The sequence below is a fragment of the Oceanihabitans sp. 2_MG-2023 genome, assembly GCF_030547245.1.
In the GTDB taxonomy this organism is placed as follows: Bacteria; Bacteroidota; Bacteroidia; order Flavobacteriales; family Flavobacteriaceae; genus Oceanihabitans.
Genome location: NZ_JAUOQT010000004.1, coordinates 5,001 through 120,343, shown reverse-complemented (window position 1 = coordinate 120,343; position 115,343 = coordinate 5,001). Strand labels below are relative to the sequence as shown.

The following is a 115,343-nucleotide window of genomic DNA, read 5'->3' as shown; positions in this document are numbered from 1 at the left end:
ATAGGTATTGTTTGAGAATACCTCTTCGATATTTAATTCTACTAAATTATTCGCCATGGTAATAGTTTAAAGATTTAAATAACTCTTTTAATTTTTCGGTTTTTGAAGACCTTATGGCATTTAAACTTTCTAAATACATTTGGTAAACTTCCTTTGGTTGTGTTGCTTCTCTAATAACAGAAAACATACTGCTCCATTCTCTAGCATGGTTATCTACAGAAGCCAGTTGCACTGCCTGCGAATCTAAGCGCAATCTATATGCCCAAATAAACAGTTTGGTAATTACTCTGTCTAGATCTTGATTCCCAAATTTATCGGTATAATAAAGTAGTGCACAATCAAAAAGGGTTCTTACATATTGATCTCCAGATCTATTACGTCCTTCATACGTAGCTAAGGTTTTAAAAACTTTAAAAGAAATACTGGTTTTAGAACTAATAGAAAGAAATTGAAGCTTACCAAGAAAAAAATCTTCATCATACACCCATTTTTTCTCTTCTTTATTAAAGTATTTTGCACTATGCGTTCCTTTAATTTGTTTTATTTTTTCTTGATAAAAATTAATCATTTCAAAAAAACGTTGTCCATTAAGAACTACTTGGTCTATTTGAAAAGGATAAAGTTTTGTGTTATTATCTATCTTTCTATGGAGATGTTGATTAAACTCATCTGTAAAAACATTATTAATCTTTAGAGGATAGATGTATGGAAAATCTTGTGTTTTATCTAAAGTAACCCCTTTAAAGGTATTAGCATTGGTTTTGTTTAAATAGCGTCCATTTTTACGTTTAGACCATCTACGAATCCTAAATAAATATTGTGAAAAAACTTCGTGCAGTTCATCGTCATTTTTACTTTCCCATTCTTCGATACATTGCTGTCTTTCTTTTTCTGAAAAACTAGACATTTCACGTAAGTGAAAAGCTTTTAATAAATCGTGAGGATCTAAATCTTTTCCTCTTGCATTTTGAGAATCGAAAAACTGAAAGGCTTCAGAAATACTAGACAAGGTTATGCATACCAATTCACATTTTGTAAAAAAGAAACGAACTTCATCTTCCGTAAAACTTTTTATCTCTCTTTCAATTTCTTTATAGTTAATAATAACATTTGCTTTTGATATATCATTATCCATAGATTCTGAAAGTAGCTTGAGCTTACTATCTCCTCCATATTTTTCAGCAAAATATTTTGTTGAATCATTATGAAGCAGAGCATGTGCAATTAGAGTAAGAGTAACTATACGTTGTTGTCCATCTACAATATTTAATTCCTTCTTGTCTTTATGCATAACAGCTGTACCAATTCTGTAAGCTGATTTTTTTTGATGTAAAACAATATCTTCTAATAATTGTTTTACATTTTTTGGTTGCCATTTATAAGGTCTTTGATATTCTGGTATTTTTAAATCTTGATTATATAAAATTTCTTTTACAGTCTTGACTTTAGGTTTTAATGTATGTTTTAAAACCTCAATTTGTTCTATATTTTCAATTATAGCCTCTGCCATTAAATAATTTTAAATTGTTTATTATTAAGCGTACAAATACTCGTTTAACTCCTTAATAATTTCTGCAGTTTCATTTTTAAATACTTTATCTAAACGCTTTAAACCTCCATCTACGCTAAATGGTGGTTTGTTTAAATCTTCTAAAGTAATAATAGATTCTTTTTGCAATTGTGCTTCTATTTTATCCAGCCATTTTAGTTGAATTTGATTCCAGCTGTGACTTGATTTTAATTTAGAAACTGCATTTGCAATACGCTCATGGTGACTTACTAATTCTTCTCCTAAAGCAGAGGTGCGTATATGAGCAATAATATCTGCAACAATTTCTGTATTAGTTACTTCTTTATATGCTGTATTCAGGTTGTTTTTATTAAAACCTTGGGTATCTAGAATTAACCTTAATTCTTTAAGATCATGACGTGATAATGTACTTGGTTTAGTACACACAATGTTTAATGCAGCAATTTGGTTGCGGTTGTTATTGATATACTCCGTAAATGACTCTAAATAATCTTTAGGTTTAAGGTTTTTCTCGTAAGCACGAGACACCTCTTCCACCCTATCTTCATGGTCACTATATAAAGTACCATAATTTAAGGCTTTACCTTTTTCTCTATCTAAAAACTCCCATAAATGTCCATAATCTTCAAGAGATTGGTTTACATTTTCTATATCAATAGCTTTTAGTTTTTTAGCAAAATCTCTAACGGTTGGTTCACCAGAAAGGGTTTGAAATTGTTGTTTTTGTTTTTCACTAAAACCAGACACCTTACGCTGTATTTTAGCTATAACTCGATCTAGCTTAGCCTCTTTAGAATACGTGTCTTCAATTATAGAAAGTTCTTCAACCAAATTTGCAAAAGACTTGGTAACTAAAGGCGCAACAGGTTTCATCACCTGTTCTTTAGCCATAATTTCAGTAACACCAACACAATCGTAAATTTTAAAAACTTCTTTACCAATAACATCACAACGTCTTGTGGCACGACCAACCATTTGATCGTATAATATACGAGAGTTAACACGACGTAGAAACACCAAATTAGAAATACTTGGCACATCTATTCCTGTGGTTAATAAATCTACAGTAACTACAATACTTGGATATTGATCGTTTTTAAATTTTCGTAATAAATCTTCACGATTATAAACTTCACCTGTAATTTTAACAATAGCATCTTGATCTGCCTCTTCTCCTAATTCTGCTAATTCTTCATATATCAATCTTACAATGGTATCTGCATGTGCATTTGTTGCTGCAAAAATCAAAGTTTTATCTTTGTTTTCTGGTAGTATACCATAAGTAGAAATTAGCTCGTTTAACACGACACGGTTAAAATTTTCGGTAATGACTTTGCGATTAAAACCTGTTATTTCAACTTTAATTTCATCTTCAGTAATTCCCAAATCTTTAATCTGGTTTTCTTCTGGATCGTATATTTTAACTTCATCCCCTTTCTCCCATTTAATACCATCTTTAGACAATGTAGTTTGAAATACATAAGGCGGCTCAAAATCAATTAGATACCCTTCTATAACAGCTTGGCGATACGAATACATATAAACAGGATCTCCAAAAATTTCTTTTGTATGAATAGCAGGTGTTGCTGTTAAACCAATGCGATACGCATCAAAATAATCTAAGACCATTCTGTATTTACTCTGAAAGTCAAGCTGGTCTCGAAGGATAAATTCTTCTTCATCCATTTCTTTATCTAAAGTATACCCTCTGTGCGCTTCATCCACCACAATACAATCGTAATCTCCAACGCTTGGCGATTCATCAGAATACGCAATACGTTGTACCATACCTTGAACCGTTGCAAAGTGTATTTTTGTATCTAACTCTGAAGCTTTGTCTTCTAAATCTTGAAGGTCATAAATTTGTGCAAAGGTTTGCAATCCCTCTATATGTACTTCTTTAAACGCATCTGAAGCTTGTTTACCTAACATGCGTCTATCTACTAAAAAAAGAATACGTCTAAATCTTCCTGACTTTATTAAACGATAACACATACCAATCATAGTACGTGTTTTACCAGTTCCTGTTGCCATAGCTAACAAAGCGCGTCTATCTTCTATATTGTTAAGAATTTTTTGCTCAACAGCCTTAATAGCTTCAATTTGATATTCTCTTAAACTTAATCCGCTTGGGTCAGATAATAAATCATAATCTGTTTTTTCTAGTTTTTCGACACCTTCATTTTCGTCATAATTTAATTTTTCTACCAAATCTCGTGGTGAAAACCAATTTGGTAAAGGTCTAGCTAAATTTTTCTGATCTCTACCATCCCAAAACCAAATACCAGAAGCTGTTTTAAACTGCTCTAAATAAGGTCTTCCATTTGTGGAAAACATAAATGGTACTTTATAAGCTGTATTATTGGTATGATCAGGAAACGTAATATTGTGGTCATTAGTTACCAATTCACTATAGGTTTTGGCTTGCCCTAAATCGCTCATTACATTTTTAATGTGTTTTTTAGCTTCGACAATTCCAATTAATTCTATACCATTAAACAAGGCATAATCTGCCCATTTTGTTCCGCACTTCCATTCGGCAATTGCCATTTGCTTTCCCTTTTGTGGAAGTGTTTGTTTAGATTTATAATTTAGAGTCTGTGTGTCACATTCCCAACCTGCATCACGTAATTGTTTATCAATACGATCTCTAGTTTCCGCTTCAGTTTCCTCTGTTTTTTTAGCTTTAGCAAAAGCACGTATTTTACGCTCTTGTTTTGCTTCTTCAGTAATTTGAGTTTGCTCTTTTATTTTCTGCTTATAGTCACCAACTTCTTTCTTAAGTAGCTCTAGTTCTTTTTCCAGTTTCTGAGCTCTTGAATCGTTTACGAACCAAGATTCTTTAGGCATTTCATAATCCTGAAAAACGTCTTGATTCTCGTAAACCTCTACAAACCATTTAGTTAAATAAAAGGCTTGCCTCAGCATATATCTAGCTTCTGCTTGGGTACCTTCTCCTGTATGTGAAGCCTTATTTCCTGATTTTCTAATCGTATGCAAAATAGAAATTATCTCAGAAGGTGTATCTGAGTTATTTGCTAAAACAGTTAACCTGCTTATTTGTTTTTTATCGTAAGGCTCTTCTAATTGTTCATAATCAATTAAAATACTTGTTAACTTTTCTGTTAGTATCCTAAGTTTTGATAAAGTAGTACTAGGATCTACATAAGAATTACGTTCAGCTAATAAAGCCAATTGAAACAATTCGACATAACTATCTGTTAAAAAACTAAAGTTTGTTTTTATATTCATTCGAGGCAATTTATAAAGAAATTAAAGCTAATTCTATCACCAATATCAACATGCTTTTTTCTTCTATTACATTTATTCTTAAACTTAATCAGCTATTTTAATTCAAAAGGGAGAATCTAAATATATAAACTTTTTAAAAAAGGAAGCTGTATATCCTCGAAAAATAATTTGGTTAACCAACACAAATATTAATAATAATTGACTGTCAATTACTTAACCACTTATCTTTATGAAAAAAAGTAAACCAAACTGCTTGCTTTTTTCATCTTAGTACATAATCATTTTACAAAGCTAAAAACAGTTATATTTTTTCTAAGCTAGATGCTTTTTTAAAGCATTCCTTACGGAAAACCGTAAGCCACGTTTTTTTTCACTATAATTTTTTTTATTGCCAATTGTATTTCTATTTTTCCTGTAAGGTTTTTAATAAAAATACGTCAAAAAATGTATCTTTAAAAGCATATTAATAATCTAACAAAGAAAGGAACTACATTATGCTTACTTGGAAACATGTAATTAATTATACCGTAAACGGAAACCCTACTCCAGACCAACGCGTAGAAAAAACCGAAAACGAATGGAAGACGCTACTTACGCCAGAACAATTTAAAATTACCAGACTAAAAGGAACGGAAGCGCCGCATAGTGGTGCACTTTGTAGTATTTATGACGAAGGACAATACAATTGCATTTGTTGCAACACGCCTTTATTCGACTCTACAATTAAGTTTACCTCTGGAACTGGCTGGCCTAGTTTTACACAGCCCATACAAGAAAATGCCATTAAATACGAAAAAGATACTGCTTTTGGTATGGTTCGCGTAGAGGTACTATGCAATACATGCGATGCGCATTTAGGGCATATTTTTCCCGATGGACCAGCACCTAGCGGTTTGCGCTATTGTATTAACTCGGCATCTATGCAATTAGAGAAAGGAATTACTAATGAAAGCTAAAAATCTACAATTAGCCACTGTTGGTGGTGGTTGTTTTTGGTGTACCGAAGCGGTATTTCAAGAAGTAAAAGGTATCGAAAAAGTAATCTCTGGATATGCTGGTGGAACGGTTCCTGGACACCCAACGTATCGCGAAATATGCTCCGGACTTACAGGTCATGCCGAAGTAATACAAATTACTTTTGATGCGCATGTGATTTCTTACGAAGAGATTTTGGTTATTTTTATGACCACTCACGATCCTACAACTTTAAACCAACAAGGTGCCGATCGTGGTACGCAATACCGATCGGTTATTTTTTATCACAACGAAGTACAAGCAGCTATTGCACATGAGGTTACTAAAGCTATTGCTAGGTATTACGAAAACCCTATTGTAACCGAAATAAGCCCTGCTCCTACTTTTTATGCTGCCGACAAAGAACATCAGGATTATTACAAAAATAATAAAGAACAAGGGTATTGCAGTTTTGTTATTGCTCCAAAATTAGCAAAACTAAGAAGGCTCTATTCCGATAAATTAAAATAGGAACCCCATTAAGTAGCACGTAAAATAATGAACCTAAAAATAAAAGATACATTTACTAGCCAATTGCCAGCAGATGCGATACTGGAAAACACAAGAAGACAGGTGGAAAAGGCTTGCTTTTCTTACGTAACACCAAAGCAAACTGCAAATCCAGAAATGCTTCATGTTTCTCCCGAAATGCTTAAAGCTTTAGGGCTAACAGCAGCAGATGCTAAAAGCGAAGCTTTTTTAAATGTATTTACTGGTAATAGTGTTTTACCAAACACAAAACCCTTTGCGATGTGTTATGGCGGACATCAATTTGGGCATTGGGCAGGACAATTAGGCGATGGTCGTGCTATTAATTTAACTGAAATAGAACACAATAATAAACATTGGGCACTGCAACTTAAAGGCGCAGGAGAAACACCATATTCCCGTACAGCAGATGGTTTGGCGGTTTTGCGTTCTTCGGTTCGTGAGTATTTATGTAGCGAAGCCATGTTTCATTTAGGCGTGCCAACCACCAGAGCTTTATCGTTAGCAGTATCTGGAGATGCCGTTTTAAGAGATATGCTGTATGATGGTAATGCTGCCTACGAAAAAGGTGCTATTGTTTGTCGTGTTGCGCCTAGTTTTTTACGTTTTGGGAATTTTCAAATACTAGCCGCTAGACAAGATAAAGAGACCTTAAAAACCTTAGTAGATTATACCATAAAAAATCATTTTTCGCATTTAAGCGCACCTAGTAAGGAAACCTATTTGCAATTTTTTGAAAGCGTGTTTAATAATACTCTTGAAATGCTAATACATTGGCAACGTGTTGGTTTTGTGCATGGTGTAATGAATACCGATAATATGTCTATTCTTGGACTTACCATAGATTATGGTCCGTATGGTTGGCTAGAAGGTTATGATGCCCATTGGACACCAAACACCACCGACAATCAACATAAAAGGTATCGTTTTGGTGCACAGTTAGAGATTGGTTTGTGGAATTTGTTTCAGCTTGCAAATGCCTTATATCCGTTGCTTGAAGAAGCGGAAGGACTAGAAAACATTTTAAATACCTATAATCAAAAGGCTGCAGACCAATACATAGCTATGATGCGTAGTAAATTAGGTTTGTTTTTAGAAGAAGATACAGACGTAGAATTAATTTTTACTTTAGAAGAAATATTACAGCTTACCGAAACAGATATGACTATCTTTTTTAGAAATTTAAGTGATTTTTCGGCAAAGAAACCTTCGGAAGGATTGCAAATTATACAGGATGCTTTTTATGTACCCAACGAAGTTTCCGATAGCATTCGACAAAAATGGAATCTTTGGTTTACCGACTATGCGAAACGCCTTGAAAAAGAACGCATTTCTTCAGAAGAAAGAAAACAAAAAATGCATCAGGTGAATCCTAAATATGTGCTTCGTAATTACATGGCACAATTAGCAATTGACGCTGCAAACAAAGGAGATTACCAATTAATAGACGATTTATTTCAGCTACTAAAAAAACCTTATGACGCACAACCAGAAAACGAAAAATGGTTTGCAAAACGTCCCGATTGGGCAAGGCATAAAGTTGGCTGTTCGATGTTATCTTGTAGTTCGTAATACATTTAACATACAAAACATACAAATTGCCAGTGGGTTGCACCGAAGGCATGATAACCATAAAAACAAATACAATGTTAGGACTTGGTACAGCTGCATTAGGAAGACCGCAATATATTAATATACGAAAGGATAAAAACTTAAATCCAAGTTTAGAATCCTTTAGACAAGACAGCTTTAATACACTTGAAAAAGCATACCAATTAGGTATTCGCTATTTTGATACTGCTCCGGGATACGGCTTAGCGGAAGATGTATTATTGGAATGGTTACAAACCAAAGAAGACGAAACCATTACTGTAGCTACCAAATGGGGCTATACATACGTTGCCAATTTTGATGCAAATGCAAAAGTTCATGAGGTAAAAGAACATAGCCTAGAAAAGTTAAATGCGCAATGGCAAGTTTCTAATGCATTTCTTCCGCATCTAAAACTGTATCAAATCCATTCGGCTACTTTAGAAACTGGAGTCTTAAATAATGCTGCCGTTTTAAACCGATTGGCAGTTTTAAAAAAGGAACATCCAATAGAGATTGGGATTACAACCACTGGAAGCAACCAGTTAGAAGTATTACAAAAAGCAATGGACGTTACTATAAAAGGCACACCATTGTTTGATGCGTTTCAGGTTACTTATAATGTTTTAGATCAAAGTTTAGAAACCATGTGTAATACGTTAGCAAAACAAGGCAAAAAAATAATTATAAAAGAAGCCTTAGCGAATGGTAGGGTTTTTAAAAACAGCAATTATAAGCACTACTCTAAACTATACAATACTTTAGAAAAATTAGCAATAAAATACCATGTTGGTATAGATGCAATAGCTTTAAAATTTTGCCAACAAAATATTAAGAAAAGTATTGTTTTAAGTGGCGCATCGAATACAGAACAGTTAATTTCTAACCTTCAAGCAAATAAAATCACCTTATTGGAAGAAGAATTAAATAGCTTAAAAAAATTAAAAATAACCCCTGTTGCTTATTGGCAAGAAAGAAAACAACTGCCTTGGAATTAAATAATTAGTATGTGGATTAAAAAATAAAATTCGAAAAAAGAAGTTAAGGTATAAGCTTCGGCATAATTAATGTTACAAACTTGTATATTTGAAAAATTTTTAGAATTTATGAAAAAAATAATCACGCTCCTTTTGCTAACCTTAAGCGCAACTACATTTGCACAAAACAATGCATTTCAAGCTGGCGAAAAACTTAGTTTTACAGCTGCTTATAATATGTCTGGTTTACTAACAGACCTTGCCGAAGTTCGTATGGAAACTAGCGAAGTAAAGACTTCGAAAGCCACATTATTACGTCTAAAATGTACAGCAACTACGTATAGCAAATGGGATAATTTTTTTAAAATTAGAGACATCTACGAAAGTTATGTTAACCCTAAAACCTTAACCCCTTATTTATACCAAAGAGATATTGATGAAGGTGGTCATTATAAATTTGTGAAGTATACTTTTAACCATAAAACAAATACAGTAAAAAGCCTAAGAAGACAAAAAAGCAAGAACTTTGCATCTGGTTTTTGGGACAGAAATGAGGAAGTGAAAATTAATTCGGGAACCAAAGATTTAGTAACCACTATTTACCATATTAGAAATTTAGATATCCATAAAGCTCCAATTGGAGCAACAGATTCTTTTACTGTATTATTTGATAATGAGGAAACAAAAATATCGTTTACGCTTTTAGGAAAAGAAACCATTAGTACCAACATTGGAAATAAAGAATGCTACAAATTAGCAATTCGCATTCATGGTAGCGACGTTTTAAAAGGAAATAATGCGAATCTACTTTGGCTAACTGCAGACGAAAATAAAATACCAGTTTACGCAAAATTTAGAGTAGCAGTTGGTAGTGGAGAATTAAAAATAAAATCTGCAACAGGTTTAAAAAACTAAAAACTATGAGAAAGTTATTTATCATTCTAGGGTTAATTGCAGCCATAATTGCAGTGGTTTTATCTGCTTTACCATTATTCAACATTGCGTTTATTCCTGCAATAGCCGCTTTATTGTTTGGCTTGATCGCCTTTTACTTATCTAAAAAGGAAAACGAATCTAAAAAAACAGTACAATTAATATTTTTACTAACCATAATCTCTTTATGTTTAAGCACTTACAAATCTGTTTTTAGCGAAGCTGAAATTGGAAATACAGAAGCACTAGAAGTACGCGAACAAGAAGCAGAAGATAATGCCATTGAAGCATTAGAAGGTATCGATTTATCGGAATAAATCATTATCAAATTTTGTATATATTTGAGGCTCAAAAAAATGGATGTTTATGAAGATGTACTTTTTACTATCTGCTTTTATTTTAGTTGGTTCTTGTGCTGAAACTAAATATGCTACAAAAATTGAAAACCTAAAAGGAAATATAACTATTGTTGATAGTACTTTAGTGAAAAAATATGCAGCAACCATTACTGCTGCAGCGTTAAAAGAAAATTTATACCAATTTGCATCTACCAATTTTGAAGGTCGTGCAACAGGAGAAGAAGGACAGAAAAAAGCCGCTAATTTTTTAGTCGATTTTTATAAATCGCACAACATAGCATCTCCTATTGCAGATTCTACCTACTTTCAACACATACCTAAATCCTTTTTACCAGAAGGAATACATGCTTCGGAAAACGTATTAGCTTATATTAAAGGAAGTGAAAAGCCTGATGAAGTTCTTATTATTTCTGGGCATTTTGACCATTTAGGTATAGAAAATGAAGAAATACATTTTGGTGCAGACGATAATGGTTCTGGATCTACCGCAATACTAGAAATAGCACAAGCCTTTAAAATAGCAGAACAAGACGGATTTAAACCTAAAAGAAGTATTCTTTTTTTACACCTTACTGCCGAAGAAATTGGACTACAAGGCTCTCTATACTATACCAAAAACCCAATATTTAAACTAGAGAATACCATTGCGAACTTAAATATTGATATGATTGGAAGAGTAGATAGAACTCATAAGGAAAATCCAAACTATATTTATATTATTGGTGCAGATAGGCTTAGTAAAGAATTACATTATATTAATGAATCTGTAAATACTATCACCACCAATTTAAATTTAGAGTATAAGTATAACGAAGAAACCGACAGTAACAGATACTATTACCGAAGCGATCATTATAACTTTGCGAAACATAATATTCCTGTAATTTTTTATTTTAATGGCGAACATGAAGACTACCATAAGCCTACAGATACTGCAGATAAAATAAACTATCCCCTACTAGAAAAAAGAGCACAGCTTATTTTTGCTACCGCATGGCAACTAGCCAATCAAGAAAACAAGCTATTAATGAATACCGATTTTTAATACTCCCTGTTAAAATTTATATAAAGCGTATATTTACTTAATCTATTATTTTACTTTTTCGTAATATAGTAGATTAGATTTTTTTACTAACCAACAAACGAACACCTTCATTAAAAATACAATCTTATGAAAAAATTGTTTTTCCTTTTTGGTATTTCTACTATTTTCTTTTCTTGTGGAACTTCGCAAAACAAAACAGCTACAACAAGCACAAAAACGGTAGATGTTACTACCTATGCAAACAGCATAACTTCGGCAGAACTAAAAGAGGCACTTTACACCTATGCTTCTGATGACTTTGAAGGTAGAAATACTGGAGACCCAGGACAAAAGAAAGCCGTAGAATATTTAAAAAACCACTATATAAACATAGGAGTTCCTTCGGCTTTACCAGATAACGACTACTTTCAAGAAGTACCATTACAAACATTAAAAACTCCTAAGATTGATTTATTAGTAAACGGAAAATCATTCACAAATATTGATGACTATGTATCTGTTCTCTCTAGCCCAGATGGTACATTAGATGCAAAAGAAATAATCTATGTTGGCTATGGTATTGATGATGAAAAATTTTCCAGTTATACAGATCTAGATGTGCAAAACAAAGTCGTTCTTTTTAAAGCAGGAGAACCAAAAAACACAGATGGAACCTATACTATTTCTGGAACTAGTGAAACTTCAAAATGGTCTAATCTTAGACAAGAGTTTGTTGCAAAACGAGAAGCTGCAGAGAAAAAAGGAGCAAAAGCAGTAATATTTTATAATGCAAATGCTTACGATTTTGTTGCGAGAAGATTTGGAGGAAGTCATGGAAGAATGTCTCTACAAGAAGCACCAAACAATCTATATTACTTTGTTATAAATACCAATTTAGCAAAAACGATACATAGTACAATTGATACTTCAGATAAAACAGAAACACTAAACAGCGCAATAGAATTTACGTATAAAAATGATTCCAATGGTTTCGAATCGGAAAACGTAGTCGCAATAATTAAAGGAAGTGAAAAGCCAGAAGAATACATTGTAGTTTCAGCACATTTAGACCATGAAGGAATAAAAGATGGTGAGATTTATAATGGTGCAGACGACGATGGCTCTGGTACCGTAGCCATGTTAGAAATTGCAGAAGCATTTCAAAACGCAGTAAAAAACGGTCAAGGACCAAAACGTTCTATCGTATTTTTACATGTAACTGGAGAAGAAAAAGGCCTACTAGGATCTAAATATTACACAGACGTAGACCCAATTTTCCCTTTAGCAAATACGGTTGCCGATTTAAATATAGACATGATTGGTCGTACAGATCCGAAACGCGAAAAAACCAACAGAAACTATCTTTACCTTATTGGTAGCGATAAATTAAGTACCGAATTACACAACATTTCAGAAGAAATGAATACCAAATATTGCAACATCGATTTAGACTACACCTTTAATGATGACAACGATCCAAACCGTTTTTATTACAGAAGTGACCACTATAACTTTGCAAAAAACAACATTCCAGTAATCTTTTATTTTAATGGCACGCACGACGATTATCACAAACCAAGCGATACCCCAGACAAAATTGAGTACGACTTATTAGAAAACAGAACACGACTAATATTTTACACCGCTTGGGAGTTAGCAAATCGTGAAAATAGAATAACTGTAGATAAGGCAAATTAAAAGTTGGGCGTTACCCAAAGGGTCGCGCTATCCGCTTAAATCTTTTTGTACCAAAAAGGATAACGCTACTATCGCTAACGCAAAAAAAGGAGCTATAAAATGTATTTTATAGCTCCTTTTTTAATTTCTCTTTCTATTTTTTTATTTCTCCAAAAAACTAAAACTGCATTGCCAATCCAATTCCAGTAGTATTTGCTATAATTTTATATTCCGGTTTAAACCTATTTAAAGAAGTAGTCTTTAGACTTTCATTATATAATGTAACTGCTTTTTTTGCATCTTTATTAGCACTAGCCCCAATAGGAATAGCTACAATAGCCAATCCTGCTCCAATACCAGCAAGCACCCAATTAGGATCCCCGCCACTAATTGCTTCACCAATAGGCCAACCAATTAAAGCACCTCCAGAAAAACTAATAACCGATGCAAAAACACTTTTAGATTTTGCATTCTTCATTAAGTGTAATACTTCTGCATTAGATGCTATTTTATCTACTAATTCATTAAGCCCTAACTTATTACCATCTTCATAAAACACATAGCCCACAAAGGAATGTTTTTTAAAAGAGATTTCTTGTGCATTACAATAGGAGATTGAAATGAAAGCAAGTAGTAAGATTATAGTTATTTTCTTCATCGTATTAAAATAAGGATTCTTTTTTATCAAAACTATGCAATTATTACAAACAAAAAAAGCTCCTCTTGTAAAAGAGAAGCTTTTGCTTTTGGGTGAAAGACGGGATTCGAACCCGCGACCCTCGGTACCACAAACCGATGCTCTAACCAGCTGAGCTACAATCACCATGTTTTTTATTTTAAAACTTTAAAAAAGTTTCTCAAAAGGTGTGCTCTAACCAACTAAGACTACAACAACCTGTTTTATTTTAAAACTTTATAAAAGTTTCTCAAAAGGAATGCTCTAACCAACTAAGACTATAACAACCTGTTTTATTTTAAAACTTTAAAAAAGTTTCTCAAAAGGAATACTCTAACCAACTAAGACTACAACAACCTGTTTTATTTTAAAACTTTATAAAAGTTTCTAAAAAGGAATGCTCTAACCAACTAAGACTATAACAACCTGTTTTATTTTAAAACTTTATAAAAGTTTCTAAAAAGGAATGCTCTAACCAACTAAGACTACAACAACCTGTTTTATTTTAAAACTTTATAAAAGTTTCTAAAAAAGAAGTGCCTAACCTAACGAAAAGACCCACCTTATAACATTCTTTAAGAATGCGAGTGCAAATGTAAATTATTTAGTAATTACTGCAAAGATTTTTTTAAAAAATTATTACTTTAAATCAAATAAACTTTCCACAGCAGCATAACGCTCTGTGGTAAAGCCTTCTGCATGCCCTACCCCTATTAATCTTCCTAAGTCTCTTGCTCTATAATCTACACTATCGGTAAAATTTCTACTAGAAATGGGGGTTTCTGGCTCTTTACTATTGGCGTCAAAAAACTGAGTACGATATGCTAAAACAGATGCCATTTTAGTATCTATAAAACCAGAAATATCAACAACAAAGTCTGGCTCTATATTCTTCCATTGTATATAGTGGTATACTTGCTTTGGTCTCCATTGTTTTTGTTTGCTTCCGTCTACTTCGGTTTCAATCTTTATTAGTCCACTTAAAAAGCAAGCATCACTAACCAGCTGGCTTCCTTTGCCATGATCTATATGTCTATCATCTATGGCATTAGAAAGAATAATGTCTGGCTGATATTTACGTATCATTTTAATAATCTCCAGCTGATGTTGCCTGTTATTTATAAAAAAACCATCTGCAAAACCAAGATTTTCACGCACGGTTACCCCTAAAATTTTTGCTGCATTTGTTGCTTCTTGCTTTCTAGTTGCTGCGGTACCTCGAGTACCTAATTCTCCACGAGTTAAATCTATAATCCCAACGGTTTTTCCGTTTTTTATTTCTTTTGCTATTGTGCCTCCACAACCTAATTCTACATCATCTGGATGTGCACCAAAAGCTAATATATCTAGTTTCATATGTGTTTTTAGTTTTCTAAACATCAAAAATATTAAAAAGAAGACAGATAATCGCTTTCTTTTTAACTAGCAATCATTATTCCTTGAAATAAATTAAAGAATTCTTAATAAAGAGCAGTCAAAATTGTAAAACTGGTAATACTTCGAAGTATGATAATAATCATAAATATTATCTTCTAATGGCTATACCTTTAATCCACAACTTAATACAATGAACTTTTAGTAATTATGACATTAATGATTATAATTCTTATTATCACCATCGCCTTATTTATTTGGGGCAAATTTACACCAGATATTATCGCATTATTATCTATGTTAAGTTTATTTCTTTTTGGTATTTTAAATTTAACAGAAACACTAAGCGGATTTAGTAATCCAACTGTTATTATGATTGCCGCTCTATTTATTATTGGAGAAGGATTATCGCAAACGGGATGGACAGCATTGGCTGGTGAAAAGTTTATAAAAATGGCTGGTAAAAGCAAAACGAAACTTTTACTAATAACCACATTAGGTTCTGGGCTACTTTCTGGAGTCGTAAGTAATACAGGAACAGTAGCAACACTAATGCCAGTAACTATTTCTTCTGCTTGGAGCATTGGCACATTGCCCTCTAAATTATTAATGCCTGTTGCCTTTGGTTCTAATACCGGAGGCTTATTAACACTAACTGGTACACCTCCTAATATTATAGTAAATAATGCAATGATGGAAAGCGGACTTGAAGGTTTTTCTTTCTTTGAATTTAGTTTAATAGGTATCCCCTTGTTACTAATAACTCTTCTGTACTTTAAATTTATAGGACATAAACTCTTACCAGATAACAAAACAAATAACAAACCTGTAGATATAAGCAATACACTTTATAAATGGATTGAAGCTTATAAAGTAGATGGTGAATATTACCGGTTAAGAGTAAGATCTGTATCGCCATTATTAAATACAAAATTAGGCGATTGGGATTTTGAAAATAAATACGGGGTATCTATACTTCGTATTAAGAGAAGACATCCTAACCGTCTTAAAGGAAATGACCCTTTTATTGAACTTCCAACGGAGAATACAGAATTTCTGTATCATGATATTATAACAGTAAAGGGAGAAACGCAAGCGATAAATGCTTTAATGATTAGTTTAAGACTAGGGCTACTACCTTTAAAATCCATTACTAATGAACTAAGAACCAATTTAATTAACAGAGAAGTTGGCATGACGGAAATATTGGTAACGCCGCAATCTTCTTTAGTTGGAAAGCAAATTAAATCTATTCGCTTTTTTGATAGATACAATGTACAATTAATGGCTGCTTCTCGTCACTCAACACCACTAACAGAGCCAGAAATTACGGTAAGATCGGGAGATTCCTTTTTAATTAGAGGAGAATGGAGTGCTATTGACGATTTAAAAAAACATCATGAACATATAGTAATTTGTGGGAGCCCAGAAGGCATGATTAAAACCGTAACTAATATCACCCTTAAATCGTATATCGCACTATTCGCACTCCTGTTAATGATTGTTTTATTAGTATTTAAACTTGTACCTGGTTCCATTGCTGCATTAATTTCTGCGGGGATTGTATTAATCACTGGCTGTGTTCCAATGGCAAAAGCATATAAAGGTATTAGTTGGGTGAGTGTTATTATGATTGCTGCGATGATACCTATGGGAGTTGCTTTACAAAAAACAGGAACAGCAGAACTAATAGCCAATGGACTTGTTAACACTTTAGGAGCTTTACATCCAATTGTATTGCTAGGAGGTATTTTTTTATTAACCACCTCCTTTAGTCAGGTTATTAATAATTCAGCGACAGCAGTACTAATGGCGCCTATTGCAATTCTTACCGCAAATTCTTTAAACCTTTCTGCTGCTCCATTTATGATTATAGTTGCAATTAGTGCATCCACCGCATTTTTAACACCAGTTGGCACAACTACGAATGCTATGGTAATGACGGCTGGCGGATATAAATTTATGGATTACTTAAAAGTAGGAGTTCCATTGCTACTACTCTTTCTAATAACATCATTAATACTAGTGCCATTATTTTGGCCTTTTTAATATTTAACATCTTGAACAACACATTAAAACAACAGATTATGAAAACAAGAGACCTAACAAAGTACGGAATAAAAGACACCAATGCACATTGGAATCTTTCCCCTGAAAAACTACAAGCCATTACTATTGAAAAAGGAATGGGTAAAGAAACCGCTAATGGAACATTAGCTATTAATACAGGAAAATATACTGGACGTTCTCCTCAAGATCGTTTTATTGTAAAGGATGATTATACCAAAGATCGTGTTTGGTGGGGAAAAACAAACAAACCAATCTCTCCTGAAAATTTCGAATATTTACAATCGGAAATCACAAAATACCTCAGCGGTAAAGAAATCTATGTAAGAGATGCATATGTATGTGCAGCCCCAGAATATAAAACAAATGTGAGAACTGTTACCGAATATCCTTGGTCTAACATGTTCACCTACAATATGTTTTTACGTTCTGATGCATCAGAATTAGAAAATTTCAAAGAAGACTGGTTGGTACTTTGCGCTCCTGGATACGAAGCAAAAGACCCTAAATCAATTGGATTGCGTCAAGGGAATTTTTCCATACTTAATTTTTCAAAAAAAATAGCTTTAATTGGAGGATCTGGATATACTGGAGAAATAAAGAAAGGTATTTTCTCTTCTTTAAACTTTATTCTGCCTGTTGAAAAGAACGTTTTACCTATGCACTGTTCTGCTAATGTTGGTGAAGCTGGCGATACGGCTATTTTCTTTGGATTATCTGGCACAGGAAAAACAACATTATCTGCTGACCCTAACCGTAAACTAATTGGTGATGATGAACATGGTTGGACAGCCGATAATAACATCTTTAATTTTGAAGGCGGATGTTATGCTAAAGTTATTGATCTTTCTGAAGAAAAAGAACCAGATATATTTAGAGCAATTAAACCTGGAGCAATTCTTGAAAATGTAGTTTTTAAAGACGATGGTACTATAGATTATATGGATAGTAGTATCACACAAAATACACGTGTAAGCTACCCTATTTATCATATTGACAATATTCAAAAACCATCTTATGCTAAGAATCCTACAAATATATTTTTCTTAACTGCAGATGCTTTTGGTGTATTACCACCAGTATCTAAATTAACTCCAGGTCAAGCAGCATATCACTTTATTTCAGGATATACTGCTAAAGTTGCAGGAACAGAAGCTGGTATCACAGAACCAGTACCTTCTTTCTCTGCTTGTTTTGGCGAACCATTTATGCCTTTACACCCAACCGTATATGCTGAAATGCTAAGCAAAAAAATGCAAGATGCTGGTGTTAACGTTTGGCTAATAAATACAGGCTGGAGTGGAGGTCCTTATGGCGTTGGTTCTCGAATTAAATTAAAATACACTAGAGCTATGATTACAGCTATCTTAAACGGCGATTTAGATACTGTAGATTATTCGCAACATCCCATATTTGGTTTATTCATGCCAAAAACGTGTCCGAATGTACCTGTAGCATTATTAGACCCAATGAATACTTGGACTGACAAGGGAGCTTACATTAGTAAATCGATTCAATTAGCACATTCCTTCCATTTAAATTTTGAAAAATTCGCAAGTGAAGCTTCCCAACAAATACTAGAAGGAGGCCCATTAATTGATGAGCACCATCACTTAAATGAACATATTTAATATTATCCTAATTAAAAAGAGCCCAATTCTGGGCTCTTTTATTTTTCTATGATTGTAAAAGCCAGCCAAATCGCACTACTTATTGTACTATGCATCCCAGCACAATTGTTTGCTCAAAAAACTTCTGATGACTATTTAGGTTCTTGGTACACGCTAGGTATTAACCATAGATTTACAGAAAAATTTAGTGTAAACACCTATGGGGAACTACGTTTTTATGAACCAATTTCTAATTATAATTTAACCTTTTCCAGTTTCTCTGGAAATTATCACATAAAAAAGAAACAAACTCTTAGTGTTGCTTATGCGTATTTAGATATCGATAGTGTTTTTGATGAAGACAATCGCAACAACACGAAGGAAAACAGAATCTATGAACAATACAATTACAAGCATAAGCTTGGTATTTTTAATGTACAGCATCGTTTTAGGTTAGAGCAACGTTTTTTGCAATTAGCAGCTAAAAATGAAATGCAAAATAGATTTCGTTATCGATTTAGTTTAAAATACAACATCAATAAAACGTTATTCCTTGGTATAAAAGAAGAACCTTTTGTTAATTTTCAGGATCAAGCTTTTCATGAAAATCGTTTTTTTATTGGAGCAGGTTTCCATCTATTTAAAAACATGCAACTACAAATGGATTATTTAAAACATCATATTAGAAAAAAGAATTTTAATCGTATTCAAATAGGAATTAGTATCCTAACCGATTACAGAAAATCTAAATCTGCTGTAAAATTGTAATTAACTTATCCCTCCCCTATTATAATAACCAATCTTTTTTATCTTCTTCGGTTAAAAAAGTCCAAGCCACTACTCGACTTATCTTATTACCAAGTTGCATATTAATTATCTTTATTTCTGTAGCTCCCAATTTTTTAAGTGATTTCTGCATCGATTTCACCAAGTCTTTATTAGAAACTAAACTTGTAAACCAAAAACAATTGTTTTTATGCAAAGCACTTTGATATAAATAGGTATGCAAAAAGGCTTTTTCTCCTCCTGCAAACCAAAGTTCACTTGCTGTTCCGCTAAAATTTCGCTGCCCTTGTTTGTCTGTATTACCAAGACCTTTTAGTTTACGTTGTGTCGCTTCGTATGCCTCTTTTTCATCTTTATAAAAAGGAGGATTACACATACTAACCATAAAAGTGTCATCCGGCTTTAAAATTCCGTTTAAAATTTGTGCCTTGTCCTTTTGGAAACGTAAAGTAATACTATCCCTTAACATATTCTCATCTATAATTCTTTGTGCATTTTTCAAGGAAGTGTTTTCAACATCTGTCCCTACAAAACGCCAATTATATGCAGCAAAACCGAGCAAAGGATAAATACAAGTTGCTCCTGTTCCAATATCTAAAACTTGAATTTTCTTTTTAAAAGTATAGGTTTTTAATAGATTAGCTAAATGGTGTATATAATCTACACGACCAGGAATTGGTGGGCATAAATGAGTATCATCAAACTCCCAATAATTAATAGAATAATAGGTTTTTAATAATGCTTTATTTAGATTTTTTACAGCTTCCGGATTAGCAAAATCTATGGTTAGTGTACCATACTTATTTGTAAAAACAAAAGGTTCTAGTTTAGGAAACCCCTTCAATAAAGCTTCAAAATCATACCCCTTAATATGCTTGTTATTTTTATGCAAAATACTTTAATTAGGAATTACTTATAGCTTGTTCAATATCATACATCAAATCCTTCTTAGATTCTATTCCGACAGAGAAACGAATTAAACCATCTTTTATACCTTGTTCTTTTCTAGCTTCGGCAGTTAATAAAGAATGAGATGTTTTAGAAGGTAATAACATGGTACTTTCTATTCCTGCTAAACTCATAGATGGTTTTATAAGTTGTAATGCCTTTAAAAATGCTTCTGCATCTATATTTTCTTTTAATTCAAAAGAGAGCATCGCACCATAACCTTTCATTTGCTTTTTAGCTATTTGATGATTTTCATGGTTTTTTAATCCAGGATAATATACTTTTTCTACTGCAGGATGTGCATCTAAAAATTTCGCTAATTTTCTAGCGTTTCGTTGTTGTGCTTTTACACGAATCGCTAAGGTTTTCATGCTACGTTCTAGCATCCAAACGGTATAATCACTTAAACTACCTCCAAGCGCAATTCCGGTTTGCCAAATGGTATCTATGTAAGCTTGCGAAGTAGCAACAGCTCCTGCGCAAATATCACTATGTCCGCCAAAATACTTGGTTGCACTGTGCACAACGATATCGATACCAAAGTCTATTGGGTTTTGAATAATTGGACTAGCAAAAGTATTATCGATTACTGATAAAATATTTTTCGATTTTGCTAAATCTGCGACTGCTTCCATATCAACTAATTTTAAAAGCGGATTAGAAGGTGTTTCAATATAAATGAGTTTCGTATTTGTTTGAATGCAATCCTTAAACGAGGTAATCTTTAAATCTTTAGTAAACGTGAATGCAATATTATAGTCTTCAAAGTGCTTTTCAATAAGATTTCTTGTTCCTCCATAAATATCATTTTGAACAACTACATGATCTCCTGATTTTAAAAACGCTAACAAAACAGTACTAATAGCAGCCATTCCAGATCCAAAAATCATTGCTGCTTCTGTATGTTCTAAGGCCGCAATTTTTTTAGACAAATATTCTTGATTTGGCGTGTTATAGTATCTTGGGTATCGCTTTACGTCTATATCCATAAACGCATAAGAAGACGATAAATACATTGGTGAAACTGCTCCTTTAAACTGTTCATCTGGTGTCTCACCAACATGTGTACAAATCGTATTTATTCCTAATTTATTGTCTTTCATTGTTATCCTATTTTAGTTACAAAATATAAGAGATTAAGCTTGCCCTTTAGATCGCTTTACAATTTCTTTTAAGCGTTCTTTTCGCAGTTCTTTTTCTTTTTTTTGTTTATTCACTTTTCTAGCGATTAACTTAGAATGTTTCGCTTTATTCTTTGTGTTTTTTTGTCCTTTAGGTTTTGGCATAAGCAAATGTAAATAATTTTTTATGGAAACATTTTAAATAAAGTAAGTACATTGCTATTAATAAAAGAATATTGCTTTGCAAGTACAAGAAAACCATCAACATTTTATATTACACAAGCCTTATGGCTATTTAAGCCAATTAATAAACAACCAAAACAAACGGAAAAACAAACGTTTATTAGGAGAACTATTCGATTTTCCGGAAAGAACTATGGCAATTGGCAGATTAGACGAAAACTCGGAAGGTCTACTACTTTTAACCACTAACGGTAAAGTAAGTGAAGAAATAAGAAGTGCAAAATTTGAAAAAGAATATTATGCTCAAGTAGATGGTCTAATTACTACCCAAGCCTTAAAACAATTACAAGAAGGTGTAGAAATTGGAATACATGGCACAAAATATAAAACGAAACCATGCATCGTAAAAAATATTTCTAATGTTTCTGACTTTCCTTTTGCCAATAGAAAAGTGAGAGATGCACGTCATGGACCAATGTCTTGGGTGTCTATTACATTAACAGAAGGTAAATTTAGACAAGTACGTAAAATGACTGCTGCAGTTGGTTTTCCAACATTACGCTTGGTTAGAGTTCGAATTGGTAGTATACTTCTAAAAATAGAATCTGGTAAAGTAGAAGAAGTAGCAGATTTTAATAATTAAACTTATTTAGGTTTTATAAATTTAAATATTTTCTAATTTGCATATGCTATAAGTTCTATTAGCACACAATAAACTATTAATCAGAATCTTATAAATAAAACGCCTTGACACTTATTTTTTTTGGCGCTTTTTTAACGCAATTCGCAAATTCGCAATAATTTTAAACAACTGTATACCAGATAATTACGTATTGTTGATTATTTTTTGTAACTTGCAAGTTATGACAACAGCAGACAAAGAAGTAAATTTAGAATTTTTAAAAGAAAGTATTTTATACCTAGAAAACAAAGGCTTTGATAATATTCAAGCAGATGTTGAAGGTTATGAATCTCCAAAATCTTACACTAAAAAGAGTAAAGGTGTTGATTCTTCAATAACTCCGGATATTGTAGCAGAAAAAGCAGGAAGAAAACACTATTTTGAAATTGGCTTAAAAAGTGAAGAACCGACTTTATTAAAGTCGAAATGGCGTTTTTTAGATGTTTTATCTAGAATGAAAGACGATCGATTTAAAGTAATTACACGTCGTGGTCATTATAAGTTCACACAAGACATGCTTGATGACCTTAACCTTGACAAAGAGCCAATTAAATTACCTTAATTTTTAGTAGCTTTTAATAATTTATTTTGTTCCTCCATTAAAACGGTGAGCTTTGCTAAAAGCTCAATATCTTTGGGAGTAGCCACTGTTGTGTCTTTTTCGTTGTGTGCCTTTGTACGTAAACGATTCATTGCTTTAACTACTAGAAATACGGTTAAACCAACAATTAAAAAATCTAACGAAACTTCAAAAAAGGTTCCATACTCTATTACGACTTCATTTGTAGTAGTTACACCTTCACTGTTAACAACAGCATCTCGAAGCACATATTTTTTATCTTGAAAATTTAAACCATCTGTCATTAAAGATAAAGGTGGCATAAATACTTTCTTCACTAATACATCTATTACCTTATTAAAAGATGCACCAATGATGATACCAATAGCCATATCCATCATATTGCCTTTAACAGCAAACTCTTTAAACTCTTTTAAAAATTTCATCTGGAATATTTATTGTTTATTTTTTATAAAACTTCGCATACTTTCTATATGCAAAGAAACCTAGTATCGTTACTATTGCACAAGAAATCCCTATAATTTGCACACTCATTACTTGATCTCCACTAGCATAAGAGTGTAGTCCTGCTAGGTAAAAATTTACTCCAAAATAGGTCATCATTATACTTGCAAAAGCAATAATAGACATCAAGTTAAAACCAAATCTGCCACGTAATCCAGGCACCAAACGCATGTGAATTACAAATGCATATACCATAATACTAATTAAAGCCCAAGTTTCTTTAGGATCCCATCCCCAATATCTTCCCCAACTTTCATTAGCCCACATACCACCAAGAAAGTTCCCAATAGTAAGCATAACCAAACCAACTGTTAAAGCCATTTCGTTAATAATAGTAAGCTCTTTAATATTTAATAGCATTTTCTCTTTATTGTTTGCATTAGTTGCAATCATTAAAACAAGAGAGACTATACCTAGAATCATACCTAAAACAAATGGACCATAACTAGCCACAATAATAGATACATGTATCATTAACCAATAACTATTTAAAACAGGTTGCAAGTTTGCAATTGCAGGATCTAGCCAGTTTTGGTGTGCAAAAAATAAAATAATAGATGCCACAAATGCCGTAGAAGCAATGGTTAAATCACTTTTTCTTCCAAAAAACAACCCAAATAACATTGCAGACCACGCGACATATAACATTGTTTCATAGGTATCACTCCAAGGAGCGTGACCAGAAATATACCAACGTACAATTAAGCCAATAGTATGCACAATAAATAAAGCTATGATTAACCATTTACTAATATTTACAGCTAGGTTAATGCCTTTTCTATTTTTGCTTAAAATTTGTGTAATTAAGAAAACAAACATTAAAAAACCTGCTAATAAATAATATCTATAAAGTTTTTTAAATACATTGTATTTATTGTAATTAATCTCTGCACTAATCTTATTCTCACTAAGCATAATATCGCTACCATATTTATGCTGCGTTTTATTAAAAGATTCTAAAAGCTTTTCAGCTTCAGTAAAATCTCCTTTTTGCTTTGCTTTATCTAAAGTAAATAAATATGCCGAAAAACCAGAATTTACAAAATTTCCGTAAAGGGAATCTGTAATTTTTTCTTTATAACCTTCTTTTCTGTATTCTAAAGGAGATATCCATTTGTTATTATCGTCTTCTGGGATTGGGAAAATTTTTAAGGTCAATCCTTCAATCGCATTCGATAAAATAGTAGCACGTTGGTCTGCTAACTTTAATTCTTTTTGGTATCCATTAGGCGTTTTTGTTTTGTATGCATCTTCTAAATACGGATTTAATTTATAGCTTAAATTTTCGTCAAAGAAATCTACTATAGTTGCATATTTTTTTTCCTTCGGAATACCAAGAATCGTTTTTAACGAATCGGTTTTCATTGGTGTTAGATAAATAATTGGCACATTATACCAAAGCAATGGACTTTCACTTATAGAAAGCAAAATTTGATTAGGAGACAAACCTGCATACGTTTCTTTATGATGAATTTTTCTAACTAATTCGGATGCATATGTATTCATTGGCATCATTCGTCCGCTTAAATCTTGAATCACCAATCTACCAAATTTGTCAGCATGTTCTTTTGGTGTTGCATTAGCAATTAAAATAGAGTCAATTTGCGCAGGAGTTGGAGCTTGATGTTGCTCTTCTTGGGCAAAAGTTTGTAGTGCAAAACAGAAAAAGAATACAGTAAGTAACTTTTCCTTTTTATCCTTAATCTTATTTAAGTGTCTTTTTAAATCGGAAAACCTTGTTCCTTTTGCTAACATGATAGCAATCATACCGAAGAAAAGCATAAAGTAACCAAAATAAGTTATCCATGTACCCCAAAAGTCATGATTTACAGAAAGAATAGTTCCTTTTTCATCTGGATCGAAATTAGATTGAAAAAACTTATAACCACCATGATTTAATATATTATTCATATAAATTCGGTAATCGAAATCGCCTTCCTTATTATCTAAAACAGTTACTTCACTTGCGTAGGAAGAATAGCTTCTTTCGGTACCAGGATAACGTTCTGCAATAAAATCGTTCAACTTAATTTGAAATGGTAGCTCTAAAACTTTAGAACCATAACGGAAAGCAAAATCTAAGCCTCCTATTTTAATTTGCTTAAACGCATTGTTTTTATATGGTCCTCCTAGTAACCCTACGCTTTTAGTTTCTCCATTAGCGGTAACCTTTAAAACAACGCCATCCTCGTCTCCTTTAAGAAATTGTGCTTTTTTTACAATCCCGAAATCTCCTTTCACTACAGGTTTAGGAAAAACCATTTGCATATTTCCAATTATATATCGGGAACGCAAAATTAATGGTTGTAAACTATCCTTCACAAGCTTGCCAGTGGCCATAGTAGCCATTGTTAAATACTCTCCTTCAAAAGGCGAATGAATATTTAATCCGTTCGCATCTTGTGTAATATTTATTGCTCCTTTTGTTGGCTTATCTAATGCAATTAATACATTATGAATACTTTGTACTTCACCAGATTTTAAAAAGTGATTGTGAGGTCCTTCCCCTCCTGCTTCAACTATTTTAAGGTATTCTTCACCAGTTTCATTTGGCAAAATATCTTCTTCTGCTCCTCCAATAAATTCCTCTAAAGAAATGCGAACTGGTTGCTTATTATAGTTGGTATTTACTTCAAAATTATTCTCTAAACGTGGCGAAAAATCTACTTCTCTTTCTACTGGTAATCGTTGTGGAACACCATCAATTTCATAATCTCCATCAATATACGTTGTTATATATGTTTTTTGTGACAAAAACTTACTTTCGGTAGCACCTTCTCGAATTGGCATCATACCTTCATAACTTGCATAGCGTGTAATAAACGCTCCAATAAGTATAAACAAAAAAGCGACATGCAAGATTAAAGTTGCCCATTTTTCTTTTTTATACAATCGGAATCTAAAAATATTTCCTGCAAAATTAATTACAAAAAATAGCATGATTCCTTCAAACCACCATGTGTTATAGATTAAATTCCTACTATATGGCGTTGGAGATGTGTCCATTCCTGCATCCATAAAAGTACCAACAGCCATTGCTGTTGCAAATAAAACAAAAAGTAATGCGGTTAGTCTGGTTGAAAACAGAATATCGGAGAGTTTCTTTAGCATAATAACAAGCTTATTTTTAGCTCGTGCAAATTTACGGATTTTAGTTTATTTAAGTATCGAATCGAAACAAATATTGTGTTAAAATATACGTGATTTACATTTCATCTTTTTTACGTGCAGCAAAAAGATTCATATACATAAAAGTCCCCATTTTTCTTGCTCTTCGTTTTGCATTCTCTGTGATGTCTCCTTCAAATAATTCATCTAAAGTTTGATACCATAAATTTAACCATAATCCAAAATGTAAATTATCGATGGTATGATTAAACTGTTTATCTACTTTAACATGTGCTTCTAGAGGGTTTCCTTGGTATTTATTTTCTAATTTTCGGGTCATAAAAAGACTTGTTTCCCAAAACGTAGTTAAGTGTTCTAGATGAGCACTCCAATCTTTAATGGTTTCATTAAAAAAAGGTCCAAGCGTTAGATCTGCTCTAACTTTATCATAAAAAGTAGAAACAAGTAAAAAAATATCTTCTCTAGTATTTATATCGGATTTATTCATGAATTCGAAATTAAGTTTTTATTTTGAATAAAGGAATTAAATAATATTAATTAGTAATTGATTATTCTTATTATTTTAGCAGAATGATTGACGTAGTATTACTTGGTGCAGGAAATGTAGCAACCCACTTATATAAAGCATTTACAAATGCAGAAGAAGTAACTGTAAAACAATGGTATAACAGGAGTTTAAAAACCATTGAAAAGTATAAAAATAAAGTTGCCATTACCGATAATTTAGAAGATTTGGTAGAAGCAGATATATATATTCTTGCAGTTAGTGATGATGTAGTTGCAGAATTATCTTCTAAACTTCCGTTTGAAAACAGATTGGTTGTTCATACTTCTGGTAGTGTTAGTTTATATGCCGTTGATAAAAAACATAAACGCGGTGTATTCTATCCGCTACAAACGTTTAGTAAAAATGCGAGTGTAGATTTTTCGGATGTTCCATTATGCTTAGAAGCGCTAAAAAACAAAGAAGATCTCCCTATTTTAAAAAAACTGGCAATAGCTATTGGCAGCCAACCACATAAAGTAAATAGTGACCAACGCGCTGCTTTGCATTTGGCAGCTGTTTTTGTAAATAATTTTACCAATCAGATTTACAGAATTGCACACGAAATAACAGAATCTCAAAGTGCCGAATTTGAAATACTAAAACCTTTAATTAAAGAAACGGCTAGAAAACTGGATGATATTTCTCCTTATCTAGCACAAACTGGTCCTGCCAAGCGCAACGACAAAAAAACAATAAAAAAACACTTAAAAGCATTAACAGATAAACACCATAAAGAAGTTTACGAATTGCTAACCAAATCGATACAAAAAACACATGGAAGATAAAAGCTACAAAGAATACCTAAATAATATTACAACACTAATCTTTGATGTAGATGGTGTTTTAACAGATGGAACAGTAACCGTTACTACTTCGGGAGAAATGTTACGAACCATGAACATTAAAGATGGTTATGCTTTAAAAACTGCAGTAGACAAAGGATATCCTATTTGTATTATTTCTGGCGGAAGTAACGAAGGTGTTAGAAAACGTTTAGAAAATCTAGGTCTTACAGATGTATATCTTGGTTCGCATAATAAAATAGAACAACTTCATGCGTATTTAAAAAAACACCATTTAAAGCTAGAAAATGCTTTATACATGGGAGATGACATTCCAGACATTCCTGTTATGAAACTAGTAGGATTACCATGTAGTCCTCAAGATGCAGTACCAGAAGTGAAAGCGGTTTCTAAATACATATCACATAAAAATGGAGGAAAAGGTGCTGTTCGCGATGTTATTGAGCAAGTACTAAAAGTACAAGGCAAATGGGATGGTAATTTTGATGCTAAATATGATTAGTTCGTTGTTAAGTAAAAGCATTAACAAACAGATTAAAACACTTTAATTATTTCATATTAATTATTCTTTAAAATAATGCAAAGCATATTAAACCTAATTCGCTGGAAAAACCTCTTATTAATTGTATTGGTGCAATTACTCATAAAATATGCGCTTTTGGAACCTTTTGGCGTTACTATTACTTTAAATGGCATGGGTTTATTTATTTTAATTTTAGCGACACTTTGTTTGGCTGCAGCAGGAAATATAATTAATGACATCTATGACATAGAAACCGATTTAATTAATAAACCAAATCGGGTAACTGTAGGTAAATCTATTTCCGAAAAAACAGCATACAACCTATTTTTTGCTTTTAATTTTATAGGTGTTGCTCTTGGTTTTTATTTATCGCATGTGGTTGGGAAAAGTCCTTTTTTTACTTTATTTGTTATTATTTCTGCGCTACTTTATATGTATGCTTCCTATTTAAAACAAATTCCTTTGATAGGAAATGTCGTCATCTCTATTTTAGTAGCTTTAAGTTTAATTATTGTTGGCATCTTCGATTTACTACCTGCAATAACCGCTGCAAACAAAGAAGCACAAATTACTTTCTTCAAGATTATTCTAGATTATGCGTTTTTTGCATTTATAATTAATCTAATTCGAGAAATGGTAAAAGACATCGAAGATATCGATGGAGATTATAAAGCAGGTAGAAACACGTTACCAATTGCCATTGGAAGAGATCGTGCTAATAAAGTTATTTTCGTTTTTTCTTTAATACCAATAGTTGGCGTTGTATTTTACATCACTACTTTTTTATACAAACAAGAAATTGCTGTAGCTTACTTTTTACTATTCATAGTAGCGCCACTTATTTACATTAGCATAAAACTGTTTTCAGCAAAAACAAAAAAAGAATATGCACATATTAGTATTATATTGAAACTGGTCATGCTTTTTGGCATGTTATCGATGCTACTTTACCCTTTAATTTTAAAATAATGTTGAAAGAAAAACTAAAAAACCACAATCTAATTCTTGCATCTGCTTCACCTAGACGACAAAAGTTTTTCTCGGATTTAGATCTGGATTTTAAAATTCAATTAAAACCGGTTGTTGAAGAATATCCTGATAGGCTCCGTCATTTTGAAATAACAGATTATTTAGCGCAATTAAAATCGCTTCCGTTTAAAACAGAATTACAAGAAAAAGACATTCTAGTTACTAGTGACACCATTGTATGGCATAACGAAAAAGCCTTAGGGAAACCGAGAGATAAAGACGATGCTTTTCAAATATTAAAATCGTTAAGTAATGCTACCCACGAAGTAATTACTTCGGTTTGTTTTACAACAAAAACTTCAGAAAAAACAGTAAGTGCTGTAACAAAAGTTACTTTTAAAGCACTTTCTGATATAGAAATAAATTACTACTTAGACAACTATAAACCATACGACAAAGCTGGTGCTTATGGTATTCAAGATTGGATTGGCTATATCGCTATTACAAAAATTGAAGGGTCTCATTATAATGTAATGGGTTTACCGCTTCATTTAGTGTATCAAGCTTTGTTAGAAATTACAAACTAACTTCTACTTTTTGTTTTTAAGAACTAATTCTAATTTATCTTTGCATTTTATTTTAAATTATGAAAGATATTTTTAGCTCACTTAGTGACCAATTTATAAACGCCTTAATTGTATTAGGCATCTTTTTTATTATTTGGACCATACAAAAATTTTCTATTCGAAAAATTGGAAGAAAATCTGGAATTAATGATGCAAGAATTCACTTAATAATTAGATATTCATCTGTAACACTCTTCTTAATTCTAACACTCATTTTAGCTTTTATTTTTGGTGCAGAATTTAAAAATCTTGCGTTAGTTTTTTCTTCTGTTTTTGCAGTTATTGGAGTTGCACTATTTGCTGTTTGGTCTATATTAAGCAACATCACTTCTGGTGTCATTATGTTTTTCTCGTTTCCATATAAAGTTGGAGATAAAATTCAAATACACGACAAAGACTTTCCCATAGAGGCTATTATTGAAGACATTAGAGCGTTTCAACTACACTTAAGACAAGATAATGGTGATTTAGTTACTTACCCTAATAATCTTATTCTACAAAAGGCAGTTACCCTTATAGAAAAAGATGCTATCGAAGATTTTGAACATGGTTCCGATCTTATTTAAATATAAAGTTAAATAAAGATTAAAAGCATTCTACTCGGTAGTAACTTTTTTATATTTGGTTAATAAACGAACCAAAATGATGCGAAAGCTACTACTCTATTTATTTATTTCTTTTTTTACAATAACAAGCACACAAGCACAACAACCTAAAAAACCTAATGCTTCAGAGATTTTCGAATCTTTAAAAAAGCTTAATTTTTTAGGTTCTGTATTATATGTTGCAGCCCATCCCGATGACGAAAATACGCGATTAATCTCTTATATGGCAAACCATGTAAAAGCTCGCACTGCTTACCTTTCCCTAACTCGTGGTGATGGAGGGCAAAACTTAATTGGTCCAGAAATTAGAGAACTTCTTGGAGTAATAAGAACTCAAGAATTACTTGCAGCTAGAAGAACAGATGGAGGAGAACAACGCTTTACCAGAGCGAACGATTTTGGCTATTCTAAACATCCAGACGAAACATTGGCTATTTGGAACAAAGAAGAAGTTTTAAGTGATGTAGTTTTAGCTATTAGACAATTTAAACCAGATATTATTATTAATCGTTTTGACCACAGAAGTCCAGGAACCACTCATGGGCATCATACAAGTTCTGCTATGTTAAGTGTAGAAGCTTTTGATTTAGCGAACAATCCTTCTATTTATCCTGAGCAGGTAAAAAAACATGGAACTTGGCAACCAAACCGTGAGTTTTTTAATACTTCTTGGTGGTTTTATGGCAGCCAAGAAAAATTTGACAAGGCCGACAAGAGCAAACTTTTAAACTTTGATATTGGTACTTATTATGCTTCCAATGGTTTAAGTAACACCGAAATTGCATCACTTAGTAGAAGTCAGCATAAATCGCAAGGCTTCGGTAATACAGGAACACGTGGAAGTCAACAAGAGTATATCGAATTAATTAAAGGAGAAATACCTAAGGATAAAAACAATATTTTTGAAGGAATAGATACTACATGGAACCGTGTTTCTGGAGGTAATGCAATAGGAAATATTTTATATCAAGTAGAAAAAGATTTCGACTTCACAAATCCTTCCGCTTCTATTCCAGAACTATTGAAAGCTTACCAGCGCATTGAAAAATTAGAAGACAATCATTGGAAGCAAATCAAATCCGAAGAAATTAAAAACCTTATATATAATTGTGCTGGTTTATATTTAGAAGCTGCAGCCGAAAACAATCATGCTACAGCAAATGAAACTGTTCATTTAAACATTGAACTTATTAACAGGGCTTCTGAAAATGTACAATTAAAAACCTTACAAATTAATAATGAAACTCCTCTTTTAGAAGAAAAAACATTAGTCAAAAACGAAAAAATAGGGCTTAAAAAATCTTTTTCTGTAAAGAAAGACCAAGAACCAACAACACCATATTGGCTAACAAAAAAAGGAACGCTTGGCATGTACCAAGTAAACGATAAAAGTTGGATAGGCAAGCCAGAAACACCTCGATATTTTAATGTAACTTTTGGCTTAAACATACAAGGTATCGCAATTTCGTACACAAAACCAATTATCTATAAAACCAATGATCCTGTAAAAGGAGAAGTATACAAACCTTTTGAAATTATCACAGAAGCTTCGGCCAAAATAGCAGAAAAAGTAATAATTTTTGAGAACGATAAGCCAAAAGAAATCCCTGTACTTGTAAAAGCTGGAAGAGATAATCTTGAAGGTTTTGTAGAAATTGCATATCCTAATGGATGGAGTGTTTTTCCCGAAAAGCAAAAATTTGCCATCGCTAATAAAGGACAAGAACAAACCCTAATATTTACTATTATTCCTCCTAAAAATCAAAGTGAAGGACTAATAACCCCAATGGTTCATGTTGCAGATAAAACCTACACTAAGGAACTTATTGAAATGGAATACGATCACATTCCGTTTCAAACGGTTTTATTGCCTAGTGAAAGTAAAATTGTTCGATTAGATATTCAAAAAAAAGGAGAAAACATCGCGTATATTGAAGGCGCTGGAGATGTGATCCCTGAGAGTTTACAACAAATTGGTTACAACGTAGTAACTATAAAACCAGAAGATATTAATACCGAAACCTTAAGCAAATTTGATGCTGTTGTAGTTGGTATTCGTGCATACAACACCGTTGAAGCTTTAAAATTTAAACAACAAATATTATTCGATTTTGTCGCTAATGGTGGAAACATGATTGTGCAATATAATACTAACCGAAGATTAAAAACAGAGCAACTTGCTCCTTATTCTTTAACCCTTTCTAGAGATCGTGTTACCGACGAAAACGCAAAAGTTACCTTATTAAAACCAGAACATGAGCTATTAAATTTTCCAAATAAAATAACTGAAAAAGATTTTGAAGGCTGGACACAAGAACGTGGTTTGTATTTTCCGGATAAATGGTCTAAAGAGTTTACTCCTATTTTATCAATGCATGACAAAGGAGAATCTGCTAAAAAAGGAAGTTTACTGGTTGCAAAACATGGCAAAGGTTATTATATATATACCGGATTAAGTTTCTTTAGAGAGTTTCCTGCTGGAGTTTCTGGCGCTTACCGATTATTTGCAAATATGTTAAGTATAGGAAAAGAGAATATACATGCAGTAAACACAATAAAAAATTAAAAATAACCGCAATGAACCAACCAAAATATAAATGGAATAACATGTATACTTTAATACTTGTTGCAAACGCAGTCTATATTATTGCATTTTACTTTATAACCAAAGCCTTATAAACTATGCAAACATTAGATTGGATCGTACTTATAAGTACCTTATTACTTATTGTTGGTTATGGAACTTGGCAAACTCGAGGCAGTAAAAATGTACAAGATTATTTAAGAGGTGGAAATTCTTCCAAATGGTGGACTATTGGTTTGTCTGTAATGGCAACACAAGCGAGTGCCATCACCTTTCTTTCTACTCCAGGACAAGCATTTAATGACGGCATGGGGTTTGTGCAATTCTATTTTGGCTTACCAATAGCAATGGTAGTGATTTGCATGGTATTTATTCCATTATATCATAAACTGAAAGTATATACCGCTTATGAGTTTTTAGAAACCAGATTCGACCTTAAAACCAGAACACTAACTGCTATTCTATTTTTAATTCAACGTGGCTTAGCTGCAGGAATTACTATTTTTGCTCCTGCAATTATATTATCGGCAGTTCTTGGATGGAATTTATTATTACTAAACATCATCATTGGGGTTCTTGTAATTATTTATACCGTTTCTGGTGGTACACGTGCTGTAAACGTCACACAAAAACACCAGATGGTGGTTATTTTCACAGGAATGGTAATTGCTTTTATTCTTATTATCAGCAAACTTCCTGCAGATATAACTTTTTCGAAAGCATTAAATATTGCAGGAGCTAGCGGAAAAATGGAAGTTTTAGACTTCTCTTTCAACTTAAACAATCGATATACATTTTGGTCTGGAATTATTGGTGGTACTTTTTTAATGCTTTCCTATTTTGGTACCGACCAAAGTCAGGTACAACGATATTTATCTGGTAAATCATTAAAAGAAATGCAATTAGGTTTAGTCTTTAACGGCTTATTAAAAGTACCTATGCAATTCTTTATTTTACTAGTTGGAGTTATGGTTTTTGTTTTTTATCAATTTAATCCTGCTCCTGTAAATTTCAATCCTACAGCTACTGAATTGGTTTTAAATTCGGAGTATGCGGAACAATATAAAAATCTTCAACTAGAACAAGAAAAGATTTTTAAAGACAAACAAATTCTAATTGATAAGTACACTACTTCGGAAACAGAACAGCTAAAAAACTACATTCATATAGCCAATCAAGCCAATGATGATATTAGAAACGAAGCCAAAATTTTAATAGAAAAAGCTGGTAAAGCGCAGCAAGTAAAAGTAGAAAGCAACGATAAAGATTATGTGTTTATTCATTTTATATTAAACAACTTACCAAGAGGTTTAATTGGCTTACTTCTAGCTGTAATATTAAGTGCTGCAATGTCTAGTACTTCTAGTGAACTTAATGCATTAGCAAGTACAACTACTATAGATTTATACAAACGTAACACTAGCGAAAAGACTGAGAAAGAAATGGTTAAAACGTCTAGATTGTTTACTCTTGCTTGGGGAATTATTGCTATTGGTGTTGCTTGCGTAGCCAATCTTGCCGAAAATTTAATTCAACTAGTAAATATAATAGGCTCTATTTTTTATGGTAATGTTTTGGGTATTTTTCTTCTTGCCTTTTTCTTTAAAACAGTAAAAGCAAATGCGGTATTTGTAGCAGCATTAATAACGCAAGTGGTTGTTATTAGTTTGTTTCTTTTAAATCAATACGAAATAATAAACCTTCCTTTTTTATGGTTAAATTTTGTTGGATGTATGATAGTAATGGCAATTTCGTTGCTTATTTCTTTTAAAGACTTAAAAAATAATAGTAAATTTACTCTACTATCCATTATCCTTATTTTGGGTTATTTTGGATATCTAATCAATTAATAAATCTATACGAAATGTTCGTTATCGATACTTATTTGCAAGACTATTGTTACAAAAATTAACTTATGAGAAACATCCTACTTATTTTTATTGCTTTAGCTACAAATCTTTCCTTTTCTCAAAGCAATAGTAATAAAGACCCTATTGATGCAATATTAAATAATGGATATTTCAACAATTATAGTTTAGAAAATTTTTATTTACACACCAATAAAAGCGTTTACTTCACACAAGAAGAAATATTTTTTAAAGCCTATGTGGTACATGAAGAGAATAACAAACCTTTTCTTGAAACGACCAACCTTCATATAAACATATACGACTCTGAAAATAAACTGGTAATAAGCGAATTGTTTTATGTAGATAAAGGAATCACTTATGGCACTATTGCTATTCCTGAAGATATAAAAACAGGAAATTATACGATACAATTAAATACTCAATGGAATAGAAATTTTAAGGAAGGCTCCTTATTTCCTATTCAAATTTATAATATAAAGGATACTACTACTTCTATTACTAAACCTCAAAAAAGAATATTAAATCAGGAGGATAGAACTGCTTTCATTAATGTAAAGAAAACTGGATATATACTCGAAGAAAACAAATTAGACAAAAAAGATATTGTTTCCTTTCGACTAAACACAGATAACAACACAGTATTAGCTGAAAAAGACAAATTTATTTATGCAGTATTACATAAAAAAGGAGTAGCTAAATCTGTTGCTCCAATAAAACTTATTAAAGGAATAAATACTTACAAATTAAACTTTTATAAAAACTCACTATACGAAGGCACAAATACCATATCGGTTTTTAATAAACAGAACGAAATTCTTGCGCAAATAAACTACTATAAGTACCCAGAAAAAAAAGTAGACATTATTACTAATGTTTTAAAAGAAACGAAAGACTCTGTAAGTTTAAATATTAAACTGTTAAACAGTTTAAAAGATACCAATATAAGTGTTGCTGTTTTACACCAACAAACGAAAGCCATAGATAGCAATGCTACAATAACGAAAACACTACTAGGAATAGATACTAAAAATGCATTTCCATATAAAGACAAAACAAATACAAAACCTCTATTTACCAGAGAAAATGGTTTAAAAATTATTGGAACAGTTAATAGTAGCATAGAGAATACAAAAAATCACAAAGTAATGCTAACCTCACATGTTAACAACATACTTTTAACTAGCCCGATTACTTCTGATAAAAAGTTTGAATTTAAAAATTTACTATTAAAACATCCTTCCGATTATAAACTTGCTTTGGTAAATAAAAAAGGAGAAATTATAAAAGGTGAATTTTATGTTTATAAAGATTTTGTTACCTACAAAGCAGATAATATTCTAAACAATTATACGGTTATAGACCCTATTATTTCAGAAACCTTAGATGCTGAAAAGGAAATAAATTTGGACAGTACTGTTATAAATTCGAATACAAATGAAATAGTTAATTACTTCCCGCTTAACAATGAAATCGAAGAATTAGAAGAAGTGTTTTTAAAAGACATTCAAAACAAAAAACAACAAAGAGTTAAAGAATTAAAAAAAGAAAATAAATTTTTAGGAATAGGCGCAGGATTTTCAAAAGATTATATTATTGATACTGAAAAAGACTCTCATTTAACCCTCAAAGATTATTTAATAAATATTCCTGGCTTACGCGTTACGGATCAATTTGGTGTTATAAAAGTATACACAAGAAGAATGTCTAATTTACAGAAAAGTGCTGGTGCTTCATTGATGAATATCATTTTAGATGGTATGCCATTTAGCCAAGAAGATGGTTTAGATATTGCATATCTTAATGTTACCGATTTTGAATTAATTAGTGTAAATATATCTGGAGCTGGCTATGGAATTAATGGCTCAAATGGTGTAATAAATTTAATTACTAGAAACGATTTTAGTTATAAAAACAAAGGCAATTCTTTTACTAAAGAATACCAAACAGTAAAAGGATTTAACTTAAACCAAGCACAATTAGAAGACAGTAAACTTACTTTTCCAAGTCTACAGTCACAGTATTATTATAAAACTATAGATTGGATTCCGAACTACAATATAAAAGCAAATAGCTCAAATATTTTAAAAATTAAAAAACCAAAGCATGAAAAGGTTAAGCTGATTATTAATGGTTTTAATGAAAATGGAAATTTAATTAGTAAAATAATAGAACTATAGCCATATAGTATTCGTGATTAATAAATACTTTCACTTACCCTATTCTTTATAGTATTTTAAATTATTATCTTTAAAAAATTCATACAAAAATTATGCAAAGATTCATTGTTATATTAATCACTATATTCAGTTTTCATACTAGTACATATGCACAAAAGGAAGAACAAAATATAACACAATCTTTTGTTTCAAAAAACAACTTTTTGCATCATGAATATTTAGAGAAATTTGCTGTTCACACGAATAAAACAACCTATTTTTCGGGAGAACATATTTGGTTTAAAGCTTATGTGGCTTACGATATCACTGAAACACCAAACTACAAAACCACAAACTTACATCTAAACCTTTACGATACTGAAAAGAAACTAATAGCAAAGCAATTAGCTTATGTTTCTAATGGAAAAGTAGAAGGCAAAATAAAAATACCGGATACTATAAAAACAAATACATATTACTTGCAATTAGACACCAATTGGAATACTAATTTTAATAATACTTACATTAAACCCATTAAAATTAATAATTTAGAAGACGGTTTTATTTCTTCACAAGAAAACACAGAATCTTTAAATACAGATACTACCTTTCAATTCTACCCAGAAAGTAACGTTATTTTAAAAAACACGGAGAATACAATATATTTTTCAAGTACAAAAAACAACGAACCAATAAAGGTTCATGGGAATGTAATAGATAAAAATGGAGAGGTAATCACCGAATTTTATAGTGATAAAAATGGAATTGGAAACTTTCAACTAACTCCTTATGAACAAGATGCATATTCTATAAAGATTAATAATTCTAAGTATAAAATACCGCAAACTCAAGAAACTGGATTTATTATTCACAAAAAAGAAAAACAGGAAAATAAGGATGCAATTAGCTTAAAAATAACAACTAACAAAAGTACCATTCAGCAAGAAAAAGGGAACACTATTTTTGCTGTAATACATAGAAAAGGACATGTTTTATCTGTAATCCCCATTACTATAAGTCAAGAATACTATAGCTATAACCTAAAGCTACTTAAAAATGATCTTTTTAATGGTATTAATACCATAACGCTGTTTAATAATAAAAATCAACCCATTGCAGAACGTAATATTTTTAATACTAATAAAAATCAAATAGAAATAGAAGTAACTAAAATTTCCAATTCAAAAGATTCTACAACCTTAAAAATAAACCTCCAAAATATTTACACTAAAACGAATGCTAGCATTTCGGTTTTACCTGAAAAATCGTTGATGTATCAAAACCAAAATAATATTCTTTCCGACTTTTTAGTGACTCCTTATTTAAACGATAAAACAGGAAACGCAGCTAAATACTTTTTAAATAAATCGACATTAAAAAACCTAGATACATACATACAAACCCAAAACAAAAATCATTTTTCAGTAATTACAAAAAACAAAAAATCCACAAAAAAACCAGAAATTGGAACAAGAATTAGTGGTTCTATATTACTAAACAAAGCGAATAGTGAAAATTCTAGAATAATGCTTACTTCACAAGAAAATAATATTGTTTTAGTATCTAGATTAAAACCAAACAACACCTTTGTTTTTGATAGTCTTTTACTAAAGCAAAACTCTAATTACAAACTTTCTTTAATCGATAATAAAGGGAGACTTTTAAAAGCTATTATTAAGGTAAATGAAGATTTTATAGACTACAAGCCAGAGATTGTTTCTAATAAAAACTTAAAAGAGTTGTACGCAAAGAACTATACCTATGCCAAAATTGAGGACCAAGATTCTAAACAAATAAAAACACAAGAAATTCTAGACGAAGTGGTTATTCAATCGAAAACAAAAAAAACAGTTCTCCCAGATGATTATCCAGACCCTAAAGTTCGTGCAAGTAGCTTTACAAAAACGTATCAAATAAAAGAAAACAGATACTCACCTAACGAAACAGTAATGGATGTTATTAAAGATTTACCAGGAATTGAAGTAGATGTTTTCTCAACAAAAATAAGATCTACTAGAGGAGCAAAATCTATTATCCCAGGCAGTAGAAATGATGAAGTCGCTGTAATTTTAAATGGTGTTAGAGTACCAGATTTCGATTTACTAAGATCTATTAATGCTACAGAAATCGTAGAAGCTAAAGTAAATGCTTCAGGAGCTGGTTATGGATTAGATGGGTTTGCGGGAGTTGTAATACTAAAAACGAAAGGAGAAACAAATACGATTAAAAATTCAGACAATACACTATCTACATTAAAAATTGGGAATGTAGATTTTGGTTTTTCAATTTCAACAGAAAATTATTATAATGAAGATATACAATTTCCAACAAAAAATTCTAAAATATATTATAGCACTCTAGATTGGATACCAAATATAGAATTAAAGCCAAACACAGATAATTTTATAACAGTTTACAACGATAATTTAGAACACATAAAACTAATTATTAATGGCCAAAGCGATAAAGGGGATTTGCTATTTAAAATTACAACTATTAATACAAAAACAAATAGCAATTAGATATAATCCTCTAATTTAATGTCATTAACACCTCCATGAGACGCATGAGTAATAAGGGTTCCATTTTTAATAACTAATAACTGTGGTGACTCATGCATAACCATAAACTTAACGCCAACCGCATCAGAAACAGCTCTATAATTTAGCAAATCTAAATAGTACAAATCCAAATCTTTTTCGGTTAAACCATACATTGCAATAAATTGATTCATAACCATTCTACTAATACCACATCGTGTAGAATGCTTAAATATCACTTGTGTTTTTGTTTTCGATTTTTCCTCAATAAACGTTAGTTGTTGCAAATCATTTAAAGGTATCCAAGGCAAAACCTTTACTTCTTTTGGCTCTTTAGAACCGAATATTTTTTTAAACATACACTCTATTCTTTATTTGCTAGAAAGCAAAATTAATTTTTAAATGAAACAATCTAATACCCTTTTAATGATATTAATCATTCTTTTTGTCGAAACATTATTGTAAACTTACTATTAGTTTACCCAACCAGAGAAACAGACAAAAAGTCATTTCACTACTCAGTAAATCAGACATTTTGTCTCACCTGTTTAACTGGTAAGATTGTTGACTAATACTTATCAGAATAAAGAAAAATAAAACAACATGAACTTTAACAATTATACAATAAAATCGCAAGAAGCCATACAGCAAGCGCAACAAATTGCACAAAGTTATGGTCATCAACAAATTGAAAACGAACATCTCTTTAAAGCTATTTTTGAAGTAGATGAAAATGTACTACCATTCTTATTAAAAAAATTGAATGTTAATATCACCATACTACAACAAATTTTAGACAAAGAATTAGAAAGCTTTCCTAAAGTTTCTGGTGGAGATATAATATTATCTCGAGAAACAGGAAAAACACTAAATGAAGCATCCATTGTTGCAAAAAAAATGAACGATGATTATGTTTCTGTCGAACATTTAATTTTAGCTATTTTTAAATCAAAAAGTAAAATTGCACAGGTTTTAAAAGACCAAAGTATTACCGAAAAAGGCTTACAAGCTGCTATTGAAGAGTTACGTAAAGGAGATAGAGTTACATCGCAAAGCCAAGAAGAAACATACAACTCCTTAAACAAATACGCTAAAAACCTCAACCAATTAGCTAAAGATGGGAAACTAGACCCTGTAATAGGTAGAGATGAAGAAATTAGAAGAATACTTCAAATTTTATCGCGTAGAACCAAGAACAATCCTATTTTAGTTGGTGAGCCTGGAACTGGTAAAACTGCTATTGCAGAAGGTTTAGCACACAGGATAGTAGATGGAGATATTCCTGAAAACTTGATAGACAAGCAAATTTTTGCATTAGACATGGGAGCACTAATAGCTGGCGCAAAGTTTAAAGGGGAATTTGAAGAACGACTAAAAGCAGTTATTAAAGAGGTTACCGAAAGCGATGGGGACATTGTTCTTTTTATAGATGAAATCCATACATTAGTTGGAGCTGGAGGAGGTCAAGGCGCAATGGATGCTGCAAATATTTTAAAACCAGCATTAGCACGTGGAGAACTTCGTGCTATTGGAGCAACCACCTTAGATGAATACCAGAAATATTTTGAAAAAGACAAAGCTTTAGAACGTCGTTTTCAAAAAGTAATGGTGAATGAGCCAGATACCGAAAGTGCTATTTCTATTTTAAGAGGAATTAAAGAAAAGTACGAGACACACCATAAAGTACGTATTAAAGATGAAGCTATTATTGGAGCTGTAGAGCTTTCACAAAGGTATATAACCAATCGTTTTTTACCAGATAAAGCTATTGATTTAATGGATGAAGCTGCTTCCAAACTTCGCATGGAAATAAACTCTAAACCTGAAGAATTAGATGTTTTAGATCGTAAAATTATGCAATTAGAAATTGAAATTGAAGCGATCAAACGTGAAAAGGACGAAACAAAATTAAAATCGCTTCGTGCAGATTTAGCTAATTTAAAAGAAGAACGCAACGAAATATTTGCAAAATGGAAAAGCGAAAAAGATGTTGTAGACAACATACAAACAGCAAAATCCAACATTGAAGAGTTTAAGCTAGAAGCAGAACGCGCAGAAAGAGATGGAGATTATGGAAAAGTTGCCGAAATTCGCTATGGAAAAATTAAAGAAGCACAGGAACAGTTAGAAAAACTACAAAAAGAATTGCAAGAAAATCAAAGTGAAAGCTCTTTAATTAAAGAAGAAGTTACTTACGAAGATATTGCAGATGTTGTTGCCAAATGGACAGGGATTCCTGTTTCCAAAATGCTACAAAGCGACAGAGAAAAACTTTTAAAACTAGAAGATGAGCTACACAAACGTGTTGTTGGTCAAGAAGAAGCTATTGTTGCTGTTAGTGATGCTGTACGTCGTAGTAGAGCTGGCTTACAAAACCCTGAAAAACCAATAGGCACATTCCTTTTCTTAGGTACAACTGGCGTTGGTAAAACAGAGCTAGCTAAAGCTTTAGCAGAATATCTTTTTGATGATGAGAATGCTATGACTAGAATAGATATGAGCGAATACCAAGAACGTCATGCGGTAAGCAGATTAGTTGGTGCTCCTCCTGGATATGTTGGCTATGATGAAGGAGGACAACTTACAGAAGCGGTTCGAAGAAAACCATACTCTGTGGTCCTATTAGATGAAATTGAAAAAGCACATCCAGATACTTTTAATATTTTATTACAAGTATTAGATGAAGGTAGATTAACCGACAACAAAGGTCGTGTTGCCGATTTTAAAAATGCAATAATTATCATGACTTCTAACATGGGAAGTGATATTATACAACAACGTTTTGAAGCAACAAAAGATATAGACTCTGCTATAGAAGCAGCAAAAGTAGATGTTTTAGCAATACTAAAACAAAGCGTAAGACCAGAGTTTTTAAATCGAATAGACGACACCATTATGTTTACTCCTTTAAGTAAAGACAATATTGTTGACATAGTTGGTTTACAATTAAAATCGGTTACCAAAATGGTAGCACAACAAGGTATTACTTTTGATGCTACACAAGAAGCTGTAGAATATCTAGCAAACAAAGGGTATAATCCAGAATATGGAGCAAGACCTGTAAAACGAGTAATTCAAAAAGAAGTTTTAAATGCTTTAAGTAAAGAAATACTTGCAGGAACTGTAACTACAGATAGTATTATTTTACTAGATGCTTTTGATGGAGAATTAGTTTTTAGAAATCAAAATAGCTTGGTTACAGAAAAAGTATAAAACCCTATTATTCTTAAAGAAAACCAAAAGAATAAATGAAATATATTAAAGTATTGTTAACGTAAAATAACTTAAAAGTTTATACGTTTTCATAGTAAGTTGGTTAGTTAGTTGAAAAACAGCGTAAGTCTTAAATTAAGATGCACGCTGTTTTTTTTTATCTACTTTAAAATTCTACTTCATTCTTAATCTACAACTAATCGTTTGGTATCTATTTTTTCACCATCAACATAAAGCGTGTAAAAATAAACTGAAGATTGCAAATTGTTTTTAGTTAAAGTAACCGAACCATCACCAAATTTTGTAACAGGAATATCATAAACCACTTGACCTAAAGAAGATACTACTTGAATGTTAGCAGTATTATATTTATTTGGTATAAAATAGTTTATCGTTGTAGTAGATTGAAAAGGGTTTGGAATATTTTGATTTAATCTAATATTTGCATTATCATTTAAATCATCAGAAATATCTGCAATACCTAAAGTTCCACCACAAGCACAAGCTTCAACAGCATCCATTCTAGCCATTAGTGCATCAATTTGCGCTTGTTGTGCTATATTTTCATTTTCTAAATCGGTAATTGCTGTCTGTAAAGGTGTTAAAATTGGTGCTAAATCTACATTTACTGATGATCCGCCTTCAATAGCAATAGTTAAAGTAGTATCTACTATAGAAGCAGAAGTTAAATTTTGGTTATCACTAGAAGGGTCTACCCAAGCAGTTCCATCAAAATAATAGGTTTTATTTTCATCGGTATCATACACTAACATACCTGCAACTGCAGCTGTTGTTAAAGCAGTTCTACTTGCAGTAGTTAACCTATTTAATAATAATGCTTTATCTGTTGCAGCAAGATCTAAAGACGCATTAGCATCTGGAGTATTTGTTGCAATTCCGGCTTGACCGGTAATATAGGTATTACCTATAATTGCAGCATTACCATTTACCTCTAATTTCTCTGAAGCAGAGTCGTCTCCCAAACTAACATTACCAGTAGAAGCAACAAATAAAGAGTTTGTTGCAGCTCCTGGTTGCATTCTAAAAGGCAACAAAGTCCCATTAGTTATATCTCTTATAAAAAAGTTAGCTTCATTACCTCCAACATCCCAAGTTTGCGCCGGCCAACCATTAGCCTCATTTTGCTCTAAACGTAATGTTGGTGTATCTCCATCTGTAACGTGTAACTCTACAAGTGGTGCAGCATTACCAAATCCAACATTACCAGAAGCATTAATATATAAGGCATTGTTTCCTGCACCTGCCATTATTCTAAATGGATTGGCTCCTGAACTAGCATCATCAATAGCAAAATAGTTTAAACCGCCATCACTGCTATCATTAATAGTAATCCTCCAGTCATTAGAAGGAAAACTACCACTTTCAGAGGTGTCTTCAAAATGAATTCTTAGATTATTTTCTTTAAGCCTAAAAGTATCAAAGCCAAAAGATTCACCATCTATAGCATCGAAACCGACAACTGCACTACCTTGCACTACTAAATCATCGGCAAAAACTTGATCTTCCGGTACCGGAATATCTTGATCTTGTTGCGCGAAAAGTGTTGGGCTAAGTATAAGACATAGCAACATAAAAAAAAAGTTTTGTTTTTTCATAATATATATTAAGTTGATTATTAGCCTTCGAAAGGTAAATAAATTTAATACATCAGCAAAAAAAAACCCTTTTAATACTTAAAAATCAGGGGTTTATACTTGGTTTAAAAAAATGCAAACAAAATATTTTTCGACATCAAAACCATAGGAAGAGTTGGCATATTTACACTATAATTTTAATGCTTTTTTAGATTTTTCTAGCTGCTGCTGAAAAGTTTCAGCATCCAAATCTTTTTTCCAAGTGGGAACTAATTGGTTTAATATTTCTTTTCCTTCGGAAGTATTTAAAATTTCAGGAAAAGCTTTTTCTAAAACTTCCAGCATTACAGAAGGCGCAGTAGAAGCTCCAGGAGAAGCGCCTAACAAACAAGTAATACTCCCGTCTTTACTACTTACTACCTCTGTACCAAATTGAAGTTTACCTCCTTCAAATTCGTCTTTTTTAATGATTTGTACGCGTTGACCAGCAACAAGAATTTCCCAATCTTCGCTTTTTGCTTCTTTAACAAATTTTCGTAATTCCTGCATTCTATCTTCATGACTAGAAGTGACTTGTTCAATTAAATATTTAGTTAAAGGCAAATTGTGCCAAAATGCACCAAGTAAAGGGGAAATATTATCCAATTGCACCGATTTAAATAAGTCAAGGTTTGAACCTTCTTTTAAAAACTTAGGACTAAAACCTGCAAAAGGACCAAAAAGCAGTTCGCGTTTTCCATTAATATATCTTGTATCTAAATGTGGTGTAGACATTGGTGGATCTCCAATTCCTGCTTTACTATACACTTTTGCATTGTGTTGTTTTATAATTTCTTCATTTTTACAAACCAACCATTCGCCACTAATAGGAAAACCGCCATAACCTTCTTTTTCATCAATCTCTACTTTTTGTAGTAACAACAAGCTTCCTCCTCCTGCGCCAATAAAAACATGTTTGGATTCTAGGTTGTATTTCTCTTTAGTTTCTAGGTTTTTTATTTCTACAGTCCAATCAATATCTGCGCTAGGATCTACATCTTGCACTTCCATATTACAATGCACAGGAGTATTGTATTTGGTTTCTAATATTTTAAAAAGACTTTTGGTAAGAGCTCCATAATTTACTTCTGTACCTCTTTCAATTCGGGAAGCAGCCAAAACTTCATCCTCCTTTCTATCTTGCATGATTAAAGGAAACCACTCCTTCATTTTATTAGAATCTCTTGTAAATTCTATGGTATTAAACATGAAATGATCTTTCATTGCATGGAAACGGTTTTCTAAATAATCGGCATTTTCCTTCCCTATAACCCAACTATGATGTGGCACAGCAGCTATAAATTCCTCAGGGATTTCTAATAATCCTTCTTCTGCTAGATAGCTCCAAAATTGTTTAGAGATTTCAAACTGTTGGCAAATTTTAATGGCTTTTTCTATCGCTACCGATCCATCTTCATTTTCTGGACAATAATTAAGTTCACAAAGTGCAGAATGTCCTGTTCCAGCGTTATTCCATGCAGCAGAACTTTCTTGTGCAACGGCACTTAATCGTTCAACGATTAAAATTTTTAATTCTGGTTTTATAATTTTTGATATAAGTGCTAATGTGGCACTCATAATTCCTCCTCCAACACAAATTAAATCGTATTCTTTAACACTACTAATATCTTGCATTTTTTTTATTATTTAGGCTTCAATATATGCAAGTCCTTTGAAATAATTAATTTTTAAATAAAAAAAAAGGTCGCAAAAAGCGACCTTTTAAATAAAACTTCTTTCTAATTAGAACAGTCTATAACCAATACCAACTCCTGCTATAAAAGGATTAATATCAACATCTGCACCAACCGTAGCTCCTAATGCTGTTGTTGCATCGACAGTAACATCTGTGTTTAACAATAAATATTTAGCATCTAAATTAACAAACCATTTATCAGTAATATCAAAGTCAAATCCTAATTGAAAAGCGAATCCGAAAGCGTTATCATATTCTACTTTATCTGCTACTGGACCAGATTTTTCATCAAAGAATAAAGAATAATTAACTCCTGCTCCAATATAAGGACGTACTAAATCTCCATTAAAATGATATTGTAATGTTAACGTTGGTGGCAACAATCTAACAGAACCTAAAGGAATATCACCCGCAGCTGTTGCAACTGCTTTTACATCATGTTTTGTTGTAGCCAAAATCAACTCTGCAGCTATATTTTTTGTAAAAAAATAAGTTAAATCTAATTCTGGTACATAATTATTGGTAATTTGAACATCACCTCCTATGGCTTCAATGGTAGCGGATTCATCTGGTGCAACGACTAAAGCTCTAACTCTAAGTTGAAATTTAGTATATCCTGTGTTTTCTGCTGATGTATTCTCCTGAGCATTAGCTGAAAAGAAAGTAAAACATGCCATTAAAGCGGTAATAAATATTTTTCTCATAATTAATTGGGTTAAAATTTTAAACAAAATTAATAGTGAAAAAGACCTTAAAAGATGACAAAAGTCATAGACTGACGTTTTATTTTTTTTCATTTTTAAGGAAAGAATAATACTTATAAATTAGCCTTAATTTTTAAATAAAATGAAGTAATTTTATAGTCAATTTACACTACAATGGAATTAAATAAATATATAGATCATACGCTTTTAAAAGCAACTGCAACTAAAGAAGATATTCTACAAATATGCAAAGAAGCTAAGGAATACAACTTCTTTTCGGTATGTATAAACTCTTGTTACGTAACACTAGTTAAAGAAGAATTAAAAAACACAACAGTAAAAACATGTAGTGTTATAGGCTTCCCTCTTGGTGCCATGAGTACTAATGCAAAGGTTGCGGAAACCAAGCAGGCTTTAAAAGATGGAGCCGATGAAATTGATATGGTTTTAAATATTGGACTTTTAAAAAGTCAAGATTATGAAGCCGTATCGCAGGATATTGAAGCGGTAAAAAAAGTAATACCAAATCATACGCTAAAAGTTATTTTAGAAACCTGTTATTTGGAAGAAAAAGAAATTATAAAAGCCAGTGAATTAGCTATTAACTCTGGAGCAGATTTTATTAAAACTTCTACAGGTTTCGGTACTGGAGGAGCAACAATAAAAGATGTAACACTTATGAAATCGGTTATTAAAAATGGAGATACAAAAATAAAAGCTTCTGGAGGAATTAGAGATACAAAAACAGCTATAACCTACATTAATCTAGGTGTGGACAGAATAGGTACCTCTAACGGAATTGCTATCGCTACAGGAAATACTGCCAAAGAAAATAATTACTAAAATTATATAAAACACAAAAAAACTTTAAACAAAAAACATGAGCATACACATTGGCGCCAACAAAGGCGATATCGCAGAAACTATTTTACTTCCTGGTGACCCTTTACGTGCAAAATGGATCGCCGAAACTTTTTTTGAAAACCCAATTTGCTTTAATGAAGTAAGAGGTATGTTAGGCTATACGGGGACGTATCAAGGAAAGCGTGTTTCTGTAATGGGAACAGGAATGGGTGTGCCTAGTATTTCTATATATGCGCACGAATTAATTACACAATTTGGTGTTAAAAACCTTATTCGAGTTGGTAGTTCTGGTTCATACCAAAAGCATATTAAAATTAGAGATGTAGTTTTGGCTATGGCTGCCTCTTCGAATTCAGGAGTAAATGAACTCCGTTTTGGAGGTGCAGACTACGCGCCTACTGCTAATTTTGAGTTATTTCAAAAAGCTGTAGAAGCAGCAAAAACTAAAAATGTTGCAATAAAAGCTGGAAATGTTTTTACTAGCGATGAGTTTTATGCTGACGATTTTGAATCGTATAAAAAATGGAGCAAATTTGGTGTCCTATGCGTCGAAATGGAAACTGCTGGTTTGTATACAGTTGCTGCAAAGCATAACGCAAATGCACTAACAATACTTACTATTTCGGACTCTTTAGTAACTGGGGAAACAACAACAAGTAAAGAAAGAGAAACTACCTTTAAAGATATGATAGAAATTGCCTTAGAATTAGCATAAGCCTTTATTTCACTATTATGTCTTTTAGTTCTATTTTGGATAATAATTTTAAATTCCCCTTTTCAAAAGCCTTGTCTGTTTCTATAAGATGTAGGCTTTTGTCTTTAGGAGCATAATTATTATAATCTACAAAACGTAAACCATTAACGATTCTTACATTATAGGCTTCACGAAAACGCATACCAACACCAGATACTTCTTGATAAGAGTATGCTAAATAATCTACAGTATATGTTTCAGAATTAATCCAATACACGAAAACATCTTCGTAATCTTCACCGCCTCCCTCTTGATTAAAAGTCACTTTAATTTTATGATACTTTTTTCCTTTAACAACTACTTCCCCTAGTTTGTTTTTAATAACAGCTGAATCATTTAAACCATAAGGAAGCAAAGCAAAATAATGCACAGAATTAACTGAAGCTTCATATTTTACAGCCACACTATCTGCTATCGTTATAGCTTTATCATCTATAAACCTTGTAAATCCTTTATTATTTAAAACATCACGAATTATAGAAACAGAGTCTTTAAACACACGTTCGTACTGATATTTTTCTGTATCACGAATAGCCTTGTAATGCTTGTCTCTAAAATTAAAATCAATTTCTGCAGTTACATATTTTTCCCCTCCTGCTACCTCAATTGCCTTATCAACAATAGCATTTGCTGTTTCTGTTTTTTTTGAATTACAAGCAATAAAAAGAAAACAAACGACAACTATATATTTTAAATTTTGCATGAATTATTTTTTTCTTTAGGTTGTCGCAAAATTATTCAATTAATAACATTTAAGTACTTAATTTAATTGTGTAATTTTGGCAACCATGCAAAACACTGTAAACATAAAAAACAAAAAAGCAAGATTCGAATACGAGATACTCGATAAATATACTGCTGGAATTGTTTTAACTGGAACCGAAATAAAATCTATTAGAGATAGTAAAGCCTCTATTGCAGAAAGTTTTTGCGAGTTTAATGAACAAGGAGAACTGTTTGTTATAAACATGACTATTCAAGAATATGTTTATGGTAACTATTATAACCACAGGCCAAAAGCAGAACGTAAACTTTTGTTAAACAAGCGTGAGTTAAAAAAACTAGCCAAAGATGTAAACACAAAAGGTTTGACAATTGTTCCGCTTCGATTATTTTTAAACGAAAAAGGTTTGGCTAAACTAGACATAGCTCTTGCTAAAGGTAAAAAGCTTTTTGACAAAAGAGAGACGATGAAAGACAGAGATAATAAGCGTGATCTAGATCGAATTAAGAAAAATTTTTAATCAACACACAAACATTCTTTATTAACTATACTATACTTTTTTTATTTCTACAAACCCCTCAAAATAAGGTTTATTGTTCCTTGTTAATAAACATAATTTATAAATAAGTAATATAACATTAACGTATTTACGTACTGAATCTGTGCCTATATTTTATTAATTCTTATCTTCTAATAGAGGTACAAAACGAAACTCGCCAAACTCGTGTTTTTCAAATTCTTTTTCTCCTTTTCTAATAAATAAGGTCATCGTTTGTACATCGCCTCCTACCGGAATAACTAAACGCCCTCCAATGGCTAACTGGCTTAACAAAGGTGTTGGAACAAAAGGAGCCCCAGCTGTTACAATAATACTAGCAAAAGGCGCTTCTAATTTTAAACCTTTATAACCATCTCCAAAAATGAGTTTCTTTGGCCTGTAGCCAAGTTTAGGTAAAAACTTACTCGTTTTTTTAAAAAGTTCTTGTTGTCTTTCTATACTATACACTTTTGCCCCTAACTCGCACAAAACTGCTGTTTGATAACCACTTCCTGTACCAATTTCTAAAACTTTATCGGTAGGTTTTACTTGTAATAATTCCGATTGAAAAGCGACTGTATATGGTTGCGAAATAGTTTGATCTGCCGCAATAGGGAAAGCTTTATCTTGGTATGCATGATCTAAAAAACTGGAATCCATAAACAAATGTCTAGGTATTTTTCTAATAGCAGCTAGAACTTGTTTATCTTGTATTCCCTTAGCAACTAGAACATCCACTAGTTTTTGCCTTAATCCTTGGTGTTTAAATGTATCTTTCAAAAAAGTAAGTTCGTTTAGGATGCTAAAATTAAACAAAGATTTTAAAGACCATAAATAAAAATGCAAAAAAAAAGCATCAAATTAGAATAACTTGATACTTTCTTTTTAGAGAATTATCTTTTAATTACTTACAATAATTTTATATGTTGTAACATCTTCTTTACCTACTAAAGCGATCATTTCTTTTGCTTTCTCTAAAGAAGCCGAATACCCTCTTGCTGTTCCATAATTACTCTCTACTTCCCACAAATACATGTCTTTTTTGTAATTATTATAGTAGGTATCTACTTTAGTTTTTAAGGTTTTAACTTGTAAATCGGATGTGCCATTACTTGCTGAAATAGTAGTTGATATAAAAAATACTGCGCTTAATGTTATGATTAATTTTTTCATGATTTTATAGAATTTTAGTTAAACAATATGTGCTCTTATAAGTAGTACATTATATTTACGTTTTACGCTTTAACAATAGATTTCGCACAAATCACAAACTTACGTTAAAAGGTAGTTAAGGCTTTCTTAATAGGAATTCCTTTAAAAAGATTCCGGAGAATTAACAATTAAAAAATTAAAAATCTTATTTTTGTTAAAAACGTAAAAGTATGCTGAAAGCAGGTGTTCTTGGTGCTGGTCATCTTGGGAAAATTCATTTAAGATTACTTCATCAATCTAAAAAATACAACCTTGTTGGTTTCTATGATGCTAACAAAGAAAATGCAAAAAAAGTTGCTGCCGAATTTGGTTACACTTATTTTGATTCTATTGACAAACTTATTGAAGCTGTAGACGTGGTAGACATAGTCACGCCTACACTTTCTCATTACGATTGTGCAAGACAAGCGATAGCAAAAGGCAAACATATTTTTATTGAGAAACCAATAACCAATACCGTTGAAGAAGCTGAAACCCTTAGAACTTTAGTTGCCGAATATGGTGTAAAAGGTCAAGTTGGTCATGTTGAAAGATTTAACCCAGCCTTTATTGCTGTTAAAGACATGCTTGACAAACCAATGTTTATTGAAGCACATCGTTTAGCCGAATTTAATCCTCGTGGCACAGATGTTCCCGTAGTTTTAGATTTAATGATACACGATATAGACATTATATTAAGCGTAGTACAATCTAAAGTAAAACATGTTAGTGCTAGTGGAGTATCTGTAATTAGTGACACGCCAGATATCGCTAATGCAAGAATAGAGTTTGTAAATGGCTGTGTAGCTAACCTTACAGCAAGTAGGATTTCTTTAAAAAACATGCGAAAAACACGTTTCTTTCAACGTGATGCATATGTTTCTGTAGATTTTTTAGAAAAAAAATGTGAGGTAGTTAAAATGAAAGATGCCCCAGAAACTCCTGGCGATTTCGACATGATTCTACAAAATGCGGAAGGTGTAAAAAAACAAATTTATTTCGATAACCCTGAAGTAGATGGAAATAACGCTATTCTTGACGAATTAGAAACTTTTGCAGATGCAATAAATAACAACACAAAACCTATTGTAACCCTACATGATGGTACAGAAGCTTTACGTGTAGCTAACATGATAATTGATCAATTTTAGTAGACGCGGTAAACAAATAAAAACAAACGAACAATTAATCACAATTTCCTTTAACAGGAAAAAATATAACTTCTCTTTTTTATGAAAAACGTAGCAGTAATTGGAGCTGGAACCATGGGGAATGGAATTGCGCATACTTTTGCACAATCTGGATTCCAAGTACAACTTATAGATATTAGTGAAGCATCTCTAGAAAGAGGCATGCAAACCATTGCTAAAAATTTAGACAGAATGGTCGCTAAAGGAAAAATTACAGAAACGGACAAAGCAAACACTTTAGGAAACATTACAACCTTTACTACTATTCCAGAAGGCGTTAAAAACGCCAGCCTTGTTGTAGAAGCAGCAACAGAAAATGTAGATTTAAAACTTAATATTTTTAAACAATTAGACAAAGCTTGCGCGGAAGACACCATCTTAGCATCTAATACCTCATCTATCTCTATAACGCAAATTGCTGCAGTTACTAATCGTCCAGAAAAAGTAATTGGTATGCATTTTATGAATCCTGTGCCAATTATGAAATTGGTTGAAATCATAAGAGGTTACAATACAAGTGACGCAGTAACAAAAACCATCATGGAACTTTCTAAACAATTAGGAAAAACGCCTACTGAAGTTAATGATTACCCTGGTTTTGTTGCCAATAGAATTTTAATGCCAATGCTTAATGAAGCAATTGAAACCTTATACAACGGCGTAGCGGGAGTACAAGAAATTGACACCGTTATGAAGCTTGGTATGGCGCATCCAATGGGACCATTACAATTAGCAGATTTTATTGGGTTAGATATATGCCTTTCTATTTTAAATGTAATGTATGACGGGTTTAAAAACCCTAAATACGCGCCTTGCCCACTGTTAGTAAATATGGTAAGTGCTGGTAAATTAGGGGTAAAATCTGGAGAAGGTTTTTATGATTATTCTGAGAGCAGAAAAGCAGAACATGTTGCTAAGCAATTTTTGAAGTAAAAAATAATATGTTGTGAAAAAAGATTGCCAAGTCCTTCGTTCTCGCAATGACAAATAAAAAATATGGCAACGATAAAACCTTTTAAAGCAGTTAGACCTACACGAGACAAAGTAAGTCTGGTTGCCTCACGCTCCTATCAAACCTACACGCAAGCAGAACGAGAAGCGCGATTAGATTACAATCCGTTTTCGTTTTTACACATTGTAAATCCTGGTTACAAATATGCACATGAAATTACTGGGGAAGAACGCTATACTTTAGTAAAGAATAGATATTCAGAATTTAAAGAAGATAACATTTTTGTTCAAGATAAAAAGCCTTCCTTTTACATTTATAAAATTGTAGATAGAGAAAAGCAGGTTTTTCATGGTATCGTTGCTGCAACAAGTGCAGAAGATTATGAAAATAATATTATTAGAAAACACGAAGACACTTTAGAGCATCGCGAAACCATTTTTAAAGAATATTTAAAAACGGTTGGATTTAATGCAGAACCTGTACTACTCACCTATCCTGATAATAAAATTATTGCTTCCATTTTAAAGGAAACCGAAAAGGAACGAGCAGAATTTGAGTTTACAACAACCTATAGAGACACACACTATCTTTGGAAAATAGAAGACGAAACAACTATTAAAACCATTACTGAAGAATTTAAAAACATGGAAACCATCTATATTGCAGATGGGCATCATCGTTGTTCCTCTTCCTATTTATTAAGCAAAGATTTAAAAGAAAGCAACCCCAATCACAACGAGAAAGAAGCTTATAATTTCTTTATGAGTTTTCTAATACCAGAATCCGAACTTCGTATTCATGAATTTAATAGACTGGTTAAAGATTTAAATGGACTATCTAAAGAGTCCTTTCTAATTAAATTAGATACTGCTTTTAGAATTGAAAACAGAGGGATAATACCATATAAACCAAGTAAAAAACATCATTTTAGCATGTATTTAGATGGCGATTTTTATTCTTTATATTTACGAAAAACAAAGTATTCCTTTATTAATTCGTTAGACGCTTTAGATGCACAACTGCTTTATAAAACAATTTTGCAACCTATTTTAGGTATTGACGATTTAAGAAATGACAGAAGGATTAAATATTTGAACGGAAAGAAAGATATTATCAATTTAAAAAGCAGCATCGATAATGGTGAATTTGCAGTCGGTTTTGGTATGGTTCCTGTATCGATTCCAGAAATGAAACAAATAGCAGACGATGGACTAAAAATGCCTCCGAAGAGCACTTATATTGAACCTAAATTACGAAGTGGCGTAACCATTTATGAATTTTAGCTTTAAGGCTAAAAAATAAAAATTATTTGTCATTCTGATCGCAGTCGAGCAACCTGAGGAATTACTAAAATGAGTCAATAACATTAATAAAATTTCTGCTTGTGCAGGAAATAATATGAGCATAACAAAAAATTTACAAGACATACAATCGCAGCTACCAAAAAACGTAACACTTGTTGCTGTTTCTAAAACCAAACCTGTAAGCGACATCATGCAAGCATATCAATCTGGACAACGCATTTTTGGCGAAAATAAGATTCAAGATATGGTAGAAAAGTTTGATGAGATGCCAAAAGATATCCAATGGCACATGATTGGTCATGTACAACGAAACAAAGTAAAGTACATGGCACACTTTGTACGTTTAATTCATGGTGTAGAAAACTTTAAAACATTAAAAGAAATTGACAAACAAGCTGCGAAACATAACCGAATTATAGATTGTTTGTTACAAATAAAAATAGCTTCCGAAGACTCTAAATTTGGTATGACTGCTAATGAAGCTTCCGAAATATTACAATCAAAAGAATTTTCAGAATTAAAAAACGTTAATGTAATTGGTGTTATGGGAATGGCTACTTTTACCGATAACGAAGAACAAATCCGAAGTGAATTTAATCTATTAAAGTCTACTTTTAATGACTTAAAGCTATACAATCAAAAGCTAACAACCATATCCATGGGAATGAGTGGCGATTATAAACTAGCAATAGATTGCGGCAGTACTATGGTTCGCGTTGGAAGTAGTATATTTGGCGTACGTAACCAATAGAGAATATAGAAAATCAATTTTTAAAATAAAAAATTAGTTTCGACAATAAATACTATGAAATCAAAAACTAAATAACTTTTAGTTTTTAACTATTAAATTTTAAATGTATTGTACACAATAGTAGACATAGAAACCACAGGTGGAAAGTATAATGAAGAAGGAATTACAGAGATTGCTATCTACAAATACAATGGTCACGAAATAGTAGACCAATTTATAAGCCTAGTAAATCCAGAACGAGAAATACAACCTTTTGTAGTTAACCTTACTGGAATAAACAACAATATGTTACGTAATGCTCCTAAGTTTTACGAGATTGCAAAACGCATTGTAGAGATTACTCAAGAAACAATTTTAGTAGCACATAATGCTAAATTTGATTATAGAATTTTACGTACAGAATTTAGACGATTAGGTTTCGATTTTAAACGTAAAACCCTTTGCACAGTAGAACTCTCTAAAGAACTTATTCCAGATCAGCCTTCCTATAGCTTAGGTAAACTAACCAGAGCTTTAGGAATCCCTGTTGCAGATAGACATAGAGCTTCTGGAGATGCATTTGCAACAGTCAAGCTCTTTAAAATGCTACTAGATAAAGATTTGAAAAAAAATATTATTCAAGAATCTATTAGACAAGAACCTAAGAATCAAGTAGAATCGAGATTATTAAATATTATAGAAACTTTACCATCAATAACTGGAGTCTATTTTATGCATAAAGCAGATGGCGAAATTATTTATATTGGTAAAAGCAAAAACATAAGAAAACGAGTAAACCAACACTTTACGGGAACTTCCCATAAATCTAAAAAAATACAATTACAAGTAGCTACTGTAACCTACGAATCCTGTGGAAGCGAACTAGTCGCTTTATTAAAAGAAAGCGAAGCTATTAAACAGAACAAGCCTATTTACAATAGAGCTTTAAGAAAAACCATTTTTACGCACGCATTATATAGTTATACAGACGAAAAAGGCTATATCAACCTAAAAATTGATAAAGTAGATGGACGCAAAAAACCAATAACCACTTTTAGCAATAGACAAAGTGCAAAAAGTTTTATGTTTAGCAGAACAGAAGAATACAACCTTTGTCAAAAATTAAATGGTTTATACGATACCAAAACAAGCTGTTTTAATTACTCTATTAAATCTTGCGAAGGTGCTTGCATACAAGAAGAAGAGGTAGAAAACTATAACAAACGTGTACTACAACTTATTAATAAAAACGCATTTGTTAGCGAAAACATTGTAATTATAGACCGAGGTCGTGATATCGATGAACGCGCGGCTATTCTAATTCAAAATGGCGTATTTAAAGGCATAGGATTTTACAATCTAAACTATCAAATAAACAATATAGATGTTTTAGAATCTATTATTACTCCAATGGAAAACAATAGAGATACCCAACATATTATTAAAAGTTATTTAAGACGAAATAAAAAACTAAAGGTTTTAAATTTAGATTAACATGAATAAACCTTACCTACTTTTATCCTTACTCATCACTACAACCTTTTTGGTACAATCACTACGGTTTACTTGTGGATTAAAGAATTTTACCCATCTTAAAAAAAACAATAAATAAAGTAGTTAGTATACAAAACAACACATCTATTGTATTAAAAAGGAAGTAATAAATCTTTTTCACTACTTTTGAAACTATGAGTAACACATCTTACAAAAACTGGAAAGAAAGACTTCATGAAATTATTTATGAAGCAGATACTCCTGCAGGTAAATTATTTGATGTAGTATTACTTGTTGCAATTATTGCAAGTATCTTACTAGTTATGCTAGAAAGTGTAAAAAGCATCGATATAAAATATCATAATCTTCTTAATATTTCAGAATGGATAATAACGATTTTATTTTCTATAGAATATATAGCAAGAATTATAACGGTAAATAAGCCTTTAAAATACATTACTAGTTTTTATGGTGTTATAGATTTACTTTCTACAATTCCAAAATACTTATCGCTAATTTTTGGAGGAGTTCATGCACTAGCAGCATTAAGAGCTTTACGTTTATTACGCGTATTTAGAATATTAAAACTGGCACGTTACTTAGGAGCTTCAAACAATTTAGTAAATGCTTTAAAAGCAAGTAGAGCAAAAATATCTGTGTTTTTATTTGCAGTGATAATTGTTGCTGTTATTTTAGGTACTATCATGTATATGATTGAAGGCGAAGAAAATGGTTTTACAAACATTCCTAAAAGTGTATATTGGTGTATTGTAACACTTACAACTGTAGGTTTTGGTGATATTGCTCCACAAACCCCTTTGGGGCAATTTATAGCATCTTTAGTCATGATTTTAGGGTACGGAATTATTGCGGTACCAACAGGAATTGTTTCTGCAGAATATACCAACCAAAACAAAGAAGAAAAACAAAAAAAAGAGGATACTGTCCACGTAAACTCTCAATCTTGCAGAAATTGTTTAAAAGAAAAACACCAAGACAACGCAGACTTTTGTTATAATTGTGGTGAAAAACTGCATCCTTAAATAACGCCTTTTGATTATTACTCCTAAATACCTAATTTCTATAGTTGGACCAACAGCAATTGGGAAAACAAGCCTTAGTATTAAACTTGCGCAACATTATAATACCGAAATTATTTCGGCAGATTCTAGACAATTTTTCAAAGAAATGCAAATTGGCACTGCTGCTCCTACTCCACAAGAATTGGCTGAAGCGAAACATCATTTTATTCACCATAAATCTATTCAAGAGGAATACAGTGTTGGCTCTTTCGAAAAAGATGCGATACAAAAACTTGAAGAGCTACATAAAATGCATGATGTAGTAATTATGGTTGGTGGTTCAGGATTATATGTAGATGCCGTAACTAAAGGATTAGATTATTTTCCAGATGTAGATAAAAGCATTCGAGAAAAACTGAATATTCGGTTAAAAAACGAAGGTTTAGAAACGCTTCAAAAACAATTAAAAGAATTAGACGAAGCGACTTATAATACCATTGCATTAAAAAATCCGCAACGGGTTATTCGAGCACTAGAAGTCTGTATTGGCACAGGAAAACCCTATGCTTCTTTTATTAATAAAGAAAAAAATAGAAGGCCTTTTAAAACAATAACTATTGGTTTAACAGCAGATCGAGATATTATTTATAACCGAATTAATACACGTGTAGATATTATGCTAGAAGAAGGTTTGCTAGACGAAGCGAAAAAATTAATTCCAAACAAAAAATTAAACGCCTTAAACACTGTTGGTTATAAGGAGATTTTTAATTATTTTAGTGAAACGTGGTCGTTAGAATTTGCAATCAGCGAAATAAAAAAGAATTCTCGCAGATTTGCTAAGCGTCAACTTACGTGGTTTAAAAGAAATGAGAAAACCTTATGGTTTGATTATAAAACAGCACTAGAACCAATAATTAAAAAAATCACACATGAAATCAATACCAAATAGAATACCCTGTGTTTTCATAATGCTAAGTTTTCTTCTACTTTCTTGTGAAAAAAAAGAACATAGAAACCCGCTAATAGATTACAGTGCTAAAAACGAATTGCTTTTTGTTGAAACCATGCAAAAACATTTAAATGCCGTTTCAAATAAAGACTTAAAAACCTTAAAAAGCACTCTATCTCCAAAAGGAAATATGCAACTTATTTTACCAAAAACAGAAATCACCAATACTGTTGCCGATTTTATAGCATATCATAAAGCATGGTTTGCATCTAAAACACCATGGACTTTTGAAACTAAAATATTAAATACAGAAATTGGAACCGATTTTGGCATCGCTATTACCGAAATCATATATCGAGAACCCGAAAGAAATGGAAAACCCTATTTTAATAGAATGCATGTAAGTTATGCGCTTCAAAAAATAGATAACACTTGGTACATCATAAAAGATCACGCTAGTTCTATTGAAAAATCTACTGACCTAAAGCAAGAATAACTCTTAATAATTAAATATATCTATCCTTAAAAACAAATAGATGAGTCGAGCAACAACCATCCAAGAAGTTTTACATCAATTAGACGCTATTATAGAACAAGCTATATTAAATAATGATAGAGTTGGCTTATTTGCTTTTATATACCGAAGAACGACTGCTGAAATACAAAAGGAAATTTTATTAGGAAATTTTGAAGATAATGAACGTTTAGAAAAATTAGATGTTGCTTTTGCAAACCTTTATTTAGATGCTCATGCTAATTATTCTAAAAAGACACCTGTAAGTAAATCCTGGGAATTTGCGTTTTATGCCAAAAACGAAAGTCTTACTATTTTACAGCACATACTTTTAGGTATGAATGCACATATAAATTTAGACCTGAGTATTTCTACAAGTACAACGATGGTGAATTCTAATTTAATTACAATTGAAAACGATTTTAATAAAGTAAATGATATTCTTTTTCATATTGTTAATGAAATGCAAGACCGACTAAGTAAGGTGTCACGCCTTATGTTTCTCTTAGATTTTATTGGAAAAAAAACCGATGAAAAAATAATAGACTTTAGTATGCGAAAAGCAAGACAACAAGCTTGGAATAATGCTAATTTATTATGGGCTTTAGGAAATAACAACAATACTGAAGCTATAAATAAAATTGACTTACTGGTTGTAAAGCTTTCCCAAATTATTAAATCGCCAAAATCTAAAATTTTAAAATTTGCCTTACAACTTATAGGTAAATTTGAAGAAAAAAATGTTGGCCTTATTATATCTAAACTTAAAGCTTAAAAGTCTCAGCTAATTTTTTTTAAAAAACAGAAAATAAAAAATCCAACTTAAAAAAGTTGGATTTTTTATTTATATATATACTAAAATTTTAAGCTTCTGTATTAACTACTAGTCTAAAGCCTTCACCATGTATGTTTAATATTTCTACCTTTTCATCCAGTTTTAAATATTTACGTAGCTTCGCTATATAAACATCCATACTTCTAGAGGTGAAATAATTATCGTCTCTCCAAATTTTTGTTAATGCTAATTCTCTAGGCATTAAATCATTTTCATGTAAAGCTAACAAGCGTAAAAGTTCATTCTCTTTAGGAGATAGTTTTACTTGTTCACCTCCATTGTAAGTTAAAAAACGAAGTTTAGAGTTTAAATCAAAACCTCCAATTTTAAACTCAAACTGTTTACTATCAGCAACAGTATCTGAAGCTTTACGTTGAATAATTGCTTTAATTTTCATTAATAACACTTCGCTATCAAATGGCTTGTTTAAATAATCATCTGCACCAACTTTGTATCCTTTAAGAACATCTTCTTTCATTGCTTTTGCAGTTAAGAAAATAATTGGCACTTCTGTATTTTTCTCGCGTATTTCTTTAGCTAAAGTGAAACCATCTTTATAAGGCATCATGACATCTAAAATACATAAATCGAAATCATCTTTTTTGAATTTTTCAAAGCCCTCCATACCATTTTTGGCATGTGTAACTTCGTAATCATTCATCATTAAATAATCTTTTAAAACGGTTCCGAAATTTGGGTCGTCCTCTACTAATAATATCCTCTTTTGTTGTTCGTTCATAGCTTTATGATATTAATGGAAGCCTTATTGTAAAAGTACTTCCTTTGTCTTTTTCACTTTCTACTGATATGTGACCATGATGGTCGTCTATCATTCTTTTTACATATGCAAGACCTAATCCGTGTCCTTTTACATTATGTATGTTTCCTGTGTGTTCTCTATAAAATTTTTCAAAAACACGTTTTTGAGCTATTTTGCTCATACCACTTCCATGGTCTTTAATTTTTAATAGAATATTTTCTCCTACATTTTCTGTAGAAACTTCTATTTCTGGTGCTTCTGGAGAATACTTAATAGCATTGTCCAAAATATTTACTATCACATTGGTAAAGTGAGTATCGTTAGCTAAGACCGAAGTCTTATCTGCTATAAGGTTTGTTTTTAAATATCCCTTCTTATCTTCTATAATTAACTCTACATGTGTAATTGCATCTTCTATTAAGTCGTGCAAGTCTACATTTTCCTTACTAATGTTTAGTTCATTTTTTTCAAGTTTAGATATTCTTAGTACATTTTCTACTTGTGCATGCATGCGTTTATTCTCATCTTTTATCATGCTGAGATAACGAAGCACTTTTTCTTTATCGTCTATAATTTTTGGATTTCTTATAGCATCTAAAGCCAAGTTAATAGTAGCAATAGGTGTTTTAAACTCATGCGTCATATTATTAATGAAATCTGTTTTAATTTCCGAAATTTTTCGTTGTCTAAAAAGCTGCAATAATGCACTCGCGTAAGCTAAAATAATAATACCAGTAAATACTATAGACAAAATCATCATGCTAATTATTGAAGACCAAATAAATTTATTGTGTTCTGGAAAATTTACAAGCAATCTATAATTATTATCGTTTAATTCGTTTTCAAAAATTGGCACACTAAAAGTAGATGCATTTTGTAACTCGAATGCTTCACTGTGTACTTTTGTTGCTAGATCATTATCGTAAATTGCATATTGAAAATCTATATTAATATTATCTTCATTAAGCTGTTTTTTTAATAATCTATTAATTTCTTTATTTAAAACTCTTTTATGAATTGGCATTCTACTAGCAAATGTTCTAAAAGCTTTTTCAAAATTTATTTTTTCTGCTTCTGTAAGTCTTCCTGAGTTAGAAATACTTAATACTGGATTCATATTTAAATCGGAATCAGTTCCGTTAGAATTTGAATAAATTTTGGTTTCCGAATTGCTTAGTATTCTTTGTATATTAATACTATCTCTATCTAAACCTATGTCAAAGAACGCGGAAGACAATGTGTGATTCTCTTCAAAAATACCACTCTTATACACTATCGTTTCGTTAGTGTTTTGGTTTTGTTGTACTATAAATAAGTTCTTAATTGCTACAGTGTCTGCTTGCTTTTTTTGTTCTGCAAGCTGTTGAAACATGGTGTAATACTTATCTAGCTCCTTATTTTCAATAGCAGCTGTTGTATAACTTAATGCTTTTTTTACATTAAAATTAAACTGCTCTTTTTTATTATCTACCGAGTTTTTAATATAATATGCTTGTACAGAAATAATTCCTATAAGCGATAAACTCATTAAAATAATTAGTAAGATGAATAACTTTTTGCTCATCTGGTCAAAATTAACATTTTAACATTTAGGTGTTATAGCTTTTAACCTTACATTAACAAAAATGTTAAAATTATAGACTTATAATTGATTTAAGTAACTCATTATGGGTTTTTTGCACCTGAAAAATAGTATCTTCTAAAATATCGTTATAAATTACATACTGAGACAATGCTATTTTCTCTTCGTCTTTCCATTGATTATTCATAATTGCTTCAATTTTAGAAACTGTTGTATTGTCTCTTTTTAACAAACGTTCCATTCGCGTATCTATTGCTGCTGTTACAGTTATTATATAATCGCAATGTTTGTAGCTTCCGTTTTCAAATAAAATAGCTACTTCTTTAATGATGTATGGTGCATCTTGTTTTTTAAGCCATCTTTTAAAATGTTGCGCTACTTTTGGATGTACTATAGCATTCATTTTTTTTAATAAACTTTCGTCATTAAAAATAAGCTTCGCTAAATACGGTCTGTTAAGTTTTTCATTTTTATACGCATCTTCGCCAAAAAGCGCTATTAACTTTCTCTTAATAACTTTAGACCTATTCATGAGCTTTTTAGCTTCATCATCAGCAATGTAAATAGGCACTCCAAGTTTATTAAACTCTTTTGCAACTGTAGTTTTCCCACTACCAATCCCACCTGTAAGACCAACTATTTTCATGTGTTATATTGTAATTAATACGTAATATTACTTACGTGCTTGAAGTTTCATTCTGTAATAATAAATTCAATAAACTCTTGCTTGATTTTAAAGTGCTTTACGGCTTCTGGCTTTTTATCAAGCTTAGGTACTAAATACGTTTGCCCTTTTACTAGTTTACTATAATCACAAATTACTTTAAAATCTTTGGCTTCTATGGAGTTAAATTTAGCCAAACTTGTATAATAGGAAACATTTACTGTCTTTGGAAAATGTTTTAGCTTAATATCTACAGGCACATTTATTATTTGTACAACAATTGGTAATGTCCCTTCTGTATACTTTTCAACTTTAGCTTCAACATCAATTTTATGCACAGAAAACTTTAAATCTTTAGCTAAGTCATCCAGTTTTAAATTTATAGATTTTGAAATGTTTTGATTTACATTACTAAGAGTAATCGTGTCTGTCTCTATTTTATCCATTTTATCTAATATGGCTTTTGCTCCAATTATTTTAACCGAATCGGGTTGCAAAACAATATTATCTGTTAGGTTATAACCAGGGCTATAACTTATTTTAGAAAGTAATTTAATAGGGACGGTTTTAACTGCATTTACATCATAAGCAAACCACAAACTGTCTGGAACAATATTTACCAATTCTATATTTTTATTAAATTGATTGTGTAATGCTGCAAATGCTTTGTTTTTACTCCAAATGTAAGCAGAATCTGTTTTATCAATATGTTTAGAAAAATCTATTCGTATTTTAGGTTTAGAAAAATGGTATTGCAATAAATCGAACCCATACGTTTTTATAGTAATTTCTAATACTTGACTCGTATCGTTAAGTATTACTTCTTCTTCGGGAATATTAATTTTATCAATATTAAAAACAAAAGTATTTGTATAGCTTTTAGATAATTTAGTAAGTAACAAAATACCAAATGCTAATGCCAAAAACAGTAAAAAAATATTAATTTTTTTTGTTTTTATAAACGATAAAAATTCTAATTTAATCTTATTTAACATTATTTTTTAAAGAATAATTCTGGAAATTGCTCTTCGGGTATTTTATTTAATAAACCGACAATTAAAGTCGATTTAAAAAAACCATACCCATAACCATAAAACTGAATACAAATTGCAAGCATAGATTGTATAGCAATAACTATATTTTTTGTTTTTAATATAGCTAAAACAAATGCTAAAACAAAGTACAATGCATATACACATAACAAAACTTTATAATGAAATAAACACAAAACTATAGCTAGAATAAATCCGAAACTAAAAATACTAGGAAACCAATACGTGATTTTCTTTGTTTGTGGATGCCAAGCATTAAGAATTGGCCTCACCATACCAAATTTATATACTTGTGTATAGAATTTAGACCAAGAAATTCTTCTTTTATGATATACATAAGCCTCAGGAATTAATTTTGTTTGGTAGCCAAGTTTCCATAAACGAATAGATAAATCGGGGTCTTCACCAGGATGAATGGAGCCAAATCCTTTTGTTTTAAGGAATGCTTTTTTTGAAATCCCCATGTTAAAACTTCGGGGTTGAAACTTATTTACGCTATTCTTATTCCCTCTAATTCCTCCAGTAGTAATAAAGGATGTCATTGCGAAATTTATAGCTTTTTGTAAATTGGTAAACGAAGTATCTGCTGCATCTGGACCTCCAAAACAGTCTACATACTCTTTATCTAGACTATTACTAACTTCATTTAAATATTGTGAAGGCAAAATACAATCACTATCTAAAATAATAAAATAGTTACCGGTCGCTTTATACATTCCAAAATTTCTAGAATCACCAGGACCTGAGTTGGACTTAAAATAGTATGCTATATCTAATTGATCTGTATATTTATTTACAACCTCTTTAGAGGTCTTTGTCGAGCCATCTTCTACAATAACAACTTGAAAGCTTGCTTTTGTTTTTAATAGCGTAAAACTATGCAATAACTCATCAATTTCTTGAGGTCTGTTATAAACAGGAATAATAAATGAAAAGTCTAAATGCATGCTACAAATGTAAGACAATCGAATAAATTATTATCTTTCAAAAATCAGTATCTTTATATAAAATTGTATTAACAATGAGTTCAAAAAATATTTTTATTCATATTCCTAAAACTGGAGGCACTACAATTAATTGTGTGATGAATAAAACAGAATGGCAAACCAAACCAGATTTTAATTATAGACATATTTTATATGAAACTAAAAGGTCTAATTCGAAAGATATTTTTAATCCATTAAACTACAATAAATATGATGCATATCATATATTCATGTTGTTAAGAAATCCTATAGACAGACTTATTTCTGAATACTATTTTATTAAAGACAGACAAGAGTTTATGTCACTAATTAAACCAGTACCAAGAAATTTAAAAGAATATATTAAAAGTAAACAAACGCAAAACTATATGATTGGTTTCCTATTAGGAAAAAGAATGTATGACGAAGAATTAGTAACCCAAAGCGACTACGATTTAGTTATTAATACGATTAACAACTTACCTATTAATGTTGGTGTTTTTGAAGAATACGCAAAATCACTACAACACTTTAGTTCAATTACAGGAATAAAATTACCGAAAAACATTGATATTAAACGAATAACACTTAATAGGCCTAAGCTTGATAAGGTATCTCAAGAGATTAAAGATTTAGTAATAAAACATAATGCCTTAGATTTTAAGCTATATAATTATTGCGTAAAAAAGTTTGAAGAAAACACCAAAGATTTAAAACAAAATAAATCTTTAAATTTTAGAGGAGATAAATATAATTATGTATTGAAATATACAGAGCGATTTAACCTTTTAGAAATAGGAATTAAAAACAAAAAATTTATTTATAACAATACCGCTTTTTTTCAAGAGTTAAATAATTATTTACACCATAGTTTAAAACTTAAAGATGGAGAAGAATATGTTTCTATGTGGAATGCTTGTTTTATTAAGACTATTAACAGCACCTATACGAACTCTCCATTATCGATTCAACTTAATAAATTAAAGGACGAAAAAGATCCTTTAAAAAATACCGAAGCGATATGCAGTGTAATAAATAAAACCATAATGGGGAACTCCTTTCTTAAATACAATAAGAAGCTACATTTTAATAAAAATTTAATACCAGAAAAAGCATCTAATACAAATACAAGCTTTTTTACTTCAATTAAAAACAAGATATTTAAATAACGAAAACATAAGTTTCATAATATATATATTAAAAAAAGCCACCTTAAAGGCGGCTTTTTATTATATATAAGTTCTTAAATATTAATTCTTAAGTACTCTTACCGTTTCTGTAACACCACCTATTGTTACTTTAACAAAGTAGGCTCCAGATTGTAAATTTTCCATACTAATTTCTGTGTCAACCGCATTAGGAGCAGTACGAAGTACTTCTTGACCTAACATATTATAAACAGATACGTTATCGATATCTTTTTGTGCCTTTAATGTTAAAGCACTAGACACTGGATTTGGATAGTAAGTAAAAGCTAAACCATTAGCATTAATATCTGCCGTAGATAATGTAACATCTGCAATAATATCAAAAGTCCCTTCTGTTCTAGAAGCAGTAGGAGACACAGGTACAGCACCGTCACTCCAAACTCTCACATAGTAAGTACCATCAGCTAAGTCCGTTAATGTTATGGTACCACCTGTATCAGAATTGGAACCTGCACACCCTAAAGCATTAACATCTAAAAAGTCACACTCATCAGGATAAATAGCTAAACCGGCTTCATTAGAAGTTCCAGTAGGTGTTGTAGTAACTGTTAATTCATTTGGCCCTCCTGTTAATGTAATAGAGTACCATACATCTGCATGCGTATCAAATGGATCACAATCTGTATCGTCATCACTGCCTGTACCTTGATCTGTAGCTCCAGCTGTAGTACCAGTTGTAGATACACCTAAAGTTAATGTTTCAGAAGCATCACAATTATCATTAGAAGGAGCAGGAATAGATACACTACATGTTGTAGTTAATATAAAATCTCCCGTAGAAGTATCATATCCTTCTACCATAATGTAGAACGTTTCTGTTCCAGTATTTGTTACAGTAACTTCAGATTGCAATGCACAAAAATCATCATTTGTTACTATTTGCGTAGTTGCAGGACAATCCGAATATACAATCATATTGGTATCATAATCAGAGTTACATAAACTAAAAGTAACATCTTCCGTCACACCAGGATTTGAATAAACGTACCATAAATCTGCAGCATCATTACCTCCAGTATTTGTTGCAGCAGCATCAGCCGTACTACCAACAACTTGAGAACCACAAGAAACTGCAATTCCGGTATTACAAGTATCATTTGTAGGAGTTGGAGGCGCTGAGATAGACATAAAATTCCATTCCGTACAACCAGTTGCAACTCCACCAGCATTAGAAGGAACAATCATCCAGTAATACATAGTATCATACTCAAGACCAGTAATCAAAACAAACTCGTCAGTAGTTGTTCCTAAAGAGGTTAGCGCTCCAGAAGTTGTTCCAAAAAACACTTCATATTCGCTAGGAGCACCTCCTGTTCCATCAGGAATCCAAGATAAATCAACAGTACTTCCTAATCCAGTGTTTGTTCCACCAACTGATGGTGTAGGAGATCCTGTACATAATGGCGGGTCTGGTACAACTTGACAAATCACATCTATTGCTGTATCTATATCAGTGGTGGGGTTTCCTGTACCAACTTCTACCCCAATGTTATCTAATATCCGATACGACATTTCGGTGGGATAATCTCCATCTACAGAATGCATCGTTGTTATTTGGTCCCCATCATTAACTGAAATAATCAATGAAGCTTGAGCTCCACTAGTAAAAGTAGCTTCATCAAGTACTACTGATCCGTTTACAAGTACGTCCACGGTACCTCCGTTCCATCCGTCACCCCAAGAGTCATTCATTTCTAAAGTGTAGTCACATTGTGCATTCGCTTGAAAAGAAAAAGCAAAAGCAATAAATGCAATACATAATAAAGTAATTTTTTTCATATTAAATTGGTTTTTGTTAATAAATTATTTAATTAATAAATAAATTTACAAAAAAATCATTAAAAATATATTGATAATACACTAATAATCTGCTAGTTAATTTAGGGAAATGGTAATTTATAGTAAGATTACTATGATTATAGTAAATACATTAAATTTTTAAATAAAAAAAGCCACCCAAAAGGTGGCTTTTTAAATATGAATAAGTTCTAATTAATTAGTTCTTAAGTACTCTTACTGTTTCTGTAGAGTTACCAATTGTTACTTTAACAAAGTAAGCTCCAGATTGTAAAGAAGTCATGTTAACTTCTGTATTAACAGCGTTAGGAGCAGTACGAAGTACTTCTTGACCTAACATGTTGTATACAGATATGTTTTCAATATCTTTTTGTGCTTTTAAAACTAAAGCATTAGATACTGGGTTTGGATAGTAAGTAAATGCTAAACCGTTATCAAAATCTTGATTAGATAAAGTTGAACAAGAAACTAAAGCTTCCCAACCATCTCTTGAAACTGATCCATCTGATGTAAATACAAATGTTAGACACCCAGAAGCATCACTAGAAGTTATTGACATACCTTCTAAATCACCTGTACCTGCTGCAGGAAGATCATCTTCATCCCAACACCAAATTGTTCCACCTGCTGGAGGATCAATAGTTACCGCTAAATCATCTGCACCATCATGAATGGTTAATCCATCAAAACAAGCTGTTGTTCCATTATTTTCAGTAGAGAAAGATGTAAAGTCTATAGTAACAACATCCCCTGGTGAATCTGGACAAATTGTATAGGTAATAGCTTCACCACTTGAGTAATCTCCAGAAGCTCCACCTGAATCTAAAAAGACACCACTAGTACACGTAGGAGGTACAGCTACATAAGGTGTAGCAAATGAAAATGGTCCAGACCAAGCAGATGCACCATCTACACCACAGTCTGTTTGAACATAAAACTCATAGCTATTATCACCAGTTAAACCAGTAGCACTGTATGGGTTCATTACTCCAGAAGCAGTTGCTGTTCCTGTTACAGTTTGACCAGCAGTGATATCAACTAATTCAATATTCCATGAAGTTGCTGTCCCATTTTCTGTCCAACTTAAGTCTGCAGAGGTTTCCATAATATTTGAAGCAGCCAAAGCAGAAGGAGCAGGACATGTTTCTAACGTCGTAAACGCAAAAGGCCCAGCCCATGAAGAGTAGTCACCTCCACAATTAGATCTTACATAAAAAGCATAATCGTTGTTTTCTGTAAGTCCAATTGCTGTGTAAGGATTAGCAACTCCCGTAGCAGTTGGCATTCCTGTTGCAGCACCAGCAGCAGTAACGTCTACTATTTCAATATCCCATAAAGTTGCTGTTCCATTTTCTGTCCATCCTAAATCGGCAGTTGTATCTGCAACATTTGTAGCTGTTAAAACATTAGGAGTTGGACAAGTAGGTAATTCTGTAAAAGATACGTTATCGATAGCAATATCCCCTTCAAATATTCCTGCACTTGTTGCAGAAAAAGTTATTGTTATAGATTGTCCTGCATATACAGCTAAATCTATAGTAGCAAGATCCCAAGGAGTAGCTGCAGTAGTTTGTTGTTCACCTGAAACAGTAAACACACTAGTAGTACCGTTAACTAATACCTCAAGAGTTCCAATTTGTACACCAAACATATGGTAATTAAATGTTAATGCAGGAGCTGTAAGACCTGATAAATCTACCAAAGGAGAAACTAAGTCTGTAACATCACCTGAGGCACCTGAAGATGCTTCTGTAAAAAAGTAATTACCTGTAGTTATTGTAGGGTCTGGTCCTGTACCTCCAGAGGATGTATCTGTTCCAGCAGCTGCCTCCCAATAATATGATCCACCAGTAGCTGACCAACAGTTTTCGCTATTGAATACTGCATCCGTAGTTATAGTAAAAGTTTCAAAATCTTCTGTATATGGTGCAGCAATTGCAGCACATGTGGTACTAAAAGCAAAAGGTCCTACCCAATTAGAAGTTCCACCAACACAATCTGCTCTTACATAAAACTCATATGCAGTATTTTCAGTAAGCATCGTTGCTCCATAAGGGTTAGTTACTCCTGTTGCTGTAGCCGTTCCTGTTGGTGCTGTACCAGCTGTTACTAATTCTACATCCCATAATGTTGCAGTTCCAGCTTCAGTCCAAGCAAGATCAGCAGTTACATCTGTAATGTTAGCAACCGATAAAGTAGTTGGGTCCAAACATGAAGGTGGTGCAGCAGATGTAATTGTAGGAGAAGTTACACAAAATCCCCATTGCCATCCCCCTTGGTCATCGTAAGTAAAACGATATTGAAATCCTGATAACTGTGTAGCAGTATAACCAGAAATATCTAAAACAGCAGATGTATATGCTACTGTATTAGCACATGTTTGATAATCAGTGTTTGTAGAGTTTCCTGCAAATGTTTCTAGAGCAGTCCAAGTCATTGCATCTGCATCGTAAACCTCAATAGCTAAAACATCGCCTCCTAAGGCTCTGTATGTAAACTCACCACTTACGGTAATCCAAGTTTCGCCTGCGCCACTAGCTGCAGTTAAATCGATTACTGGTGATGTTAATTCTAAGTTATCCGCAGAACCGTTTCCTGCTGCATCATCATCCCAAGTTAATGTTGGTTCTGTAGTAGTAGGATTTGATAATAATCCACCAGCAGTATACGTCCCAGAAAGAGACCAGCCAGCATTTGGCCATGTTGCGGCTTGGTTTAATGTTTGTCCATAAGAGCTAAAAGTAAAAACTCCTAGAATTGCAAACATAAAAAACAATGTAATTTTTTTCATAAGAAAATATGGTTTTTAGTTAAAAAAATGTGATTAAGATTCGAAAATATTGATATTATATCACATAATTAGCTAATACGCTAACAAATCGACAAAAAACACTTTTATGCGATAAAAAGCACAATGCTATTCTGTTACAATTAAATGAATTACTGTTTAATCCATTTTAAAATCGATGTTCCTTGCGCTGTAGAAACATAAAGAAGATAATGTCCTGCATTTAGCTGAGAAACCTCCATTTTGCGGCTGTTTTCCTGAACTAAAACACTTTGACCAAGCATGGAATATAACTCTAATTTATAAACTGGTAATTTTGAATTAACCACAATAACATCATTTACAGGATTAGATTGTAAACTAACTTTATTTATTTGAAAGTCATTATTTGACAATGTTGAATTTTCAACAATGTGTATCGTTTGATTAGCACTAACATTATTTATAATGTCTACAACACCACTTAACCAGGTAACTTTAACATAATCTATTGTTGTATCGTTTCCTAAGCCAAAGCTTTCTGTTGTAGAATTTTGAGACATATAACCTTCTCCACTATGTGTATACCTATATTGTTTGTCTCCGTTTATTGAAATTTCAATAACTGAGCCTATACCATCTATATTACTTTGAACACCTTCTAAACTTACTTTTAGCCAATTATTTGTAGTAGTACTAAGGTTTTTCCAAATAAATACATTGTCATCCCCTCCATTATTAACAACAATATCTATAAGACCATCCTTATTTATATCACTTACAGCATTAGAATAACTCTCACTATTATCTCCTAAAAAACCAGCATTAGCAGGCGCTTGAAAGATTCCTGTCCCTATATTTTCATAAAAAGCTGCAGAAACGAAACTAGGCACAGTACCATCTAGAGATCCACTAACATACATATCTATATCTTTATCGTTTTCTGCATCAAGAAAAACAGTTCCCCAACCAATACTATTGTAGCTAGTTCCAGATCCTTCAGTGGCATTAGCAAAAGTACCATCGCCTTCGTTTCTAAACAACACATTACCAGCTGTAGTATTGGTAACATATATATCAAACCAACCATCATTATTATAATCGCCTATGGTTGTCGTCATAGCATCTATAGATATATTTGTTCCTGAATATTCACTTTCATCTACAAAAGTCCCATCTCCATTATTTTTATACATAATGTTTGCGTTATTATATTTATCATTTGAAATATAAATATCTTGCCAGCCATCGTTATTAAAATCAAAAAAAGCAGCACAAAAGGACATGTAAGCAGATGAAGAAATACCAGCAGTTGCACTTACATCTACAAATGTATTATTTCCATTATTTTTATATAGCTTATTTGAAATAGTTTCACTTCTGTTATTAATAAATACATCCAAAAAACCATCATTATCAATATCTCCCCAAGTTGCTCCATATGAAAACATATTTGCGGTACTTATTCCTGAGCTAGAAGTAATATCGACAAAAGTTAAACTTCCTGTATTTTCAAACAATTTATTACCATCAGTATCACTAGTTACAAAGAGATCTTTATCACCATCATTGTCAATATCTACCCAGCTTATTGACTTTGTTCTATAATTAAGATTTATAGTGCTAAATACTTGTTCAACAAAAGTTCCGTTTACATTTTTAAAAAATCTAATGTTTTGTCCAGCACCAGTTGCTAAGGTAATATCATCCCAGCCATCCTTATCAAAATCGACTAAGGATACACCGCTTCCTAAAAAGGGTGTTCCAGAAGAAACATTTACACCTAAAGCTAGAGCTTCATCTTGAAAGTTTATCTGTGATAATATGGTATTAGAAACTAGGAGGAAAAGAAAGAATATGTATTTTTTTATCATAACTGCTTTAAAATTTTTTAATCTATTTACAAGAATTGACTAATTTAAAAAAAATACAACAAACAGACAGTGTAGATTTTATATATACCAAATAAAAAAGACCTTGTTTACACAAAGTCTTTTTTATTATAATATATTAAATAGAAACTATTTATCTATAAAAGCTTCCATTACTTCATTACTAACTCCTACATTACTAAATCCGCCATCATGAAATAAATTTTGTAGGGTTACCATTTTGGTTAAATCACTAAACATAGCTACCGTATAGTTTGCACAATCTAATGCCGTAGCGTTTCCTAAAGGAGACATTTTATCTGCATAGGCAATAAAACCATCAAATCCTTTTACTCCAGAACCTGCAGTTGTTGGTGTTGGCGATTGTGAAATGGTGTTTACTCTAACCGTTTTATCTTTTCCCATAAAATAGCCAAAGCTACGCGCAATACTTTCTAGATACGCTTTATTATCTGCCATATCATTATAGTCTGGAAAAACGCGCTGCGCTGCCATATACGTTAGAGCGACGATACTTCCCCAAGAATTCATAGCATCTTTTTTGTACAAGGTTTGCATTACTTTATGAAAAGACATTGCTGAAATATCGGTTCCTTTTTTGGTCCAATCGTAATTTTGGTCCGTATACGCATTACCTTTTCTTACATTTATAGACATACCAATAGAATGCAAAACAAAATCAATTTTACCTCCTAAAATTTCCATAGATTTTTCAACAAGATTTTCTAAATCTTCTAAAGAAGTAGCATCTGCTGGAATCACTTGAGCACCTGTTTTTTCTGCCAATGCATTAATAGTTCCCATTCTTAAAGCAACAGGAGCATTTGTTAAAACAAAGGTCCCTCCTTCTTCATGAACGCGTTCTGCGGTTTTCCATGCGATGGAGTTTTCATCTAGTGCGCCAAAAATGATTCCTTTTTTTCCTTTTAATAAATTGTACATATGTAATATGTTATTTGGTTTTATTAGTTTTATAAATTGTAATTCAAATATAACTAAATTAATATTTACGAACTACCTATTCATTTGGTATTAGTTATGCATACATAGTATGCTATTAATTTAATAATTGTTTTGCATGTGCCATAGCAGAATTTGAAGCCTCTTTTCCGTCTAACATTTGTGCAATTTCCACAATTCGCTCATTAGGATTAAGTTTCACTAAATTAGTAGTTGTTATCTCATCTACATCTTCTTTATAGACTTTAAAATGTGTATGTCCTTTAGCTGCAATTTGTGGTAAATGGGTAATTGCAAACACTTGCATCGTTTTACTCATGTTTTGCATAATAAGTGCCATTTTATTTGCTATCTCACCAGAAACTCCGGTATCAATCTCATCAAACATAATGGTTGGCAATTGTATATAATTAGATAAAATCGATTTTATTGCCAGCATGATTCTTGCTAACTCTCCTCCTGACGCTGCTTTTTTAAGTTCGTTAAATTGACCGCCTTTATTTGCTGAAAATAAAAAGGACAATTGATCTTTACCGTTATATAAATAATCTGTAATGGAAATAATATCTATTTTAAATTGGGCATTTGGCATGCCTAAGTCGTTTAGAATTTGTTCTAATTCTTGAATAAGCTTAGGTATTGTTTTTTCTCTATTTTTATGAATAGCTTCAGAAATAACATCTAATTTTTTAGTTATAGTTTGTATTCCTTTTTGTTTCTGAAGTATATGTGTTTCTAAACTTTCTGTATCGGAAACTTTATCGGTTAATTTATTTTTGATTTCAATTAATTCCGAAACATTTTCGGCAACATGTTTTTGCATTAAATTATGAAGCGTTTGCAACTTAGCATTTACGACTTCTAATCGTTTGGGATCTGCATCTAAGTTTTCTTGAAGCGTTTCGATTTCTGCAAAAGTATCGTCTAAATCGATAAGACTGCTATTTACTCTAGTAAATAAATTTTGATAATTATTGGAATAATTAGATAATTTTTGAAGTGTATTTTTTAATTGTGTTAATAAGTTAAGAATACCTAAATCATCATCTTGTAATAGTTGATGCGAGTGTGTTAGTTTTTCTTGAATTTCTTCAATATTATTTAAGGTTTCATATTCTTCTTCTAAACTTTCTAATTCTCCAGCTACTAAATTAGCTTCTTTTAATTCTTTTAATAAAAAAGTATTATAATCCTGTTCTTTTAATGCTTCTGCTTGAAGTTTATAAAGTTCCTTTAATTCTTTTTGAAGTTTTTTATACGTAGCTAGTTCGACTTGGTAATTTTCTAAATTGGATTTATTATTTGCTAAAGCATCTATAATTTGAAATTGAAAATCGTCATCTACCAATTGCATGGTTTGATTTTGGGAATGCACGTCTATTAAATGCTTCCCTAACAATTGTAATGTGTTTAAATTAACTGGGGTATCATTTACAAATGCTCTAGATTTACCTGAGGGAAGTATTTCTCTTCTTATTATGGTTTGGCTGTCAAAATCTAAATCTTGGGTATTAAATAGATTTTCTAGTTGATAATTTTTTATATTAAAAATGGCTTCAATAACACATTTTCTCTCCTTATTCTTTAAACTACTTAAGTCTGCTCGTTTTCCTAATATTAAAGATAAACCGCCTAATAAAATTGATTTTCCTGCACCTGTTTCGCCAGTAATTATTGTGAATCCTTGGTTAAAATCTACCAAAAGCGCATCTATTAAAGCGTAATTTTTTATGGATAAAGAGGTTAGCATAGTAGTATTTATTATTGCAGGTTCGGTAAACAGTACTAATCAATAGAATTAGGTATCCAGATTCCTAGCTTTGAGAAATGAAGAACTAAAACGAAATATTTCGCCATTTACTAGAATGCATTGGCGCGACTCTGTTTAGTATTTCTAATAGTTTGTTTACATCTACATTTGGACCTCCAGAGAAAATTTGTTCTATTTCATCTGCTTTTGCATCAAAGAAAGTACGTGATAAATAAGAGTTAGGTCTTTGTCTATGTACTGCATTCATCTCGATTATTGCATTTGCAATTTCAGTTTTAGCTTGTTTATCATCTTCGCTCATAGTGTCTAATCCTTTTCTATGGTAGTTGTATAAAACACTTCTAAAGTCTTTGTATGTTGGAGATAAAATATTGTCTATTAAGATAAATCTACTTTGCAAACCGTCTTCTAATTTCCACCCTTTAAAACTCTCTTGTTGCGAATAACTCACAATATTTTGTGCTTGCTTAAAGTACTCTTCCCCCCCTTTTAAACGAAATGTGTCTGCATCTAAACCTAATACCATATAAATATGAAAAGCTAATACGGAGACTAAATTAGACTCAAATTGATTCGCATTGTAAATAAGGTTTTGAAATTCTAAATATTTAAAAGAAAAATCTTTATCATTTATATTATATACTGGTGTTGTATAGGTAGATCCATAAACAGGCCTAGCAGATTGCACTTGTATGGATGCATTAAAAAAATCGTTACTTTGTCCTGTAACGTTAATTACCATACTACACTCTATCTGCTCTTGAGGTCCAAATTTCTTGTTTGTCCACTCCGTTTTATTTACAAATTCGTTGAGTTGTTTTTCTAACGTTTTAAATAGTTGTAGATTTTCATTACCCGTTAGTTGTGCACTTACTACGACATTGCATTTTAATTCTTGCGAAAATCCAGCAAAACTAATACACATTATTAGACCTAAAAGTATATTACGCATGTATTTGTTTTATAATTTGATTAAAAATATCTATTGCTACTTCTGTTTTAGATTTAAGGGCATATTCGGTAACACATTCTTTAGCATCAATTAGTGTTACTTTATTGGTTTCTTTTTTAAAACCAGCACCTTTATCATTTAACGAATTTAATACAATTAAGTTTAAATTCTTCTTTTTTAATTTTCCTTTTGCGTTTTCAAGCTCATTATTAGTCTCTAATGCAAAGCCAACAAGAAATTGTTTTTCTTTAATTTCTCCTAAAGACGCCAATATATCTTTTGTTTTTTCTAACTCTAATGTTAACGTAGTATCTTTCTTTTTTATTTTTTGAGTTGCAGCTTTTTTTGGTTTATAATCTGCTACTGCAGCAGAAAGTATTGCAATATCTACATCTTTAAAATGTAAATGTGCAGCATCATACATTTCTTGAGCACTTACTACAGGAATAACCTGTATTAAAGCGTGTGTCACTTTTTGGTGTGTTGGTCCAGTAATTAGAATTACTTCTGCACCCAAATTTGCAGCCGCTTTTGCTAGCTCAAACCCCATTTTGCCAGACGAATGATTACCAATAAAACGAACAGGATCTATAGCTTCATAGGTTGGACCTGCAGTTAATAGGACTTTTTTATTTCTAAGTGGGAGTTTTTTTAAGATATCTTTTTCTAAAAAGGAAACGATATCTTTTGGTTCTGCCATTCTACCTTCACCTACTAAACCACTAGCAAGTTCACCACTTGTAGCTGGAATAATTATATTATTGAAGGATTTTAATTTTTTAAAGGACGCTAATGTAGATGCGTGTTTATACATATCTAAATCCATTGCAGGTGCAAAATAAACTGGACATTTTGCAGAAAGATATGTTGCTAAAAGTAGATTATCACAAACCCCATTCGCCATTTTAGACATGGTATTAGCCGTAGCAGGAGCAATAATAAAATAATTAGCCCAAAGACCAAGTTCTACATGATTATTCCAAACGCCATCTTCTTCATCTTCATTAGTAAAAGAAGTATGTACTGGGTTTTTAGAGAGTGTAGATAAGGTTAAAGGGGTAATAAAATCTTTACTAGCTGGAGTCATAACAACTTTTACGTTTGCTCCAGCTTTAATAAATAACCTAACTAATGATGCTGTTTTATAAGCAGCAATACCAGCAGTTATGCCTAACAGTATATTTTTGCCGCTTAGTATAGACATCTCTTTTTTTTACTGATTGTCTGCTTCTGTATCTCTATGGTAAATTTTACCATCTAACCATTCTTTAACAGCTAAAGCATGTGGTTTAGGTAATCTTTCATAGAACTTAGATACTTCAATTTGTTCTTTGTTCTCAAAGATTTCTTCTAAGCTATCGTTATATGTAGCAAATTCTTCTAATTTTTCAATTAATTCTTTTTTAATTTCAGAATTTATTTGCTCTGCTCTTTTAGATATAATTGAAATAGACTCATAGATGTTTCCTGTAGCATCGTCTATTGCGTTTCTATTGTACGTTGTTGTACTTGTAGGTGCATCAATCTTCTTTAAATCCATAGTATATTAACTTTTAGTACTGTATTTTTTTAATTCTTGTTCTAAATTTTCTAACATGTCTTTTGTTTCCTCTAAATGCTCTGAGTTGGCGTATTTATTAACAAAAGAATGGTAGTATGTTTTAGCTTTTATAAGTCTGTCTTCTTTTTTTCTTTCTACACTATTAATTGCTAATTCATAAGCAGAATCTAGTCTGTAAAAAAGAGCTGTTTCGCGAAGTTTAGAACCTGGAAACTCAAAAATAAAATTATCGAAAGCTTTTATTGCTGCGTTATAATCTCTAGTATATCCAACGGTTTTATAATATTGGTATGCTATATCAAATGATTTTTGCTCTAATTTACCATCTAATTCTTGTACTAATGTATTCGCTTCTTCAAGAAATGGAGAATCTGGGTATGAATTTATAAACAGTTGAAATTTACTAATAGCGTCTTTAGTTGCATGTTGCTCTTTAGTATAAGCAGGTGACAACATGTAACTACTTTTCGCAGAAAGAAAAGCAGCTTCTTCAGACTTTTCACTTTTAGGGTAGGTAGTTACGAAACGATCAAACTGATATCCTGCTAAATAATAATCTTTCGATTTAAAATAAGAATCTGCATGCAAAAAAGAAAGTTTTTCCGCTTGAGGCTTCCCTCTATATTGTGGTATAATTTGCTCAAAAAGCCTATTCGCTTTCATGTATTTCCCTTTATTATACATGACCTCTCCTGCTTTAAACTTTGCGGCAATATCATCACCATTTAGAGCTTTTTGGTAAGGGCTACATGAACTTAATGCCAAGCCAATTAATAAAGTGTAAATTATTCTATTCATTTGTTAATTTTTCTGTTTTTACTATATGTTGCAATTCTTTAATAGAATTATACTCCCTAATTTTATAATTAGCTTTCTTAATTTTAAAACAGACTGCAAAATTAGTCTTTTATTATGGATTTTAAAAATATTTTATTCTGCTAAAATAACCGATGAAATCAAGGCATTTAAAGGTTTAAGTAATATTTAACTTTTATGCAAATACTTTTAGCGCTTCTTTAATATTTTGTTTTAATACATTAGATGCTTCCACTAATGGTAATCTTACACTAGAACTACACATATTTAATGCTTGAAATACGGCTTTAATTCCTGCAGGATTATTCTCTGCAAAAATTAACCCTGTAATATCCATTAGCTTAAAATGTAAAGCGTAAGCTTCTTTTGCTTTGCCTTCTAAACCTAAATTAATCATCGTTGTAAAATCTTTAGGTAATGCTTGACCAAGAACAGAAATTACTCCCGCTCCTCCTGCTAAAACAATTCCTAATGCTAAATCATCGTCTCCTGAAATCACTAAAAAATCTTCTGGTTTATTTTTTAGCAACTGTAAATATTGATGTACATTATTCCCTGCTTCTTTAACTGCGATAATATTTTTAAAATCTTTAGCTAAACGCAAAGTCGTTTCTGGTAACATGTCTTTAGAAGTTCTTCCTGGAACGTTATATAAAATTACAGGAACTGGTGATGCTTCGGCAACTGCTTTAAAATGCTGATATAATCCTTCTTGAGTAGGCTTACTGTAATATGGTGATACAGATAAAATAGCAGCAATACCAGAGAAATCTGTATTTTTAATCTCTTCTACAACTTGCAACGTATTACTTCCACCAATCCCTAGAACTAATGGCAACCTACCATTATTGGCTTTTATAACGGTCTTGGTTATTGCTATTTTTTCTTCGGCAGTAATGGTTACACTTTCTCCTGTAGTTCCACTTATTACAAGATAATCTGTTCCGTTCTCTATATTATATGTAACGATAGCCTCCAAAGATTTATGGTCTATACTTAAATCTTCATTAAAAGGAGTTACTAAAGCTACTCCTGTACCTACAAATTTTTTATTCATTACTTATTTTATTAAATGTATTAAGGTATTTTATCAATTCGTTTTTAAATAAATCGAATTGTTTTAAATTGGTTTTAATAATTAAATCATTTAATCGAGTATCAGATTGCAATACTCCGATTTTGAATTTAGATTTCGACGCTGCACTTAAAACCTTCATTTCTAAAACATCAGCTTCATAATAACTAATTAAAGCATCAAATGGTGTGTCTATAAACTCTTGAAGCTCTTTGTTTTTTATTTTTCCTTTCCAATTAAAATCTTTTGGATTAAAACATACATCCCAAGAACTAATATCTTCTTTTTTATTAGAGGTAAACGCTATTATTTTAAGTTTATTAGGTCTTACATTTATTTCTTTAGCAAGCTTTCTAAAAGACTCAAAATCATCTACTTCATCTATATTTATCATTACCCCCAAGCTTGCTATCTTTTCATTGTTTGAAAAAACCTGTCTTGAGTTTAATAATTTACTAAGATGTTTTTTAGTAGAATTTTGCTTAAAACCCTTTAAAATCATTTATCTTTATTGTTTCTTACAAAGGTAACAAAAGTAGTTAGTTTTGTATATTAAAACCCATACTTTAGATATGAATTATAAACATCTTTTATTTATTGGTATTGCTTTACTAATTTATAGCTGTAAACAAGAAAGTTTACAACTTATTAAAATTGAAGGAAAAAATATCAACGTTAACGACAGCTTACAAACAGACTCAGAAATAGAAGATTTCATTAAACCATATAGAGAGCACGTTAACAATAATCTAGATAGTGTGATTTCGTTTGCAGTAGACACATATTCTAAAAGAGATGGCGAATTTAATACCGCAATTGGAAACCTATTTGCTGATGCCATATTGGAAGAATCTAATACGGTTTTTAACAAACAAACTGGCCATAACGTAGACATGGTATTGGTCAATCATGGCGGTATTCGCGCTATAATATCTAAAGGAAATATTACTACTAGAACCGCATACGAAATTATGCCTTTTGAAAATAGTCTTGTCGTTGTTGCCATGCAAGGAAAAACAATTCAGGATAGTTTAATACGCTATTTAAGTAGAGCAAAACGAGCACATCCAATTTCTGGTTTAAAATTGAAACTAGACAAAGATTACAATGCGATTAGCGCAAGTATTAAGAACCAACCAATTGATACTGAAAAAACCTATTATGTTGCAACCAATGACTACCTGTATAATGGTGGAGACCGAATGACCTTTTTTCAAACAAATGATAGCTTATATGTTTTAAATTACAAAGTAAGAAATGCATTATTAGATTATTTTCTAAAAAAAGACACTATTAATCCTGTTATTGATGACAGATTTATTCAAATAAATTAAACCAGATGAAAAGAAGAGATTTTATACAACAAACATCTGCAACAGCTGCATTAATAACATTAGGAGGCTTAGGCTTGCAGTCGTTTACATCCGGAAGCAAAACAACAAAAATCACCATACTACACACAAACGATGTACACAGCCACATTGATGCTTTTGGACCCGAAGATGGAAGAAACCCAAATCAAGGAGGTGTTGCTAGAAGAGCTAGTTTAATACAAAATATTAAAAATGAAAATCCAAACACATTACTATTAGATGCTGGAGATATTTTTCAAGGAACTCCATATTTTAACTATTACGGTGGAGAGCTAGAATTTAAACTAATGAGCATGCTTAAATATGATGCTGCTACTATAGGGAATCATGATTTTGATAATGGCGTTGATGGTTTACTTGCTCAATTGCCTCATGCTAAATTTGACTTCTTATCTGCTAATTACGATTTTTCCAATACATCTCTAGATGGCTTTGTCAAACCATATAAAGTATTTAAAAAAGACGGAATAAAAATTGGCGTTTTTGGCTTAGGTGTTAAACTGGATGGTTTAGTAGACAAAAATATGTATAAAGAAACAAAGTACATTAACCCTGTTGAAACTGCTCAAGACATGAGTAGAATATTAAAAGAAAAAGAAAAGTGTGACCTGGTTATTTGTTTGTCGCATTTAGGATATTTCTACAAAAATTTTCCTGAAAAAATTAGCGACTTAAATCTAGCCAAAGCTACCAAAAACATTGACTTAATAATTGGAGGACATACACATACTTTTTTACCAAAACCAACAGTCGCAAAAAACAGTATTGGTGAAAACGTTCTAGTAAACCAAGTAGGTTGCTACGGAATTAACCTTGGTAAAATAGACTTTTATTTTGATGCCGATAAAAACAAAGCCGCTAAAGGAACTTCTATTTTAGTGTAATCTCATTAATAGTTTTTGAAGAAAAAATAGATGTATTTAATTTTACTGCTTTAGATGTTTTATTTCTTTCTAAAATATAGCTAAATAGAAAAAATAAAGCTACTACATGCAACACTCTATCTAACATTACAAAACTCATGTTATACAAATAATACATACTAATGTAATGTAATACGTCTGAAAACACAAAACATAAGGCCATAATTAAAAATAATATCGATCCCTTGCTTTCTGAATTTAAATAATCTACAAAAGAAACAAAAGCAAGAACTATTAAAGCGGTGCTTTTTATTCCGAATAAAGTCACCTCTATACTATCTGGAATATAATACTTAATCACATCAAAAAGTATATACAATAAGTACGCATTAATTAAGAAAACTAAAATTAAATACGAGCTAATTACTGTATCTAATTGCAAATTTTTAATTCTGGGTATTACTGCTGCTACTAAAGCAAAATAGCTTATACAGTATGCCAAACTTGAAATGTTTACAAGCATTAAATTATAAGTAAAAATAGAAGTAAAATCTCCCACAAAAGAGAATATTAAGAAAATAAACACACTAATATTAATATGCTTATTTTTTAATAAAAAATAAATCAAAAATACAGGTACAAATAGGGGTTTTGTTAATTGCTGAAACAAATCATTTTCACTAAAAGTAGCAATTACATGAACGAATACAAGCACAAACAATATGCACAAAAACATCTTGTTTGGAAATTTTTTTATCCAATTTTTTAAAATCATAATCATAAGTAGGTAAAAACAAAAATACAAAAAAAATCTATATACAACGTCAAAACAACGCATTTAATCGATAAAATGCATGATTGTAATTTATTTTGAAGGAAAATTCTTCAAAAATGTAATCTCAAATAATTAATAACGTCTAATGTTTTAACTTCAAACGAATTAAACATGAAAAGAAAAGTTTCTTTACTTTTAAGAATAATTGTGGCAATAATACTGATACAAACTTTACGATTTAAGTTTACTGCACATCCAGATAGCGTGTATATTTTTGAAAAGGTAGGCTTAGAACCTTATGGTAGAATTCTAATAGGTATTTTAGAATTAATAGCGGGCATTTTGCTAATCATACCTAAAACAATCTGGATTGGAGCTGTACTAACCCTAACTATAATAGGCGGAGCAATTATTATGCATCTAACCCAATTAGGCATTGTAATTAATAATGATGGTGGCATACTATTTATTACAGCTATTGTAACTTTTATATTATCTGGAATTATTTTATATCTATCTAAACAAGATTTTTTAAAGCGTATTAAGCAAAAATATTAGCTTTTTTTTTTGAATCAATAGCTATATTCGTTTGAAGATAAAACATTACAAAGGCAAATATATTGAGCATTACAGCTACATAATTTAATAATTCAAGATCGGAAAGATAGTAATAGCCTATCAATAAAAATTCTGAAAAACTTATTGCCAAACAACCAATAAATAGAAATAAAGATTTTTTTGTGTCATTTTCTAGAAAATTTAAAAAGGAAACAGAAAGTAAAACCAATAACACAAAGTTATAACTATGTTCTACAAATCGCACCAAATAGACCACTTCCGATTCAAATAAAATAGGCTCTATAATTCCATATAAAACGGTAAATAAATATATAACTAGCACGAATAAAACAATAGTTTGCACTAAGAATTTTTTTAGTACAATATTATAATTCAAGGTTTTAAAAACTTCCAGTAATAAAAAAAAGAAAGCAACAACATAAAGTATATTACAAGCAAAATATAAAACTTCAGACAAGTTATCTCCATCGATTATATGTAGAATATCGGAAACAGAATAGCTAACTAAAAATAGTAAAAAAAACAACGACTTTTCTTTCCTTGATATAAAATAGAGCACAGTAATTGCTGGAACCACTAGCAATTCCAGTATAGCAAATACAGAACTATCTAGTAGACTAAAAACTGTAAAACCAAGATAATCAGTTAACATAGCATAATTTAAACACACTAATAAAGCGTAATTTTTAACTTTCAAATATAAATAAAAAATGTAATTAATCGATAATAAACTGCTTTTATCGATAAATCATAAAGAAATTAACATAATTAGGTGATCATTTGTAAGAATTCTTGTTCAGAAATTAAAGCAACTCCTAACTTTTCGGCTTTTTCTTTTTTACTCGGCCCCATTTTATCTCCAGCAATAACAAAACTAGTTTTTGCAGATATTGAAGAAGATACTTTCCCTCCATTATCTTCTATTAGTTTTTTAAGCTCTGTTCTTGAAACGGTTTCAAAAACACCAGAAACAACAAATATTTTATTTTCTAATTTGTTGGTTTGATTGGCTAATTTTTCAGCCGAAACTTCTAATTGCACACCAAACTGCTTTAGTTTTTCTATAGTAGCCCTATTCGCTTCTGAAGCAAAGAAAAGAATAACACTTTCGGCTATTTTAACTCCTATTTCGTCTACATTTACTAATTCTTCTTGTGTTGCCTTGGCTATTGCATCAATGCTCTTATAATGTTTTGCAAGTTTTTTAGCAACTGTCTCTCCTACATATCTAATTCCCAAAGCAAAAAGCACGCTTTCAAATGGAATCTGTTTAGAAGCTTCAACACCATTAATCAAGTTTTCGGCACTTTTCTCTGCCATTCTTTCCAATGGCATTAGTTGCTCTTTGGTTAAAGTATATAAATCTGAATAATTAGAAATTAGTCCAGCATTAACTAAAAGCGCAACGGTTTCTCCCCCTAAGCCTTCAATATCCATTGCTTTTCTAGAAATATAATGTTGAATTCTACCAATTATTTGGGGATTACAACCATTAAAATTCGGACAAAAATGTTTTGCTTCTCCTTCTAATCTTTCTAAAAGCGTATTACACTCTGGACAATGAGTTATATATTTTGTTGGTTCAGAGTTTTCTGGACGACTACTAAGATCTACAGCAATAATTTTTGGAATAATCTCCCCTCCTTTTTCTACAAACACCTCATCTCCAACCCTAACATCTAGTTTTTCAATTTGATCACTATTATGCAAAGATGCTCGCTTAACTGTTGTTCCTGCCAACTCAACAGGTTCTAAATTTGCTACTGGAGTAATAGCTCCTGTTCTACCAACTTGATATGAAATGCTATTTAAGCGCGTAGAAACTTGTTCGGCTTTAAACTTGTAAGCCATTGCCCATCGTGGCGCTTTGGCTGTATATCCCAATTCCTCCTGCTGAAACAAACTGTTCACTTTTACCACTACTCCATCCGTTTCATAAGGCAAATTATGTCTTTCAACATCCCAATAGTTTACAAATTCTAAAACCTCATCAATAGAACTTGCTAGCTTCGCTGCTTCTGGAACTTTAAATCCCATTTGCCTTGCTTTTGCTAGACTTTCCATTTGCGTTGCTATTCCTAAATTATTCCCTGTAATATTATACAGCAAACATTCTAAAGGTCTTTTGGCTACTTCTGCACTATCTTGCAGCTTTAAACTACCTGACGCTGTGTTTCTTGGATTTCTGTATGGCTCTTCACCAATATCTAAACGTTCTTCATTCATTTTATTAAACCCATCAAAAGGCAAAACAATTTCTCCGCGAATATCAAATTTTGGAGGGTAATCTCCTTTTAATTGAAGCGGCACAGACTTAATCGTCTTAATATTTGCTGTAACCTCATCCCCTTGCATTCCATCTCCACGAGTAACAGCACGAAGCAAATTTCCGTTTTCATAGGTTAAACTAATGGATGCTCCATCGTATTTTAACTCGCAAGTATATTGGATTTCGCCATCTACCATTTTTTTTATTCGGGTTTCCCAATCTTGTAAATCTTCTAAAGAATACGAATTATCCAAACTGTACATTCTATGCTCATGCACAACAGTCTTAAAATTTTTAGTTACCGCTCCTCCTACACGCAATGTTGGCGAATTTGCGTCTTGAAATTCCGGATATTTCTCCTCTAAAGCTTGAAGTTCTTTCAGTTTTATATCAAAATCATAATCACTAATGGTAGGATTATCTAACACGTAGTAATTATAGTTATGCTCACGTAACTCGGCACCTAACTTCTGGATATATTCTTTTGTATTCATTTATTTTTTCACTCCTTTTAACATTCTATCTTTCCCAAAGATATCTTGTTTTAATTCTACCTTTTCAAAATTATTTTCCTGTAATAAAGCTATCATTTCTTTACCAAGATACTCGTTTATTTCAAAATACAATTCGCCTTTTGGTTTCAAATGCACAACGGCAAATTTTGTTATTGCTTCGTAAAATTGCAATGCATTATCGTCTGCAACAAATAAAGCCAAATGGGGTTCGTTATTTATAACATTAGCTTTCATTTCTTGTTTTTCCTGGTTTCTAACGTATGGCGGATTGGAAACTATTACATCAAACTGCTCACTTATCAACAAATGATTCTTCAAGTATTTTGTTACGTTTTCAGGATCTAATATAGAGGCTTCTATAAAATCGACTTCTACATTGTTTAACCTTGTATTTTCTTTTGCTTTTTCTATCGCTTTCGCGGAAATATCTAAGGCAAAAACCATAGCTTTCGGTAAGTTTTTAGCTAATGAAATTGCAATACAACCAGATCCAGTACCAATATCTATCACTGAAAACTTCTGGTTATTTGGAATTTTATTTTTATAATTTTCAAGAACAAGAGAAACAAGCTCTTCCGTTTCTGGCCTTGGTATTAATGTATGCTTATTTACTTTAAATGGCAAACCATAAAATTCCGTTTCGCCAATTATATACTGAATAGGTTCTTCGTTTTTTAACCTCTTCAAGGCTTCAAAAATGAATTCTCCATCTGTATCCGATACTACTTTATCTGGTTCTAGAGCTAATTTTATTCTTGAGAAATCATAAAAAAATGCGATCAGTAAATAGAAAAAACTATTCACTTCATCTTTGCCATAAATTGCATCCAATTCTTGGTGAAATATATTTTGTATCTCTTTTAGTTTCATGAATTAAATTTCATTCTAAAGATTTTTAAGCATCCAAATACCACAAGCATCATGTCCTGTATTACCCAAAGGAGCATCTAAATGTTTAAAGCCAAATGCTTCATAAATATGAATTGCTGCTTTTAATTGTGGTGCAGATTCTAAGTAACATTGTTTATACCCCATTTTTCTTGCAGCTTCCATGCATTTTTCAAAAAGTAATTTACCTAAACCTTTACCTCGTATTTCTGGAGCAAAATACATTTTTTGAATTTCGCATACTTCCAACTCAAAGTCCTTTAAAGGTTTTATTCCTCCTCCTCCAAAAACTTTTCCGTCTAATGTTACAACAAAATATACGTCGTTTTGGTTTTGGTAAGACGCAAACATTTTTGATGTTTCAGGATCTTCGTAAGCAGTTCCCTTTAAAGGTATATCAAATTCATGAAAACAACCTCGTATAGCAGCTTCTAACGGCACATTATCGTTTTGTTTAATTTCTCTTATAATGATATTGCTATTAGTCACTTTTTAATATTATTTTTGCTGGTGAAGATACATTAAATCTAAAAAAAATAGAATGAAGAACCTTATAATCTTATTAACAGTAATACTTACTTTTTTAAGTTGTTCTGTAAAAGAGAAACCAGAGTTTTTAAGAGTAGACAATATAAAAGTAGATGATTCTAACTCTAAATATATTACTCTTACTGCAGATGCCTATTTTATGAATCCGAATGACATTAGTGGCGAATTAAAAACGGATGAAATTAAAGTGTTTGTTAACAATAATCAGATGGCAACAGTTAAAACAGAAAGCTTCAAGGTCCCTGCTAGAAAAGAATTTTCTATTCCGCTAGAAGCAAATGTACCAACCGATAGTTTATTAAGTAACAAAAGCCTGAGTGGCTTACTAGGAAGTCTACTTTCGCAAAAAATGAAAGTGCAATACAAAGGGCAAATAAAATATAAAGTACTTGGGTTTTCACACACTTATGATGTAGATAAAACCGAAAACATTAAAATAAAATTCTAGTTGACTATACACGAAACCTATATAAAACGCTGCATACAAATTGCAAAACTTGGTTTAGGATCCACTAGACCAAACCCAATGGTAGGTGCTGTAATTGTTCACGATAACACAATTATTGGTGAAGGTTATACCAGTGCTTATGGAGGTAGTCACGCCGAAGTAAATGCTATACACGCAGTAGCTAACAAATCTCTTTTACAAGAAGCAACACTGTATGTTACATTGGAACCATGTAGTCATTTTGGTAAAACACCTCCTTGTAGCGACCTTATTATTTCGCATAAAATACCTAATGTGGTTATTGGCTGTATAGATGACAACCCGGAAGTTGCTGGAAAAGGGATAAAAAAACTACAAGATTCTGGATGCCATGTAACGGTTGGTGTTTTAGAAAAAGAATGCAAAGAACACCACAAACGTTTTTTTACTTTTCATAATAAAAAGCGCCCTTATATTATTTTAAAATGGGCAGAAACTACAAATGGTTTTATCGCCCCAAAAACGAAAAGCGAAAACAAACCTGTTTGGATAACGAACAAAACATCTAGACAATTAGTACACAAATGGCGTGCTGAAGAACAAGCAATACTTGTAGGTACAAACACCGTTATCCTAGACAACCCAAGTTTAACTGTTAGAGATTACACAGGACAAAACCCGATTCGAGTTGTCTTAGATAGAAATAACTTACTATCTAAAGAATATGCCGTTTTTAACAACGATGCCGAAACCATTACTTTTAAAGACTACACTGCTAAAGATATTTGTAAGCACCTATACAAAGAAAACATCAACTCCATTATTATAGAAGGTGGATCAAAAACGCTACAACTGTTTATAGACGAAAATCTATGGGATGAAGCAAGAGTATTTACAGGAAATATTTTATTTAAAGAAGGAGTAAAAGCCCCAAAATTATACGGAAAACTTATTGCTACAGAAACGATAATAAAAGATACTCTTAAAACATTTACTAATAATTAAAAAGATTTCTGCTTATGCAGGGAATACATATGATTAAAAACTTAATATTCGATTTTGGAGACGTTTTTATCAATCTCGATAAAGAAGGAGCAATGCAAAATGCATTAGATTTATTTGAAGTAAAAGAACTCCCAGAAGAACTAGTTGCAATGAATGCGCTTTACGAACAAGGATTAATTTCTTCAGAAGAATTTTTAGAGTTCTATCAAGAAAACTTTCCGGACTTAACAGAAGTTGAAATTGTAAATGCATGGAATTGTATCCTGAAAGACTTTCCGCGAAAGCGATTAGATTTTATACAACAATTAGCTGCAGACAAAAAATACAAACTCATTTTATTAAGCAACACCAATGAACTTCATATAAATTGGATTAAAGAGAATGTTTCGTTTTATGAAGATTTTAAAAATTGCTTCGACTCTTTTTACCTTTCTCATGAAATTCAATTACGAAAACCTAATACGAATATTTATGAATTCGTTTTACAACAAAACGATATAAAAGCGGAAGAATCCTTTTTTATAGACGACACCTTAGAAAACACAGAAGCAGCCAAGCAATTAGGAATACACGTTTGGAATATTGACGAAACTAGCCAAGATATCTGCGATATATTTACCATTAAGAAAGATTTATTTTGATATACCTACTCATTAGCATATTTGCATCTACGCTAATCTTTATCATTTTCAAACTACTTGGCAAGTACCAAATAAACACACTTCAAGCAATAGTTGCAAACTATTTTACAGCCTGTATAACAGGTATTTTAGCTTATGAAGAATCGGTAAAAATATCTGAAATAATAAACGAAGATTGGTTTTTTGGAGCCATTGGGTTGGGTTTTCTTTTTATTTCTGTATTTAATATTATGGCACTAACAGCCCAGCGCAACGGTTTAACAGTAACATCTGTAGCGAGTAAAATGAGTGTCGTTATTCCTATAATTTTCGGGTTATATGCATACCAGGAAAGCTTAGGATGGCAAAAAGCAACAGGAATTTTACTAGCCTTGGCTGCGGTATATTTAACTTCAATAAAAGCTAAAACTGAAAAATTTAATTATAAAAATTTAGGGCTACCCGTTTTATTATTTTTTGGTTCTGGTATAATAGACACCTCCATAAAATATATAGAAACTAGTTATGTTTCCAAAAATGGTATTCCCATTTTTTCTGCCTCCATATTCTGTATTGCTGGATTAATAGGAATACTGCTACTTACAACTCAAGCCATAAAAAGGAACTTTAAATTCGATTATCGCAGTGTTTTTGGCGGAATCCTATTAGGAGTTGTTAACTACTACTCCATTTATATGTTATTAAAAGCTTTACAGTTTGAAGGCTTTGAAAGTTCTACTATTTTTACTGTAAACAATGTCGCTATTGTTATGCTATCTACTTTAATTGGTCTTTTTATTTTTAAAGAAAAACTACAAAACAAAAACTGGCTAGGAATTGCGCTTGCAATAATTTCTATTGTATTAGTTACTTTAGCATAAATGGAAGAAAAAGACACATACAAAACTATTACATCTGCTTCGGAAGCTGTTTTATTTAAAGATAAAAACTCAAAATTCTATGGCTATGCTTTTCCTATTCAAAACGAAGAAGAAGTAAAACAACATCTAGAAGAATTAAAAAAACAACATCATACTGCTAGACATTGGTGTTATGCGTATCAATTCGGAACAGAAGACAACAATATTTCATATAGAGCGAATGACGATGGTGAACCTAATAATAGTGCTGGTATGCCAATTTACGGACAAATTCAATCTTTTAATGTTACCAATATACTTATAGTTGTAGTCCGTTATTTTGGAGGTGTAAAACTTGGTGTTGGCGGATTGATTAATGCTTACAGAACTGGAGCACAAATGGCTTTAGAGGCTTCTAAAATTATTACAAAAACGATTAATATAGATTATTGCATTTCTTTTGAATACAAAAACATGAATAAAGTGATGCGTATTATTAAAGAAAAAAACTTAAATATTACAAACCAAGTATTAGAATTAGATTGTAAAATTTATATTTCTGTAAGAAAAAACGACTCTAATTCTGTTTTCGAAACATTCAACAATCAATTTGAAATAAAAATCGAAGCTATTTAACCTAAAGAAACTACAGTTTATCTAAAATATAATTTGGACATTTCATTGGTCTTTTCGTTTTCATATTAATAAATGCTAAAACTGTATTTGCTTCTACCAAAATATCTCCAGCTTCATTTGTAATTGTATACTCAAATTCTATTTTAACTGAAGGCATTTTCTTTAGTTGCGTTTTCACTTTAATAACCTCATCGTAATAAGCTGATTTCTTATAATTTAAAGACATAGAAATAACAGGAAGCATCACTCCTTCTTTCTCCATTTGACTGTAAGAAATTCCAAACGTTCTTAACCATTCGGTTCTTCCCATTTCTAGGTATAATGCGTAATTACCATGATGAACAACACCCATTTGGTCAGTCTCTCCATATCTAATTCTTATAAAAATTTCATTGTCTTTCATAGTAATATATCAATATTTTTTTGTAGTTTCGGTAACAGATTAAACATGCAAAAAAAATTCTTAATATTCAACTAAAAAATATTTTTTTATTAATAATTTTGTTCACATATTTGCCGGGCTATAATCAACGAGAGGAAATCAATTCCTCTTTTTTTAACTAACAATAAATTTCACTAAAAATAATGAGTATTACTGCGCAATCGGTCTGGAATAATTGTCTTGAATTTATAAAAGATAACATCCAACCGCAAGCTTACAAAACTTGGTTCGAACCAATTGTTGCAGTTAAACTTGCAGAAAATGCGTTGAGCATTCAAGTACCTAGTAAATTCTTTTACGAATGGCTAGAAGAACATTATGTGAAAATTTTAAAAGTAGCACTTAACAAAGAATTAGGAGAAACCGCCAAGCTCGTTTACATTATTAAAATGGAAAACACCTATGGCAACAAACAACCCTTTACAGAAAGAATACCTAGTTCTAACAGATCTGCAGTAAAAGCGCAAGATGTAGACATTCCTTTAAACAATAAAAATCGCGAATTACGCAATCCTTTTATTATTCCAGGAATAAGAAATGTAAAAATAGAATCGCAACTAAATCCTAATTATAGTTTTGAAAACTTTTTAGAAGGAGACTCGAATCGTTTAGCTAGAAGCGCAGGATTAGCTGTTGCTAGCAAACCAGGAGGAACTTCTTTTAATCCTTTATTAATATTTGGTGGTGTTGGTCTTGGTAAAACACACTTAGCACATGCTATTGGTGTAGACATTAAAGATAAATACCCTGAAAAAACAGTTTTATATATTTCTGCCGAAAAATTTACGCAACAATATATAGACTCTGTAAAAAAGAACAATAGAAACGATTTTATTCATTTTTATCAAATAATAGACATCTTAATTATTGACGATGTTCAATTCTTATCTGGTAAATCTGGAACACAAGATGTTTTCTTCCATATCTTTAATCACTTACATCAAAACGGAAAGCAAGTTATTTTAACAAGTGACAAAGCTCCCGTTGATATGCAAGATATAGAACAACGATTATTATCCAGATTTAAATGGGGACTTTCTGCAGAGCTGCAAAGTCCAGATTTTGAAACAAGAGTATCTATACTAAAAAACAAGTTATATCGTGACGGTGTAGATATGCCTGATGATATTATTGAATATGTTGCAAAACACATTAAAACAAACATTAGAGAACTTGAAGGAGCTATTATTTCTTTAATTGCGCAATCTTCTTTTAACAAAAAAGAAGTCACCATAGACTTAGCAAAACAGGTTGTCGAAAAATTTGTAAAAAACACAAAACGAGAAGTTTCTATAGATTATATCCAAAAAATAGTTTCCGATTATTTTCAAATGGATGTAGACACATTACAGTCTAAAACTAGGAAACGCCACATTGTACAAGCTAGACAGTTAGCTATGTTTTTTGCTAAAAAATTCACCAAAGCTTCACTGGCTAGTATTGGTTCGCAAATTGGTAAACGCGATCACGCTACTGTACTTCACGCTTGTAAAACGGTTAATAACTTATCCTCTACAGATAAACAATTTAGAAAATACGTAGAAGACTTAACCAAAAAACTTTCGGTTTAAATCACAAACATTCGTTTGTTAAAATAAAATATTATGACTAAAATACTAATGGTTTGCCTTGGTAATATTTGTCGTTCCCCTTTAGCAGAAGGTATTTTACGTGATAAACTTAGTAATGATTTCATTATAGATTCTGCAGGAACAGGAAACTATCATATTGGAGATTTACCAGATAAAAGATCTATTAAAGTTGCAGAGAAATATGGAATTGACATCACAAACCAACGTGGCAGACAATTTTCTGTTTCCGATTTTGATACGTTCGACTTTATCTATACAATGGATAACTCTAATTTTAAAAATGTAGTAAAGCTTGCTAGAAACGAAAATGATATAGCCAAAGTAAAACTTATTTTAAACGAAGTCTATTCGAATCAGAATTATGATGTTCCAGATCCTTATCACCATAGCACCCAAGGTTTTGAAAATGTTTTCAAAATGCTAGACGAAGCTTGTGAAGTAATCGCAAGCAAGCTTCTTATTTAACATGATTTTTATTATTTTAGTAAAAAAAATGAAAATTCTAATCTCTCTTCTTGCTCTAGTATTTTCATTCCCTGTACTTTCACAAACCATAACAACAGAACTTTTTGCAGATGGCTTTAATAACCCTGTTGATATTCAAAACGCAGGCGATTCACGACTTTTTATTGTCGAAAAAAGTGGTGTAATTAAGATTTTAAACGAAAATGGCACCACCAACACTACTCCTTTTTTAAATATTGACAATCAAGTTTCACCAGGAGGAGAACGCGGCTTACTAAGTGTAGCATTCCACCCGAATTACACCAGTAATGGCTATTTTTATGTGAATTTTACAGACAACAATGGTGCTACACAAATATCCCGTTTTACCGTAAATAGTGCTAACCCAGATATTGCAGATGTCGCAACGCAAGTAAACTTATTAAACATTGCGCAACCTTATGGTAATCACAATGGAGGTTGTATAGAGTTTGGCCCAGATGGTTATTTATATATAGGAACTGGTGATGGAGGAAGTGGTGGAGACCCAGATAATAGATCTCAAAATTTACAGGATTTATTAGGCAAAATGTTACGCATAGATGTTAATACAACTTCGGGAGGTAATAATTATGCCATTCCAGCAGACAATCCATTTATTGGAAATCCCTCTGCTTTGGACGAAATTTGGGCATATGGCTTGAGAAATCCTTGGCGTTTTTCGTTTGATTATTCAACTAATAATCTTTGGATTGGCGATGTTGGACAAAATACAACCGAAGAAATTAATCGTGTAAGCACTACAACAAATGGGTACAATTTTGGATGGCGTTGTTACGAAGGAAGCAACCCGTATAATACTTCTGGTTGTGATCTTGCTTCTACCATGACTTTACCAGTAGCGGAATATCCTATCCCTCCTTGTTTTTGTAATGTAGTTGGCGGTTATATGTATCGTGGCACCACCTATGCAGACTTACAAGATACTTATATTTTTGCCACTTCAGGAGATGGCACAATAAGCACCTTAAACCCAGCAGATGCTTTAACAAACCACGGAGATTATGGAGGTTATTGGGTTTCCTTTGGTGAAGATGTTAATAAAGAACTTTACATAGCTGATATTAGTGGCGGTATATATAAAATTAAAGGAGGAATATTGTCTACTCCAGAATTCAACATAGACAAGGATATAAAAATAAGTCCTAATCCTGCTTCAGAGGATTTAAAAATAAGCACTACTTTAAACAAAAACATTAATTCCATTACCATCTTCAACATTAAAGGCAAGGTCGTATATACTGAAAAAAACATATCAACATTAGAGAAAGAAATAAAAGTGAATTCTTTTCGATCTGGTTTATATCTTATTAAGATCACTTCCGAAAATGGGTTTGAAACGATAAAAAAAATAGTAATACAATAATTTATAAAAATTGAAAAAAGGAAACCTCTATCTTATACCTACAACTCTTGGCGATAACGCTCCGCTAGAAGTACTACCTATTTCTGTAAAAAAAGTAATCGAACAAGTAGATACATTTATTGTTGAAAATGAAAAAAATGCAAGACGTTTTATAAAAAGTATTACACCTAAAAAACAACAGTCTTCGTTAACCTTATTCCCTTTAAACAAATTTACAGATCCCACAGAACTACCCAGCTATTTAGAACCCTGTTTGCAAGGAAAAAATATTGGACTACTCTCAGATGCTGGTTGCCCAGGAGTTGCAGATCCTGGTGCAGATGTTGTAAGAATTGCACACGATAGAGATATTCAAGTTGTTCCACTGGTTGGTCCTTCTTCTATATTACTAGCTATTATGAGTTCTGGAATGAATGGTCAAAGCTTCACCTTTAATGGTTATTTACCTATTGATAAAGGCGAAAGAAAACAAGAACTAAAAAATTTAGAACGACTTTCTTTTGAAAAAAATCAATCTCAAATTTTTATTGAGACCCCTTATCGAAACAATCAAATGCTCGAAAATATTTGTCAAATTTTAAATAATAACACAGAGGTTTGTGTGGCTTGCGACATTACTCTTCCTTCAGAATATATTAAAACAAAAACGGTAAACGACTGGAAAAAAAATAAGGTTGACCTTCATAAAAGACCAACCATTTTTATAATTCATAAAAGCTAAAACTAAATAGTAGTTGCTCTTGCTTTTTTATTTGCTTTAACATCAGAGGTATCATACCCTGAAAACTTTTTCATATAATGTTTAATGGAAGTACCAAAGGCATCTTCAAAACCTGTTTCTCCGTAACTTCTAAGGTATTTTTTAACACTTCCTGGTCCTGCCAAATGTGCTGCAGCTAGAATACCAGACTCTGTTACTAAAACACCATTAATAGTCATACCATTAAAACGTTTTATATCTCTACGTAAAATCCATTTGTTACGTTGCGCATTTGCTACAAATGCTTTTTCTTGTAATTCCGGATTTTGCAAAAACTGATTTGGATTATAAATACCAATCATTTTTAAAGTCTCTGCTCCAAATTGATATTTCCCTAGATAACCAAACTTGTTTACTGTAAAATAATCCCCTCTAGATTCTTTAAAAGCTAATGCTTCTTTAAAACCTATAAAAGACTTTCCTAAAGTTGGAGTGAATTTTTCTTTTGGAGGAAGGGTATTAAATGCAAATACCTTATTAGATACTTCTACAGAAGCTACTTCTTCTTTTTCTTGAAAGTCTATAAAATTTATAAACGTTTCAGAAGAAAATGAAAGCTTTAATAAAGTACATATGGTTAGTAATAGCGTAAACTTTCCAATATTTTTTATCATAACGAATAATTTTTCAGTAATAATTAATAGTAATAATCACTTATAAATTTTCAGCGTGCAAATATACAACTTTTTTATTAAACCTGAAAATCAGTTATTTATACGTTTATAATTCAAAATTAGACGTTTACATAAAAAAATCAAAATATTGTCGATTAAACACCCTTAAAAGTAGATAGCATGAAACTTTATTCCATTTTTATTGTTAATTTCTAATGTTGGAAAAGGTACTTTTATTACATTTAAAACACTAAAAACTGTTTTTAAGAAGTGTGAATTGGTTTTTATTCTATTAAAGTCGACATCTAAACTTAAATAGTATTGCCTTTTTCTATTTTGATTTAAAAAGGAAATATCTTCGGTTTCGTTATTTCCTGTTAACATTCCATCTGCACCATAACCCAATGCAACATTTAACCATTTAGGGATTTTATCCTTTTTAAAAAAAGAATGTACGTTGGCACTTAACCAATAGGTTTGTCCGTTATAATCTTTTAACATTTCTTCTAGTAAACCTTCACCAAGTTTATCTGGTCTTTGAGATGCATATTGTGTTTGATGAAAAGAATATTTTAAGGTAATGCGTTGCTCTTCCCAAAGTAATTCTTGTCCGACATACAAACCTGTTCCTGCTGCATTACTAATAATATCTCCCCAAGAAAAACCCCATTCTTCAGAATATCCATCAAAAATTTCAACAATGGTTAAGAATCCAAAACCTAAAGTTGCGCCATATAATAATTGGTCTTTTTTACGAACACCACTCCACTTTAAAAGTTCTGCTCCTGCTCTACCCATTTGATAAGAGGAAAACACATGACCAAATTTATCCATTTGAAGCCATTCTTCATTATCATTAAGGGTATGTAGTTTTGATTTTTCGTAATCTGCGTACCAAAGCTGATTTAAACCAACTAAAGACACACCAATAACTGAAGCTTCGGTAATTACAAGTGCATTACGTCTTGGCTTATGTAAAGTATCACTAGGTTTTAAGAAGTTATTAATTCCGGATTGTGCATATATTGTAGATATGCATAAAAGAAAAAATATACCTATGAGTTTTTTCAAAAGTTACCTGTTTATTCCTTGTTTATTAATCCAACGTACATATTCATTTCTATTGGCATTATGTTGGCTTAATGTTTTTGCAAATTTGTGGTATCCAAAATTCTTCACATTGGCAACAAAATAATAATAACTGTGTTTTTCTGCATTTAAAACCGCATCAATTGCAGACACATCTGGCATTGTAATTGGTCCTGGAGGGATACCAGGATATTTATAGGTATTGTATTTTGAATCTATTTCTAAATCCTTATATAAAACACGTTTAATGACTTGGTTAAAATCTTTTTCCTTCAATTTTTTAGCATAAATAACCGTTGGATCTGCTTGTAAAGGCATACCTTTTCTTATTCTATTTAAGTATACACCAGCAACACGAGGTCTTTCGTCAACCTTTGCTGTTTCTTTATGTACAATAGCAGCAATAGACATGACTTCATTAGTAGAAAGATGTAGTGCATTTCGTTTTTGAGTTCTAGAAGCATTCCAGAAATTTTTATATTCTTTCAGCATTTTATTTCTAAATCCTTCGGCTGAAGTATTCCAATATATTTCATAACTATTTGGAATATACATAGACAATGCGGATTCTTTATTAAATCCGTTTTCCTTTAAAAATGTTTCTTCCTTCATTGCCTTTAAAAGGGAAATACTATCTGCTTCTATTTGAAATGCAATTCGACCAGCTAAATTTTCTAATCGTTCTTGATTATTAAAACTTAGATCTAACGGAATATTTTTACTTCGAATAGAATTTATAATTTCATTATTATTCATTCCTTTCTTAACAACAAATCTTCCTGCTTTAAGATTGGTATTATACTTCTTTTTTTCTGCTAAAGCATCAAATGCATCCATATCTTTCAATAATGGTGAAAGTTGTTCTCGCACTTCATTATAATCCGCAGTACTAGACACATATATATATGCCTCTTCATTATTAAAGTTTGTATTTGGTTTAAACATGGCTTTATACACAAAATTTGCGAAAAAAGCAGCAACGATTAACCCTATAACGGCTATTGCTAAAAGTATTTTTTTAAAGTACATTTATTTATTAATGAGTTGAAAAATATATTCGTTTTTAAATTTATTATGGACTAGATTCCAGTCTTTTTTTAATCCTATTTCTTGAAAACCTTGATTGGTAAAGAGCTTCTGGCTTGCTTTATTTTCTTCTGAAATATTACAATATAATTGATGTAAATCTAGGTGAGTAAAACAATAATTGACCAACAAACGCAAAGCTTCTTTTCCAAAACCTTTTTGTCTATTTGCTTCTTCTTTTACTAGAATACCAATTCCTGCTCTTCGGTTTTTAAAATCGAAATCAAAAATATCAATCATACCAAGCGCTACATCATCGTAACTAGAAATGACAAGTCGTAGTTGTTTTACTTCGTAAATATCTTTGTGTGCATGCTCTAAATATTGCTTTATTAAATATTTAGAGTATGGTGTTATAGTATTGCTAATTTCCCAAATACTTTCGTCGTTTTCAATCGTATGAATAAACGCTAAATCTTCAGGCTCTAAAGCTCGTAAATATATATGTTCACCTTTTAATGTAATCATGAAATAGTTCCTTTAAAAACTTGTTTTGCAGGACCAATTAGCCAAACATTTTGATACGTTTTTCCCTTTCTATCAAAGGACACTTGTAGTTCGCCTCCTTCTACTTGTAAGCGGATTATATTTTTTTCGGTTTCTCCAATAAAATGCATGGCAATTGCAACTGCAGTAACACCGGTTCCACAAGATAATGTTTCGTCTTCTACGCCACGTTCGTAAGTTCGAACAGCAAAAGTAGTATCGTTAACTTTCGAAACGAAATTTACATTTGTTCCAGCTTCATTATAAGGGATTCCATATCTAATTTTTGCTCCTTCGGTTTTAATATCTAAGGTTTTTAAATTCGCTTCTTTTTGTACATGATGTGGCGAACCTGTATTTAAGAAGATGTGATTGGCATGTTTTTCAACCAAATCTACATTTTGCATATGTAACTTTACTATATCCTTTTCTACAATAGCATCATGCATACCATCTACAGCTTCAAAAGTAGTATGTGTATTAATAATATTTAAAAATTTTGCAAAAGCAACAATACATCTTCCTCCATTTCCACACATGGTACTTTCATTTCCATCTGCATTATAATACACCATCTTAAAATCAGCAGTATCATGATTTTCTAGTAAAATCAATCCATCTGCTCCAATACCAAAACGTCTATCGCATAAAAAAGCAACCTTCTTTGTGTCTTTCTTATTAAAGGTATTGCTCCGATTATCTATCATCACAAAATCGTTTCCTGTTCCTTGATATTTATAAAAAGTGTGTGTCATTAAATAGTAATTATTACGACAAATATAACAATATTAAACGGTATTAATAGGTGTTAAATACGCGTTAAAGTTGATTTTATTAAACAACAATTTTTTAATTTTAATCGTTAACCTTTTTATACTAAACAGATATATAATTATGAAAAAGATTTTATCCCTATTATTCGTTTCAGCATTAGGAGGAGCAATTACTCTAGGTGCTTATAAAATTTTTATGGAAAAAGAACAGCATGTTGTAGTGCAAGAAAAGCAAGAACAACCTTTTAGTTTTCCTGTAAACCACACAAGTAATGCAAATTTTACTCCAGATAGAGATGTGAACTTTGAAGCTGCTGCAGAAAAAACAGTACATACTGTAGTTCACGTAAAAAACACAACAATAAACTCTAAACAAATGACCTATGAAGATTTGTTTTTTGGAAGACAACCACAACGTGCACAAGTTGGTACGGGTTCTGGTGTTATCATTTCGCCAGATGGTTATATTATTACCAATAACCATGTTATTGCTGGTTCTAGAGAGCTTACTGTAACAATGAATAACAACAAAACCTATGATGCTACTATTATTGGTACAGATGAAAAAACAGATATTGCCTTAATTAAAGTGGAAGCTGATGAAGAATTACCATTTACTGTTTTTGGCGATAGCGACGAAGCCAAAATTGGCGAATGGGTTCTTGCAATTGGTAATCCTTTTAATTTAACATCAACAGTCACAGCTGGAATTATTAGCGCAAAATCAAGAGATTTATCTGGTTTAAGCAATCAGTCTTTTATACAAACAGACGCTGCTGTAAATCCTGGGAATTCTGGTGGTGCTTTGGTAAATACAAATGGGGATTTAATAGGAATTAATACTGCTATTACATCGCAAACGGGATCTTATATTGGCTATTCTTTTGCTGTACCAAGTAATATTGCAAAAAAAGTAGTACAAGATATTATGGAATTTGGTAATGTACAAAACGGAATTCTAGGTGTATCTGGAAGTCCTATAAGTTCTGGTTATGCTGAAAAATTCGGATTAAACACAAGCGAAGGGTTTTACATTGAAGAAGTAGAAGAAGACTCTGGAGCAGATATAGCTGGATTAAAAAGCGGTGATATTATTCAAAAATTAGAAAATGTAGATATTAAAAAATTCTCCGACTTAAAAGGATTTCTAAACTCAAAAAGTCCGAAAGATGTAATTAACGTTACGGTTTTAAGAAATGGAGAACAAAGGGTTTTTCCTGTAACATTACTTAAAAATGAAACTTTAACCGTTCCCATTATTGGAGTAATTAAAAATGCAAAAGCAAAAGACCTTAAAAAATACAAAACAGACAATGGTGTAAAAATTGCAAGTTTAACCAATAACAAGAACTACTTAGGCTATTGGATGAACAACGGCGTACAAGTTGGTGATATTATTACTGCTATTAACGATATTAAAGTAAATAGTATTGAAGATGTACAAACCATATTAAAAAATAGACAAACTAATGAATTGTTACGCATAGAACTAATAAACTCTAAAGGCGAAAAAGAAAGATATAACTTTAGATAATTCTAAAAAAAACACCTTTTTATTACAAACGCTCTAGCCTTTTCTAGAGCGTTTTTATTTTGTGTAAAATTAGCTACGAAAACGTTTGAAATATGTTACTTTTGCAAAAAAATTAACAACACAAAAATATTTTAACAATGCCTATTAACGAAACTTATGAAAGCGAATTAGCTTTTCAAGCAGATAGACGTAGAGCTACTGTAGAATTTATTAAAATAGTAAGCGACCTTTGGTACGATAAATCTATCGAACTAGTTATTTTTAGAAATCAATTAATAGATAAAAATGTTAGCGACATTTTAAACTTACATGAATATGCTTGTGAGTTTGTACAAAAACCAATTTCTATTTTTGATTCTGTAGAAATTGCTCAAGCAATTAAGACCCTAGACCTTCCTCCTGCCAAATTAGATATTGGTAAATTAACCTATGAGTACCACATAGAAGAAGGAAATTACAATAATGCAACTGCATTTGTAGCCGACAAACTTAAAGATGCTAGCAAAAATGGAAGTATTAAACCTAAAGATGTAGTGCTTTATGGTTTTGGTAGAATTGGTCGATTAGTAGCTAGAGAATTAATGACCAAAGCTGGTAAAGGAACTCAATTACGTTTAAGAGCTATTGTAACTCGTGGTGCAGTTAATGCAACTGTTTTAGAAAAAAGAGCTTCTTTATTACGTAACGATTCTGTGCATGGTGATTTTTCTGGAACCGTTTCTATTGACGTCGAAAATAGCGCATTAATTATTAATGGTACAACCGTAAATATTATTTCTGCAAACGCACCAGAAGATATAGATTATACAAAATACGATATAAATAACGCTTTAGTAATTGATAATACTGGAGCTTTTAGAGATAATGAGGCTTTAGGAAGACACTTAAAATCGAAAGGAACTGATAAAGTATTACTTACTGCGCCAGGTAAAGGTGTACCAAATATTGTACATGGTGTAAATCATAGAGAACACAATCCAGACGAAGTACATGTTTTTTCTGCAGCTTCATGTACCACAAATGCTATTACACCAATTTTAAAAGCGGTAGAAGATTCTTTTGGTGTAAAATCTGGACATCTAGAAACGATTCATGCATATACTAATGATCAAAATTTAGTAGATAATTTTCATAGTAAATACAGACGTGGACGTGCAGCTGCATTAAACATGGTAATTACAGAAACTGGAGCAGGAAAAGCAGTTAGCAAAGCCTTACCTAGTTTGGAAGGCAAATTAACTTCTAATGCAATTCGAGTTCCTGTACCTAACGGATCTTTAGCGATATTGAATTTAGAACTAGAGAAACCAACTTCTGTAGATGGCTTAAATACTATAATGAAAAAGTATGCCTTAGAAGGAAACTTAGTAGAACAAATAAAATATGAACTTAGTGACGAGTTAGTTTCTAGTGATATTGTTGGTAGTTCTGCTCCTTCTATTTACGACAGTAAAGCAACTATTGTTAGAGAAGATGGTAAAAATGCAATCTTATATATATGGTATGATAACGAATATGGATATAGCCACCAGGTCATTCGTTTAGCAAAATATATTGCAAAAGTTAGAAGACATACTTATTACTAAAACATCTAAAGTTTAATTACTAACGTATATATTTAAGCCTCACTTTTGTGAGGCTTTTTAATTAAAAAAAATTATGTTAAATCTTTGTTTTTGTAATCATTTTGAAAGGCATTAAGCATCTAAATAAACATAATTTGTTATTTTCGTAAAAAATAAACCAAACTAATTTTCTAAATGAATTCTTTTAAATTTCTTATAATTCTATCCATATCTTTATTCTGTACTACTATTAATGCACAAACAAATAATGCGGAAGAAGAAGACAACCTTTCATTAAATAGTGGCACAATAGATAATCAATTTGAATATATTTTAAGAAAGTCTGGAAATTTTAAAGGTACTAATGGACAACCTTATGAAGCTGTTAAACGAAGTATGCTACTCACTTTAAGAGCGCACACTATTGACTCTTTAAAAACGGTGCATAAAAACTTAACCAAAACGCAAGCTGTAGTAAATAGTCAAGCAAAAGAAATTGCTACTTTAAAAGCAAGTTTAACAAATACGCAAGGTACTTTAGAGCAAACTAATCAAGAAAAAGATAGCATGTCTTTATTTGGAATCCAAATGAGCAAATCTGGATATAACGTTTTAATGTGGTCTATTATTGGAGCTCTATTAGCCTTTTTACTATTTTTTATCTACAAATTTAAAAACAGTAATGCAATAACTCGAGAAGCAAATAAATCTTTATCCGAAATAGAAGAAGAGTTTGAAGAACACAGAAAAATAGCTTTAGAACGTGAGCAAAAAGTTAGACGTCAACTGCAAGACGAATTAAACAAACAAAAAAATAATAGCTAATCTTTATAAAATAATACCTCAAGGGAATCTTGAAATAATTAAAAAATCTGTAATTTCACATTACAGATTTTTTTTATGAATATAATTACTGCAACAATAGATCATATAGAAGCGTTAACACCTCTTTTCAATAATTACCGAATTTTTTATAAACAAGCATCAAATCCTGAAGCTGCAAAAGCATTTTTAAAGAAACGTATAGAAAATAAAGACGCTGTAATCTTTATAGCTTATTTAAAAGAAAAGGCTGTTGGTTTCACGCAGTTATACCCTTTGTATTCTTCAGTTTCTATGCGTGAAATGTACTTACTAAATGATTTATATATAGATGCAGCATATAGAAACCTTGGTATTGGAGAAGCACTTATTAATCAAGCAAAGGTTTTATGTCAACAAGAAAACAACAAAGGTTTAGCTATTCAAACTGCTGCAAATAATCCTGCGCAAAACCTTTACAAACGATTAGGTTTTAAACCAGATTCCGATTTGCATTTCTTTTGGAAAAACTCCAAAGTTTAATCCTTTATTTTTCATCATATTCTTTGCATCTTTGCAACTTATAAAAAATACGCATGAGAATTGATATTATAACCGTTTTACCAGAATTATTAGAAAGCCCATTTAGTGCTTCTATACTTAAACGTGCCATTGAAGCGGATTTGGTAGAAGTACACTTTCATAATTTACGTGATTATACCACAGACAATTACAAATCTATAGACGATACTCAATTTGGTGGTGGTGCAGGAATGGTCATGATGATTGAACCCATAGATAAATGTATTACTAGATTAAAAGAAGAACGTCAATACGAAGAAGTGATATACATGACTCCAGATGGAGAAACCCTAAACCAAGGAATGGCAAATCATCTTTCTTTAAAAGAAAATATTATTATTCTATGCGGACATTACAAAGGTGTAGACCAACGCGTTCGCGATCAATTTATTACCAAAGAAATCTCTATTGGAGATTATGTTTTATCTGGTGGAGAACTTGGGGCAGCTGTGCTATGCGATGCGATAATACGATTAATTCCAGGTGTTTTAGGAAACGAAACTTCTGCGTTAACAGACTCTTTTCAAGACAATTTACTAGCGCCACCCATTTATACAAAACCAAGAGAATACAAAGGATGGCAAGTACCAGAATTGTTATTTAGCGGTAACCATGCTAAAATAGAAAAATGGCGTGAAGAACAAGCTTATCAACGTACTAAAGATAGAAGACCTGATTTATTAGACGATTAATTAAAAACCATTTTAAAATCCACATATGCTACCAAGAATAGAGACTGTATCTGAAAAAAAATTAGTTGGAAAAGCTGTTAAAATGTCTTTAATAGATAACAAAACTTTCGAATTGTTTTCTGGTTTTATGCCAAATAGAAACTTAATAAAAACTACTATTGGTTCAGATATATACGAAGTAACAGAATATAATGTGGATTATTTTAAAAATTTTAACCCTAATAATAACTTTAAAAAATGGGCAACTTTAGAAGTTGAAAATACAGAGAACATTCCTGAAGGCATGCAAAGTATAACTATAGCTAGTGGTTTATATGCTGTTTTTACCTATAAAGGATTAGCAAAAGATTTTTCTAAAATGATGCAATACATTTTTACCGAATGGTTACCAAGTTCGGAATATGCACTAGATAACAGGCTTCATTTTAATGTACTAGGACAGAAATATATTCATGATTCACCAGCATCTGAAGAAGATGTATACCTACCTATAAAGCAAAAATAATAAACAATATATAAGTTAGAAACAGATTGCTGCGTTAAGGATTGAAAGGTTGTTTGAGCTCTTTTTTGTTATTTTTAAAAAAAAAGCGAGCCTGGAAAGCCTGACTTTTTGTGTTGCTATTGTGTATTGAGCACCTAAATATACTTACAAAAAGTAACGCCCAAACCCTTATAATTCATAAGTTTAAAAAGTTTATTTATTTTTTATTTTGTTGCTTGGTAATTGTATTTTTATATCTATATTTGCACCACTTTTGAGCTAACCTCTGGCGAGAATCGCGAATGTTGCCTTGAAATAACTAATAAAAATTAATAAAGATGGAATCTTTAATAAAATTTGTACAAGACGAGTTTGTAACAAGAAAAGACTTTCCAGAGTTTGGAGCTGGAGACACTATTACAGTGTATTACGAAATTAGAGAAGGAGAAAAAGTACGTACACAGTTCTTTAGAGGTGTTGTTTTACAACGCAGAGGAACTGGATCATCAGAGACATTTACTATTAGAAAAATGTCTGGAACTGTTGGTGTAGAACGTATTTTCCCTGTAAACTTACCTGCTTTACAAAAAGTAGAAGTAAACAAAAGAGGTAAAGTACGTAGAGCACGTATCTTCTACTTTAGAGGTCTTACTGGTAAGAAAGCTAGAATTACAGAAAAGAGACGTTCTTAATAAACGTTTAATATTATTTTTAAAAGCCCTGAGAAATCAGGGCTTTTTTTCGTCTCCATGTTATCAACAAAAGTTAATAACTCTTGTTTACAAAACGTTGATAACTAACACCTTGAAGCGTTTGTTGTTTTAAGTTCTTGTTGTATATTAGCTAAAGAATTACAAATCACAACTGTGAGTTTCTTGTTAAAGAGAATGAAAATTGAAATTCTATAGAGAAACGTTCTTTATTTAATTGTTTTTTGAGGTTTTAAAGTAACATGTGTAAATGTGATTCACTGAAAAATCATGAAGTTTTAAAAAGTAGTATATGCTTAGGCAGATAGTAACTAGTAAAATGGAAAGCTTTAATAAGTAGTTGACACGAAAGTGAAAACTATTAAAAAAAGTAATATTTAATAGAAATGTATCACGAAAGTGAAACAAAAAAAATAAATATCAAGAAAAACAATTAACAGAAACATTTTAGTAACAAGTCAATACATTTTGAAAGTTACAACATAAAATGTTTATTGATATAGTGAAACTTGAAACCATAATTGTTTTAATATGAAAATTTTAAATCAATGTTAAATGGATCATGCCTAACTATTTCAAAGAAAGCCATATCCCACTAGATTAAATTCTATGTGATATGGCTTTTGTGTTATATATGCTTTCTATACATTTACAAAAACAATCCTTATTATATTTTTAAATGAACCTTCCTTTTATAAACGATATAACTTACAAAAATAAAGATTATACTACTACAGAATTAGCAAAAGCCGAGTACGATAATTGTACCTTTATAAATTGTATTTTTACTAATAGCTACTTAACAAACAATTCGTTTTTAGAATGTGAATTTATAGATTGTAATTTAAGTAACGTTAAAGTTAAGGGAGTAACATTTAAAGATATAAACTTTATTAATTGTAAAATGATTGGCTTTCCTTTTAACGAATGTAATTCCTTTCTACTAGAACTAAATTTTAAAGATTGTAATTTAAGTCTATCTTCCTTTTATTTATTAGATATTAAAAATACTTTTTTTAATACTTGTAATCTAGAATCTGTTGATTTTACAGAAACAAACCTAACGAATGCTAAATTCTCTAGCTGTAATTTATTGGAAGCCATCTTTGACAACTCAAACCTTGAAAAGGCAGATTTTACAACTGCAAAAAATTATACCATCCATCCAGAAAAAAACAAAATAAAAGCTGCAAAATTTAGTAAAAATGGATTATTGGGCCTTTTAAGTATGTACAGAATTAAGGTGGAATAAAACATATTTCGTAATAATAATTCTCTTTTATTAAAATCTTCTTAAATATGATGTATCAAAACTATACTTATTTCGATTAACTAGTGCTTTTTTGTATATTTGCTAAGCTTAAATTTTAAGCACTATTAAATTCCGCAAACAAAATAAACATGACAAAAATTTCTACAATAATTTACACGAAGACTGATGAAGCTCCTGCGTTAGCGACACATTCTTTTTTACCAATAGTTCAAGCTTTTACAAACTCTGCAGGAGTAAAAGTAGAAACCAGAGATATATCACTAGCTGCCAGAATATTAGCTGCTTTTTCAGATTTATTACCAGAAGATCAACGTGTTAATGATACATTAGCAGAATTAGGAGAATTAGTAAAAAAACCTGAAGCTAATATTATTAAACTTCCTAATATTAGTGCCTCTGTACCACAATTAAAAGCTGCAATTTCTGAATTACAAGAGAAAGGATACGCTTTACCTAACTATCCAGATGAAGCAGAAAATGCTGAAGAAAAAAATATAAAATCTCGTTACGATAAAGTAAAAGGTAGTGCTGTAAATCCGGTATTACGTGAAGGAAACTCCGATCGTCGTGCACCTAAAGCAGTTAAAAATTATGCAAAAAAGAACCCACATTCTATGGGAGCTTGGAGTAAAGATTCAAAAACACATGTGGCAACGATGACACATGGTGATTTTGCACATAATGAAAAATCAATAACATTAGCAGATGCTACAACTATAAAAATTGTTCATACAGATAGTAAAGGAAATCAAACCAACTTAAAAGAAGGTTTAGATCTACTTAAAGGAGAAATTATTGATGCAACAATAATGAGCAAAAAAGCCTTAATTGCTTTTTTAGAAGAACAAGTTGAAGATGCTTTAGACAAAAGCGTATTGTTTTCATTACACATGAAAGCAACAATGATGAAAGTTAGTGATCCAATTATATTTGGTCATGCAGTACGAGTTTTCTTTAGTGACTTATTTGAAAAACATGGTAATACATTCGATAAAATTGGTGTAGATGTTAATAATGGTTTTGGAAACTTACTAGATAAATTAAGTGAATTACCTGAAACCAAACGTGACGAGATTAGAGAAGATATACGTTATGCGTTAGATCATAGTGCCGATTTAGCTATGGTTAATAGCGATAGAGGTATTACAAATCTACATGTACCAAGTGATGTTATTATTGATGCATCCATGCCAGCAATGATTCGTACTTCTGGGCAAATGTGGAATGCAGAAGGAAAACAACAAGACACAAAAGCAGTAATTCCAGATAGTAGTTATGCAGGAATGTATATTGCTACTATTGATTTTTGTAAAAAACATGGTGCTTTCGATCCTACTACCATGGGAACTGTTCCTAATGTTGGACTAATGGCCCAAAAAGCAGAAGAATACGGCTCTCACGATAAGACTTTCGAAATAGAAAGTGATGGGAAAGTTGAAGTAATTGACGCTTCAGGAACTGTTCTTTTAAATCATAAAGTAGAAGCTGGAGATATCTGGAGAATGTGTCAAGTAAAGGATGCGCCAATTCAAGATTGGGTAAAATTAGCAGTTACACGTGCTAAAGCATCTCAAACTCCTGCTGTTTTTTGGCTAGATAAAAAAAGAGCGCATGATGCCGAATTAATTAAAAAAGTAAACACTTACCTTTTAGATCATGATACTTCTAACTTAGATATTAGAATTCTTGATCCAATTGCTGCAACTAATTTTACATTAGAAAGAATTAAAGATGGTAAAGACACTATTTCAGTTTCTGGAAACGTTTTACGAGATTACTTAACAGATTTATTTCCTATTTTAGAATTAGGTACTTCTGCTAAAATGCTTTCTATTGTTCCTTTAATGAATGGTGGCGGTTTATTTGAAACTGGAGCTGGAGGTTCTGCACCAAAACACGTACAACAATTTGTAGAAGAAAACCATTTACGTTGGGATTCTTTAGGTGAATTTTTAGCACTTGCAGTTTCTTTAGAACACCTAGGAGAAACAAATAGCAATGAAAGAGCTAAAGTTTTAGGGGCTACTTTAGATGATGCTACCGAAAAATTATTAGAAAATAAAAAAGGCCCTTCTCGAAAAGTTAACGAATTAGATAACAGAGGAAGCCATTTTTATTTAGCAATGTACTGGGCAGAAGCTTTAGCGAATCAAGATAAAGATGCCGATTTAAAAGAAACCTTTACTCCTATTGCAAAATCTTTAAGCGAAAACGAAAGCGTTATTGTAAATGAGCTAAATGAAGTACAAGGAAAACCTGTAAATATAGAAGGTTATTATGAGCCAAATGATACTTTAACTAGTAAAGCAATGAAGCCAAGTAATACCTTTAATACTATTTTAAATACAATAAAATAATTCAAAATTAATCTAAAAAAGCTCCTTTCTAGGAGCTTTTTTTATACATTTAATTCAAAATTATTAATACATGTCAAAGAAAATAATTAATTTACTTCTATTCTTTTGTTTTAATGTATCCTCCATAATTGCGCAAGAAAAAGTCACTTTAAGCGGTACTATTCAAGAGGCAGTAAGTAATGAAACACTTATTAGCGTAAACATCATCATCCCAGAATTACAAACAGGAACAACAACAAATGAATATGGTTTTTACTCTATTACAGTACCAAAAGGAGACTACAAAATAATTATTAGTTATATTGGTTTTGCAGATGTTGTCGAAACAATTAACCTTTCGCAAGACATTACAAAAAATTACTATTTAGAAGAAGCTACTCAAAATCTAGAAGAAGTTGTAATTAAAGAAAATGTAGAGAGATTAAATATTAAAAAGCCACAAATGAGTGTCAATGCACTCTCTTCAAGTACCATTAAACAAATTCCTGCCATACTTGGCGAACCAGATGTTATAAAAGCTATAACTATGCTCCCAGGTGTTACTACTGCTGGCGAAGGTGCTTCAGGCTTTAATGTTCGTGGTGGTGCCGCTGACCAAAATTTAATTTTACTAGACGAAGCTACTATCTACAACTCTTCCCATTTATTTGGTTTCTTTTCGGTATTCAACCCAGATGCTATCAAAGATTTAAAACTATACAAAGGAGGTATTCCTGCTCGTTATGGAGGACGTGTTTCTTCCGTTTTAGATATCTATCAAAAAGAAGGAAACAGTAATGGTTTTCATGCTAATGGTGGTATTGGTATTGTTTCCAGTAGACTTTTATTAGAAGGTCCAATTAAAAAAGATAAAGCCTCTTTTCTTTTAGGAGGAAGATCGTCTTATGCGCATTTATTTCTCCCACTTTTCGATATAGATAGCAAAGCATATTTCTATGATTTAAACACCAAAATAAGCTATAAAATCAATAAAAACAATAATGTATATTTATCCGGTTACTTTGGCAGAGATGTATTTAGCATTAGCGAAAGTTTTAAAAATACCTATGGTAATTCCGTTTTAAACTTTAGATGGAATCATTTATTTTCTGATAAATTATTTTCCAATATGTCATTAATATATTCCGATTATTACTATGGACTAAATTTAGATTTCATTGAGTTTAATTGGAATTCTGGTATTAGAAACTTCAATTTTAAATACGACTTAAAACATTACTTAAACGATAAAATAAAATTACAATATGGTTTAAACAGTATCTACCATAAATTTAATCCTGGTGAGATTGAACCTTCTAGTGAAACTTCAGGAATAAACCCTAGAAAATTAATAGATAAATATGCTTTTGAAAATGCGGTTTATATCGATGCCGAACATAAATTAACCAAAAAATTAACCGCCTCTTACGGTTTGCGTTATAGTTCCTTTTTACGTTTAGGTCAAAAAGAATTAAATATTTACGAAAATGATAACCCTATTATTTTTAACGAAGCACTTCAAATTTATGAAAAAGCAGATCCTATAGACACCGAATCCTACAGTAGAAGTGAAGTTCTAAAATCATTCGGCAATCTAGAACCAAGACTTGCATTAGCCTATCAATTAAATGAAAATTCTTCTATAAAAGCTAGTTATAACAAACTAAGTCAGTATTTACATTTACTTTCTAACACTAGTTCTCCTACACCATTAGATGTTTGGACACCAAGCGGACAGTATGCAAAACCACAAATTTTAGATCAAGTTGCTATTGGTTATTTTAAAAATTTTAAAGACAGAACTTATTCCCTAGAAGTGGAATCCTTTTATAAAAAAATAAAAAACAGAATAGATTATATAGATGGTGCAAATTTAATTGCGAATGATGCTATCGAACAAATTATTTTAAACGGAAGAGCAAGAGCTTATGGTTTAGAAATTTTATTCCGAAAAAATGAAGGTCGTTTTAAAGGTTGGTTTGCTTATACTCTTTCTAAATCCGAACAGCAAACACCTGGCAGAACAGCAATAGAAACCGGAATAAATAATGGAGATTGGTACAATACGCCTTACGATAAAACACACGATATTTCTGTTACAGCTAGCTATGATCTAAATAAAAAATGGACCTTTAATGCCAACTTTATATTTCAATCTGGACAACCAGTAACCTATCCTAACGGACAATACGAATATAATGATTTAACCATACCGAGTTATACCAATAGAAACGAATACAGACTACCTAGCTATCATCGTTTAGATATCTCAGCAAATTACACACGAAAACCAGACAAGAAAAAAGGATTACAAAGTTATTGGGTTTTTGGTGTTTATAATATGTATAACAGACGTAATGCAGCATCCATAAGCTTTAGAGAAAACTCCGATACAGGAACAAACGAAGCTGTTAAACTCTCTATTTTTGGTATCATTCCTTCTGTATCCTATAATTTTAAATTTTAAGAAAATGAAGCAAGTTATAATACTAATATTACTATGTGTTTTTACATTCTCTTGTGAAGATGTCATAGATATAAACGTACCTACCGAATCCCCAAAGTTAGTTATAGATGCATCTATAAATTGGTTAAAAGATACCCCAGGAAATGAACAATCCATAAAACTTACTTTATCTGCCGATTTTTATGAAGACCTAATTCCACCAGCAAATAATGCTCAAGTAAGTATTACTGATTTAAATAATAATACATTTGATTTTGTGGAAGATGGTCAAACAGGAATTTACCAAAACAATACATTTATTCCAGAAATTAACGGTGTTTATAATCTAACCATTATTTACAATGATGAAGTATATAACGCAACCGAAACATTAAAATCGGTTAGTGAAATTGATTTCGTAGAGCAAGAACTCAATGGTGGTTTTACTGGTGAAGAAACAGAAATAAAAGTCTATTTTACAGATCCAGCAGAACAAGAAAATTATTATTTTTTCGAATATGTGTCAAGCATAGAGGATTCCCCAGTATTAGATACGCTTACCGACGAATTTATTAACGGTAATCAAATTTTTGGCCTATATATAGAAGAAGACCTAGAGCCTGGAGATACTATAACAGCTAAACATTTTGGAGTTTCAGAACGTTTTTACGAATTCATGTTTTTACTCTTGCAACAAACCAGCGATGATGGTGGAGGTCCTTTTGAAACCCAACCAGCAACCGTTCGCGGTAATTGCATTAACCTAACCAATCCAGAAAATTTTCCGTTTGGTTATTTTAGGCTTTCCGAAGTTGCCGAAATACAGTATACTATCCAATAAATTAATTTGGGCGTTACCTTACAAAACTTTATGGTTTTGCAAGGTCGTGCTGTACACTATATCTTTTGTAAAAAAACAAAAGGATGCCGTTTCCATCACTAACGCAAAACAAAATTCGTATTTTTACAAAATGACATTCATTAAAACCACAGAACAAGATTCAAACTATAATCATCTAGAAAAGATGACTATTAACGAATTGCTTCAAAACATAAATAAAGAGGACAAAACAGTACCATTAGCTGTAGATAAAGCATTACCTCAAATAGAAAAATTAGTATCTAAAATTGTAGAAAAATTAAAATCTGGAGGACGTTTATTTTATTTAGGAGCAGGAACAAGTGGACGATTAGGAATTTTAGATGCAAGCGAATGCCCACCAACATTTGGTGTATCACACGATTTAGTTATTGGCATCATTGCTGGAGGTGATACAGCAATTAGAAGCGCTGTAGAGTTTGCAGAAGATTCTACAAACCTAGGTTGGAAAGATTTACAAGAATATAATATTAGTGACAAAGATGTTGCTATTGGCATTGCAGCATCAGGAACTACTCCTTACGTAATAGCTGCTCTAGAAAAATGCAATCAAAATAATATAATTACAGGTTGTATAACATGTAATCAAGACAGTCCTTTATCTAAAACAGCAAAATTTCCAATTGAAGTAATTGTAGGTCCAGAATTTGTAACCGGCAGTTCTAGAATGAAGGCAGGTACAGCACAAAAACTGGTTTTAAACATGATTACGACAAGTACTATGATTCAATTAGGCCATGTCAAAGGAAATAAAATGGTAGATATGCAATTAAGTAATAATAAACTTGTAGACAGAGGTATTAGAATGATAAAACAAGAATTAAATATTACTAAGGGATTAGCCTCCAAGTTATTAAACAAACATAAAAGTGTAAGAGCTGCTATTAAAAATTACAAAGATGGAAACGAATAAAACAGATAAAGATATTCTTGTAAAAGGAATCAAGACAATGGGAATAACTCTTATTTGCATGTTTCTTGGACCTTCACTACTCTATGTCGCTTTTACCAATGAAGATAAACCTTTATATATTCCACTTATAATTTTAGGAATTATTATTTGTGCTTCTGCAATATTTTTTGCCTTTAAAGGCTTAAACACTATTATGAATAGTATGTTTAAAAAAAAATAGTTATTTCAAAATTATTTGTCTTGGAGTAGTAGGGTTATAACCAAATGTTTCATCTTCAATTTCTACATCAATTCGATCCAAAATATAACTTATTATTGCATAATGGTGAATAGTATGGCTATTAGCTTGAGCTAGGATTGCAGAGAACGTATAATTCAATTTTGTTTTTCCCATACCTAAATCATCTATAACAAAAACTTCTCTGTTTATTTCTGTCCCTTTTAGCTTACTAACCTTTTCTATTAAAGTGTTTAAATAACAAGTTGCAGTATCACAACACGTTTCCACATCAACATTTCTATTTCTGGCTGTTAAATCTATTTCTCTATTAACTTCACTAAAAATACAGTTATAAAAATCTAGAATATGTCTTATATGCGAGCCAACACTAGAAAAATATGGAGGTACTGAAATATCTCCAAGTTGATCATTCGATAGTTTAGATAATAAAACTTGGGATTTACTAAGCGTATTTAAGGTAGATTTGATAACTATATCCATAAAGACTAATTTAACTAAATAATTTTAATATTAAAATTTATTTATATTTAGTCTTATAATCCAAGTAGCCTTACAAATTATAGTATATAAAAAAAACCCTTCAATAAATAAATATTGAAGGGTTTAAAAAAGGCGACGACCTACTCTTCCACAATGTAGTACCATCGGCGCAAATGGGCTTAACTTCTCTGTTCGGAATGGTAAGAGGTGAGCCCCATCGCTATAATCACCTTAAGCTTTAGTCCCGCATTTGTTACGGGATCTCTTTCTTATAAGCTTTAAAAGCATATTGAAAGATAAATATCTTAACATATTGAAAAAATAACATGATTGTTTATAATAATTGTATGGAACTTTATAAAAAACAGGCGTACAATAAGCCTATGGGTTATTAGTATCACTCGGCTATGACATTACTGCCTTTACACCTATGACCTATCAACGTAGTCATCTCCTACGACCCTTTAAAGAA

Annotated in this window: 107 protein-coding genes, 1 tRNA gene and 2 rRNA genes (2 of these 110 cut by a window edge); 61 read left to right on the top strand and 49 right to left on the bottom strand. The window is 31.5% G+C overall.

All coding sequences use genetic code 11. The features are described from left to right. The 3 genes in view from Q4512_RS10005 to hsdR are tightly spaced (at most 24 nt apart) and all read right to left on the bottom strand, a layout consistent with a single transcriptional unit that may run on beyond the window. A protein-coding gene (locus Q4512_RS10005; RefSeq protein ID WP_303424140.1) for a DUF262 domain-containing HNH endonuclease family protein crosses the window boundary here: on the bottom strand, positions 1-57 show its 5' portion. 1,878 nt of this gene lie to the left of the window's left edge; only the first 57 of its 1,935 coding nucleotides appear in the window; it begins with the start codon at positions 55-57; its stop codon lies beyond the left edge, outside the window. Next, positions 47-1,510 carry a DUF262 domain-containing protein gene (locus Q4512_RS10000; RefSeq protein ID WP_303424139.1) on the bottom strand — a complete coding sequence of 488 codons (1,464 nt, stop codon included), beginning with the start codon at positions 1,508-1,510 and terminating at the stop codon, positions 47-49. The genes Q4512_RS10005 and Q4512_RS10000 overlap by 11 nt, the downstream gene beginning before the upstream one ends. A 24-nt stretch (positions 1,511-1,534) precedes the next feature. Then, positions 1,535-4,783 (bottom strand): type I restriction-modification system endonuclease, encoded by a 3,249-nt coding sequence (gene hsdR, locus Q4512_RS09995; protein ID WP_303424138.1) that lies wholly within the window; start codon positions 4,781-4,783, stop codon positions 1,535-1,537. A 494-nt stretch (positions 4,784-5,277) separates the two neighbouring features. On the opposite strand from hsdR, the gene msrB reads away from it, so the two are divergent. The 8 genes from msrB to Q4512_RS09955 all read left to right on the top strand — a co-directional run bounded on the left by msrB (position 5,278) and on the right by Q4512_RS09955 (position 12,867). Next, positions 5,278-5,739 carry a peptide-methionine (R)-S-oxide reductase MsrB gene (gene msrB, locus Q4512_RS09990; protein ID WP_303424137.1) on the top strand — a complete coding sequence of 154 codons (462 nt, stop codon included), beginning with the start codon at positions 5,278-5,280 and terminating at the stop codon, positions 5,737-5,739. Next, positions 5,729-6,268 (top strand): peptide-methionine (S)-S-oxide reductase MsrA, encoded by a 540-nt coding sequence (msrA, locus tag Q4512_RS09985; protein ID WP_303424136.1) that lies wholly within the window; start codon positions 5,729-5,731, stop codon positions 6,266-6,268. The genes msrB and msrA overlap by 11 nt, the downstream gene beginning before the upstream one ends. Positions 6,269-6,295: 27 nt before the next feature. Continuing rightward, a complete protein-coding gene (locus Q4512_RS09980; protein WP_303424135.1) occupies positions 6,296-7,858 on the top strand; it encodes a YdiU family protein in 1,563 nt (520 codons plus the stop codon). A gap of 32 nt (positions 7,859-7,890) precedes the next feature. Next, positions 7,891-8,874, top strand: a complete 984-nt coding sequence (locus Q4512_RS09975; RefSeq protein ID WP_368389418.1) for an aldo/keto reductase — start codon at positions 7,891-7,893, stop codon at positions 8,872-8,874. A 108-nt stretch (positions 8,875-8,982) separates the two neighbouring features. After that, positions 8,983-9,768 carry a DUF3108 domain-containing protein gene (locus tag Q4512_RS09970; RefSeq protein WP_303424134.1) on the top strand — a complete coding sequence of 262 codons (786 nt, stop codon included), beginning with the start codon at positions 8,983-8,985 and terminating at the stop codon, positions 9,766-9,768. 5 nt (positions 9,769-9,773) lie between these two features. Beyond that, entirely contained in the window at positions 9,774-10,103 is a 330-nt protein-coding gene (locus Q4512_RS09965) for an FUSC family protein (protein WP_303424133.1), read from the top strand. Between the two features lie 49 nt (positions 10,104-10,152). Next, the gene (locus tag Q4512_RS09960; RefSeq protein WP_303424132.1) at positions 10,153-11,190 is read left to right on the top strand and encodes a M28 family peptidase; all 1,038 of its coding nucleotides are present in this window, start codon (positions 10,153-10,155) and stop codon (positions 11,188-11,190) included. Between the two features lie 126 nt (positions 11,191-11,316). Continuing rightward, entirely contained in the window at positions 11,317-12,867 is a 1,551-nt protein-coding gene (locus tag Q4512_RS09955; RefSeq protein WP_303424131.1) for a M28 family peptidase, read from the top strand. A gap of 157 nt (positions 12,868-13,024) precedes the next feature. Here the strand turns inward: Q4512_RS09955 and Q4512_RS09950 are convergent, their stop codons facing one another. From Q4512_RS09950 to bshB1, 3 genes are all read right to left on the bottom strand, one after another. Beyond that, positions 13,025-13,504 carry a hypothetical protein gene (locus Q4512_RS09950; RefSeq protein WP_303424130.1) on the bottom strand — a complete coding sequence of 160 codons (480 nt, stop codon included), beginning with the start codon at positions 13,502-13,504 and terminating at the stop codon, positions 13,025-13,027. 90 nt (positions 13,505-13,594) lie between these two features. Beyond that, positions 13,595-13,670, bottom strand: a tRNA-His gene (locus Q4512_RS09945). Between the two features lie 491 nt (positions 13,671-14,161). Next, positions 14,162-14,878, bottom strand: coding sequence for a bacillithiol biosynthesis deacetylase BshB1 (bshB1, locus tag Q4512_RS09940; protein WP_303424129.1), 717 nt, complete (start codon positions 14,876-14,878; stop codon positions 14,162-14,164). Between the two features lie 228 nt (positions 14,879-15,106). Here bshB1 and Q4512_RS09935 point away from each other — a divergent pair, with 228 nt between their 5' ends. The 3 genes from Q4512_RS09935 to Q4512_RS09925 are packed head-to-tail and all read left to right on the top strand — an operon-like array spanning position 15,107 to position 19,341. Further along, positions 15,107-16,945 (top strand): SLC13 family permease, encoded by a 1,839-nt coding sequence (locus Q4512_RS09935; protein WP_303424128.1) that lies wholly within the window; start codon positions 15,107-15,109, stop codon positions 16,943-16,945. 38 nt (positions 16,946-16,983) lie between these two features. Then, a complete protein-coding gene (gene pckA, locus Q4512_RS09930; RefSeq protein WP_303424127.1) occupies positions 16,984-18,594 on the top strand; it encodes a phosphoenolpyruvate carboxykinase (ATP) in 1,611 nt (536 codons plus the stop codon). 48 nt (positions 18,595-18,642) lie between these two features. Further along, complete coding sequence (locus tag Q4512_RS09925) at positions 18,643-19,341, top strand: DUF2490 domain-containing protein (RefSeq protein ID WP_303424126.1); 699 nt, start codon at positions 18,643-18,645, stop codon at positions 19,339-19,341. A 19-nt stretch (positions 19,342-19,360) separates the two neighbouring features. Here the strand turns inward: Q4512_RS09925 and rlmF are convergent, their stop codons facing one another. Genes rlmF through Q4512_RS09910 form a run of 3 tightly spaced genes read right to left on the bottom strand, consistent with a single transcriptional unit; the run spans position 19,361 to position 21,593 of the window. Beyond that, the gene (gene rlmF, locus Q4512_RS09920) at positions 19,361-20,251 is read right to left on the bottom strand and encodes a 23S rRNA (adenine(1618)-N(6))-methyltransferase RlmF (RefSeq protein WP_303424125.1); all 891 of its coding nucleotides are present in this window, start codon (positions 20,249-20,251) and stop codon (positions 19,361-19,363) included. A gap of 10 nt (positions 20,252-20,261) precedes the next feature. Next, entirely contained in the window at positions 20,262-21,410 is a 1,149-nt protein-coding gene (locus Q4512_RS09915) for a PLP-dependent aspartate aminotransferase family protein (protein ID WP_303424124.1), read from the bottom strand. A 33-nt stretch (positions 21,411-21,443) separates the two neighbouring features. Next, positions 21,444-21,593: a hypothetical protein gene (locus Q4512_RS09910; protein WP_303424123.1), complete on the bottom strand. Its 150-nt coding sequence runs from the start codon at positions 21,591-21,593 to the stop codon at positions 21,444-21,446. Between the two features lie 76 nt (positions 21,594-21,669). On the opposite strand from Q4512_RS09910, the gene Q4512_RS09905 reads away from it, so the two are divergent. Both Q4512_RS09905 and Q4512_RS09900 read left to right on the top strand, forming a co-directional pair. Further along, the gene (locus Q4512_RS09905) at positions 21,670-22,254 is read left to right on the top strand and encodes a pseudouridine synthase (protein WP_303424122.1); all 585 of its coding nucleotides are present in this window, start codon (positions 21,670-21,672) and stop codon (positions 22,252-22,254) included. A gap of 220 nt (positions 22,255-22,474) precedes the next feature. Beyond that, positions 22,475-22,855 carry a hypothetical protein gene (locus tag Q4512_RS09900; RefSeq protein ID WP_303424121.1) on the top strand — a complete coding sequence of 127 codons (381 nt, stop codon included), beginning with the start codon at positions 22,475-22,477 and terminating at the stop codon, positions 22,853-22,855. Here Q4512_RS09900 and mscL read toward each other — a convergent pair. From mscL to Q4512_RS09885, 3 genes are all read right to left on the bottom strand, one after another. After that, the gene (mscL, locus tag Q4512_RS09895) at positions 22,852-23,298 is read right to left on the bottom strand and encodes a large conductance mechanosensitive channel protein MscL (protein ID WP_303424120.1); all 447 of its coding nucleotides are present in this window, start codon (positions 23,296-23,298) and stop codon (positions 22,852-22,854) included. The two genes, Q4512_RS09900 and mscL, sit on opposite strands and share 4 nt — an antisense overlap. A 16-nt stretch (positions 23,299-23,314) precedes the next feature. Next, on the bottom strand, positions 23,315-26,488 hold the full coding sequence (gene ccsA, locus Q4512_RS09890; RefSeq protein ID WP_303424119.1) for a cytochrome c biogenesis protein: 3,174 nt from the start codon (positions 26,486-26,488) through the stop codon (positions 23,315-23,317). Between the two features lie 94 nt (positions 26,489-26,582). Continuing rightward, entirely contained in the window at positions 26,583-26,993 is a 411-nt protein-coding gene (locus tag Q4512_RS09885; RefSeq protein ID WP_303424118.1) for a group III truncated hemoglobin, read from the bottom strand. An 83-nt stretch (positions 26,994-27,076) separates the two neighbouring features. Here Q4512_RS09885 and Q4512_RS09880 point away from each other — a divergent pair, with 83 nt between their 5' ends. From Q4512_RS09880 to Q4512_RS09840, 9 genes are all read left to right on the top strand, one after another. Beyond that, complete coding sequence (locus Q4512_RS09880) at positions 27,077-27,838, top strand: Rossmann-like and DUF2520 domain-containing protein (RefSeq protein WP_303424117.1); 762 nt, start codon at positions 27,077-27,079, stop codon at positions 27,836-27,838. Further along, positions 27,828-28,358 carry an HAD family hydrolase gene (locus Q4512_RS09875; RefSeq protein WP_303424116.1) on the top strand — a complete coding sequence of 177 codons (531 nt, stop codon included), beginning with the start codon at positions 27,828-27,830 and terminating at the stop codon, positions 28,356-28,358. The genes Q4512_RS09880 and Q4512_RS09875 overlap by 11 nt, the downstream gene beginning before the upstream one ends. A gap of 75 nt (positions 28,359-28,433) precedes the next feature. Beyond that, entirely contained in the window at positions 28,434-29,348 is a 915-nt protein-coding gene (locus tag Q4512_RS09870) for a geranylgeranylglycerol-phosphate geranylgeranyltransferase (protein WP_303424115.1), read from the top strand. Next, the gene (locus Q4512_RS09865) at positions 29,348-29,935 is read left to right on the top strand and encodes a Maf-like protein (protein WP_303424114.1); all 588 of its coding nucleotides are present in this window, start codon (positions 29,348-29,350) and stop codon (positions 29,933-29,935) included. The genes Q4512_RS09870 and Q4512_RS09865 overlap by 1 nt, the downstream gene beginning before the upstream one ends. Before the next feature lie 59 nt (positions 29,936-29,994). Beyond that, positions 29,995-30,540, top strand: coding sequence for a mechanosensitive ion channel domain-containing protein (locus tag Q4512_RS09860; RefSeq protein ID WP_303424113.1), 546 nt, complete (start codon positions 29,995-29,997; stop codon positions 30,538-30,540). 79 nt (positions 30,541-30,619) lie between these two features. Next, the gene (locus Q4512_RS09855) at positions 30,620-33,145 is read left to right on the top strand and encodes a PIG-L family deacetylase (RefSeq protein WP_303424673.1); all 2,526 of its coding nucleotides are present in this window, start codon (positions 30,620-30,622) and stop codon (positions 33,143-33,145) included. A gap of 116 nt (positions 33,146-33,261) precedes the next feature. After that, a complete protein-coding gene (locus Q4512_RS09850) occupies positions 33,262-35,013 on the top strand; it encodes a sodium:solute symporter (protein WP_303424112.1) in 1,752 nt (583 codons plus the stop codon). 65 nt (positions 35,014-35,078) lie between these two features. Further along, positions 35,079-37,211: a hypothetical protein gene (locus Q4512_RS09845; RefSeq protein ID WP_303424111.1), complete on the top strand. Its 2,133-nt coding sequence runs from the start codon at positions 35,079-35,081 to the stop codon at positions 37,209-37,211. Between the two features lie 92 nt (positions 37,212-37,303). Next, complete coding sequence (locus Q4512_RS09840) at positions 37,304-39,712, top strand: hypothetical protein (protein WP_303424110.1); 2,409 nt, start codon at positions 37,304-37,306, stop codon at positions 39,710-39,712. On the opposite strand, the gene ytxJ is transcribed toward Q4512_RS09840, so the two are convergent. Next, complete coding sequence (gene ytxJ, locus Q4512_RS09835) at positions 39,709-40,089, bottom strand: bacillithiol system redox-active protein YtxJ (protein ID WP_303424109.1); 381 nt, start codon at positions 40,087-40,089, stop codon at positions 39,709-39,711. The two genes, Q4512_RS09840 and ytxJ, sit on opposite strands and share 4 nt — an antisense overlap. Before the next feature lie 244 nt (positions 40,090-40,333). On the opposite strand from ytxJ, the gene clpB reads away from it, so the two are divergent. After that, on the top strand, positions 40,334-42,943 hold the full coding sequence (gene clpB / locus Q4512_RS09830; RefSeq protein ID WP_303424108.1) for an ATP-dependent chaperone ClpB: 2,610 nt from the start codon (positions 40,334-40,336) through the stop codon (positions 42,941-42,943). A gap of 185 nt (positions 42,944-43,128) precedes the next feature. Here the strand turns inward: clpB and Q4512_RS09825 are convergent, their stop codons facing one another. From Q4512_RS09825 to Q4512_RS09815, 3 genes are all read right to left on the bottom strand, one after another. Further along, positions 43,129-44,535, bottom strand: coding sequence for a T9SS type A sorting domain-containing protein (locus Q4512_RS09825; protein ID WP_303424107.1), 1,407 nt, complete (start codon positions 44,533-44,535; stop codon positions 43,129-43,131). A 192-nt stretch (positions 44,536-44,727) separates the two neighbouring features. Next, positions 44,728-46,212, bottom strand: a complete 1,485-nt coding sequence (mqo, locus tag Q4512_RS09820; RefSeq protein WP_303424106.1) for a malate dehydrogenase (quinone) — start codon at positions 46,210-46,212, stop codon at positions 44,728-44,730. Between the two features lie 108 nt (positions 46,213-46,320). Next, the gene (locus Q4512_RS09815) at positions 46,321-46,977 is read right to left on the bottom strand and encodes an OmpW family protein (protein WP_303424105.1); all 657 of its coding nucleotides are present in this window, start codon (positions 46,975-46,977) and stop codon (positions 46,321-46,323) included. 174 nt (positions 46,978-47,151) lie between these two features. Here Q4512_RS09815 and deoC point away from each other — a divergent pair, with 174 nt between their 5' ends. After that, positions 47,152-47,820 (top strand): deoxyribose-phosphate aldolase, encoded by a 669-nt coding sequence (gene deoC / locus Q4512_RS09810; RefSeq protein WP_303424104.1) that lies wholly within the window; start codon positions 47,152-47,154, stop codon positions 47,818-47,820. A gap of 37 nt (positions 47,821-47,857) precedes the next feature. Further along, positions 47,858-48,556: a purine-nucleoside phosphorylase gene (deoD, locus tag Q4512_RS09805; protein ID WP_303424103.1), complete on the top strand. Its 699-nt coding sequence runs from the start codon at positions 47,858-47,860 to the stop codon at positions 48,554-48,556. Between the two features lie 4 nt (positions 48,557-48,560). Here the strand turns inward: deoD and Q4512_RS09800 are convergent, their stop codons facing one another. Continuing rightward, on the bottom strand, positions 48,561-49,298 hold the full coding sequence (locus Q4512_RS09800) for a DUF6503 family protein (RefSeq protein ID WP_303424102.1): 738 nt from the start codon (positions 49,296-49,298) through the stop codon (positions 48,561-48,563). Between the two features lie 85 nt (positions 49,299-49,383). Between Q4512_RS09800 and smpB the strand changes: the two genes are divergently transcribed. Beyond that, the gene (smpB, locus tag Q4512_RS09795) at positions 49,384-49,839 is read left to right on the top strand and encodes an SsrA-binding protein SmpB (RefSeq protein WP_303424101.1); all 456 of its coding nucleotides are present in this window, start codon (positions 49,384-49,386) and stop codon (positions 49,837-49,839) included. A 156-nt stretch (positions 49,840-49,995) separates the two neighbouring features. Here smpB and Q4512_RS09790 read toward each other — a convergent pair whose 3' ends face one another. Together Q4512_RS09790 and Q4512_RS09785 are read right to left on the bottom strand one after the other, a co-directional pair. After that, entirely contained in the window at positions 49,996-50,637 is a 642-nt protein-coding gene (locus Q4512_RS09790; protein WP_303424100.1) for a protein-L-isoaspartate(D-aspartate) O-methyltransferase, read from the bottom strand. A gap of 120 nt (positions 50,638-50,757) precedes the next feature. After that, complete coding sequence (locus Q4512_RS09785) at positions 50,758-51,030, bottom strand: hypothetical protein (protein WP_303424099.1); 273 nt, start codon at positions 51,028-51,030, stop codon at positions 50,758-50,760. A 209-nt stretch (positions 51,031-51,239) separates the two neighbouring features. Between Q4512_RS09785 and Q4512_RS09780 the strand changes: the two genes are divergently transcribed. The 9 genes from Q4512_RS09780 (at position 51,240) to Q4512_RS09740 (ending at position 59,981) form a co-directional block, all read left to right on the top strand. Continuing rightward, positions 51,240-52,199 (top strand): Gfo/Idh/MocA family protein, encoded by a 960-nt coding sequence (locus tag Q4512_RS09780; RefSeq protein WP_303424098.1) that lies wholly within the window; start codon positions 51,240-51,242, stop codon positions 52,197-52,199. Between the two features lie 81 nt (positions 52,200-52,280). Continuing rightward, positions 52,281-53,171, top strand: a complete 891-nt coding sequence (locus Q4512_RS09775) for a 3-hydroxyacyl-CoA dehydrogenase family protein (RefSeq protein ID WP_303424097.1) — start codon at positions 52,281-52,283, stop codon at positions 53,169-53,171. 63 nt (positions 53,172-53,234) lie between these two features. After that, the gene (locus Q4512_RS09770; protein ID WP_303424096.1) at positions 53,235-54,473 is read left to right on the top strand and encodes a DUF1015 domain-containing protein; all 1,239 of its coding nucleotides are present in this window, start codon (positions 53,235-53,237) and stop codon (positions 54,471-54,473) included. 115 nt (positions 54,474-54,588) lie between these two features. Continuing rightward, the gene (locus tag Q4512_RS09765; RefSeq protein ID WP_303424095.1) at positions 54,589-55,245 is read left to right on the top strand and encodes a YggS family pyridoxal phosphate-dependent enzyme; all 657 of its coding nucleotides are present in this window, start codon (positions 54,589-54,591) and stop codon (positions 55,243-55,245) included. Between the two features lie 108 nt (positions 55,246-55,353). Next, the gene (locus Q4512_RS09760; protein ID WP_303424094.1) at positions 55,354-56,718 is read left to right on the top strand and encodes an exonuclease domain-containing protein; all 1,365 of its coding nucleotides are present in this window, start codon (positions 55,354-55,356) and stop codon (positions 56,716-56,718) included. A 194-nt stretch (positions 56,719-56,912) separates the two neighbouring features. Continuing rightward, complete coding sequence (locus tag Q4512_RS09755; protein ID WP_303424093.1) at positions 56,913-57,761, top strand: ion transporter; 849 nt, start codon at positions 56,913-56,915, stop codon at positions 57,759-57,761. Positions 57,762-57,777: 16 nt separating this feature from the next. Next, positions 57,778-58,692, top strand: coding sequence for a tRNA (adenosine(37)-N6)-dimethylallyltransferase MiaA (gene miaA, locus Q4512_RS09750; RefSeq protein ID WP_303424671.1), 915 nt, complete (start codon positions 57,778-57,780; stop codon positions 58,690-58,692). Beyond that, a complete protein-coding gene (locus tag Q4512_RS09745; protein WP_303424092.1) occupies positions 58,673-59,188 on the top strand; it encodes a nuclear transport factor 2 family protein in 516 nt (171 codons plus the stop codon). Before miaA ends, Q4512_RS09745 begins: the two co-directional genes overlap by 20 nt. Before the next feature lie 40 nt (positions 59,189-59,228). Then, entirely contained in the window at positions 59,229-59,981 is a 753-nt protein-coding gene (locus tag Q4512_RS09740; RefSeq protein ID WP_303424091.1) for a DUF5995 family protein, read from the top strand. 88 nt (positions 59,982-60,069) lie between these two features. On the opposite strand, the gene Q4512_RS09735 is transcribed toward Q4512_RS09740, so the two are convergent. The 5 genes from Q4512_RS09735 to Q4512_RS09715 all read right to left on the bottom strand — a co-directional run bounded on the left by Q4512_RS09735 (position 60,070) and on the right by Q4512_RS09715 (position 65,046). After that, positions 60,070-60,780: a response regulator transcription factor gene (locus Q4512_RS09735; protein WP_303424090.1), complete on the bottom strand. Its 711-nt coding sequence runs from the start codon at positions 60,778-60,780 to the stop codon at positions 60,070-60,072. Positions 60,781-60,784: 4 nt separating this feature from the next. Then, positions 60,785-62,365, bottom strand: coding sequence for a sensor histidine kinase KdpD (locus Q4512_RS09730; RefSeq protein ID WP_303424089.1), 1,581 nt, complete (start codon positions 62,363-62,365; stop codon positions 60,785-60,787). 70 nt (positions 62,366-62,435) lie between these two features. Continuing rightward, the gene (gene coaE / locus Q4512_RS09725; RefSeq protein WP_303424088.1) at positions 62,436-63,029 is read right to left on the bottom strand and encodes a dephospho-CoA kinase; all 594 of its coding nucleotides are present in this window, start codon (positions 63,027-63,029) and stop codon (positions 62,436-62,438) included. A gap of 47 nt (positions 63,030-63,076) precedes the next feature. Continuing rightward, entirely contained in the window at positions 63,077-63,970 is an 894-nt protein-coding gene (locus Q4512_RS09720) for a YbbR-like domain-containing protein (RefSeq protein WP_303424087.1), read from the bottom strand. 71 nt (positions 63,971-64,041) lie between these two features. Continuing rightward, the gene (locus tag Q4512_RS09715; protein WP_303424086.1) at positions 64,042-65,046 is read right to left on the bottom strand and encodes a glycosyltransferase family 2 protein; all 1,005 of its coding nucleotides are present in this window, start codon (positions 65,044-65,046) and stop codon (positions 64,042-64,044) included. Positions 65,047-65,120: 74 nt separating this feature from the next. Between Q4512_RS09715 and Q4512_RS09710 the strand changes: the two genes are divergently transcribed. Next, positions 65,121-66,233, top strand: coding sequence for a sulfotransferase family 2 domain-containing protein (locus Q4512_RS09710; RefSeq protein WP_303424085.1), 1,113 nt, complete (start codon positions 65,121-65,123; stop codon positions 66,231-66,233). Between the two features lie 81 nt (positions 66,234-66,314). Here Q4512_RS09710 and Q4512_RS09705 read toward each other — a convergent pair whose 3' ends face one another. The 11 genes from Q4512_RS09705 to Q4512_RS09655 all read right to left on the bottom strand — a co-directional run bounded on the left by Q4512_RS09705 (position 66,315) and on the right by Q4512_RS09655 (position 80,365). Then, on the bottom strand, positions 66,315-68,051 hold the full coding sequence (locus Q4512_RS09705; protein ID WP_303424084.1) for a T9SS type A sorting domain-containing protein: 1,737 nt from the start codon (positions 68,049-68,051) through the stop codon (positions 66,315-66,317). A 217-nt stretch (positions 68,052-68,268) separates the two neighbouring features. Then, a complete protein-coding gene (locus tag Q4512_RS09700) occupies positions 68,269-70,860 on the bottom strand; it encodes a fibronectin type III domain-containing protein (RefSeq protein ID WP_303424083.1) in 2,592 nt (863 codons plus the stop codon). Positions 70,861-71,009: 149 nt separating this feature from the next. After that, a complete protein-coding gene (locus tag Q4512_RS09695) occupies positions 71,010-72,710 on the bottom strand; it encodes an FG-GAP-like repeat-containing protein (RefSeq protein ID WP_303424082.1) in 1,701 nt (566 codons plus the stop codon). A 147-nt stretch (positions 72,711-72,857) separates the two neighbouring features. Next, positions 72,858-73,670 (bottom strand): enoyl-ACP reductase, encoded by an 813-nt coding sequence (locus tag Q4512_RS09690; protein ID WP_303424081.1) that lies wholly within the window; start codon positions 73,668-73,670, stop codon positions 72,858-72,860. 115 nt (positions 73,671-73,785) lie between these two features. Next, positions 73,786-75,438, bottom strand: a complete 1,653-nt coding sequence (recN, locus tag Q4512_RS09685; RefSeq protein ID WP_303424080.1) for a DNA repair protein RecN — start codon at positions 75,436-75,438, stop codon at positions 73,786-73,788. Between the two features lie 85 nt (positions 75,439-75,523). Next, on the bottom strand, positions 75,524-76,411 hold the full coding sequence (locus tag Q4512_RS09680) for a DUF4835 family protein (RefSeq protein WP_303424079.1): 888 nt from the start codon (positions 76,409-76,411) through the stop codon (positions 75,524-75,526). Then, entirely contained in the window at positions 76,404-77,615 is a 1,212-nt protein-coding gene (gene coaBC / locus Q4512_RS09675) for a bifunctional phosphopantothenoylcysteine decarboxylase/phosphopantothenate--cysteine ligase CoaBC (protein ID WP_303424078.1), read from the bottom strand. Before coaBC ends, Q4512_RS09680 begins: the two co-directional genes overlap by 8 nt. Before the next feature lie 9 nt (positions 77,616-77,624). Beyond that, complete coding sequence (locus Q4512_RS09670) at positions 77,625-77,951, bottom strand: DNA-directed RNA polymerase subunit omega (RefSeq protein WP_303424077.1); 327 nt, start codon at positions 77,949-77,951, stop codon at positions 77,625-77,627. Positions 77,952-77,957: 6 nt separating this feature from the next. After that, a complete protein-coding gene (locus Q4512_RS09665) occupies positions 77,958-78,770 on the bottom strand; it encodes an outer membrane protein assembly factor BamD (protein ID WP_303424076.1) in 813 nt (270 codons plus the stop codon). A 193-nt stretch (positions 78,771-78,963) separates the two neighbouring features. After that, positions 78,964-79,845, bottom strand: coding sequence for a 4-hydroxy-tetrahydrodipicolinate synthase (gene dapA, locus Q4512_RS09660; protein WP_303424075.1), 882 nt, complete (start codon positions 79,843-79,845; stop codon positions 78,964-78,966). After that, positions 79,838-80,365 carry a DUF6913 domain-containing protein gene (locus tag Q4512_RS09655; protein ID WP_407941808.1) on the bottom strand — a complete coding sequence of 176 codons (528 nt, stop codon included), beginning with the start codon at positions 80,363-80,365 and terminating at the stop codon, positions 79,838-79,840. The genes dapA and Q4512_RS09655 overlap by 8 nt, the downstream gene beginning before the upstream one ends. A 70-nt stretch (positions 80,366-80,435) precedes the next feature. Here Q4512_RS09655 and Q4512_RS09650 point away from each other — a divergent pair, with 70 nt between their 5' ends. Together Q4512_RS09650 and Q4512_RS09645 are read left to right on the top strand one after the other, a co-directional pair. Continuing rightward, a complete protein-coding gene (locus tag Q4512_RS09650) occupies positions 80,436-81,197 on the top strand; it encodes a 5'-nucleotidase C-terminal domain-containing protein (RefSeq protein WP_303424073.1) in 762 nt (253 codons plus the stop codon). Positions 81,198-81,202: 5 nt separating this feature from the next. After that, entirely contained in the window at positions 81,203-82,120 is a 918-nt protein-coding gene (locus Q4512_RS09645) for a bifunctional UDP-sugar hydrolase/5'-nucleotidase (protein WP_303424072.1), read from the top strand. Here the strand turns inward: Q4512_RS09645 and Q4512_RS09640 are convergent. Next, on the bottom strand, positions 82,107-82,601 hold the full coding sequence (locus tag Q4512_RS09640) for a hypothetical protein (protein ID WP_303424071.1): 495 nt from the start codon (positions 82,599-82,601) through the stop codon (positions 82,107-82,109). The genes Q4512_RS09645 and Q4512_RS09640 overlap by 14 nt on opposite strands. 444 nt (positions 82,602-83,045) lie before the next feature. Between Q4512_RS09640 and Q4512_RS09635 the strand changes: the two genes are divergently transcribed. Next, positions 83,046-83,432 carry a DoxX family protein gene (locus Q4512_RS09635; protein WP_303424070.1) on the top strand — a complete coding sequence of 129 codons (387 nt, stop codon included), beginning with the start codon at positions 83,046-83,048 and terminating at the stop codon, positions 83,430-83,432. On the opposite strand, the gene Q4512_RS09630 is transcribed toward Q4512_RS09635, so the two are convergent. The 4 genes from Q4512_RS09630 to Q4512_RS09615 form a co-directional block, all read right to left on the bottom strand. Further along, the gene (locus Q4512_RS09630; protein WP_303424069.1) at positions 83,416-84,105 is read right to left on the bottom strand and encodes a hypothetical protein; all 690 of its coding nucleotides are present in this window, start codon (positions 84,103-84,105) and stop codon (positions 83,416-83,418) included. The two genes, Q4512_RS09635 and Q4512_RS09630, sit on opposite strands and share 17 nt — an antisense overlap. A 116-nt stretch (positions 84,106-84,221) precedes the next feature. Further along, positions 84,222-86,216 carry an NAD-dependent DNA ligase LigA gene (gene ligA, locus Q4512_RS09625; RefSeq protein WP_303424068.1) on the bottom strand — a complete coding sequence of 665 codons (1,995 nt, stop codon included), beginning with the start codon at positions 86,214-86,216 and terminating at the stop codon, positions 84,222-84,224. After that, on the bottom strand, positions 86,217-87,107 hold the full coding sequence (gene prmC, locus Q4512_RS09620) for a peptide chain release factor N(5)-glutamine methyltransferase (RefSeq protein ID WP_303424067.1): 891 nt from the start codon (positions 87,105-87,107) through the stop codon (positions 86,217-86,219). Between the two features lie 15 nt (positions 87,108-87,122). Further along, complete coding sequence (locus Q4512_RS09615) at positions 87,123-87,614, bottom strand: GNAT family N-acetyltransferase (RefSeq protein WP_303424066.1); 492 nt, start codon at positions 87,612-87,614, stop codon at positions 87,123-87,125. A gap of 52 nt (positions 87,615-87,666) precedes the next feature. Between Q4512_RS09615 and Q4512_RS09610 the strand changes: the two genes are divergently transcribed. The 5 genes from Q4512_RS09610 to Q4512_RS09590 are packed head-to-tail and all read left to right on the top strand — an operon-like array spanning position 87,667 to position 91,222. Further along, positions 87,667-88,122: an LEA type 2 family protein gene (locus Q4512_RS09610; RefSeq protein WP_303424065.1), complete on the top strand. Its 456-nt coding sequence runs from the start codon at positions 87,667-87,669 to the stop codon at positions 88,120-88,122. Further along, positions 88,123-89,106 (top strand): bifunctional diaminohydroxyphosphoribosylaminopyrimidine deaminase/5-amino-6-(5-phosphoribosylamino)uracil reductase RibD, encoded by a 984-nt coding sequence (gene ribD / locus Q4512_RS09605; protein ID WP_303424064.1) that lies wholly within the window; start codon positions 88,123-88,125, stop codon positions 89,104-89,106. It abuts the gene before it with no gap. A gap of 14 nt (positions 89,107-89,120) precedes the next feature. After that, positions 89,121-89,747, top strand: a complete 627-nt coding sequence (locus Q4512_RS09600) for an HAD family hydrolase (protein ID WP_368389416.1) — start codon at positions 89,121-89,123, stop codon at positions 89,745-89,747. Beyond that, positions 89,744-90,607 (top strand): DMT family transporter, encoded by an 864-nt coding sequence (locus tag Q4512_RS09595; protein ID WP_303424063.1) that lies wholly within the window; start codon positions 89,744-89,746, stop codon positions 90,605-90,607. The genes Q4512_RS09600 and Q4512_RS09595 overlap by 4 nt, the downstream gene beginning before the upstream one ends. Further along, the gene (locus Q4512_RS09590; protein ID WP_303424062.1) at positions 90,608-91,222 is read left to right on the top strand and encodes a YigZ family protein; all 615 of its coding nucleotides are present in this window, start codon (positions 90,608-90,610) and stop codon (positions 91,220-91,222) included. 10 nt (positions 91,223-91,232) lie between these two features. Here Q4512_RS09590 and Q4512_RS09585 read toward each other — a convergent pair whose 3' ends face one another. Continuing rightward, a complete protein-coding gene (locus Q4512_RS09585; RefSeq protein WP_303424061.1) occupies positions 91,233-91,625 on the bottom strand; it encodes a thioesterase family protein in 393 nt (130 codons plus the stop codon). A gap of 182 nt (positions 91,626-91,807) precedes the next feature. Between Q4512_RS09585 and dnaA the strand changes: the two genes are divergently transcribed. Genes dnaA through Q4512_RS09565 form a run of 4 tightly spaced genes read left to right on the top strand, consistent with a single transcriptional unit; the run spans position 91,808 to position 95,847 of the window. Continuing rightward, entirely contained in the window at positions 91,808-93,235 is a 1,428-nt protein-coding gene (dnaA, locus tag Q4512_RS09580) for a chromosomal replication initiator protein DnaA (protein WP_303424060.1), read from the top strand. Between the two features lie 33 nt (positions 93,236-93,268). Then, complete coding sequence (locus tag Q4512_RS09575) at positions 93,269-93,721, top strand: low molecular weight protein-tyrosine-phosphatase (protein WP_303424059.1); 453 nt, start codon at positions 93,269-93,271, stop codon at positions 93,719-93,721. A gap of 28 nt (positions 93,722-93,749) precedes the next feature. Next, positions 93,750-95,126, top strand: a complete 1,377-nt coding sequence (locus Q4512_RS09570) for a PQQ-dependent sugar dehydrogenase (RefSeq protein WP_303424058.1) — start codon at positions 93,750-93,752, stop codon at positions 95,124-95,126. Positions 95,127-95,136: 10 nt separating this feature from the next. After that, positions 95,137-95,847 carry an SAM-dependent methyltransferase gene (locus Q4512_RS09565; protein ID WP_303424057.1) on the top strand — a complete coding sequence of 237 codons (711 nt, stop codon included), beginning with the start codon at positions 95,137-95,139 and terminating at the stop codon, positions 95,845-95,847. 2 nt (positions 95,848-95,849) lie between these two features. Here the strand turns inward: Q4512_RS09565 and Q4512_RS09560 are convergent, their stop codons facing one another. The 5 genes from Q4512_RS09560 to dapF all read right to left on the bottom strand — a co-directional run bounded on the left by Q4512_RS09560 (position 95,850) and on the right by dapF (position 99,916). Next, the gene (locus tag Q4512_RS09560) at positions 95,850-96,500 is read right to left on the bottom strand and encodes a peptidoglycan-binding protein LysM (protein ID WP_303424056.1); all 651 of its coding nucleotides are present in this window, start codon (positions 96,498-96,500) and stop codon (positions 95,850-95,852) included. 165 nt (positions 96,501-96,665) lie between these two features. Beyond that, positions 96,666-97,571 carry a DUF2279 domain-containing protein gene (locus Q4512_RS09555; RefSeq protein ID WP_303424055.1) on the bottom strand — a complete coding sequence of 302 codons (906 nt, stop codon included), beginning with the start codon at positions 97,569-97,571 and terminating at the stop codon, positions 96,666-96,668. Between the two features lie 3 nt (positions 97,572-97,574). After that, on the bottom strand, positions 97,575-98,618 hold the full coding sequence (mltG, locus tag Q4512_RS09550) for an endolytic transglycosylase MltG (protein WP_303424054.1): 1,044 nt from the start codon (positions 98,616-98,618) through the stop codon (positions 97,575-97,577). Then, a complete protein-coding gene (locus Q4512_RS09545) occupies positions 98,619-99,143 on the bottom strand; it encodes a GNAT family N-acetyltransferase (protein ID WP_303424053.1) in 525 nt (174 codons plus the stop codon). It lies immediately after the preceding gene. Beyond that, entirely contained in the window at positions 99,140-99,916 is a 777-nt protein-coding gene (gene dapF / locus Q4512_RS09540; protein ID WP_303424052.1) for a diaminopimelate epimerase, read from the bottom strand. Before dapF ends, Q4512_RS09545 begins: the two co-directional genes overlap by 4 nt. Before the next feature lie 139 nt (positions 99,917-100,055). Here dapF and Q4512_RS09535 point away from each other — a divergent pair, with 139 nt between their 5' ends. The 13 genes from Q4512_RS09535 to Q4512_RS09475 all read left to right on the top strand — a co-directional run bounded on the left by Q4512_RS09535 (position 100,056) and on the right by Q4512_RS09475 (position 114,370). Next, complete coding sequence (locus Q4512_RS09535; protein ID WP_303424051.1) at positions 100,056-101,468, top strand: trypsin-like peptidase domain-containing protein; 1,413 nt, start codon at positions 100,056-100,058, stop codon at positions 101,466-101,468. Between the two features lie 137 nt (positions 101,469-101,605). After that, entirely contained in the window at positions 101,606-103,054 is a 1,449-nt protein-coding gene (locus Q4512_RS09530; RefSeq protein WP_303424050.1) for a glyceraldehyde-3-phosphate dehydrogenase, read from the top strand. Positions 103,055-103,228: 174 nt separating this feature from the next. Then, a complete protein-coding gene (locus Q4512_RS09525; RefSeq protein WP_303424049.1) occupies positions 103,229-103,858 on the top strand; it encodes a tRNA (guanine-N1)-methyltransferase in 630 nt (209 codons plus the stop codon). A gap of 75 nt (positions 103,859-103,933) precedes the next feature. Continuing rightward, positions 103,934-104,377, top strand: coding sequence for a GNAT family N-acetyltransferase (locus tag Q4512_RS09520; protein ID WP_303424048.1), 444 nt, complete (start codon positions 103,934-103,936; stop codon positions 104,375-104,377). Between the two features lie 53 nt (positions 104,378-104,430). Further along, entirely contained in the window at positions 104,431-105,108 is a 678-nt protein-coding gene (gene trmD, locus Q4512_RS09515; protein WP_303424047.1) for a tRNA (guanosine(37)-N1)-methyltransferase TrmD, read from the top strand. A 25-nt stretch (positions 105,109-105,133) separates the two neighbouring features. Next, a complete protein-coding gene (locus Q4512_RS09510) occupies positions 105,134-105,613 on the top strand; it encodes a GyrI-like domain-containing protein (protein WP_303424046.1) in 480 nt (159 codons plus the stop codon). Positions 105,614-105,930: 317 nt separating this feature from the next. After that, positions 105,931-106,284 (top strand): 50S ribosomal protein L19, encoded by a 354-nt coding sequence (gene rplS / locus Q4512_RS09505; protein ID WP_303424045.1) that lies wholly within the window; start codon positions 105,931-105,933, stop codon positions 106,282-106,284. A 697-nt stretch (positions 106,285-106,981) separates the two neighbouring features. Further along, entirely contained in the window at positions 106,982-107,554 is a 573-nt protein-coding gene (locus Q4512_RS09500) for a pentapeptide repeat-containing protein (RefSeq protein ID WP_303424044.1), read from the top strand. Positions 107,555-107,703: 149 nt separating this feature from the next. Further along, positions 107,704-109,932 (top strand): NADP-dependent isocitrate dehydrogenase, encoded by a 2,229-nt coding sequence (locus tag Q4512_RS09495; RefSeq protein ID WP_303424043.1) that lies wholly within the window; start codon positions 107,704-107,706, stop codon positions 109,930-109,932. A gap of 70 nt (positions 109,933-110,002) precedes the next feature. Continuing rightward, a complete protein-coding gene (locus tag Q4512_RS09490) occupies positions 110,003-112,378 on the top strand; it encodes a TonB-dependent receptor (protein ID WP_303424042.1) in 2,376 nt (791 codons plus the stop codon). A gap of 4 nt (positions 112,379-112,382) precedes the next feature. After that, positions 112,383-113,198, top strand: a complete 816-nt coding sequence (locus tag Q4512_RS09485; RefSeq protein WP_303424041.1) for a DUF4249 domain-containing protein — start codon at positions 112,383-112,385, stop codon at positions 113,196-113,198. Positions 113,199-113,328: 130 nt separating this feature from the next. Then, positions 113,329-114,150 (top strand): N-acetylmuramic acid 6-phosphate etherase, encoded by an 822-nt coding sequence (gene murQ, locus Q4512_RS09480; protein ID WP_303424040.1) that lies wholly within the window; start codon positions 113,329-113,331, stop codon positions 114,148-114,150. Then, positions 114,137-114,370, top strand: coding sequence for a DUF6095 family protein (locus tag Q4512_RS09475; protein ID WP_303424039.1), 234 nt, complete (start codon positions 114,137-114,139; stop codon positions 114,368-114,370). The genes murQ and Q4512_RS09475 overlap by 14 nt, the downstream gene beginning before the upstream one ends. Here the strand turns inward: Q4512_RS09475 and Q4512_RS09470 are convergent, their stop codons facing one another. The 3 genes from Q4512_RS09470 to Q4512_RS09460 form a co-directional block, all read right to left on the bottom strand. Next, positions 114,371-114,871: a hypothetical protein gene (locus Q4512_RS09470; protein WP_303424038.1), complete on the bottom strand. Its 501-nt coding sequence runs from the start codon at positions 114,869-114,871 to the stop codon at positions 114,371-114,373. A 127-nt stretch (positions 114,872-114,998) separates the two neighbouring features. Continuing rightward, positions 114,999-115,105, bottom strand: a 5S ribosomal RNA gene (gene rrf / locus Q4512_RS09465). Positions 115,106-115,242: 137 nt separating this feature from the next. Further along, a 23S ribosomal RNA gene (locus tag Q4512_RS09460) occupies positions 115,243-115,343 on the bottom strand (it continues 2,720 nt past the right edge of the window).

What these genes read in the sequence shown, in the direction of transcription:
- Q4512_RS09630 (WP_303424069.1), bottom strand. Translation starts at nt 84,105, where the DNA reads ATGTTAACTGATTATCTTGGTTTTACAGTTTTTAGTCTACTAGATAGT.
- Q4512_RS09825 (WP_303424107.1), bottom strand. Translation starts at nt 44,535, where the DNA reads ATGTTGCTATGTCTTATACTTAGCCCAACACTTTTCGCGCAACAAGAT.
- Q4512_RS09745 (WP_303424092.1), top strand. Translation starts at nt 58,673, where the DNA reads ATGAAATCAATACCAAATAGAATACCCTGTGTTTTCATAATGCTAAGT.
- Q4512_RS09735 (WP_303424090.1), bottom strand. Translation starts at nt 60,780, where the DNA reads ATGAACGAACAACAAAAGAGGATATTATTAGTAGAGGACGACCCAAAT.
- Q4512_RS09850 (WP_303424112.1), top strand. Translation starts at nt 33,262, where the DNA reads ATGCAAACATTAGATTGGATCGTACTTATAAGTACCTTATTACTTATT.
- Q4512_RS09495 (WP_303424043.1), top strand. Translation starts at nt 107,704, where the DNA reads ATGACAAAAATTTCTACAATAATTTACACGAAGACTGATGAAGCTCCT.
- ytxJ (WP_303424109.1), bottom strand. Translation starts at nt 40,089, where the DNA reads ATGTTTAAAAAAATATTCGGTTCTAAAGAGCCAAAAGAAGTAAAGGTT.
- deoC (WP_303424104.1), top strand. Translation starts at nt 47,152, where the DNA reads ATGGAATTAAATAAATATATAGATCATACGCTTTTAAAAGCAACTGCA.
- Q4512_RS09500 (WP_303424044.1), top strand. Translation starts at nt 106,982, where the DNA reads ATGAACCTTCCTTTTATAAACGATATAACTTACAAAAATAAAGATTAT.
- Q4512_RS09935 (WP_303424128.1), top strand. Translation starts at nt 15,107, where the DNA reads ATGACATTAATGATTATAATTCTTATTATCACCATCGCCTTATTTATT.
- Q4512_RS09800 (WP_303424102.1), bottom strand. Translation starts at nt 49,298, where the DNA reads ATGCAAAATTTAAAATATATAGTTGTCGTTTGTTTTCTTTTTATTGCT.
- pckA (WP_303424127.1), top strand. Translation starts at nt 16,984, where the DNA reads ATGAAAACAAGAGACCTAACAAAGTACGGAATAAAAGACACCAATGCA.
- coaBC (WP_303424078.1), bottom strand. Translation starts at nt 77,615, where the DNA reads ATGTCTATACTAAGCGGCAAAAATATACTGTTAGGCATAACTGCTGGT.
- msrB (WP_303424137.1), top strand. Translation starts at nt 5,278, where the DNA reads ATGCTTACTTGGAAACATGTAATTAATTATACCGTAAACGGAAACCCT.
- Q4512_RS09955 (WP_303424131.1), top strand. Translation starts at nt 11,317, where the DNA reads ATGAAAAAATTGTTTTTCCTTTTTGGTATTTCTACTATTTTCTTTTCT.
- Q4512_RS09585 (WP_303424061.1), bottom strand. Translation starts at nt 91,625, where the DNA reads ATGAAAGACAATGAAATTTTTATAAGAATTAGATATGGAGAGACTGAC.
- Q4512_RS09490 (WP_303424042.1), top strand. Translation starts at nt 110,003, where the DNA reads ATGTCAAAGAAAATAATTAATTTACTTCTATTCTTTTGTTTTAATGTA.
- recN (WP_303424080.1), bottom strand. Translation starts at nt 75,438, where the DNA reads ATGCTAACCTCTTTATCCATAAAAAATTACGCTTTAATAGATGCGCTT.
- ccsA (WP_303424119.1), bottom strand. Translation starts at nt 26,488, where the DNA reads ATGCTAAAGAAACTCTCCGATATTCTGTTTTCAACCAGACTAACCGCA.
- Q4512_RS09695 (WP_303424082.1), bottom strand. Translation starts at nt 72,710, where the DNA reads ATGATAAAAAAATACATATTCTTTCTTTTCCTCCTAGTTTCTAATACC.
- Q4512_RS09680 (WP_303424079.1), bottom strand. Translation starts at nt 76,411, where the DNA reads ATGCGTAATATACTTTTAGGTCTAATAATGTGTATTAGTTTTGCTGGA.
- Q4512_RS09925 (WP_303424126.1), top strand. Translation starts at nt 18,643, where the DNA reads ATGATTGTAAAAGCCAGCCAAATCGCACTACTTATTGTACTATGCATC.
- clpB (WP_303424108.1), top strand. Translation starts at nt 40,334, where the DNA reads ATGAACTTTAACAATTATACAATAAAATCGCAAGAAGCCATACAGCAA.
- Q4512_RS10000 (WP_303424139.1), bottom strand. Translation starts at nt 1,510, where the DNA reads ATGGCAGAGGCTATAATTGAAAATATAGAACAAATTGAGGTTTTAAAA.
- Q4512_RS09960 (WP_303424132.1), top strand. Translation starts at nt 10,153, where the DNA reads ATGAAGATGTACTTTTTACTATCTGCTTTTATTTTAGTTGGTTCTTGT.
- msrA (WP_303424136.1), top strand. Translation starts at nt 5,729, where the DNA reads ATGAAAGCTAAAAATCTACAATTAGCCACTGTTGGTGGTGGTTGTTTT.
- mscL (WP_303424120.1), bottom strand. Translation starts at nt 23,298, where the DNA reads ATGAAATTTTTAAAAGAGTTTAAAGAGTTTGCTGTTAAAGGCAATATG.
- Q4512_RS09710 (WP_303424085.1), top strand. Translation starts at nt 65,121, where the DNA reads ATGAGTTCAAAAAATATTTTTATTCATATTCCTAAAACTGGAGGCACT.
- dnaA (WP_303424060.1), top strand. Translation starts at nt 91,808, where the DNA reads ATGAGTATTACTGCGCAATCGGTCTGGAATAATTGTCTTGAATTTATA.
- Q4512_RS09690 (WP_303424081.1), bottom strand. Translation starts at nt 73,670, where the DNA reads ATGTACAATTTATTAAAAGGAAAAAAAGGAATCATTTTTGGCGCACTA.
- dapF (WP_303424052.1), bottom strand. Translation starts at nt 99,916, where the DNA reads ATGACACACACTTTTTATAAATATCAAGGAACAGGAAACGATTTTGTG.
- coaE (WP_303424088.1), bottom strand. Translation starts at nt 63,029, where the DNA reads ATGAAAATAGTTGGTCTTACAGGTGGGATTGGTAGTGGGAAAACTACA.
- Q4512_RS09740 (WP_303424091.1), top strand. Translation starts at nt 59,229, where the DNA reads ATGAGTCGAGCAACAACCATCCAAGAAGTTTTACATCAATTAGACGCT.
- Q4512_RS09485 (WP_303424041.1), top strand. Translation starts at nt 112,383, where the DNA reads ATGAAGCAAGTTATAATACTAATATTACTATGTGTTTTTACATTCTCT.
- Q4512_RS09525 (WP_303424049.1), top strand. Translation starts at nt 103,229, where the DNA reads ATGAATTCTTTTAAATTTCTTATAATTCTATCCATATCTTTATTCTGT.
- Q4512_RS09655 (WP_407941808.1), bottom strand. Translation starts at nt 80,365, where the DNA reads ATGATTTTAAAGGGTTTTAAGCAAAATTCTACTAAAAAACATCTTAGT.
- trmD (WP_303424047.1), top strand. Translation starts at nt 104,431, where the DNA reads ATGAGAATTGATATTATAACCGTTTTACCAGAATTATTAGAAAGCCCA.
- Q4512_RS09590 (WP_303424062.1), top strand. Translation starts at nt 90,608, where the DNA reads ATGGAAGAAAAAGACACATACAAAACTATTACATCTGCTTCGGAAGCT.
- Q4512_RS09570 (WP_303424058.1), top strand. Translation starts at nt 93,750, where the DNA reads ATGAAAATTCTAATCTCTCTTCTTGCTCTAGTATTTTCATTCCCTGTA.
- Q4512_RS09535 (WP_303424051.1), top strand. Translation starts at nt 100,056, where the DNA reads ATGAAAAAGATTTTATCCCTATTATTCGTTTCAGCATTAGGAGGAGCA.
- Q4512_RS09755 (WP_303424093.1), top strand. Translation starts at nt 56,913, where the DNA reads ATGAGTAACACATCTTACAAAAACTGGAAAGAAAGACTTCATGAAATT.
- Q4512_RS09780 (WP_303424098.1), top strand. Translation starts at nt 51,240, where the DNA reads ATGCTGAAAGCAGGTGTTCTTGGTGCTGGTCATCTTGGGAAAATTCAT.
- smpB (WP_303424101.1), top strand. Translation starts at nt 49,384, where the DNA reads ATGCAAAACACTGTAAACATAAAAAACAAAAAAGCAAGATTCGAATAC.
- deoD (WP_303424103.1), top strand. Translation starts at nt 47,858, where the DNA reads ATGAGCATACACATTGGCGCCAACAAAGGCGATATCGCAGAAACTATT.
- Q4512_RS09575 (WP_303424059.1), top strand. Translation starts at nt 93,269, where the DNA reads ATGACTAAAATACTAATGGTTTGCCTTGGTAATATTTGTCGTTCCCCT.
- mqo (WP_303424106.1), bottom strand. Translation starts at nt 46,212, where the DNA reads ATGCAAGATATTAGTAGTGTTAAAGAATACGATTTAATTTGTGTTGGA.
- Q4512_RS09530 (WP_303424050.1), top strand. Translation starts at nt 101,606, where the DNA reads ATGCCTATTAACGAAACTTATGAAAGCGAATTAGCTTTTCAAGCAGAT.
- Q4512_RS09915 (WP_303424124.1), bottom strand. Translation starts at nt 21,410, where the DNA reads ATGAAAGACAATAAATTAGGAATAAATACGATTTGTACACATGTTGGT.
- Q4512_RS09775 (WP_303424097.1), top strand. Translation starts at nt 52,281, where the DNA reads ATGAAAAACGTAGCAGTAATTGGAGCTGGAACCATGGGGAATGGAATT.
- Q4512_RS09470 (WP_303424038.1), bottom strand. Translation starts at nt 114,871, where the DNA reads ATGGATATAGTTATCAAATCTACCTTAAATACGCTTAGTAAATCCCAA.
- dapA (WP_303424075.1), bottom strand. Translation starts at nt 79,845, where the DNA reads ATGAATAAAAAATTTGTAGGTACAGGAGTAGCTTTAGTAACTCCTTTT.
- Q4512_RS09770 (WP_303424096.1), top strand. Translation starts at nt 53,235, where the DNA reads ATGGCAACGATAAAACCTTTTAAAGCAGTTAGACCTACACGAGACAAA.
- Q4512_RS09700 (WP_303424083.1), bottom strand. Translation starts at nt 70,860, where the DNA reads ATGAAAAAAATTACATTGTTTTTTATGTTTGCAATTCTAGGAGTTTTT.
- Q4512_RS09715 (WP_303424086.1), bottom strand. Translation starts at nt 65,046, where the DNA reads ATGCATTTAGACTTTTCATTTATTATTCCTGTTTATAACAGACCTCAA.
- Q4512_RS09650 (WP_303424073.1), top strand. Translation starts at nt 80,436, where the DNA reads ATGAATTATAAACATCTTTTATTTATTGGTATTGCTTTACTAATTTAT.
- Q4512_RS09875 (WP_303424116.1), top strand. Translation starts at nt 27,828, where the DNA reads ATGGAAGATAAAAGCTACAAAGAATACCTAAATAATATTACAACACTA.
- Q4512_RS09855 (WP_303424673.1), top strand. Translation starts at nt 30,620, where the DNA reads ATGCGAAAGCTACTACTCTATTTATTTATTTCTTTTTTTACAATAACA.
- Q4512_RS09705 (WP_303424084.1), bottom strand. Translation starts at nt 68,051, where the DNA reads ATGAAAAAAATTACTTTATTATGTATTGCATTTATTGCTTTTGCTTTT.
- prmC (WP_303424067.1), bottom strand. Translation starts at nt 87,107, where the DNA reads ATGAAACTAAAAGAGATACAAAATATATTTCACCAAGAATTGGATGCA.
- Q4512_RS09885 (WP_303424118.1), bottom strand. Translation starts at nt 26,993, where the DNA reads ATGAATAAATCCGATATAAATACTAGAGAAGATATTTTTTTACTTGTT.
- Q4512_RS09765 (WP_303424095.1), top strand. Translation starts at nt 54,589, where the DNA reads ATGAGCATAACAAAAAATTTACAAGACATACAATCGCAGCTACCAAAA.
- rplS (WP_303424045.1), top strand. Translation starts at nt 105,931, where the DNA reads ATGGAATCTTTAATAAAATTTGTACAAGACGAGTTTGTAACAAGAAAA.
- Q4512_RS09845 (WP_303424111.1), top strand. Translation starts at nt 35,079, where the DNA reads ATGAGAAACATCCTACTTATTTTTATTGCTTTAGCTACAAATCTTTCC.
- Q4512_RS09510 (WP_303424046.1), top strand. Translation starts at nt 105,134, where the DNA reads ATGCTACCAAGAATAGAGACTGTATCTGAAAAAAAATTAGTTGGAAAA.
- Q4512_RS09730 (WP_303424089.1), bottom strand. Translation starts at nt 62,365, where the DNA reads ATGAGCAAAAAGTTATTCATCTTACTAATTATTTTAATGAGTTTATCG.
- Q4512_RS09860 (WP_303424113.1), top strand. Translation starts at nt 29,995, where the DNA reads ATGAAAGATATTTTTAGCTCACTTAGTGACCAATTTATAAACGCCTTA.
- mltG (WP_303424054.1), bottom strand. Translation starts at nt 98,618, where the DNA reads ATGTACTTTAAAAAAATACTTTTAGCAATAGCCGTTATAGGGTTAATC.
- Q4512_RS09910 (WP_303424123.1), bottom strand. Translation starts at nt 21,593, where the DNA reads ATGCCAAAACCTAAAGGACAAAAAAACACAAAGAATAAAGCGAAACAT.
- Q4512_RS09545 (WP_303424053.1), bottom strand. Translation starts at nt 99,143, where the DNA reads ATGATTACATTAAAAGGTGAACATATATATTTACGAGCTTTAGAGCCT.
- Q4512_RS09665 (WP_303424076.1), bottom strand. Translation starts at nt 78,770, where the DNA reads ATGAATAGAATAATTTACACTTTATTAATTGGCTTGGCATTAAGTTCA.
- Q4512_RS09635 (WP_303424070.1), top strand. Translation starts at nt 83,046, where the DNA reads ATGAAAAGAAAAGTTTCTTTACTTTTAAGAATAATTGTGGCAATAATA.
- Q4512_RS09815 (WP_303424105.1), bottom strand. Translation starts at nt 46,977, where the DNA reads ATGAGAAAAATATTTATTACCGCTTTAATGGCATGTTTTACTTTCTTT.
- Q4512_RS09870 (WP_303424115.1), top strand. Translation starts at nt 28,434, where the DNA reads ATGCAAAGCATATTAAACCTAATTCGCTGGAAAAACCTCTTATTAATT.
- Q4512_RS09950 (WP_303424130.1), bottom strand. Translation starts at nt 13,504, where the DNA reads ATGAAGAAAATAACTATAATCTTACTACTTGCTTTCATTTCAATCTCC.
- Q4512_RS09670 (WP_303424077.1), bottom strand. Translation starts at nt 77,951, where the DNA reads ATGGATTTAAAGAAGATTGATGCACCTACAAGTACAACAACGTACAAT.
- Q4512_RS09600 (WP_368389416.1), top strand. Translation starts at nt 89,121, where the DNA reads ATGCAGGGAATACATATGATTAAAAACTTAATATTCGATTTTGGAGAC.
- Q4512_RS09880 (WP_303424117.1), top strand. Translation starts at nt 27,077, where the DNA reads ATGATTGACGTAGTATTACTTGGTGCAGGAAATGTAGCAACCCACTTA.
- bshB1 (WP_303424129.1), bottom strand. Translation starts at nt 14,878, where the DNA reads ATGAAACTAGATATATTAGCTTTTGGTGCACATCCAGATGATGTAGAA.
- Q4512_RS09965 (WP_303424133.1), top strand. Translation starts at nt 9,774, where the DNA reads ATGAGAAAGTTATTTATCATTCTAGGGTTAATTGCAGCCATAATTGCA.
- Q4512_RS09970 (WP_303424134.1), top strand. Translation starts at nt 8,983, where the DNA reads ATGAAAAAAATAATCACGCTCCTTTTGCTAACCTTAAGCGCAACTACA.
- Q4512_RS09785 (WP_303424099.1), bottom strand. Translation starts at nt 51,030, where the DNA reads ATGAAAAAATTAATCATAACATTAAGCGCAGTATTTTTTATATCAACT.
- Q4512_RS09840 (WP_303424110.1), top strand. Translation starts at nt 37,304, where the DNA reads ATGCAAAGATTCATTGTTATATTAATCACTATATTCAGTTTTCATACT.
- Q4512_RS09900 (WP_303424121.1), top strand. Translation starts at nt 22,475, where the DNA reads ATGACAACAGCAGACAAAGAAGTAAATTTAGAATTTTTAAAAGAAAGT.
- Q4512_RS09520 (WP_303424048.1), top strand. Translation starts at nt 103,934, where the DNA reads ATGAATATAATTACTGCAACAATAGATCATATAGAAGCGTTAACACCT.
- ligA (WP_303424068.1), bottom strand. Translation starts at nt 86,216, where the DNA reads ATGAATACAAAAGAATATATCCAGAAGTTAGGTGCCGAGTTACGTGAG.
- Q4512_RS09610 (WP_303424065.1), top strand. Translation starts at nt 87,667, where the DNA reads ATGAAGAACCTTATAATCTTATTAACAGTAATACTTACTTTTTTAAGT.
- Q4512_RS09980 (WP_303424135.1), top strand. Translation starts at nt 6,296, where the DNA reads ATGAACCTAAAAATAAAAGATACATTTACTAGCCAATTGCCAGCAGAT.
- Q4512_RS09865 (WP_303424114.1), top strand. Translation starts at nt 29,348, where the DNA reads ATGTTGAAAGAAAAACTAAAAAACCACAATCTAATTCTTGCATCTGCT.
- hsdR (WP_303424138.1), bottom strand. Translation starts at nt 4,783, where the DNA reads ATGAATATAAAAACAAACTTTAGTTTTTTAACAGATAGTTATGTCGAA.
- Q4512_RS09645 (WP_303424072.1), top strand. Translation starts at nt 81,203, where the DNA reads ATGAAAAGAAGAGATTTTATACAACAAACATCTGCAACAGCTGCATTA.
- murQ (WP_303424040.1), top strand. Translation starts at nt 113,329, where the DNA reads ATGACATTCATTAAAACCACAGAACAAGATTCAAACTATAATCATCTA.
- Q4512_RS09560 (WP_303424056.1), bottom strand. Translation starts at nt 96,500, where the DNA reads ATGATAAAAAATATTGGAAAGTTTACGCTATTACTAACCATATGTACT.
- Q4512_RS09475 (WP_303424039.1), top strand. Translation starts at nt 114,137, where the DNA reads ATGGAAACGAATAAAACAGATAAAGATATTCTTGTAAAAGGAATCAAG.